Source organism: Methylobacterium sp. J-001 (genome assembly GCF_022829565.1).
Classification (GTDB): domain Bacteria; phylum Pseudomonadota; class Alphaproteobacteria; order Rhizobiales; family Beijerinckiaceae; genus Methylobacterium.
Window position 1 is genome coordinate 1 of the sequence record NZ_JAKSYN010000030.1, and the last position, 80,745, is coordinate 80,745.

At 70.4% G+C, this 80,745-nt stretch carries 79 protein-coding genes and 1 pseudogene; 29 read left to right on the forward strand and 51 right to left on the reverse strand.

The genetic code is table 11. The features are described 5' to 3' along the window. From MKK65_RS02975 to MKK65_RS03025, 11 genes are all read right to left on the reverse strand, one after another. A partial coding sequence (locus MKK65_RS02975) for a 1-deoxy-D-xylulose-5-phosphate synthase N-terminal domain-containing protein (protein WP_243955196.1) occupies positions 1–190 on the reverse strand: 190 nt, incomplete at its 3' end. Positions 191–233: 43 nt separating this feature from the next. Further along, complete coding sequence (locus MKK65_RS02980; RefSeq protein ID WP_058193261.1) at positions 234–494, reverse strand: exodeoxyribonuclease VII small subunit; 261 nt, start codon at positions 492–494, stop codon at positions 234–236. 202 nt (positions 495–696) lie between these two features. Further along, the gene (locus MKK65_RS02985) at positions 697–1,209 is read right to left on the reverse strand and encodes a tyrosine phosphatase family protein (protein WP_243955301.1); all 513 of its coding nucleotides are present in this window, start codon (positions 1,207–1,209) and stop codon (positions 697–699) included. Positions 1,210–1,262: 53 nt separating this feature from the next. After that, the gene (locus tag MKK65_RS02990; protein ID WP_243955198.1) at positions 1,263–1,865 is read right to left on the reverse strand and encodes an HD family hydrolase; all 603 of its coding nucleotides are present in this window, start codon (positions 1,863–1,865) and stop codon (positions 1,263–1,265) included. Then, the gene (locus MKK65_RS02995) at positions 1,862–2,476 is read right to left on the reverse strand and encodes a DNA-3-methyladenine glycosylase I (RefSeq protein WP_243955200.1); all 615 of its coding nucleotides are present in this window, start codon (positions 2,474–2,476) and stop codon (positions 1,862–1,864) included. Before MKK65_RS02995 ends, MKK65_RS02990 begins: the two co-directional genes overlap by 4 nt. A gap of 61 nt (positions 2,477–2,537) precedes the next feature. After that, complete coding sequence (locus MKK65_RS03000) at positions 2,538–3,392, reverse strand: YgfZ/GcvT domain-containing protein (protein ID WP_243955202.1); 855 nt, start codon at positions 3,390–3,392, stop codon at positions 2,538–2,540. A gap of 107 nt (positions 3,393–3,499) precedes the next feature. Continuing rightward, positions 3,500–3,754: a hypothetical protein gene (locus MKK65_RS03005; protein WP_007564226.1), complete on the reverse strand. Its 255-nt coding sequence runs from the start codon at positions 3,752–3,754 to the stop codon at positions 3,500–3,502. Positions 3,755–3,912: 158 nt separating this feature from the next. Then, positions 3,913–4,347 carry a TIGR02301 family protein gene (locus MKK65_RS03010; protein ID WP_058193257.1) on the reverse strand — a complete coding sequence of 145 codons (435 nt, stop codon included), beginning with the start codon at positions 4,345–4,347 and terminating at the stop codon, positions 3,913–3,915. Next, a complete protein-coding gene (locus MKK65_RS03015) occupies positions 4,344–4,814 on the reverse strand; it encodes an NUDIX hydrolase (RefSeq protein ID WP_243955204.1) in 471 nt (156 codons plus the stop codon). Before MKK65_RS03015 ends, MKK65_RS03010 begins: the two co-directional genes overlap by 4 nt. Beyond that, a complete protein-coding gene (locus MKK65_RS03020) occupies positions 4,811–5,929 on the reverse strand; it encodes a hypothetical protein (protein WP_243955206.1) in 1,119 nt (372 codons plus the stop codon). Before MKK65_RS03020 ends, MKK65_RS03015 begins: the two co-directional genes overlap by 4 nt. A 29-nt stretch (positions 5,930–5,958) precedes the next feature. Beyond that, positions 5,959–6,681, reverse strand: a complete 723-nt coding sequence (locus tag MKK65_RS03025; protein WP_058193267.1) for an SDR family NAD(P)-dependent oxidoreductase — start codon at positions 6,679–6,681, stop codon at positions 5,959–5,961. Between the two features lie 175 nt (positions 6,682–6,856). Here MKK65_RS03025 and MKK65_RS03030 point away from each other — a divergent pair, with 175 nt between their 5' ends. The 4 genes from MKK65_RS03030 to thiL all read left to right on the forward strand — a co-directional run bounded on the left by MKK65_RS03030 (position 6,857) and on the right by thiL (position 9,630). Next, a complete protein-coding gene (locus tag MKK65_RS03030; RefSeq protein ID WP_243955208.1) occupies positions 6,857–7,426 on the forward strand; it encodes a carboxymuconolactone decarboxylase family protein in 570 nt (189 codons plus the stop codon). Between the two features lie 108 nt (positions 7,427–7,534). Next, positions 7,535–8,023 carry a 6,7-dimethyl-8-ribityllumazine synthase gene (gene ribH / locus MKK65_RS03035; RefSeq protein ID WP_058193253.1) on the forward strand — a complete coding sequence of 163 codons (489 nt, stop codon included), beginning with the start codon at positions 7,535–7,537 and terminating at the stop codon, positions 8,021–8,023. Positions 8,024–8,034: 11 nt separating this feature from the next. Next, positions 8,035–8,631 carry a transcription antitermination factor NusB gene (gene nusB, locus MKK65_RS03040; protein ID WP_279596486.1) on the forward strand — a complete coding sequence of 199 codons (597 nt, stop codon included), beginning with the start codon at positions 8,035–8,037 and terminating at the stop codon, positions 8,629–8,631. A 3-nt stretch (positions 8,632–8,634) separates the two neighbouring features. Continuing rightward, positions 8,635–9,630, forward strand: a complete 996-nt coding sequence (gene thiL / locus MKK65_RS03045; RefSeq protein ID WP_243955210.1) for a thiamine-phosphate kinase — start codon at positions 8,635–8,637, stop codon at positions 9,628–9,630. Here the strand turns inward: thiL and MKK65_RS03050 are convergent. Continuing rightward, positions 9,550–9,951, reverse strand: a complete 402-nt coding sequence (locus MKK65_RS03050; protein ID WP_243955212.1) for a hypothetical protein — start codon at positions 9,949–9,951, stop codon at positions 9,550–9,552. The two genes, thiL and MKK65_RS03050, sit on opposite strands and share 81 nt — an antisense overlap. Positions 9,952–10,449: 498 nt before the next feature. Between MKK65_RS03050 and MKK65_RS03055 the strand changes: the two genes are divergently transcribed. Next, positions 10,450–12,594, forward strand: coding sequence for a sodium-translocating pyrophosphatase (locus MKK65_RS03055; RefSeq protein ID WP_243955214.1), 2,145 nt, complete (start codon positions 10,450–10,452; stop codon positions 12,592–12,594). A 661-nt stretch (positions 12,595–13,255) separates the two neighbouring features. Further along, a complete protein-coding gene (locus MKK65_RS03060) occupies positions 13,256–13,732 on the forward strand; it encodes a BLUF domain-containing protein (RefSeq protein ID WP_243955216.1) in 477 nt (158 codons plus the stop codon). Positions 13,733–14,010: 278 nt separating this feature from the next. Here the strand turns inward: MKK65_RS03060 and MKK65_RS03065 are convergent, their stop codons facing one another. The 8 genes from MKK65_RS03065 to MKK65_RS03100 all read right to left on the reverse strand — a co-directional run bounded on the left by MKK65_RS03065 (position 14,011) and on the right by MKK65_RS03100 (position 21,976). Then, a complete protein-coding gene (locus MKK65_RS03065; protein WP_058193248.1) occupies positions 14,011–14,871 on the reverse strand; it encodes a flagellar motor protein MotB in 861 nt (286 codons plus the stop codon). Between the two features lie 22 nt (positions 14,872–14,893). Further along, positions 14,894–15,757: a flagellar motor stator protein MotA gene (gene motA / locus MKK65_RS03070; RefSeq protein WP_243955218.1), complete on the reverse strand. Its 864-nt coding sequence runs from the start codon at positions 15,755–15,757 to the stop codon at positions 14,894–14,896. Between the two features lie 449 nt (positions 15,758–16,206). Further along, positions 16,207–17,319, reverse strand: a complete 1,113-nt coding sequence (locus MKK65_RS03075) for an FAD-binding domain-containing protein (RefSeq protein ID WP_243955220.1) — start codon at positions 17,317–17,319, stop codon at positions 16,207–16,209. Between the two features lie 222 nt (positions 17,320–17,541). After that, entirely contained in the window at positions 17,542–17,871 is a 330-nt protein-coding gene (locus MKK65_RS03080; protein WP_058193245.1) for an integration host factor subunit alpha, read from the reverse strand. Positions 17,872–18,026: 155 nt separating this feature from the next. Beyond that, entirely contained in the window at positions 18,027–19,019 is a 993-nt protein-coding gene (locus MKK65_RS03085) for a beta-ketoacyl-ACP synthase III (protein ID WP_243955222.1), read from the reverse strand. A 456-nt stretch (positions 19,020–19,475) separates the two neighbouring features. Further along, positions 19,476–20,510, reverse strand: a complete 1,035-nt coding sequence (gene plsX / locus MKK65_RS03090) for a phosphate acyltransferase PlsX (RefSeq protein WP_243955224.1) — start codon at positions 20,508–20,510, stop codon at positions 19,476–19,478. Between the two features lie 396 nt (positions 20,511–20,906). Continuing rightward, positions 20,907–21,422, reverse strand: a complete 516-nt coding sequence (locus MKK65_RS03095) for a YceD family protein (protein ID WP_243955225.1) — start codon at positions 21,420–21,422, stop codon at positions 20,907–20,909. Continuing rightward, the gene (locus MKK65_RS03100; protein ID WP_243955228.1) at positions 21,419–21,976 is read right to left on the reverse strand and encodes a ubiquinol-cytochrome C chaperone family protein; all 558 of its coding nucleotides are present in this window, start codon (positions 21,974–21,976) and stop codon (positions 21,419–21,421) included. The genes MKK65_RS03095 and MKK65_RS03100 overlap by 4 nt, the downstream gene beginning before the upstream one ends. Positions 21,977–22,377: 401 nt before the next feature. Between MKK65_RS03100 and MKK65_RS03105 the strand changes: the two genes are divergently transcribed. Then, positions 22,378–22,875 (forward strand): outer membrane protein assembly factor BamE, encoded by a 498-nt coding sequence (locus tag MKK65_RS03105; protein ID WP_058193240.1) that lies wholly within the window; start codon positions 22,378–22,380, stop codon positions 22,873–22,875. Positions 22,876–23,018: 143 nt separating this feature from the next. On the opposite strand, the gene MKK65_RS03110 is transcribed toward MKK65_RS03105, so the two are convergent. The 3 genes from MKK65_RS03110 to MKK65_RS03120 all read right to left on the reverse strand — a co-directional run bounded on the left by MKK65_RS03110 (position 23,019) and on the right by MKK65_RS03120 (position 27,064). After that, positions 23,019–23,681, reverse strand: a complete 663-nt coding sequence (locus MKK65_RS03110) for an HAD hydrolase-like protein (RefSeq protein ID WP_243955230.1) — start codon at positions 23,679–23,681, stop codon at positions 23,019–23,021. 1 nt (position 23,682) lies between these two features. Next, positions 23,683–25,596 (reverse strand): PAS domain S-box protein, encoded by a 1,914-nt coding sequence (locus MKK65_RS03115; protein ID WP_243955305.1) that lies wholly within the window; start codon positions 25,594–25,596, stop codon positions 23,683–23,685. A gap of 376 nt (positions 25,597–25,972) precedes the next feature. After that, on the reverse strand, positions 25,973–27,064 hold the full coding sequence (locus tag MKK65_RS03120) for an alkene reductase (RefSeq protein ID WP_243955232.1): 1,092 nt from the start codon (positions 27,062–27,064) through the stop codon (positions 25,973–25,975). Positions 27,065–27,449: 385 nt separating this feature from the next. Here MKK65_RS03120 and MKK65_RS03125 point away from each other — a divergent pair, with 385 nt between their 5' ends. The 7 genes from MKK65_RS03125 (at position 27,450) to MKK65_RS03155 (ending at position 35,329) form a co-directional block, all read left to right on the forward strand. Further along, positions 27,450–27,923, forward strand: coding sequence for a MerR family transcriptional regulator (locus MKK65_RS03125; protein ID WP_058193264.1), 474 nt, complete (start codon positions 27,450–27,452; stop codon positions 27,921–27,923). Between the two features lie 147 nt (positions 27,924–28,070). After that, positions 28,071–28,490: a hypothetical protein gene (locus MKK65_RS03130; RefSeq protein ID WP_243955306.1), complete on the forward strand. Its 420-nt coding sequence runs from the start codon at positions 28,071–28,073 to the stop codon at positions 28,488–28,490. Between the two features lie 169 nt (positions 28,491–28,659). Then, positions 28,660–29,115 (forward strand): Ig-like domain-containing protein, encoded by a 456-nt coding sequence (locus MKK65_RS03135; protein WP_243955233.1) that lies wholly within the window; start codon positions 28,660–28,662, stop codon positions 29,113–29,115. A 228-nt stretch (positions 29,116–29,343) separates the two neighbouring features. Then, positions 29,344–31,296: a PrkA family serine protein kinase gene (locus MKK65_RS03140; RefSeq protein ID WP_058193235.1), complete on the forward strand. Its 1,953-nt coding sequence runs from the start codon at positions 29,344–29,346 to the stop codon at positions 31,294–31,296. Positions 31,297–31,550: 254 nt separating this feature from the next. Next, complete coding sequence (locus MKK65_RS03145; RefSeq protein WP_243955236.1) at positions 31,551–32,852, forward strand: YeaH/YhbH family protein; 1,302 nt, start codon at positions 31,551–31,553, stop codon at positions 32,850–32,852. Between the two features lie 132 nt (positions 32,853–32,984). Continuing rightward, positions 32,985–34,562, forward strand: a complete 1,578-nt coding sequence (locus MKK65_RS03150; RefSeq protein ID WP_058193233.1) for a SpoVR family protein — start codon at positions 32,985–32,987, stop codon at positions 34,560–34,562. Between the two features lie 332 nt (positions 34,563–34,894). Then, positions 34,895–35,329 (forward strand): PaaI family thioesterase, encoded by a 435-nt coding sequence (locus MKK65_RS03155; protein ID WP_243955238.1) that lies wholly within the window; start codon positions 34,895–34,897, stop codon positions 35,327–35,329. Here the strand turns inward: MKK65_RS03155 and MKK65_RS03160 are convergent. From MKK65_RS03160 to glyA, 5 genes are all read right to left on the reverse strand, one after another. Continuing rightward, the gene (locus tag MKK65_RS03160; RefSeq protein ID WP_243955240.1) at positions 35,326–35,952 is read right to left on the reverse strand and encodes a riboflavin synthase; all 627 of its coding nucleotides are present in this window, start codon (positions 35,950–35,952) and stop codon (positions 35,326–35,328) included. The two genes, MKK65_RS03155 and MKK65_RS03160, sit on opposite strands and share 4 nt — an antisense overlap. Positions 35,953–35,954: 2 nt before the next feature. Continuing rightward, positions 35,955–37,064: a bifunctional diaminohydroxyphosphoribosylaminopyrimidine deaminase/5-amino-6-(5-phosphoribosylamino)uracil reductase RibD gene (gene ribD / locus MKK65_RS03165; protein ID WP_243955241.1), complete on the reverse strand. Its 1,110-nt coding sequence runs from the start codon at positions 37,062–37,064 to the stop codon at positions 35,955–35,957. Continuing rightward, a complete protein-coding gene (gene nrdR, locus MKK65_RS03170) occupies positions 37,061–37,603 on the reverse strand; it encodes a transcriptional regulator NrdR (RefSeq protein WP_243955243.1) in 543 nt (180 codons plus the stop codon). Before nrdR ends, ribD begins: the two co-directional genes overlap by 4 nt. 262 nt (positions 37,604–37,865) lie before the next feature. Beyond that, on the reverse strand, positions 37,866–38,561 hold the full coding sequence (locus MKK65_RS03175; RefSeq protein ID WP_243955246.1) for an aspartate/glutamate racemase family protein: 696 nt from the start codon (positions 38,559–38,561) through the stop codon (positions 37,866–37,868). A 117-nt stretch (positions 38,562–38,678) separates the two neighbouring features. Then, positions 38,679–39,983 (reverse strand): serine hydroxymethyltransferase, encoded by a 1,305-nt coding sequence (gene glyA / locus MKK65_RS03180; RefSeq protein ID WP_243955248.1) that lies wholly within the window; start codon positions 39,981–39,983, stop codon positions 38,679–38,681. Between the two features lie 406 nt (positions 39,984–40,389). Between glyA and MKK65_RS03185 the strand changes: the two genes are divergently transcribed. Then, positions 40,390–40,833, forward strand: coding sequence for a hypothetical protein (locus MKK65_RS03185; protein WP_243955250.1), 444 nt, complete (start codon positions 40,390–40,392; stop codon positions 40,831–40,833). 28 nt (positions 40,834–40,861) lie between these two features. Here the strand turns inward: MKK65_RS03185 and MKK65_RS03190 are convergent, their stop codons facing one another. From MKK65_RS03190 to MKK65_RS03205, 4 genes are all read right to left on the reverse strand, one after another. Next, complete coding sequence (locus MKK65_RS03190) at positions 40,862–41,173, reverse strand: cupin domain-containing protein (RefSeq protein WP_243955252.1); 312 nt, start codon at positions 41,171–41,173, stop codon at positions 40,862–40,864. Between the two features lie 74 nt (positions 41,174–41,247). Continuing rightward, positions 41,248–41,988, reverse strand: coding sequence for a DUF937 domain-containing protein (locus MKK65_RS03195; RefSeq protein ID WP_243955254.1), 741 nt, complete (start codon positions 41,986–41,988; stop codon positions 41,248–41,250). A gap of 144 nt (positions 41,989–42,132) precedes the next feature. Next, positions 42,133–43,569 (reverse strand): MATE family efflux transporter, encoded by a 1,437-nt coding sequence (locus tag MKK65_RS03200; RefSeq protein ID WP_243955256.1) that lies wholly within the window; start codon positions 43,567–43,569, stop codon positions 42,133–42,135. An 8-nt stretch (positions 43,570–43,577) separates the two neighbouring features. After that, positions 43,578–45,560 (reverse strand): monovalent cation:proton antiporter-2 (CPA2) family protein, encoded by a 1,983-nt coding sequence (locus MKK65_RS03205; RefSeq protein ID WP_243955258.1) that lies wholly within the window; start codon positions 45,558–45,560, stop codon positions 43,578–43,580. Between the two features lie 250 nt (positions 45,561–45,810). Here MKK65_RS03205 and MKK65_RS03210 point away from each other — a divergent pair, with 250 nt between their 5' ends. Further along, the gene (locus tag MKK65_RS03210) at positions 45,811–46,056 is read left to right on the forward strand and encodes a type II toxin-antitoxin system ParD family antitoxin (protein ID WP_058193224.1); all 246 of its coding nucleotides are present in this window, start codon (positions 45,811–45,813) and stop codon (positions 46,054–46,056) included. Next, on the forward strand, positions 46,046–46,345 hold the full coding sequence (locus MKK65_RS03215) for a type II toxin-antitoxin system RelE/ParE family toxin (protein WP_243955260.1): 300 nt from the start codon (positions 46,046–46,048) through the stop codon (positions 46,343–46,345). Before MKK65_RS03210 ends, MKK65_RS03215 begins: the two co-directional genes overlap by 11 nt. A gap of 100 nt (positions 46,346–46,445) precedes the next feature. Here the strand turns inward: MKK65_RS03215 and MKK65_RS03220 are convergent, their stop codons facing one another. Continuing rightward, a complete protein-coding gene (locus tag MKK65_RS03220; protein WP_243955308.1) occupies positions 46,446–48,050 on the reverse strand; it encodes a formyl transferase in 1,605 nt (534 codons plus the stop codon). 396 nt (positions 48,051–48,446) lie between these two features. Here MKK65_RS03220 and MKK65_RS03225 point away from each other — a divergent pair, with 396 nt between their 5' ends. Continuing rightward, positions 48,447–48,737 (forward strand): hypothetical protein, encoded by a 291-nt coding sequence (locus tag MKK65_RS03225; protein ID WP_058193869.1) that lies wholly within the window; start codon positions 48,447–48,449, stop codon positions 48,735–48,737. 48 nt (positions 48,738–48,785) lie between these two features. On the opposite strand, the gene MKK65_RS03230 is transcribed toward MKK65_RS03225, so the two are convergent. Further along, positions 48,786–49,274 (reverse strand): RT0821/Lpp0805 family surface protein, encoded by a 489-nt coding sequence (locus MKK65_RS03230; RefSeq protein WP_313902018.1) that lies wholly within the window; start codon positions 49,272–49,274, stop codon positions 48,786–48,788. Between the two features lie 92 nt (positions 49,275–49,366). Here MKK65_RS03230 and pdxH point away from each other — a divergent pair, with 92 nt between their 5' ends. Further along, positions 49,367–50,008: a pyridoxamine 5'-phosphate oxidase gene (gene pdxH / locus MKK65_RS03235; RefSeq protein ID WP_243955262.1), complete on the forward strand. Its 642-nt coding sequence runs from the start codon at positions 49,367–49,369 to the stop codon at positions 50,006–50,008. Positions 50,009–50,220: 212 nt separating this feature from the next. Here the strand turns inward: pdxH and MKK65_RS03240 are convergent, their stop codons facing one another. The 8 genes from MKK65_RS03240 to MKK65_RS03275 all read right to left on the reverse strand — a co-directional run bounded on the left by MKK65_RS03240 (position 50,221) and on the right by MKK65_RS03275 (position 59,059). Next, entirely contained in the window at positions 50,221–50,910 is a 690-nt protein-coding gene (locus MKK65_RS03240; protein WP_243955264.1) for a 50S ribosomal protein L25/general stress protein Ctc, read from the reverse strand. Positions 50,911–51,456: 546 nt separating this feature from the next. Then, positions 51,457–52,350: an ABC transporter permease gene (locus MKK65_RS03245; RefSeq protein WP_243955265.1), complete on the reverse strand. Its 894-nt coding sequence runs from the start codon at positions 52,348–52,350 to the stop codon at positions 51,457–51,459. 17 nt (positions 52,351–52,367) lie between these two features. Continuing rightward, positions 52,368–53,297, reverse strand: a complete 930-nt coding sequence (locus MKK65_RS03250) for an ABC transporter permease (protein ID WP_243955267.1) — start codon at positions 53,295–53,297, stop codon at positions 52,368–52,370. A gap of 250 nt (positions 53,298–53,547) precedes the next feature. Continuing rightward, positions 53,548–54,810, reverse strand: a complete 1,263-nt coding sequence (locus MKK65_RS03255; protein ID WP_058193875.1) for a PotD/PotF family extracellular solute-binding protein — start codon at positions 54,808–54,810, stop codon at positions 53,548–53,550. 16 nt (positions 54,811–54,826) lie between these two features. Continuing rightward, on the reverse strand, positions 54,827–55,822 hold the full coding sequence (locus tag MKK65_RS03260; RefSeq protein WP_243955269.1) for an ABC transporter ATP-binding protein: 996 nt from the start codon (positions 55,820–55,822) through the stop codon (positions 54,827–54,829). A 46-nt stretch (positions 55,823–55,868) separates the two neighbouring features. Beyond that, a complete protein-coding gene (gene hydA, locus MKK65_RS03265; protein WP_243955271.1) occupies positions 55,869–57,296 on the reverse strand; it encodes a dihydropyrimidinase in 1,428 nt (475 codons plus the stop codon). Positions 57,297–57,497: 201 nt separating this feature from the next. Beyond that, positions 57,498–58,502 (reverse strand): GlxA family transcriptional regulator, encoded by a 1,005-nt coding sequence (locus MKK65_RS03270; RefSeq protein WP_243955272.1) that lies wholly within the window; start codon positions 58,500–58,502, stop codon positions 57,498–57,500. Beyond that, positions 58,499–59,059 carry an isochorismatase family protein gene (locus tag MKK65_RS03275; RefSeq protein WP_243955274.1) on the reverse strand — a complete coding sequence of 187 codons (561 nt, stop codon included), beginning with the start codon at positions 59,057–59,059 and terminating at the stop codon, positions 58,499–58,501. Before MKK65_RS03275 ends, MKK65_RS03270 begins: the two co-directional genes overlap by 4 nt. A gap of 114 nt (positions 59,060–59,173) precedes the next feature. Between MKK65_RS03275 and MKK65_RS03280 the strand changes: the two genes are divergently transcribed. From MKK65_RS03280 to MKK65_RS03295, 4 genes and pseudogenes are all read left to right on the forward strand, one after another. Then, positions 59,174–59,884: an SIR2 family NAD-dependent protein deacylase gene (locus MKK65_RS03280; protein ID WP_243955275.1), complete on the forward strand. Its 711-nt coding sequence runs from the start codon at positions 59,174–59,176 to the stop codon at positions 59,882–59,884. Positions 59,885–60,102: 218 nt separating this feature from the next. Further along, positions 60,103–60,327, forward strand: a complete 225-nt coding sequence (locus MKK65_RS03285) for a hypothetical protein (RefSeq protein ID WP_058193881.1) — start codon at positions 60,103–60,105, stop codon at positions 60,325–60,327. Positions 60,328–60,640: 313 nt separating this feature from the next. Next, positions 60,641–60,757 (forward strand): annotated as a pseudogene (locus MKK65_RS03290) (tRNA delta(2)-isopentenylpyrophosphate transferase); the annotation flags it as partial. A gap of 114 nt (positions 60,758–60,871) precedes the next feature. Next, positions 60,872–61,198, forward strand: a complete 327-nt coding sequence (locus MKK65_RS03295; protein ID WP_243955277.1) for a cupin domain-containing protein — start codon at positions 60,872–60,874, stop codon at positions 61,196–61,198. A 52-nt stretch (positions 61,199–61,250) separates the two neighbouring features. On the opposite strand, the gene MKK65_RS03300 is transcribed toward MKK65_RS03295, so the two are convergent. Then, on the reverse strand, positions 61,251–61,910 hold the full coding sequence (locus MKK65_RS03300; RefSeq protein ID WP_058193883.1) for a L,D-transpeptidase: 660 nt from the start codon (positions 61,908–61,910) through the stop codon (positions 61,251–61,253). Between the two features lie 527 nt (positions 61,911–62,437). Further along, a complete protein-coding gene (gene mdoH / locus MKK65_RS03305; protein WP_243955279.1) occupies positions 62,438–64,393 on the reverse strand; it encodes a glucans biosynthesis glucosyltransferase MdoH in 1,956 nt (651 codons plus the stop codon). Between the two features lie 310 nt (positions 64,394–64,703). On the opposite strand from mdoH, the gene MKK65_RS03310 reads away from it, so the two are divergent. Beyond that, positions 64,704–66,200 (forward strand): glucan biosynthesis protein, encoded by a 1,497-nt coding sequence (locus MKK65_RS03310; protein ID WP_243955310.1) that lies wholly within the window; start codon positions 64,704–64,706, stop codon positions 66,198–66,200. A gap of 7 nt (positions 66,201–66,207) precedes the next feature. Here MKK65_RS03310 and MKK65_RS03315 read toward each other — a convergent pair whose 3' ends face one another. The 3 genes from MKK65_RS03315 to MKK65_RS03325 form a co-directional block, all read right to left on the reverse strand. Next, positions 66,208–66,408 (reverse strand): hypothetical protein, encoded by a 201-nt coding sequence (locus MKK65_RS03315; protein WP_058193885.1) that lies wholly within the window; start codon positions 66,406–66,408, stop codon positions 66,208–66,210. Positions 66,409–66,607: 199 nt separating this feature from the next. Continuing rightward, a complete protein-coding gene (gene zwf / locus MKK65_RS03320) occupies positions 66,608–68,080 on the reverse strand; it encodes a glucose-6-phosphate dehydrogenase (protein ID WP_243955281.1) in 1,473 nt (490 codons plus the stop codon). Positions 68,081–68,479: 399 nt separating this feature from the next. Further along, a complete protein-coding gene (locus MKK65_RS03325; RefSeq protein ID WP_243955283.1) occupies positions 68,480–69,322 on the reverse strand; it encodes an SDR family NAD(P)-dependent oxidoreductase in 843 nt (280 codons plus the stop codon). Between the two features lie 328 nt (positions 69,323–69,650). Between MKK65_RS03325 and MKK65_RS03330 the strand changes: the two genes are divergently transcribed. Further along, positions 69,651–70,835, forward strand: coding sequence for an endo-1,4-beta-xylanase (locus MKK65_RS03330; protein WP_243955285.1), 1,185 nt, complete (start codon positions 69,651–69,653; stop codon positions 70,833–70,835). On the opposite strand, the gene MKK65_RS03335 is transcribed toward MKK65_RS03330, so the two are convergent. Then, complete coding sequence (locus tag MKK65_RS03335) at positions 70,822–71,919, reverse strand: acyltransferase family protein (RefSeq protein ID WP_243955287.1); 1,098 nt, start codon at positions 71,917–71,919, stop codon at positions 70,822–70,824. The genes MKK65_RS03330 and MKK65_RS03335 overlap by 14 nt on opposite strands. A 245-nt stretch (positions 71,920–72,164) precedes the next feature. On the opposite strand from MKK65_RS03335, the gene MKK65_RS03340 reads away from it, so the two are divergent. Continuing rightward, entirely contained in the window at positions 72,165–73,772 is a 1,608-nt protein-coding gene (locus tag MKK65_RS03340; RefSeq protein WP_243955289.1) for a murein L,D-transpeptidase, read from the forward strand. Positions 73,773–74,044: 272 nt separating this feature from the next. Here MKK65_RS03340 and MKK65_RS03345 read toward each other — a convergent pair whose 3' ends face one another. Further along, complete coding sequence (locus MKK65_RS03345) at positions 74,045–76,720, reverse strand: bifunctional acetate--CoA ligase family protein/GNAT family N-acetyltransferase (RefSeq protein WP_243955291.1); 2,676 nt, start codon at positions 76,718–76,720, stop codon at positions 74,045–74,047. Between the two features lie 400 nt (positions 76,721–77,120). Between MKK65_RS03345 and MKK65_RS03350 the strand changes: the two genes are divergently transcribed. Together MKK65_RS03350 and MKK65_RS03355 are read left to right on the forward strand one after the other, a co-directional pair. After that, the gene (locus MKK65_RS03350) at positions 77,121–77,543 is read left to right on the forward strand and encodes a MucR family transcriptional regulator (RefSeq protein WP_058193892.1); all 423 of its coding nucleotides are present in this window, start codon (positions 77,121–77,123) and stop codon (positions 77,541–77,543) included. Between the two features lie 97 nt (positions 77,544–77,640). Further along, positions 77,641–78,399, forward strand: a complete 759-nt coding sequence (locus tag MKK65_RS03355) for a restriction endonuclease (RefSeq protein ID WP_243955293.1) — start codon at positions 77,641–77,643, stop codon at positions 78,397–78,399. Positions 78,400–78,471: 72 nt separating this feature from the next. On the opposite strand, the gene MKK65_RS03360 is transcribed toward MKK65_RS03355, so the two are convergent. After that, positions 78,472–78,951: a peroxiredoxin gene (locus MKK65_RS03360; protein WP_243955295.1), complete on the reverse strand. Its 480-nt coding sequence runs from the start codon at positions 78,949–78,951 to the stop codon at positions 78,472–78,474. Between the two features lie 287 nt (positions 78,952–79,238). Between MKK65_RS03360 and MKK65_RS03365 the strand changes: the two genes are divergently transcribed. Continuing rightward, on the forward strand, positions 79,239–79,859 hold the full coding sequence (locus MKK65_RS03365) for a YqgE/AlgH family protein (protein ID WP_243955297.1): 621 nt from the start codon (positions 79,239–79,241) through the stop codon (positions 79,857–79,859). Between the two features lie 10 nt (positions 79,860–79,869). Here the strand turns inward: MKK65_RS03365 and MKK65_RS03370 are convergent. Beyond that, a partial coding sequence (locus MKK65_RS03370) for a hypothetical protein (RefSeq protein ID WP_243955299.1) occupies positions 79,870–80,745 on the reverse strand: 876 nt, incomplete at its 5' end.

Here is an 80,745-nt window from a genome sequence, read left to right on the forward strand (position 1 = left end):
GCAGCGCCACGGTGAGCTCGACCACGCCGAGCCCGGAGCCGAGATGGCCGCCGGTGATCGACACCGCGTCGATCATCTCCGCCCGCACCGCATCCGCCACCGCCTGCAGCTCGGATTCAGGAAGCTGGCGCAGCGCAGCCGGCTCCGGGACACGGTCGAGAAGCGCGCTCAGCTCGGGGGAAATCGCCACGGCATCAACCTCTATCGGACGGGATCGGTCTGACCGCCGAGCCTCAGGATATATCGAGCGGCGCCACGCCCTCGGGCCGCCCGTCGGCACCGAGGGTGATCCGCTGGATCCGCGCCTCGGCCCGCTTCAGCAGCGCTTCGCAGTGCTTCTTCAGCACCTCGCCGCGCTCGTAGATCGCCACCGACTCGTCCAGCGGGACATCGCCCCGCTCGAGCCTGCGCACGATCTCCTCGAGTTGCTCCAGCGCCTTCTCGAAGGGCAGGTCGCCGGCGGCCGGGGCCACCTCGGGTCTGCTCGCATTCATCCCACACACATCCTTTGGGTCGGTTCTAAGGCGGCATCCGGTGCGGCCACAACCCAGGCGAGGGCGGCGCCGGGCCGCCCCGGAGCGTTTTGGCGCGGTGCGGCGGCGTTTGCGCCACACTGGATCCTCTCTGCGAAAGGCCCCTCGAACGGGCACGCGCAGTGGCGGCGGCGCCGACAACCGGAAGTTTGGTGAACGGCGATCACGTCACGGTGAGGCAGAACGGCGTTCCCTCGAATGCCTCGGCGCCGCGGCCGATCCGTGCGATCGCCGCGACCATGCGGCCTTCTCGGCCGAGCATCCGGTCGGCGATCGCCACGAACAGGGGATTGGGGGTGGCGGACGGGGAGGCGGCCCGCAGGGTGTCGGCGATCGCGCCCTCGTCGCGCTCCGGCGCTAGCGCGCAGGCCGCGATATAGGCCGCCGCGGTGGAGCGGCTGATCCCGGCATAGCAGTGGATCACCAGCGGCTTGTCCCGGGGCCAGGTCCGGGCGAAGGCCAGGATGCCGGCCACGTGTTCATCAGCCGGCAAAACGTGTCCGTCCCGGGGCTCGGCGATGTCGCTGACCCCGATGACCGCGTGGTTCTCGGCGTCGATCAGCGCCGGCCGCTCCAGCGGCGTGCCGACATTGACGAGCGTGAGCACGTGGCTCGCCCCGGTGGCGGCGACGGTCTCGGGCAGGCGCGAGAGCGGACAGACGTGAAGAGTTGGCATGCAGCGGCCCATGGCGCGGGATCGTGACGGATCGAGGGCGGAGGCCTTCGGGCTCAGGTCCGGCAGAGGGCGTGGAAACGGCCGAGGAACTCCGCTTCGGCCTGTCCGGTCGGCCACGGTTCGGCCAGCGCCAGGACGGTCCCGGGCAGGTCCGGGGCGTCTCCGAAGTAGCGCACGGCTTCGTCCGGGGTGAATCCGGCGAGTTCCACCGCCTCGATATGGGCGGCGATCCGGTCAGCACGCTTGACGAGCTGGCCGAGGGTGGTCGCCGGCTCGGCCAGGCCGAAGCGGCGGCGTATGGCGGCGAGCAGGCGCAGCTCGACCCCACGATAGGCGTCACCGATCGCGGCCTTGAGCGGCGAGATGATGTCGCCGACGACGTATTCCGGGGCGTCGTGCAGCAGCAGCTCCAGCCCGTCGGGATCGGTGCAGCCGGGGGCGATGTGACGCCCGACCGCCTCCACCAGCAGGCTGTGCTGGGCCACGGAGAAGACGTGCGGCCCATGAGTCTGGCCGTTCCAGCGGGCGACCCGGGCGAGCCCGTGGGCGATGTCGGCGATCTCGATGTCCCGGGGCGCGGGATCGAGCAGGTCGAGGCGCCGGCCGGACAGCATCCGCTGCCAGGCCCGGGGCGCCGGGTCGCGCGCCTCGCTCATGCCGGCTGCTCCAGTTCGGCGCAGGGCCCATGCCGGTGGCAGCCGACGAGGTGGTCGTTCACCATCCCGACCGCCTGCATGAAGGCGTGAACGATGGTCGGGCCGCAGAAGGAGAAACCCTCCGCCTTGAGGGCCTTGCCGATCGCCCGGGAGACCGGTGTCTCGGTCTGGATCTCGGCGCGGCTCCGGGCGCCGCCCTGGATCGGCCGCCCGTCCACAAAATCCCACAGGAACGGCGCGAAGCCGGGGCCGTTCGCCTCGATCCGCAGCCAGGCCCGGGCCCCGGCGATCGTACCTAGGATCTTGGCGCGGTTGCGGATGATGCGGGTGTCCGCCATCAGCCGGGCCACATCGGCGTCGTTGTAGCGGGCGATGGCCTCCGGATCGAAGCCGGAGAACGCATCCCGAAACCCGTCGCGGCGGCGCAGGATCGTGATCCAGGACAGGCCCGCCTGGAAGCCGTCGAGGATCAGCTTCTCGTAGAGCGCTCGGCCGTCGCGCTCGGGCACGCCCCATTCCGTATCGTGATAGGCGACGTAGAGCGGGTCATGGCCGGCCCACCAGCAGCGGGGGCAGCCATCGGGGTGATCGATCAGGCCGGTCTCGGACATCCCGCTGGTTTAGCGAGAACAGGAGCGGAACGCTATTCCTGCACCACGACCGGATCCGCGGTCAGGCCGTCGGCGATCCCACCGCTTCCGAGAGCGCGAAGGTTGCGTAGGCGGGCTTCTCGAACGTCACCGGGCGGTCGCCCGCCAGCACCATCTCGCCGGCCGCAAAGGCATCGCCCAGACGGTCTAGGCGGACCAGGGCGAGGCCGCGATTCTCTCCGGCGCTGCCGGTGGTGCCCAAAACCTTGCCGCCGGCATTGATCTCGGTGCCGGGGTGAGGGGCCTCGCCCGAGTAATGGGCCGCCAGGATCCGGGTGCGGGCGGTGCCGCGGTGCTGCATGCGCGAGACCACCTCCTGGCCCACGTAGCAGCCCTTCTTGAAGTCGACGCCGCCGAGCTGGTCCATCATCGCCTCGTGGGGGAACGCGTCCCCATAGGCGTAGTCGCGCCCACCCTCGGGCACGGCGAGCCGGACGCGGTGGCGGTGGTAATCCGCCTCCGCGGCATCGGCGGAAAAAGCGCCCTCGGCGGCGTAGAGTCGGGCGCCGAGATCGACATGGCGGGTATCGGCGACGGTTCCGGTCTCCACCGCCGGGGAGGCGCCGGCCCAGGCAGCCGCCACCGCCACGGTCGGGTCGACCGCGATCGCGACCTGCGCGCGCAGCCGGTAGAGGGTCAGGCGCTTGGCGAGGTCGGCGGCGCGGTCGATGGCCGTGTCGAGGCGGAACCCATCCGGGATCCGCGAGATCAGGAAGTCGAACAGGATCTTGCCCTGCGGCGCCAGCAGGGCGCCGAGGCGGGTCTCTGCATCCTGAAGGGTCTCGACGTTGCAGGTCAGCACGCCCTGGAGCAGCGCGGCAGCATCCGGCCCGGTAACGGTGACGAGGGTACGGTCCGGCAGCAGGGCGACGGGCATGGCAGGCAGATCCTCACGCGACGGGGGCGACCCGGCAACCCGGAGCGCATGGCCGGGAGTTAGGTGCTTCGCGTGCCCGCCTCAACCGTTCACCGTCGCCGGTCTCCTCAGTGCTGCAGGGTCGTCGTGAAGGCGCCGCCGCGAATGCGCTCCGGAAAGCCCTCAGCGTAGCGGGCAGTGGCCTCCTCGCCGTAGGTCATCACGAGTTCCTGGAATGCTGCGAAGAGAGCGGCCTGGGCCATGCAATCACCGTCGAGGCCGTCGAGGCAGCCTTCCGCGAACGCCTCCGAGACGTAACTCAGAGCGACGCGTTTCTCCTCGACATCAACCTCGATGGGGGCGGTCTGAGAGATGTGCTGCATAGGCCGATACTTCCGCTGCGCCGGGCACAGGACCCGGCGGACCAGCGAATGATAGGCGGCTCCCCGCGCCTCGGCCAGTCAGGAATTTCAGATCGGTTAACGCGGATGCTCGAACTTGATGCTTCTCAGGGTTGCGGAAGGGGTGTGTTCCCTCTGCATCACCCGCCGAACCGTCCGGCCAGGGCGTGCGACAGCCTGTCGCCCTCGGCGACGTAGCGCGCGGCCGCCTCGTGCGCCGCGGGCGTGCAGACCCTGTAGGTCAGCGCGTAACCGCGATAGCCGCGATTGTAGGCGCCGGCCAGCCGGTCGCGCCGAGCCGGGGTCACGCCCTCGGATTCGATCAGGGCCTTCATGCGAGCCGGCCATTCCGCTGCGTCGGGTGCCGCACAGAGGCCACGCAGGAAGGCTAGGGCCCCGATGATCTCGGACATCCGCATCAGATCGCGGTCGTAAGGGGCGGGTACGTCGGCCGGCGGGGATGCCTCCTTGGGTGCATCCTTAGCGGGGGCGGGTGCAGCGCGGCTGCCGCGCTGCTGCGCCAGGGCCGGCCCCGCGAGTGCTACGGCAAGACACAGGATGATCGGAAGCCTCACGTGCGCGCTCCCATCTCACGCACAAGCGTGAACGCCTCGTGCAGGGTTTCGATCAGGCCGGGCGTCGTTGCCAAGCCGGCGACCTCGTCGCGTGTCGCCCAGCGCACCCCAAGCGCCTCCGGACCGGTCACGGGCTCGCCACCGCACCACAGGGCGGCGTGCGGATGGACGACGTAGTGATGGCGGGCGCGGCCGGCCTCGTCCCGGACGATGATCTCCGTGGGCGAAAGCACACCCACCACCTCGGCGGTGAGGCCGACCTCCTCGGACAATTCGCGCAACGCCGCCTCGGCCAGGGCCTCGCCGGCCTCCACCAGGCCGCCTGGCAGGGTCCAGACGCCGCGCATCGGCTCGTTGGCCCGGGCCGCCAATAGGACGTGCTCACCGCGGATCACAGCGATCGACGCGCCCACATAGGGTCGGGTTGGAAACAGGCGGCTGCCGCCATCGGCTGTGCCCTCGGTCACGGCTTGCCTCCATCAGGCGCGATGACCGCGACGCGCCCGTCGGCGAGACCGACGAGCAGCCGCGTCGCCGTGCCCTCGCCCAGGGCCACGATGCCGGTGGTGGCCGGCGCGGGCAGCGGGATGCGCAGGCGCTCGCGCAGCGAGCCCTTGGCCTGGAGGAGGGCGATCTCGGGACGGCCTGCCACCGGCAGCACGAGCTCGGGCGGCCCAGCGGTGGGGTTCGTGACGGCGAGGTCGGCATCGCCGTCGCCCGTTGCGTAGCCCGATGCCTCGCCGGCCGGTTCGATCGTGTCGGGGGACAGCGTCCAGATCTGCAGCAGGCCTCGAGCGCTGACCGTGGCGGCCTGCAAGCCGCCGGAACCGGCGAAATCCGCGATGCCGGCGATCTTGAGGGGCGGCCCGGGCTGCGGCGGCGTGCGGGCCATGACGCCCCAGGCGGGCTGACCGTCCGGACGCCCGATCAGCACGAGCCCCCCCGCCTCCGCTCCCGACAGGGTGGCCGCCAGGAGAGCCGGAAGGCCGGCGAGGCGCAGCAGGCGCGGCCGGAGAGGCGCGAACACCGCCTCGCCGCCTGCCGGCACCGTGACGGTGGCGACCGGGACGGGCTTCGGGTCGGTGCTGACCGCCATCGGCTGGCGTTCGCGGATGGTCAGGACCGCGGCGGCGTCGCCGCCGTCGGGCGCCCGGGCGCGGCCGGTGAGATAGGCGCTCAAGGCCCCGGCCAGGACCCGGCGCGAGCCCGGCAAGGCGCCCCGCGGCGTCTCGGCGGCGGTCAGCCCCTCGACCGCATCCCGGCCGATCGGCCGGACCATGACGGTGCCGTCCGTGAGACTGAGCACCGCGCCGCCGTCATCGCCCCAGATCAGGGCGATCGGGGCACTCTCCTCGTCACCGGCCGCCGGGCCGGCTTTCGCGCCGGCGATCGGCAGCAGGCCGGAGGTCGCAACCGAGATCGCCGCCTCGCTGCGCGGCCCGCGCAACGCCCGCACCTTGAAGGGCAGGTCGAGGATCCGGACGCCCGGCGCCTCCGCGCGGGGGGAGGCGAGCGGCGTGCACAGAAACAGGCTGAGGAGGATCGCAAAGCGCCGTCGCTCGACGGCCGGAGCTTGGCGCATGGCGGTCACAGGCTGCCCGGATCGCCGGGTCAAACGTGCTGGCCGCCGTTGATGTGCAACTCGGCCCCGTTCACATAGGACGAGGCATCGGTGCACAGGAAGTAGATCGCCTTGGCGACCTCGTCCGGGGTGCCGAGCCGCCGCTGCGGGATCTGCTCGACGAGCTTTTCCGTGCCGGGCGACAGGATCGAGGTGTCGATCTCGCCGGGGGAGATCGCGTTGACCCGCACGCCGAGGGGGCCGAAATCGGCGGCCATCTCGCGGGTCAGGCCGGCGAGCGCCGCCTTGGAGGTGCCGTAGGCCGCGCCCGCGAACGGGTGGACCCGGGAACCCGCGATGGAGGTGACGTTGACGATCGAGCCCCGGGCCCGGGCGAGCTCGTCGCGCAGGCCGCGGGCCAGCAGGATCGTGGCGAAGACGTTGACCTGGAACACCCGCTGCCAGCCGTCGAACTCGGTGGCCAGGGCGCCCAGGCGCTCGCCCGCCGGACCCTTCGGCGAGATGCCGGCATTGTTGACCAGCGCGTGCAGCACGCCGCCCTCGGCGTCGAGCCGCCCACGGACCTCCTCGATGGCGCGCATCGTGTCCTGTGCGTCCGCGAGATCGACCTGAAGGTGATCCTCGGGGCCCATCTCCCAGGGGCAGTTTTCGGGAAACGCGTGGCGCGAGCAGGTGATGACTCGCCAGCCGGCCGCTGAGAAGCGCTTGACCGTGGCGTGGCCGATGCCCCGGCTTGCGCCCGTGAGCAGCATGATGCGCCGGCGTTCGTTGACGGGGAGGGCCAAAGCCGTAAGCCTCGCTGGCGGGGTTTCGGAGCGCGTCCGGATCGGGCGCGGGGCGTCCCTGTGAGCCTGAACGGTCTAGGCTGACAGGGATCGGAAATCCAGAGTGCGTCACACGCGTACGGTACGGGAGAACGGGCAAGCCATGACGCGTACGGACCGCCTGCCGGAGATCCCGGTCGAGAACCTTTCGGAAGCGCAGGTCGCGGCTGCGGACGCGTTCCGGGCCGAGCGTGGGGTCCCGGTCTTCGGGCCGTTCGTGCCGCTGCTGCGCAGCCCCGACCTGATGCTGTGCGCCAGCCGCATGGGGCTCTATCTCCGCTACGGCAGCGCCCTGCCGCTGCGCATCAGCGAGTTCGTGATCCTGATCGTCGCCCGTCTGTGGAGCCAGCAGGTCGAGTGGCAGATCCATCACCCGATCGCCCTCAAGGCCGGGGTCGCACCGGAGACCGCACAGGCTTTGGCCGAGGGGCGCCGTCCCGTCACGATGAGCGACGACGAGGCGCTTGCTTACGCGTTCTCGACCGAGCTGCAGCACAACCGCGCGGTGAGTGAGGTCACCTACGCCGCCGTGGTGGCGCGCTTCGGCGAGCAGGGCGTGATCGATCTCACCGGCATCAACGGCTACTACGCGCTGCTGGCCATGACCATGAACGTCGCCCGCACGGCGTTGCCCGAAGGCGGGCCGCCGCCGCTGCCACCGCTGGTGCGCTAGGCGCCCCCGCCGCTTGTCGCGCCGGCCGCTTCGGTCTAACCGTCCCACTCCCCTGTGGGTGCTCGCTGCCGGCGCCCCGTCATCCCCTAAAACCGACCGGACGAAGCCATGGTCGCCCAGACCCGCGCCGCCACGGCGCCGAAGCCCGCGGATCCGGCGCTCGCCGGCGCCCGCATCCTTGTCGTCGAGGCGCGTTACTACGACGCCCTCGCGGACGAGCTGCTGGCTGGCGCGCGGGCGGCGATCGAGGCGGCCGGCGCGCACGCCACCGTTGTGACGGTGCCGGGCGCCCTGGAGATTCCCGCCGCGGTGGCGATCCTGGCGGACGATTACGATGCCGTGGTGGCCCTCGGCTGCGTGATCCGCGGCGAGACCGGACACTACGACATCGTGGCCGGCGAGAGCGCCCGCGCCTTGATGGACCTTTCGGTCCAGCGTCGGCTGCCGCTGGGCAACGGCATCCTCACCGTCGAGACCGAGGCGCAGGCGCTGGAACGCGCCCGGGTCGCCGAGATGAACAAGGGCGGCGGCGCGGCCGAGGCGGCACTCGCGGTGCTCGCCCTCAAGCGCGCGGCCGAGGCGGCGCGCCCGCAATAACGAGAACCGACATGACCGGGACCACCGAAACCAGGCCGGACGGCACCGCCCAGGATAGCGCCCCAGAGGGTATCCAGGAGACCGCCCGGACGATCAGCCCGCGCAGTGGCGCGCGCCTCGCTGTGGTGCAGGCGCTCTACGAGATGGACATCTCCGGTAAGGGCGTCCTCGACGCGCTCGCCGAGTTCGAGGCGTTCTGGATCGGCCAGGAGGTCGACGGGATCCTGCATCCCAAGGCCGAGACCGCCTTCTTCCGCGATCTGCTGCGCGGCACCGTGGAGGAGCAGCGGGCGATCGACCAGAAGCTCGACCAGGCCCTGGCCCAGGGCTGGCCGCTTCGGCGGATCGAGATCGTGCTGCGGGCGATCATGCGGGCGGGCGCCTACGAACTGATGTTCCGGCTCGACGTGCCGGCGCCGGCGGCGATCTCCGAATATGTCGACGTGGCCCACAGCTTCTACACCGCCGACGAGCCGGGCCTCGTCAACGCCGTGCTCGACCGGGTCGCCCGGGAAGTCCGGCCGGGCGAGGTAAGTGCGCCCAAGGGGGGGAGCAACAAGGGTGGCGGCAAGCCGGGCTCCGGGAAGCCGCCTGCCAAGAAGGCCTGAGCCGTGGCCGGGCCGGGGCGCGCCTCCGAGGAGGGGCTGATCGCCCGCTATTTTGCCCCGCTGGCGGGACCGGGGGCGGACGGGCTCCGGGACGATGCCGCGACGCTGACGCCGACCCCCGGGCACGACCTCGTGGTTACGGCCGACGCGGTGGTGGCCGGGATCCATTATTTCCCCGACGATCCCCCGGCCTCGATCGCCCGCAAGGCGCTCGGCGTGAACCTGTCCGACATCGCCGCGAAGGGTGCGGTGCCCCGCGGCTTCCTGCTGACCCTGGCGCTGCCCGACGACTGGACGGAGGCGTGGCTCGCCGGCTTCTCCGAGGGGCTCGGGGCGGCGGCCGCCGCGGCCGGCTGCCCGCTGCTCGGCGGCGATACGGTGCGCTCCGGCGGGCCGGCCCTGATCGGGATCACGGCGTTCGGCGAGGTGCCGGGCGGCGGCATCGTCCGGCGCGGCACCGCACGAGTCGGTGACCGGATCTGCGTCAGCGGCACGATCGGCGATGCGGCGCTCGGCCTGCGGCTGCGCCTGGAGCCGGAGGCGGCCTGGGCGGCGTCCCTCGATCCGGCGCAGCGGGCGGTGCTGGCCGACCGCTACCTGCATCCGCGCCCGCGCCTCGCCCTGGCGGGCGCGATCCGCCGCCACGCCGCGGCGGCGATGGACGTGTCGGACGGGCTCGCCGGCGACCTCGCCAAGATGCTGGGCGGGGGCCGTAGCGCCCGGATCGCGGTCGAGGCCGTGCCGCTCTCGGAGGCCGCCGCCCGGGCGCGCGCGGCGGAGCCCGGCCTGATCGAGCCGATCCTAACCGGCGGCGACGATTACGAAATTCTCTGCACGGTCGCCCCGGAGGGGCTCGACGCGCTCCGCGCCGAGGCGGCGGAAGCCGGCATCCCGCTCACCGCCATCGGCACCGTCACCTCAGGCGACGGCCCGCCCGGCTTCGAAATGGGCGATGGCGCTGCGCGCGTGTTCGCGGCTGGGGCGTTCAGCCACTTCTGAGGCGGGGCCGGGGCTGGTCCGGCCCAGCACGATGTGGGTGACCCCCTCGGGCTGGCGGCCGATCTGGCGGCGGACCTCGTCCATCATGCCGGCGGCCACGATCGGCATCCACAAGGCCATGTCGCCGGGCGTCATTGCGGAGCGGCCGGTGACCGCCTCCTCCGGGCGGGGCGGGGTCGAGAACGCCCGCTGCAGGATGTGCAGCAGGTCGCCCTGGGCCGCTTCCGGCTGGGCCGCGACCCGCTCGGCGATCAAAAAGTGCACCGCCCCCGTCAAGACCTCGATCGTCGCCGCCAGCTTGGCGACCTGGTCGCTGCTCATGTCCAGCCCCATCCGCGTGTACAACCGGAAGTAGAAGGACGTATGGTTAATCGCGGGTTAAGGCCGGCGATCCTGCGCAGAATCCGGTCCGCCGGGAGGCCCGAGCGTCGCGAGCGCGGTCCAGCCTTCGAAGAAATGGCTCCGCAAAGTCCGGTTCGCTGCGAAGGCTCCTCGCAGCAAGAGCCCGCCAAAGTCTTGCGCGGTGCAGCATTCGCGTATCGCGCTGCCGGAACTGCTGAACTTGGCATTTGCGCTCACCGGCGAAGTTTGGCAACTAGAGTCGGCTCGAACACGCCATGCTCGGGCCGGTTCTTATCCTTTGCTGAGACGGCTCACTGTCGCCGAAACGGTCACCCATCGGCGGCGGCCACGCCAAGACTGATTTTCTGGGAAGGAATGCCGCGACTCGAGCACACGTCCCATGGCCGTCCTCCGGTGGCCAAGCTCGACAACAATCACAAGCCCCGCCAGGCCCGATAAGAATAAGGACGGTAGAGCATGATCCCCTTGGCCTTGATCATCGTGGGCGGGCTCTGCGCCGTCGCCTACGGCATCGTCACGATCCTCGATGTGATGCGGCGCGACGCCGGCACCCAGCGCATGCAGGAGATCGCCGCCGCCATCGCGGAGGGCGCGCAGGCCTATCTGAAGCGGCAATACCTCACCATCGGCCTGGTCGGATTGGTGCTGTTCGTGCTGCTGGCGGTGTTCCTCGGGATCAAGGTCGCGGTCGGATTCCTGATCGGCGCCGTCCTGTCGGGAGCGGCCGGGTTCATCGGCATGAACGTCTCGGTGCGCGCCAATGTCCGCACCGCGCAAGCCTCATCGACCTCGCTGGGGGCCGGCCTCGACATGGCATTCAAGTCCGGCGCCGTGACCGGCATGCTGGTCGCCGGCCTCGCGCTGCTGGGGGTCGCCCTCTACTACCTGTTCCTCACCCGCGGCGCCGGGCTCGACCCGTCGAGCCGCGAGGTGATCGACGCGCTGGTGGCGCTCGGTTTCGGCGCCTCGCTGATCTCGATCTTCGCGCGGCTGGGCGGCGGTATCTTCACCAAGGGCGCCGATGTCGGCGGCGATCTCGTCGGCAAGGTCGAGGCCGGGATCCCGGAGGACGACCCCCGCAACCCGGCCACCATCGCGGACAATGTCGGCGACAATGTCGGCGATTGCGCCGGCATGGCGGCCGACCTGTTCGAGACCTACGCGGTGACCATCGTGGCCACCATGGTGCTGGCCGCGATCTTCTTCTCCGGCCCCACCGGCAGCGGCCGGGCGGTGCTGGAGCCGATGATGCTCTATCCCCTGGCCATCGGGGCGGCCTGCATCGTCACCTCGATCACCGGCACCTACGCGGTGCGGCTGTCCGCCAACCAGTCGATCATGGGCGCCCTGTACAAGGGGCTGATCACCGCGGGCGTGCTGTCCGTGGTGGCGATCGCGATCGTCAACCTGACCCTGCTGGGCGGCTTCTCGACCGCCTTCACCACCTCCACCGGCGTGACCTTCACGTCGGGCGGCCTGTTCGGCTGCGCGGTGATCGGGCTCGCCATCACGGCGCTCATCGTGGTGATCACCGAGTACTACACCGGCACCAATTTCCGCCCGGTGAAGTCCATCGCCGACGCCTCCGTGACCGGCCACGGCACCAACGTGATCCAGGGCCTGGCAATCTCGCTGGAATCCACGGCGCTCCCGGCGCTGGTGATCGTGGCCGGCATCATCGCGACCCATGCGCTGGCCGGCCTGTTCGGCATCGCCATCGCGGTCACCGCCATGCTGGCGCTCGCCGGCTTCATCGTGGCGCTCGACGCCTTCGGGCCGGTCACCGACAATGCCGGCGGCATCGCCGAGATGGCCGGCCTGCCCCCGGATGTCCGCAAGTCCACGGACGCGCTGGATGCCGTCGGCAACACCACCAAGGCGGTGACCAAGGGCTACGCGATCGGCTCGGCCGGCCTCGGCGCCCTGGTGCTGTTTGCCGCCTACACGTCCGACCTGAACTACTTCATCGCCAATGCCAGCCCGACGCAGTACCGGTTCTTCCAGGGCGTCAGCGTCGATTTCTCCCTGTCCAACCCCTACGTGGTGGTCGGGCTGCTGCTCGGCGGCCTGATCCCGTTCCTGTTCGCCGGCATCGCCATGACGGCGGTCGGCCGGGCGGCGGCCGCGGTGGTCGAGGAGGTCCGGCGCCAGTTCCGGGAGAAGCCCGGGATCATGCAGGGCACCGACCGGCCCGATTACGGCCGCGCGGTCGACATGCTGACCCGGGCGGCGATCAAGGAGATGATCGTCCCGTCGCTGCTGCCGGTGCTCTCGCCGGTCGTGATCTTCTTCGTGATCCAGCTGATTGCGGGCAAGAGCCAGGCCTTCGCCACGGTAGGCGCGAGCCTGCTCGGGGTGATCCTCACCGGCCTCTACGTCGCGATCTCGATGACCTCGGGCGGCGGCGCCTGGGACAACGCCAAGAAGTACATCGAGGACGGCCACCACGGCGGCAAGGGCTCCGAGGCCCACAAGGCCGCGGTGACGGGCGACACGGTCGGCGACCCCTACAAGGACACGGCCGGCCCCGCCGTGAACCCGGCGATCAAGATCACCAACATCATCGCCCTGCTGCTGCTGGCGGTGCTGGCGCATTACTGAGGGGCGGGGGCGGCGATCCTGCCTGGGCCCAGACGGTTCATGCAGGATCGAGCCGCTGCTCCGGCGCCGGACGCCCGACCGAGAGCCCGACCGCAATCAGCCTGGTCATGGCGATGCCTGAGACGGGTGGATTGTCGTCGGTCGCTTCCGGTGGCGAAACGCGACGAGCGGACGCGTGTTCCGGGAGGGACGGCAGGCCGCTGGGCGCCGGCTTCAGACGATGGCCGACCGGCAGAAAACCGACCTTCGGTTCGACGCGTCCTGCTCGCTGAACCGCAAGATTGCGCTCCTGCCAGTGCTACATCGCCCATGCGCGCGCTGGGCGTTTCGTGGAAAGCCCGCGATCGGCTGCGAGACAGCCGGAGCGTCGCATGAAGGTCGTCGTTATCGGCGCAACCGCTCCCATCGGCTCGGCAAGCCGTGTCCCGCCTGAAGACTGGGTGGCGGGCCGTCGTCGAGCACCCCGCCATAGGCGAGCGGGACCACACAGCTGGCAAAGCGCGGGGCGCGCGCACGTGTGGGTTCGTCGAGTCGCGGTACCTTCGGTGTCCGCCCGAGGTATGGGGCGGACGGATTCAATTCCAAATCCGGTCCGTTGCGTTATCCTGCTGCTGACACACCGGGCGGAACGGCCTGCCTGGCACAAACGGAGCGCCGATCCATGTTCGACGAATACGGCATTCCACGTGGCGCCGAGTTGAACGAACCCGCGCTGCCCGCGCTGTATCATTTCGTCTACTGCAGCCGCGCCGCCGTCGGCGTCGACGACGCCGAGGTCGGCCGCATCGTCGAGGCGGCCCAGCGCCACAATCTCGCCCGCGGCATCACCGGCGTGCTGGTTTACGGCAGCGGTGTTTTCTTCCAGTGGATCGAGGGGCCGGCCGCCGAGATCCAGAAGCTGATCACGAGCCTTCATGGCGATTCGCGCCATTACGATATCGTTTCGCTGAGCCAGAGCGAGGAAGAGCGAGAGCGTCTCTATCCGAACTGGGACATGGAGCGGGTCGAAGCGGAGGATATCCGCCTGGTGCTACAGGATGCGCTGGACAGCACCGAAGACAAGAACAACGTCGCGGCACTGAAGCGGATTCTCGAGCACCTTGATGCCGGGCCGCTGGTTTCGCTCGGGCGAAACTGATCGGGCCTGCGCCCGGTAGCCTCCAGCCCATCCGCCCCTGGCGTCGTGACGAAAGGATCGATCGCCATGCGGGCTGCCGGGACGCGTTTGAGCGATGCGCGTCGCGAAAGGCATCGGGTGGGCGGATGGCTCATCGCCGCCGCAGCGACCGTTCGAGCGCGCGCCGCCCGAAGTAGATACCGGTTCGGCGTTTGCGAGCGCGTCACATCACGGACTGAGAGCCGGTCCCGATCGCAACACGATCGGGACCGGCTCTCAGGCGGCAAGGCGCCGTGTCGTCAGCGAAAGACGTTCGGGGGCGCCGGCGGATTCGCATGGAGCAGCGTGATCGTCACCCGTCGGTTCGGGGCGATGTAGGGATTGTCGGGAAAAACCGGCTCGGTGTCGGCACGGCCCACCACGGACAGGAAGTTGTCGTTGGGAACGCCGGCGCCCGACAGGATCTCGCGCACGGCGAGCGCACGCCCGGCGGTGAGGTTCCAGGGTTCGACGCCCCGCGCCGAGCCCGGGCGCGCGACGGCCGTGTGGCCGGTGATCGACAGGCGGTTGGGCAGCTTGCGCAGGGCGGGCGCGAGCGCCTCCAGCACGCGACGGGTGCGCTCGTTGGGGTCGACGGAGCCCTCGCGGAACATGGAGCGGCCGTCCTGATCCACGAGGGACACGTTCACGCCCTCCCTAGTCGGCTCGATCACGATGTTCTTCGACAGCTCGGCGATGTCGGGCATCGACTGGAGCGCCTGCCGGAGGCTGGCTATGGCGCTGTAATCGGTCTGCGCGCTGGCGGCCGGGCGGCTGGTATCGACATCGCTGGCGCGGCCCGGCGTGTTCGGGCGCGCCCTGTCCTCCGGCTCGGCAGAGCCCCGCGCCGCGTCGCGGGGCGTGGACGCCTTGTTGCCCGACGTGTCCAGGGCGGTGCCGTAGAGCATTCCGCCAGCGCCGCTGGTTGCAGGGCTCGATGCCGACGGCGCGAAGTATTCCGCCAAACCGTTCTTCTGCTCCTGCGTCGTCATGCTGATCAGCCACATCAACAGGAAGAACGCCATCATGGCGGTCACGAAGTCCGCATAGGCGATCTTCCAGGCCCCGCCGTGATGCGCGTGAGCGGCCTTCTTGACCTTCTTGATGATGATCGTGGCCATCGAATCCCTGCTCGATACCGGGTCAGTTCTGGGCGGGCAGAGCGGCGGTTGCCGCTTCCACTTCGTTGAAGGTCGGGCGGACGTCGCTCATCAGGGACTTGCGGGCAAATTCCACCGCCATCACCGGCGGCTGGCCGCCGATATGGGCGAGCAGACCCGCCTTGAGGGACAGGAAGTACTTGGATTCGGCCTCGAAGAGGCTCTTGAGCGACTGCGCCATGGGCCCGAAGAAGCCATAGGCGACGAAGACGCCGAAGAAGGTGCCGACCAGCGCGCCGCCGATCAGATGTCCCAGGACCTCCGGCGGCTCCTTGATCGCCCCCATCGTCTTGATCACGCCGAGCACGGCGGCGACGATGCCGAGCGCCGGTGTTCCGTCGGCGAGCGACTGCATGGCCGACACGACACGCTCCTGCTCCTGGTGGTGCGTCTCCAGTTCCTCATCCATGAGCGCGTCGATCTCGTAGACGTTGTTGGCGCCCAGCGTGACCATACGCATGTAGTCGCAGACGAACTCGACGGCGTGATGGTTCGCTGCGAAGGTCGGGAAGGCGTTGAACAGCGTCGACGCGCTCGGATCCTCGATGTGCGGCTCGAGCGCCATCGCGCCCTTCGACTTCGCAAGTTTGAACAACGAATACTGCATACCCAGCAGTTCGACATAGCTTTGCTGCGTGTATTTGGGGCCCTTCACGAGCGTCCCCAGCATGGAGGGCACGGCCTTGAGCACCGGCCCGACGTTGCCGATGACGAAGGCCCCGATCGCGGCACCGAGGATGATGACGAACTCGAACGGCTGCCACAGGACGAGCAGGTGGCCGCCCATCATCGCGTAGCTGCCGAAGACGCAGGCGAAGACGATGATTGTGCCGACGATCAGCCGCATGATGTGCCATCCTTACGCGGCGGCAGGTCGAATCCGCACGACGCCGTTCATGATCTGGCAAATCACTGATTAAGGTTAACGCTGGGTTTAGCGCTGCGGCCGAAGAATTCGCAAACGTTAGATCCGGGCGTCTGGTGCAGCGAGTTTGACCGGACGTGACGGGCGCGGGCGCGTCGCAAACGCGATCACGCCCGCTTTGACGGGTCGTCGGGCGCAGCCGCCGCGCCTGCCGCTCCAGCCCCGGGGCCGGCCCAGGATCCGCAAGGCCTGGCCGCGGGCTGGGGCGCGACGCGCGCAGCGCCTGGAAGGCCGGCATGTCCCGGCCGCCCTGATCGCCCGGGCGGTCTCCAGGCCCCGACGCGACGCGTTGCGCGCGCGAGGCGCTGCGCCGCGCGCGCGGACCGGAGGTCGATCACGCCACCGTCAATCGCCAGGTCCTGCCCCGACGATCACTGCGGCCGCAGCTGCGGGATGGCCTTCTTCACCCGGGTATAGCCGCGGGTGGCCAGCGGCCAGGCGACTTCGTCCCAGGGCCGCCGGACGCGCAGGCACGCGTCCGGGAGGGCATCCGCGGACGGGCCGACCGGAGCCCAGGCCGTGACGACCGGGTGGGCGTCGGACCAATCCGGGGCCACCGGTCCCGCCGGGCAGCCGAAATGCGCCGCCGCGCGCGCCAGGGCATCGGCCATCGCCGCCGCATCGGCCGCCCGAACCTTGTCCGACGCATCCGGGGCGTGGGCGACCAGGCCGCCGACCCGGACCACCCGGGCGTCGCCCAGCGGCAGGCTCTCCGGGTGCAGGTCGTCGAGATGCAGCAACAGGGCGACGTCGCCGGCCGGCGCCGCATCGGCCCGCGGCAGCGCCACCTCGCGCGGCGGGTTCGGTTCATCGAGGGAATCCGGATATTCGTCGAGCCCGGCGGGATCGAACCGGCCCTCCGTGTAGCGCCGGATGTTTTCGGCCCGGGCGACGTAATGCTTGCCCCGCGTGTGCAGGCCCGCCACCCAGCGCCAGGACAGGGTGTTGCTCGCCGGGTCGCCATCGACGAGATGGCGCAGGAAGAAGTCGGCGCCGAGCGCCCAGGGCAGGCGCAGGGTGAAGATCCAGATCGAGGCGAACCACATCCGCGCATGGTTGTGCAGCCAGCCGGTCTCGACCAGCTCGCGCACCCAATCGTCGAAGCCGTCGATGCCGGTCCGGCCCTCGACCGCGCGCTCGTAGGTCCGGCGCAGCCCCGGCTCAGCGGAAAGCCGCGCCCGGTCCGCCGCGGCCAGCGCCAGAAAATCCGTCCAGGCGGCCGGGTGGGTCTCCAGATGGCCCTTGAAGTAGGTCCGCCAGAACACCTCGGACACGAATTTCTCGGCGCCGCCGTCGCCGAAGGCGCTGTCGGCGGCGGCCACCACCTCGGCCTCGGTGATCAGGCGCCGCCGCAGATAGGGCGACAGCGCCGAGGTGGTCGGGCGCGCCTGCGCGCCCCGGTCGGTGTTGCGGGTGGCGGCGTAATCGGCGCCGGCCTCCGCCAGAAAGGCGGAGAGACGGTCGAGCCCGGCATCCCGGGTCATGGGAAAGATGCGATCCATCCCGCTGAGCTAGCGCGGGGCCGCGCCGGCACGGCTGCGACCCATTCCCCGCCCCGCGGCGCCCGTGTCCGGAGGACGCCCCGGATGCTCTCGGGAGCGCGCCTCCCGTCTCCGGCGCGCGAGCCCCGGAGACGGGAGGGCGTTGATCTTACGTCATCGTGTTCCGAAAGGAGGCCGCCTTTCGGGATGATGCTCGGGCGCCGCTCAATCCTCGTCGTCGTGCTTGTCCAGGCCGTTGATCGCCTGGCCGTTGATCTTGGCCTTGAGCACGTTGGAGGGCTTGAACACCATCACCTGGCGGGGCTCGATCGCCACCTCGACGCCGGTCTTGGGGTTGCGGCCCACGCGCTTGCCCTTGCTGCGCACCACGAAGGACCCGAACGAGGACAGCTTGACGGTCTCGCCCCCCGCCAGGCAGGCGCAGATCTCGGACAGCACGGTCTCGACCAGGGCGGAAGACTCGGTCCGGGACAGGCCCACCTGGTGGTAGACGGCCTCGCTCAAGTCGGCGCGCGTCACCGTCTTGCCTGCCATGCCGTGTCCCCTCGCCCGCTCTTCTCATCCGACAGCCCACAGGCGCGACGAACCGCGCCGCACCCTGAGCTGAAGGTGTATCCCTATGATCCGGCACGCTAATCGGCGCCCGCCGCCCGGTCAACCGCAGGGAGGCGTGGAATTGCTCCAGCCTCTCACCAGCGGATCAGGGCGGCGCCCCAGCTGAAGCCGCCGCCGATCGCCTCGATCATCACCAGGTCGCCGGGCTGGATGCGGCCGTCCCGCCGGGCGACGTCCAGGGCCAGGGGAATCGAGGCCGCCGAGGTGTTGCCGTGGCGGTCCACCGTCAGCACGATCTTGTCGCGGGCGATGCCGAGCTTGTCGGCCGAGGCCTCGATGATCCGGCGGTTGGCCTGGTGCGGCACGAACCAGTCGAGATCGTCCGCGGTGACGCCGGCCTGCGCGAAGGCGTCGGCGATCACGTCGGTGACCTGCCCGACCGCGAACCGGAACACCTCCCGGCCCTCCATGCGCAGATGCCCGGTGGTGCCGGTGGAGCCCGGCCCGCCATCGACGTAGAGCTTGTCCCGGTGCCGGCCGTCCGAGCGCAGGCTGGCGCAGAGCACGCCGCGCTCGCCCGCATCGGCCCGGGCCTCCAGCACCACCGCTCCGGCCCCGTCGCCGAACAGCACGCAGGTGGTGCGGTCCTCCCAGTCGACGATGCGCGAGAAGGTCTCGGCGCCGATCACCAGGGCGCGGCGGGCCGAGCCGGTGGTCAGGAACTTGTCGGCGGTGGAGACCGCGAACACGAAGCCGGCGCAGACCGCCTGCAGGTCGAAGGCCGCGCCCTGATGGATGCCGAGCGCCGCCTGGATCTGGGTGGCGGTGGCCGGGAAGGTGTGGTCCGGCGTCGAGGTCGCGCAGATCACCAGGTCGATGTCGTCAGCCGTCAGGCCGGCATCGGCGAGGGCGGCCTGGGCGGCCCGGGTGCCGAGCACCGAGGTGGTCTCGCTCGCATCGGCGATATGGCGCTGGCGGATGCCGGTACGCTGGACGATCCATTCGTCGGAGGTGTCGACCCGCTCGGTCAGGGCCGCGTTGGTCACCACCTGCGCGGGCAGGCTCGACCCGGTCCCGACCACCACCGAGCGCAGCACCTGCGAGGAATCTGTGCGGAGGGCTGACATCGCTTTCCTTCCCGGACGGCGCGGGCTTCACAATCGCAGTTGTGTCGCCCCGGACGTCCGTATTCCATCCGTCTGAACACGCGGCGCCGGTATAGGGATCCGGCCTCCGTGGTAAGCGCGTGGTCCTCACGCAGGCCCCGCGCTCGATAGAGAATTTTTCCAGGACCGTCCCGGCCAAGTTCGGTGATCCGAGGGGCAACAGCGGCAGGATCGATCACCCCGTCATTCCGGGGCCGCGAAGTGGAGCCCGGAATCCAGAACCATAGGTCGAGCAAGACTTTGCGCCGTCGGCGGCTCTGGCTTCCGGACTCGCCTTCGGCGCCCTGGAAGGGCAGGGAGGGCTTCACGCGGGGCGTGAAAGTCCAAGGTTTCCGGACCGCACATCTCCTCGTCGAACCAACTGCTGAGTGCCCGATCTGCCGCCCGTAGGGTACGGCACGCCGCAAGGCAAAAACATCACGCCGGCGCCAGCACGGCCGTCTGGTCGAGCATCTCGCGGATCGTGCGGATCATGTCCTGGCGGGCCATGTCGTGGGCCAGGTCGATGGCCGCGGCGAAGCCCTGCGCGTTCTCCGAGCCGTGGCTCTTGATGACGATGCCTTCCAGGCCGAGGAACACGCCGCCATTGGCGCGGCTCGGATTCATCTTGTCCTTCAGGGCCTTGAACGCCTGGCGGGCGAACAGCGCACCGATCTTGGCCGACAGCGTCCGGGTCATGGCCGAGCGGAGATAGGTGCCGATCTGCTTGGCCGTGCCCTCGGCGGTCTTGAGCGCGATGTTTCCCGTGAAACCTTCCGTCACCACCACGTCGACGGTGCCGCGGCCGAGATCCGTGCCCTCGACGAAGCCGTGATAGGTCAGGCGCGGGCTGTCCATCTCGCGCAGCAGCCGGGCGGCCTCCTTGACCGCCTCGTTGCCCTTCATCTCCTCGGTGCCGACGTTGAGCAGGCCCACCGTCGGCTTGTCGAGGTCGAACACGATGCGGGCCATGGCCGAGCCCATCACGGCCATCTCGACCAGGTGCTCCGCGTCGGTGCCGATGGTGGCGCCGACATCGAGCACGACGCTCTCGCCGCGCACGGTGGGCCACAGGCAGGCGATCGCCGGGCGCTCGATGCCCGACATGGTTTTCAGGCAGATCTTCGACATCGCCATCAGGGCGCCGGTGTTGCCGGCGGACACGCAGGCATCGGCCTGCCCGTCGCGCACCGCCTGGACCGCCTGCCACATCGAGGACTTGCCCCGGCCCTGGCGCACCGCCTGGCTGGGCTTGTCGTCCATGGCCACGGCCACAGTCGTGTGGCGGATCTCGACGCAGTCCTTGAGCCGCGGCTCCTTGGCGACCAGCGGGGCGATCACCGCCTCGTCGCCGAACAGCAGGAACGTCATGCCGGGATGGCGCTCACGGGCCAGCGCGGCGCCGGGCACGACGGTGGTGGGCCCGTGGTCGCCGCCCATGGCGTCGAGCGAGATGCACACGCGTTGGGACATGTCTTTGCGGGTCGCGGTCTCGGCAGGGGAAGTGCGGCGGGACGGCCGGAGGGCCGCCCGCCAAGCGCGGCGGACCATAGCGATACCGGCCCGCCGGGCAAATGAATTCGGGCCGGACGGGTCAGGCAATTGTTTCGGGGCGGGCGAATCCCCTGCGGTGCTCGAACCCGGGTGATCCTATGAAGCCCCCTCATCCTGAGGTGCCCGCGCAGCGGGCCTCGAAGGAGCCCTCCAGGGATCGCGCGGCCGGCTGGAGGGCTCCTTCGAGGCCTCCGCTGCGCTTCGTCGCCTCAGGATGAGGGGGTTAGATGGGAGATTCCCCTTGGTCGAAACCGACCGCCGAATTCCCCCCTCCCGCGCAGCGGCCCGACTGCGGCAGCGCCAAGCCGACCGCCTTCACCCCTCTCCATCACGCAGCTGGCGCAGCGCGTCGAAGGGCCCCGCATCCTCGCCGATCACCACAGGCTCGAAGGCGATGCCGGGCTTGCGCGGATAGGGGTCGAGGCCGAGCGCCAGGAACTCGGCCGTGAGCGCACCGAAATCGATTCGGCCGCCGATCAGCGGATCGGGGATCTCGACATCCTCGGCATCGGTGCCGGCGAGCTGGTCGGTGTCGGTGAACACGACCTCCACGGGCTCGCGGACCGGTCCCTCGAACGGCTCGAGGCTGACCGTGCAGACCTGCGTCACCACGGCCTCGACCGTGCCGGTCACGGTCATCCGGTTGGTCGAGCCCGAGATCTCGAAGCGCCCGACCAGGTCCCGGATGGCGGGAATCTTGAAATCGGCGGCGAGCGTGGCGCATTCGGCCGGGCTCGCCTCGACGGTGACGGCGCCCCGCCCCTGCGGCAGGCGCTCGACATTGACCCAGCGCGTGAGCGGTCCGCTCTCAGGACCCGTACGGTGTCTCATATCCTGTCTCCGGTCGGGGCCGGCGCGAAGGCGTCCGGCTCCGGGAAGGGCGGCCCGGCACCGAGCAGCCCGTCGAGATTGACCTCAGCCAGCGCCGCGTCGGCCGCCAGCACGTAGGCGGCGAGGCCGACCGCGTCACCTGCGCCGCCCAGGACATTGCGGGCGAGCACCACGGCCAGGGCCGCTCCGTCGCCGGCATCGAGGGCGGCATCGTAGCCGGTGGCCCGGCCGTAGAAGGCGGCGCCGAGCTTCTTCATCCGCTTGCCGACGCCCATATCGCCGACACCGAGCTCACGCAAAGAGGCGTCGAGCTGGGCGAAGACCGCATTAACCAGATCCTGGGCCACGTCGGCCGCCGGGGCGGGAAGCCGGTTGAGCCGGCGCAGGACCAGGATGACGTGCAGGCAGAGGGCCTCGAACCGGCCCTCGACGGTGTCGGGCACGGCGAGCCCCGTGTAGAGGCCCGGCCGGCGCGCCGCCAGGCTGATGGCCGCGTGCAGCCCCTCGACGGCGCGGCGGCGCGCGCTGTCGCGCCGGAACAGGCCGGCGATCATGGATGCCTCGCGAGCTTGAAGGATGCCAGGAACAAAGCCGACACGCGCCTCTCCCTCCTCCCTCTGCGGGGGAGGGTGGCCCCCGAAGGATGGCGGGCCGGGACGAAGTCCCGCAAGAGGGGAGCGACGGTGCAGAACGAAGTGGTGGTCTTCATGAAGGCTGCGCCGTTCCCGGCAGCCGGGTTCCCCTCTCCCGACCCCTGCTGACGCAGGGGCCACCCTCCCCCGCAAGGGGGGGAGGGAGAGCGGGTGCGTTGGGCCCGGGCCTGTGGCCAAGCTTGCCTTGTCAAAGCCATATCCCCGCGGTACGGCAACCCACGCCCAAGGCGCAAGCGCCGTCGGAGACATGGACCGGCGGCGGCCTGCGTCGCTCGTCCGTCAACACGCTCTCTGGGGGCCCGATGCGGCGCCGTCTCGTCCAGTCCTTTGCGCGCCTCGCCCTGCTGGGCCTCGCGGGCGCCGGCCTCGCCGGTTGCGTCGGCGAAGAGCTGCGCCATGGCTACCAGATCGATCAGGCCGCGCTCGCGACGATCAAGCCCGGCATGAGCCCCGAGCAGGTGCTGCAGATCCTCGGCACGCCGTCGACGGTCTCCACGGTGGGCAACAAGTCCTGGTACTACATCTCGCAGAACACCAGCCGGACGATCATGTTCCTGGGCGAGCAGGTCGAGGACCAGAAGGTCACGGCGGTCTATTTCACCCCCGGCTTCAAGGTCGAGCGCGTGGCCCTCTACGGCCTCCAGGACGGCAAGGTGTTCGACTTCATCGAGCGCACCACGCCGACCAGCGGCGCCGACCGGGCCTTCCTCAGCCAGCTGTTCCGCGGCCTGACCCGCTACGAGCCGTTCGGCTCCGGCAAGGGCACCAGCGTCGTCCCGGGCGCCGGGCGCGGGCTGTAACAAGAGCCGGAGGTTGCCAAGGGGCGAGCCCTTTGGCGCGGGGTTAGGGGGCGGAGGCCCCCGGAGTATCGGGCGAAGCCCGACAGCAGGGCTCCGCCCTGGACCCGCAAAAGGTCCCGGACCTTTTGGAACCTCGACTTGCCTCAGACCAATTCGCGCCGTCTGACCAGGCGGGCGATGTCCGCCGGCTCGGCGAACAGGTGTTCGGGGCCGAGCGCCGCCAGCGCCCGCGCGTCGGTATAGCCCCAGCCCACCGCGCCGAACGGGCAGCCGAGCGCCCGCGCCGCCTCCAGGTCGCGCACCTCATCGCCGATGCACAGGGCCCGCGCCGGCGTGACGCCGCGGCGTGCCAGCAATGTCCGCAGCCGCCGGGCCTTGCCGAAGAGCGAGGCGCCGCAGGCATAAGCCTCGATCCGGTCCGCATTCTCCGCCCCGAGCACCCGGCGGACCGTGTCGGCGCGGTTCGACGACAGGATCGCCAGCGGGATGCCCGCGTCCCGGAGGTCCGCCAGCATGGCCGGTACGCCGGGAAACAGCGCGATCCGGGCGGCGTCGCGCGCCGCCAACGCGTGCATGTGGCGGGCGATGAACGGCAGCTTCCAGCGTGGAATGCCAAGATGGGCCACGATCGCCCGCGCGCCCTGCAGCCGCAGCGCCTCGACCTCGTGCGCCTCCACCCGGCGGAAGCGGTAGCGGTCGGCGACCCCGTTCAGGACCGAGCAGAACCAGTCGAAGCTGTCCGCCAGGGTGCCGTCGAAATCGAGCACGACCAGCGATGGCCCGGCCTCACCAGGGCTGCGCGTCATCCTAATGGCGGAGATTCTCGAGAGGCACGCTGAGCCGCATGAAGAGACCGCCGGGCGCCCAATCGTGCTCCAGCACGCCGTCGAGCTGGCCGGCGACGCTGCGCTCGGCCAGCACGGTGCCGAAGCCCTTGCGGGAGGGCTTGGCCGTCACCGGCGGGCCGCCGGCCTCGGCCCAGGTCAAGGTGTAGCGCCCGCCCTCGCGCAGCCCGCTCAGAGTGACGCCGCCCTCCTTGGTGGAGAGCCCGCCATACTTCATCGCGTTGGTGGCCTGCTCGTGCATGATCAGCGCCAGCGCGGTGGCGGTGCGCTCGCCGATCGCGGCATCGTCGCCGGAGATCGCGACGCGCGCCCGGCCGCCCTCCTCGTAGGCGGCCATGATCAGGCGCATCAGCCCGAGCACCGTCTGGCCCTCCACCTCGGGGGCGCTCTCGGGGGAGTGCGGGCGGACATATTCGTGGGCCCGGGCGAGGGCGCCGAGCCGCTCCCGGAAGGCCGCCGCGAACGGCTTGGCCGCCGGGTCGCTCCGGGCGGTGAGCGCCGCCAGTCCGCCGACCACGGCGAAGATGTTCTTGATCCGGTGGGACAGCTCGCGGATCAGCAGGTCGCGGGCCTCCTCGGCGCGCTTGGCCTCGCGCAGGTCCCGGGTGACGGTGGCGTAGCCGATCTCGGCTCCGGTCGGGTCGCGCACCGGGAAGATGTTGTACAGCACCGCCACCGGCTCGCCGGTGCCGAAATGGCGGAAGGCCAGCTCGCCCTCCCAGGAGCCGGTCCGCTTCAGGGCCGGCATCACAATCTCGGCGAGCACCCGGCGGCTGTCCGGGCAGAAGAAAGCCTCCATCCGGTGCTGCCGGGCGGTGGCGAGGTCGGGCAGCCCGACCAGCGCCAGGGCGGCCTCGTTGAGATGGGTGACGGCCCCGTCCAGGGTGCACAGGCCGATGAAATCCTTGGAGGTCTCCACGATGGCGGCGAGCTTGCCCGCCTCGTCCTCGGCCCGCTTCAGATCGTCGATGTCGGTGCAGGTGCCGAACCAGCGCTCGATCCGCCCCTCCGCGTCGCGGATCGGCATGGCCCGGCCCAGCGTCCACCGGTAGGTGCCGTCGCGATGGCGCAGGCGGTACTCGATCTCGTAGGGCTCGCCGGTCTCGAGCGAATGGCGCCAGCGCGTCCAGGCCCGTTCCTGATCGTCCGGGTGGAACACGTCGTTCCAGCCCTCGCCGTCGGTGGAGCCGTACGGCATGCCGGTGAACTCGTACCAGCGGTCGTTGTAATAGTCGTGGAACCCGTCCGGCAGGGTGGTCCAGACCATCTGCGGCATCGCCGAGGTCATCACCCGGAAGCGGCGCTCGCTGGCGGCGAGCTCGGCCTCCCGGGCGGCCACCCGGGCGTGGGTCCGGCGGTATTCGAGCAGGGTCGAGATCTGGCGCGCCAGGGCGGTCAGGGTGGCGGTCTGGTCGGCGTCGAGTCCCTCCGGCCGTGGCACCCGGTCGAGCACGCAGAGCGCCCCCAGCGGAATGCCCTGCGCACCGCGGATCACCGCCCCCGCGTAGAAGCGGAACCCCGGCCCGCCGGTCACCAACGGGTTGTCGATGGTCCTCGGGTCGTCCGCCAGATCGGGAATGATGAGGCAGTCACCGGCGTCGATCGTATGGGCGCAGACCGAGCAGTTGATCGGCAATTCGCGCTGGCCGAGACCGAATTCCGACTTGAACCATTGCCGCTCGGCATCGACCAGGCTGACCAGGGCGACCGGAGCCCGGCAGACATGGGCGGCGATCCGGACAAGGTCGTCGTAGAGCGGCTCGGGCTCGCTATCGAGGATGGCGAGGTCGTGCAGCTCCGCGAGCCGGGCCGCGGTGCTCCAGCGCCCGTCGGTCACTCCGGTATCCGCGCGTGTATTGAGGGGCAGCACATCCATGGTCTTGCGCACAAATAGGCGCGAGGAGGCCGCCTGCATAGGCGCGGCCGCAGATTCAAGTCTACAGGGGCGAAACCGGGTTACCGAAAGGGGTTTATCGGGGGCCGCTCGCCGCACGACAGCGCATGGCCCAGGGCCGACACCGTCGGCGATTCCGAATGCCCGGGACGCGAATGCGCGGCGAGGCGGATCGCCTGTGCAGCCTGCGGCCAGCGACGGGCCCTCTCCCGGCCGCGCCCGCATCCGGAGATGCTGCGCAGACTCGCTGGCGCCCTCCGGATCCCGGTGCGGTCCGCGGGAGGGCTCCTTCGCGGCCCGGCGATCGATGATCGCCGGGCGCCTCAGGGTAAGGGGATTGGGCTGGACGGAGCGCCGATCAGGCGGCGCGGGCTTCGCCCAGGGTCGGATAGTCGGTGTAGCCTTTCGGCCCCTGGCTGTACCAGGTCGCGGCCTCGTCCTTGGCGAGCGGCGCGCCCTTGGCGATGCGCTCGACGAGGTCCGGGTTTGCGATGAAGGTCCGGCCGAACGCGATCGCGTCGGCCTGCCCGGCATCGAGCACCTTCTGGCCGCTCACGCCGTCGTAATCGGCGTTGAGGATCATCGGGTTGCGGAACACCTTGCGCATCGCCGGGGCGATCGGCGGGTGGTCGGCCTTGCCGAAGGTGCCGTCCGGGCCGGGCTCGCGCATCTCCAGGAAGGCGATGCCGCTGTCGGCCAGCGCCTGGGCGGCCGCCACGAACAGGGCCTCCGGATCCGAATCGTTGCAGCCCTGGATCTCGCCGTTCGGCGACAGGCGCACGCCGGTGCGCTCCGGCCCGGCGACCTTGGCGACCGCGTCGGTCACCTCGCGCAGCAGCCGCACGCGGTTGGCGATCGAGCCGCCGTACGCGTCGGTGCGGTGGTTGGTGCCGTCGCGCAGGAACTCGTCGATCAGGTAGCCGTTCGCGGCGTGGATCTGCACCCCGTCGAACCCGGCCGCCAGGGCGTTGGCGGTGGCGCGCTCGTAATCCGCGAGCAGCCGCGGGACCTCGGCGACCTCGAGCGGGCGTGCCTCGGCGTAGGGCTTCTTGCCCAAATAGGTGTGGGCCTGGTCCGGGGCCGTGGTGGCCGAGGCCGAGACCGGCTTCTCGCCGCCCAGGAAGTCCGGATGGACCAGCCGGCCCATATGCCAGATCTGGCAGACGATCTTGCCGCCGCGATCGTGCACGGCCTTCACGATCGGCCGCCACGCATCGACCTGGGCGTCGGACCAGATGCCCGGTGCGAACGGCCAGCCCAGCCCCTCCTGGGAGATGCCGGTGGCCTCGGTGAGGATCAACCCGGCGCCGGCGCGCTGGGCGTAGTACTCGACCATGAGCGGGGTCGGCACGTGCTCGCGGGTCGCGCGGCCGCGGGTGAGCGGAGCCATGAAGATCCGGTTCTTCGCCTCGATGGCGCCGATACGGATCGGGTCTAGCAGGGACGGCATGGAAACCTCGTGCTGGTGCGGCAACGCCGCGTCCGGTGGTCAGGCGCCGAATTGGCGTCGCGACGCAGAGATGCCAAGGTGCACCGCAGCATCGCAGCTTGGTCCGTGCGCGAGCGCACGTCCCAAGGGGGGCGCGTGATCCCGGATATCCGGGACTTGGGGCGGACCGCGCGCAGGACGGCGCGGGGGCATTGCGGACGCATCGTCCGAAGCGCGGGCCGTCCGGCGGGCATCGCTGCGGGCGAAAGCCCGTCGTTCGGCCGGCGTCGCGGCGCCGCCACGCGAAAAGTCTTCCCTCCCCGTCGCCCAGGATGGCCCACGAGGCTTGAGCCCGGCCGCGCAGACCGGCATCATCGGGCTTCCCGCTCCCGTCATTCAGACAGCCATGCCCTCAGCCCTCGCCGCCGACATGCCGCTCGAACCCCTCGGCGAGAAGAGCGCCGGTGCGTTCCGGACGATCAGCGAGGTCGCCGACGAGCTCGACGTGCCCCAGCACGTCCTGCGGTTCTGGGAGACCCGCTTCGGCCAGATCCGCCCGGTGAAGCGGGCGGGCGGCCGGCGCTATTACCGGCCCCAGGATGTCGAGCTCGTCGCCGGCATCCGGCAACTCCTCTACGTGCAGCGCTACACCATCGCGGGGGCGCAGCGGGTGCTCAAGGAAAACGGTATCCGCTTCGTCCAGGCCGTGGGCCGCGGCGAGGCCAAGGCCGCCGAGCCGCTGATCCAGGAGGTCGAGGGCGCGACCGCGCTCCGGGCCGACACGCCCGACCGGGCGGCGCTGATGGGCGTGCTGGAGGATCTGCACGCCTGCCGCGCCCTGCTCGACGCCCTGCGCAGGCCCTACGACCGCGACGTGTGACACGCGCCGCGGCCTCTCGCCTTACGCGACCCTACGACCGCGACGTGTGACACGCGCCGCGGCCTCTCGCCTTACGCGAGAAGCGCGATGAGCACGCAACTTGCGGATCCAGCGAACTTTCCTGCCGGAACCTGCGTTGTCGCCCGCATGGCCGCGTCCAAACCCAAGCTGTCACCCAGCCAGGAACTGATGGCCCGCCTCATGCGGATCGTCCGCTCCTGCCCGGATGCGGCCTCGGAAGTCCTCGAACTGATGTTCCTGGTCAGCCAGATCGAGGCCGCCACCACGATCGATCGGGACTACCGGGACGCCAAGCGGGTGATCAGCCGCCTGCGCAATCCCCTGTGGGAGATGGGGCCGCCCGACCGGGAGAAGCTGCTGACCGCCGCCGAGACGATCCGCCGGGTCTGCCGCCTGCCCGAGGACCAGATCCCGCCGGTGCCGATCGCCGATGCCGGGGAGCGCGCCCGGGTCGAGGCTCGGCTTGCCGCCGCCCTCGCCGGCGAGTTCGACGCCGCCCAGATCGCCCGGGTCACCGGGGTCGTGGCGGCGGTGCTGCAGGAATAGGATCGGTTCCGGAAAAGATTCGGCCCGACGCCTCCGTCCGGGCCGGGACGGAGGTCCCAGAACCCTCGACGGCCGTGCCCGGCATCCCCACATGCGCTCCAACCGATGGAAGGGGCAACCGGCGACGCGCCCGGAATCCGGCCCCGGATCGGAACCGGAGAGACGCCGCATGACCGCCCTTCGTCCGCTCGCCGTGCTGCTCGCAAGCGGCTTGCTCCTCGTGGGGCCGGCCCAGGTCCCGGCCTTCGCCCAGACCACCGTGACGCGCTCCAAGACGGTCGCCCCCGGCAAGACCGTGCGGCTCGAGATCGCCCCGAATCTCAAGAAGGATTGCACCCCCGGCCCGATGCCGGAATTCAAGGTTTCCGGCGCGCCCAAGAACGGCTCCGTGATCACCAAGGTCGGCAAGCTGAAGACCCCGGCGAGCTACCGCTGCCCGAACAAGGAGGCCGCGGTCCAGGCGCTGTTCTACCAGCCCAACAATGGGTTCACGGGCTCGGACGAGGTGACTTTCGAGGTCAAGGGCGCCGACGGCCAAGTGCAGACCCAGAACATCAAGATCACGGTCGGCGCCGCCGGATCAAAATCCGGCGATGATGCCAAGAAAGAAGGCACGGATCTCTAAGCAGAGGCAGGATACCCAGGGGCGTGCATAGTTTTTCATCCTACAACGCGCGCCTGAAGGAGATCGAAATCAACGTTGAACCTGGTGGAGGCCGCGTTTTGGCCAGATGAGTGTTGCACGCAATCGACAGGCCCGCGGTGCGTTCGCCGCGCTGCGACAAAAGCGGGCCTGTCGGTTGCATCCAAGCCGAGACAGGATGAAGCTGTCAGGGTCTGAGAGGGTTATCGAATGTCGATGCATGCGACGAACGACCTTTTCCAGAGCTTCGCCCGAGGGTACGAGGCCCGCCGCGATACGGAGATGACGCTCTCCGAGTATCTCGAGGCCTGCCGCGACGAGCCGCTGATGTACGCCTCGTCCGCCGAGCGCATCCTGGCGGCCATCGGCGAACCGGAATTCGTGGACACCTCGAAGGATTCCCGCCTCGGCCGGATCTTCATGAACCGGACGATCCGGACCTACCCGGCCTTCCGCGAATTCTACGGGATGGAGGAGACGATCGAGCGGATCGTCTCGTTCTTCCGCCACGCCGCGCAGGGCCTGGAGGAGCGCAAGCAGATCCTCTACCTGCTGGGCCCGGTCGGCGGCGGCAAGTCGTCCCTGGCCGAGCGCCTGAAGGCGCTGATGGAGGTCCACCCGATCTACGTCCTCAAGGCCGGGGACGAGGTCTCGCCGGTGTTCGAGAGCCCGCTCGGGCTGTTCGATCCCGACACGATGGGCGAGGAGATCCAGAAGCGCTACGGCGTCCCGCGCCGGCGGCTCACCGGCCTGATGAGCCCCTGGGCGCTCAAGCGCCTCGACGAGTTCAACGGCGACATCTCGCGCTTCAAGGTGATCAAGGTCCGGCCCTCGCGGCTGCGCCAGATCGCCATCGCCAAGACCGAGCCGGGCGACGAGAACAACCAGGACATCTCCTCCCTGGTCGGCAAGGTCGATATCCGCCGGCTGGAAACCCTGTCCCAGGCGGACCCCGACGCCTACTCCTATTCGGGCGGCCTCAACCGGGCGAACCAGGGCGTTCTCGAATTCGTCGAGATGTTCAAGGCGCCGATCAAGATGCTGCACCCGCTGCTCACGGCGACGCAGGAGGGCAACTACGTCGGCACCGAAAACATCGGCGCGATCCCGTTCACCGGCGTAATCCTGGCCCACTCGAACGAATCCGAGTGGCAGACCTTCAAGACCAACAAGAACAACGAGGCCTTCATCGATCGCATCTACGTGATCAAGGTCCCGTACTGCCTCCGGGTGGCGGAGGAGCAGCACATCTACGAGAAGCTGATCTCCAGCTCGGAACTGTCGGACGCCGCCTGCGCCCCCGGCACCCTGGAGATGCTGGCCCGGTTCTCGGTCCTGTCGCGACTCCGCGAGCACGCCAATTCCAACGTCTTCTCGAAGATGCGGGTCTATGACGGCGAATCGCTGCGCGAGGTCGATCCCCGCGCCCGGTCGATGCAGGAATACAAGGACACCGCCGGCGTCGACGAGGGCATGGACGGCATCTCGACCCGCTTCGCCTTCAAGGTGCTGGCCGCGACCTTCAACCACGACACCACCGAGGTGTCGGCCGACCCGGTGCACCTGATGTACGTGCTGGAGCAGTCGCTCCGCCGTGAGCAGCTCCCGCCGGAGACCGAGAAGAAGTACCTGGAATTCATCAAGACCGAGCTGGCCCCGCGCTATGCGGAGTTCATCGGCCACGAAATCCAGAAGGCCTATCTCGAATCCTATCATGATTACGGCCAGAACCTGTTCGACCGCTACATCGACTATGCCGATGCGTGGATCGAGGATCAGGACTTCAAGGACGCCGAGACCGGCCAGCTCCTGAACCGGGAACTCCTCAATCAGGAGCTCACGAAGATCGAGAAACCTGCCGGGATCGCCAACCCGAAGGATTTCCGCAACGAGGTGGTCAAGTTCGCCCTGCGCTCGCGGGCTCAGCACGGTGGCCGGAACCCGAGCTGGACCAGCTACGAGAAGCTGCGCGAAGTCATCGAGCGGCGGATGTTCAGCCAGGTCGAGGAACTGCTGCCGGTCATCTCCTTCGGCTCGAAGAAGGACGGCGACACCGAGAAGAAGCACGGCGAGTTCGTCGAGCGCATGGTCGCCCGGGGCTACACCGAGCGGCAGGTCCGCCGCCTGGTGGAATGGTACATGCGGGTGAAGCAGGCCGGCTGAGGGACGCACGGCCGCTCGGGGTCAGACCGGGCGGCCAAGTTTCGACCCTCCGCCGCCATAGTTTCGGACGACCGGCCGGCGAGGCTCGCAAGCATGATGTGGGACAAGGCGAATCTCCTTTTCCTAAGACATCATGCGAGAGCGGAGCGTTAGACCAGACTGTGCGAAAGGGGGAAGCCTCTTTCGGAAAGCAGCATGGTATAATCGGGGCCTAGAACCGGCCGGAGCACGCGGGACGAGGGTTTTCGCAGCGAATGCACATCGTCGACCGACGCCTGAATCCGGGGGGCAAGAGCCTCCCCAACCGGCAGCGCTTCCTGCGGCGCGTGAAGGATGTCGCCCAGCGCGCCGTGCGTGAATCCGCCCGCGAGAAGGACATCAAGGATCTCGGAAAGGACGGCCGGGTGACCGTGCCCGCCGACGGCGTGCGCGAGCCCCGGTTCTCCCGCCAGCCCGGAACCGGCCTGCAGGATCACATCCTGCCGGGCAACAAGACCTACGTCGAAGGGGATCTCATCGAGCGCCCCCCGGGCGGCGGTGGCGGACGCGGCTCCGGCGAGGGCGGGGAGGGCGGCGAGAACAGCGAGGACGCGTTCCGCTTCGTTCTCACCCGCGAGGAGTTTCTGGAACTCTTCCTCGAAGACCTGGAGCTGCCAGATCTGGCCAAGCGCCGCCTGGCGGTGGTCGAGACGGAGGGGATGCGCCGGGCCGGCTACACGGTGACCGGCTCGCCGGCCAACCTCGCGCTCACCCGCACCCTGCGCAACTCGATGTCGCGGCGGATCGCTCTCAAGCGCCCGAAGCCCGAGGAGGTCGCGGCGCTCGAGGCGCAGCTCGCCGCCATGCGCGAGTCGGATCCGGGCCGGCCGGATCTCGAGCTCTCGCTGCTGAAGCTGCGTGAGCGCGCCAAGCGCATTCCGTATGTCGACCCGATCGACCTGCGCTTCCGCCGGTTCGAGCCCTATCCGCGACCGATCGCGCAGGCCGTGATGTTCTGCCTGATGGACGTGTCCGGCTCGATGACCGAGCACATGAAGGACCTCGCCAAAAGGTTCTACATCCTGCTGCACATCTTCCTGACGCGCCGCTACCGGCACGTCGAGATCGTGTTCATCCGCCACACCGACCGGGCCACCGAGGTGGACGAGGAGACCTTCTTCGGCTCCCGGGAGACCGGCGGCACGCTGGTGTCCTCGGCGCTGGTGGAGATGAAGCGGATCATCGCCGAGCGCTACGATCCCAACGACTGGAACATCTACGCCGCCCAGGCCTCAGACGGCGACAACGTCTCCTCCGACGGCCCGACCGCGACGGAGCTCCTGCGCGCCCACATCCTGCCGGCCTGCCAGCACTTCGCCTATCTCGAGGTCGGCGACGAGAACGGCCCCCGGGCCGGCTTCGTGGAGCACCGCACCACCCTGTGGCGGACCTACGAGGCCATCGCCAAGGCCGGCGGCCCGATCGCCATGCGCAAGGTCAACCACCGCCGGGAGATCTACCCGGTGTTCCGCGAGCTGTTCGGCCGCAAGGACGCGCGGGCCGAGGCGGAGGCGTAGCGATGTCCCCTCCCCCTTGCGGGGAGGGGTAGGGGTGGGGGTCGTTCAGGATCGAGCGTCGTGGGCTCTTCTGCACCACCCCCGGCCCCTCCCCGCAAGGGGGAGGGGAGACAGGTCGAGGAGTAGGGTTTCATGGTGACCAGCCTGAGCCGTCCGTCGAGCAAGTCGCCGATCTCCGGCGGCCAAAAGCCCCTGTTCACCGGCAACGACTGGGATTTCGACACGATCCGGCGCATCCACGACGCCTGCGAGGCCATTGCCGGGCCGGAACTCGGATTGTCCTGGTATCCGAACCAGATCGAGATCATCACGGCCGAGCAGATGCTCGACGCCTACGCGTCGATCGGCATGCCGCTGTTCTACAAGCACTGGTCCTTCGGCAAGCACTTCGCCCAGCACGAGGCCGGCTACCGGCGCGGCCTGATGGGGCTCGCCTACGAGATCGTCATCAACTCGGATCCGTGCATCTCCTACGTGATGGAGGAGAACACGGCGACGATGCAGACCCTGGTGATCGCGCACGCCGCCTTCGGCCACAACCACTTCTTCAAGAACAACTATCTGTTCCGGCAATGGACCGATGCCGAGGGCATCCTCGATTACCTGGACTTCGCCAAGGGCTTCATCACCCGCTGCGAGGAGCGCTACGGCCACCAGGCGGTGGAGCAGGTGCTCGACGCCGCCCACGCGCTGATGAGCCAGGGCGTCCACCGGTATCCGCGCAAGAAGCGGCCGGACCTGGCTTCCGAGCAGCGGCGCGAGCGCGAGCGGGTCGAGCACGGCGAGCAGATCTACAACGACCTGTGGCGGACCCTGCCGCAGAAGGTAGGCGCCGTGCGCCCGGACCTGGCCGCCGAGCGGCGCAAGGCCCTGCTCGAACTGCCGCAGGAGAATATCCTCTACTTCCTGGAGAAGGTCGCCCCGCGGCTGCGCCCCTGGCAGCGCGAGATCCTGCGGATCGTCCGGCTGGTGGCGCAGTATTTCTACCCGCAGCGCCAGACCAAGGTGATGAACGAGGGCTGCGCGACCTACAACCACTACCGGATCATGAATTCCCTGTCCGAGAAGGGGCAGATCACCGAGGCCGCCTATCTCGAATTCCTGCAATCGCACACCAACGTCATCCGGCAGCCGAACTACGACGACCGCTCCTATGGCGGCCACAACCCCTACGCGATCGGCTTCGCGATGATGCAGGACATCGCCCGCATCGTGGAGCAGCCGACGCCTGAGGACCGCGAATGGTTCCCCGACATTGCCGGCACCGGCGATCCCATGGCGGTTCTGCGCGATTGCTGGGCGAATTACCGTGACGAGAGTTTCATCCAGCAGTTCCTGTCGCCGAAGCTGATGCGCGACCTGCGCCTGTTCCACGTGGTCGACGACCCCGACGAGCCGGAGCTGCGCGTCGAGGCGATCCACGACGAGCGCGGCTACCGCAAGATGCGCCGCTCCTTCGCCCGCCAGTACGACGTCGCCTGGCTCGACCCGGATATCGAGGTGGTGGATGTCGATCTCGAAGGCGACCGCCGGCTGATCCTGCACCACAAGGCGATCAACAAGATCACCCTGCAGAAGGAGGATGCCAAGCGGGTGCTCCAGCACCTCGCCGACCTCTGGGGCTACGACGTGGTCCTCAAGGAAGTCGAACCGGCCACCGGCACAGTGCTGGGCGAGATCAGCGCCAGCGCGCGGCCGATTTTCTTCTGACCAGGGGATCCGCTGCCATCTCGTGCATGCCTCTTCGCGGCACAGCAACGGTGGCTTGAAGAATGATTGTCCGAAGGCCTGTGGCTCGCACGGCCGGTCAAACATTCACCTTGTCATCCCGGGGCCGCGTAGCGGAACCCGGGATCCATAACCGCCGATCGTTCAAGGGCCTGCGCCGACAGCGGATCTGGATTCCGGGCTCGCCTACAGCGCCCCGAAATGACGGGGCGGTTCACCAGGCACGCTGAAGTGGATCGGGCTCGCCGCGACGTCAGGTGGACTCAGCGTCCTGCCTGGATTGCCCCATCCCCTGTCCCATGCTGCAAGCAGGCATGAGCGCCCCGATTCTCACCCTCGACGAGACCAAAAGCTTCCTCGACCGGGAGTTCCCGCAGATGCAGGCCGGGGGCCGGGCCTTCCATCTGGAGGCGGTGGGGCCGCTCTCGGCACGGATGCGGATGGAGGGGCAGGAACGCTTCCTGCGGCCCGGGGGCACGGTGTCGGGGCCGGCCATGATGGCGCTGGCCGATTACGTGCTCTACGCCGCGATCCTGGCCCAGATCGGCCCGGTCGCGCTCGCCGTGACCACGAGCCTGACCTTCAACTTCCTGCACAGGCCCGCCCCGGGCGATCTGCTGGCGGATTGCCGGCTGCTCAAGCTCGGGCGGCGGCTGGCGGTGGGCGAAGTGGGGATCACCGCCCCGGGCAGCGACGACCTCGTCTGCCACGCCACCGGCACCTACGCGATTCCGCCCGACCGCGGTTAGGCGCCCGGCCGCGCCTCGGTAAGCCGGGCCGCGTAGCGGGCGATCAGGTCGACCTCCAGGTTCAGCCCGTCGCCGGCGCGCCGCTCGCCCCAGGTGGTGACCTGGAGGGTATGGGGGATCAGCAGCACCGAGAAGACGTCGCCGTCGACGCTGTTGACCGTGAGCGAGGTGCCGTCCAGGCAGACCGAGCCCTTCTCGGCGATGAAGCGCGAGAGGCCCGCGGGGGCGCGCAGCGTGAACCGGTCGCTCGGCCCCCAAGCGCCGGCCGTGACGCTCTCCCGCTCCAGGATCTCGGCGACGCCGTCGACATGGCCGGTGACGAGGTGGCCGCCGAGCTCGTCGCCGATCTTCAGGGAGCGCTCCAGGTTGATGCGTCCGCCCGCCGTCCAGCGGCCGACCGTGGTCCGCGCCAGGGTCTCGGCTGCGGCGTCCACGGCGAAGACGCAGCCGCCCTCGGCCGGCTCCACCGCGACCGCCGTCAGGCACGGGCCCGAGCACGCGATCGAGGCGCCGAGCGCGATGGTGGCCGGGTCGTAGGAGGCGCGGATCGTGATCCGGCGCAGGTCGCCCTCGCCCGCAATCGAGACGATGGTGCCGACGTCGCTGACCAGACCGGTGAACATCGCTAGAAAACCCTCTCGTAGGTGGCGGCCGCGTCGGGGCCGAGCTGCAGCTGTTCGGCCACCCGGAATTTTTTCGGCTCTGCCAGCGCGTCGGTGAGATCCGGGCCGAGCGCCTTCAGGCCGCCCGCGGCGCCGAGTTCCGCCGGCCCGGTAACCAGCGTGCAGGCCTCGATCAGATCGGCCCGCGCCAGGGCATCGGCAAGGCGTGGGCCGCCTTCGGTGCACAGCCGCGTCAAACCGCGCTCCCCGAGATGGGCCAGCGCGTTCGGCAGCTCGACGCGGCCGGCGACATCCGCCGGCAGGATGGCGATCTCGACCCCCAGGGCCTCCAGGGCCCGGCGGGCATGGGCCGGGGCGGAGCGGGTGGTCAGGACCAGGGTGGCGGTGTCGCGCGCGGTTCGAGCGAGCACACTGGCCGGCGAGAGCATCAGCTGCGAATCGAGCACGATCCGCAGGGGCGAGCGGGCGCCGAGGCCCGGCAGACGGACGGTCAGCGACGGGTCGTCGGCCCGGGCGGTGCCGATGCCGATCAGGATCGCGTCGGCATGCGCCCGCCAGAGATGCACCGCCCCGTCGGCCACCGGGCCGGTGATCCGCAGGCGCTCCGGGCCTGCACCCGCGCAGAAGCCGTCGCGGGTGCGGGCGAGCTTGAGGTGCACCGCCGGCCTCCCGCGGGTCACCCGGGTGATGTGGCCGATATGGTCCCGGGTCGCCGCCTCCCGCAGCAGGCCGGTCTCGACCGCGACGCCGCCCTGGCGCAGGAGGGCATGGCCGCGCCCGGCCACCCGCGAATCCGGATCCTCGACGGCGCTGACCACCCGGGCGATCCCGGCGGCCAGGATCGCGTCGGTGCAGGGCGGCGTGCGGCCATGATGCGAGCACGGCTCCAGGGTCACGTAGAGGGTCGCGCCCCGTGCGGCCGCGCCGGCCTCGGCGAGCGCCAGGGGCTCCCCGTGCGGCCGGCCCCCCGGCGCCGTCGCCCCGGTCCCGAGGATCCGGCCGGTGCCGGGCTCGACCACGACGGCGCCCACGGAGGGGTTCGGCCAGGTGGTGCCGAGCCCGCGGCGTCCGAGCGCCAGGGCCAGGCGCATGAAGCTGGCATCGTCGCTCATGAGCGGACGGCTCGGCGACGGGGCGGGGCGTCGGGCTCGGGCTCCTCGGGGTCGGGCGACGCATCCGTTTCGGCCCCCACGGCCAGCAGGCCGTCGCCCAGGGTGCCGAGCAGGTCCTCGAAATCCTTGGCTTCCCGAAAATTCTTGTAGACCGAGGCGAAGCGCACATAGGCGACGTCGTCGAGGCCCTTCAGCCCGGCCATCACCAATTCGCCGATCGCCTCGGAGGTTACCTCCGGCTCGCCGGCACTCTCGAGCTGCCGGGTGATGCCGCTGACCAGCCGCTCGATCCGCTCGGGATCGACGGCGCGCTTGCGCAGGGCCACGTCGATCGAGCGCTGGAGCTTGTCCCGGTCGAAGGGCACACGCTTGCCCGAGCGCTTGAGCACCACGACCTCGCGCAGCTGCACCCGCTCGAAGGTGGTGAAACGGCCGGCGCAATCCGGGCAGACCCGGCGGCGCCGGATCGCGGCGCCGTCCTCGGAGGGCCGCGAATCCTTCACCTGCGTCTCGGAGCCGCCGCAATAGGGACACCGCATGGGATCTGAGCCGCCTCGTTTCAGGGTCTCGCGGACCCGCAATCGGCTATCTGCCCCAGCCGCCTGCGGATTGCCAGGATAGGGGCACGCGACAGAGCTGCGGTGCGCGCGCGGCGGCTTGTGCAGGGCGGAACGCGCTCTCCTCCCCCTTGCGGGGAGGAGTTGGAGGTGGGGGTGGTTCCAGAGAAGGCTCGGCGGTCCCTTCTGTGCCACCCCTACCCCTGACCCCTCCCCGCAAGGGGGAGGGGAAACGCGCGGTGGCTCAGGCGGCCAGCGCTTGGCTGAGGGCGGCGCGGGCGAGCAGCCGCGTCGAATCCAAGGTCGGCAGCGACGCGTTGCCGTCATGGATGATCAGGGGGATCTCGGTGCAGCCGAGCACGACCGCGTCGCAGCGTTCCTCATCCTTCAGGCGTGCGATGACCGTCTGGAACTGAGCCACGCTCGCCGGATCGAAGATCCCGTTGACCAGCTCGGACATGATGATCGCGCCAAGCTGGGCCCGCTCGTGCGGTTGCGGGATCACGCAGTCGATGCCGTATCGGCGCAGTGCCGTCGGGTACACGTCGCTCTCCACGAGCCAGCGGGTCCCAGTCAGGCCGAGGCGGCGGAAGCCGCGGGCCGAGGCTTCCGCCGCGACCACCTCGGCGATGTGCAGCCAGGGCAGGGGCGAGCGCGGACGGACCCGATCCATCGCCTGATGGATGGTGTTGTCCGGGCAGATCAAGAAATCGGCCCCCGCAGCCTGTAGCTTGGCCGCGGAGGACAGCATCAGGTCGCCGACTCCCGCCAGATCGCCGCGATCGAGGCAAGCGACATAGGCCGCCAGGGAATGCGTATGCATCGACACCTCCGGGTGTCCATGCGCACCCAGATGCGCCGCGCCTTCCGTGCAGATCGTCCGATAGCAGAGCGCCGCTCCTTCGGCGGAGCATCCCACGATCCCGATATGTTTTGGCACGGCGTCGTGTCCCGAAGAGAATCGTGACGCCGACAGAACGACGCCCGCGGATCCGAAGACCCGCGGGCGTTTATTCCTCTCCTAGGCACTGAGCGCAATCGGCTCGGCCGACAGGCCTCAGCCGTAGATCGGGAACCGGTCGGTGAGCGCGTGGACGCGGCTCTTCACCGAGGCCTCGACCTCCGGATCGCCGGCCTCGCCCTTGGCCACCATGCCGTCCAGCACCTCGACGATGAAGCCGCCGATCTGCTTAAACTCGGCGACGCCGAAGCCCCGCGAGGTGCCGGCCGGGGTACCCAGGCGGATGCCCGAGGTGATGGTCGGCTTCTGGGTGTCGAACGGCACGCCGTTCTTGTTGCAGGTGATGTCGGCCCGCGACAGGGCGGCCTCGGCGGCCTTGCCGGTGAGGCCCTTCCGCTGCAGATCGACCAGCATCAGGTGGTTGTCGGTGCCGCCCGAGGTGATGTCGTAGCCGCCGGACATCAGGGTGTCGGCGAGCGCCTTGGCGTTCTCCACCACCTGACGGGCGTAGATCTTGAACTCGGGCTTGAGCGCCTCGCCGAAGGCCACGGCCTTGCCGGCGATGACATGCATCAGTGGACCGCCCTGGAGGCCGGGGAAGATCGCCGAGTTGAACTTCTTGGCCAGCGCCTCGTCGTTCGTCAGGATCATGCCGCCGCGCGGGCCGCGGAGCGTCTTGTGCGTGGTGGTGGTGACCACGTGGGCGTGCGGGAACGGCGACGGATGCACGCCGGCCGCGATCAGCCCGGCGAAGTGGGCCGCGTCGACCATGAAGTAGGCGCCGACGGAATCGGCGATCTCACGGAACTTGGCGAAGTCCCAGTGGCGCGGGTAGCCCGAGCCGCCGGCGATGATCACCTTCGGCTTGTGCTCCTCGGCGAGGGCGGCGACCTGCTCCATGTCGATGCGCTGGTCATCGCGGCGCACCGTGTAGGAGACCGGCTTGAACCACTTGCCCGAGACGTTGGGCGGGGCGCCGTGGGTGAGGTGGCCGCCGGCCGCGAGGTCGAGGCCCAGGAAGGTGTCGCCGGGCTGCATCAGCGCCAGGAACACGCCCTGGTTGGCCTGGGAGCCCGAATTCGGCTGCACGTTGGCGAAGCCGCAATCGAACAGGCGCTTGGCGCGCTCGATGGCGAGGTTCTCGGCGATATCCACGAACTGGCAGCCGCCGTAGTAGCGCCGGCCCGGATAGCCTTCCGCGTACTTGTTGGTGAGCACCGAGCCCTGCGCCTCGAGCACGGCGCGGGAGACGATGTTCTCCGAGGCGATCAGCTCGATCTCGTGCTGCTGACGGCCGAGTTCCTTCGACACCGCATCGGCGATCTCGGGATCGGCCTCGGTCAGCGGGGCCGCGAAGAAGCTGTTCGAGAAGTGCTTGTCGGCGGCGGTACCGGCGCTCATGGTCTGCCTCTGTTCTGGTAGGGGCGGGGCCCGGCCTTTCGTCGGCGTGCACGGGCGGGCATTCGAGCGGGATTCCTACACGGGCCGGCCCGTGCCGCCAAGCACAGGCATTTTGGATCGGCGCAAAGAATTATTTGCCGCAGGTGAGCGCAGCGACGGTAGACTGAGGCCTCGCGTGCCGCCCTCTCGTCATGCGGCAGAATCGCTTGACTCAATTTAACTGCGATAGAATAAAACATGCATCGATGATGTGTTCGATAATAATCATCCGAATTATTGACTGATTTTTATTTCGGTGTCGTAGTATTGTATCTCGGGTTCATGACCTATGCGGTCATATAACTGAATTTAGAATTGCAGTGAGAATTTCTAGGGTATTTACGATTGGGGCGGTGGGCGCACGACCATGGAAGCCTCCGCCCTGTGCCACAGACTCATTTCCAGCATCCTGGAATGGCAGGCCTCCATCGATGCAATAGGATTCGATCTGACGCTGAAATCCGATCAGATCCCGCCAGCCGTCTCCGGTCACCTCCCCGCCACATGGCAGGGGCGTGAGGCTGGCTTCGAGTGCTCGGTCATTCCGTTCTCCGACTTGGCGGAGACCTACCCCGAAACAGATTTCAGGGGACCATGGGCCTACGCGTATGCCTTCTATTTCGCGACGTTCCCGGCCTGCGCGGGGACCTGGATCGCGATTGCCGCCGCCCCAAGGCTGTCGACGGGCGTCGCCTTCGACCCGCAAGAGGGCAAGCTGCTGACCGCCGAGGCCGCAATCCGCTACGCTCATGAGGCCGTGGCCAGTACCGCAAGGCTCGAGGCGCAGTTCGGCAGAAACACGTCTCTCTGAGTCCGGATCGGGCACATGTCGCCCGCGTTCAGGAAACGAAATTGGTCTCGACCAGCACGGTCTCGGTCTCGAACGCGGCGGCATGCCACGTCCCGGCGGGGAAATGGAACACGCTGCCGGCGGAGAACGGCTTGCGGCCCTGCTCGGTCTCAAGGAACCCGGAGCCGGAGATCACCTGCACGAACTGCTCGTGATCGTGGCTGTGGCGCCCCGCCGAAATCCCCGCGGGCACCACCACCCGCACGAGGTTCGCGCCGGCGCCCGGGATCGTGCGCTTGGCGACGCCATTGCCGGCAACGGTTTCTTCGCAGCTGTCCCAGGCGGTCAGGTGATCGGTCATCGAGGTTCTCCTTCGCCGCAGGAGATGCGTCCGCGCCGCGCCGGATCAACGGCCGCGGCATCCCGGGTTGTGCGTCAACCGGTCCCGCCCTCGGGCGCGCGGCCGCGGCGGGGCTTCGGCGGGCTCGGCTCGGGCTTCGGCGGTGCCGGATCCGCGGGCTTTTCCGAGGACGGCCAAAACGTCTCGAACAGCTCCTGCATCGCCCGGATGTTGTTGCCCTGCACCTCGGCCCCGGTGCGCATCATGTGCTCGATCATCGCGGAGCCGGCCTCGCCCGCCTTCTCTCCCGGCGTCTTGGGGACGGGTTTCGGCGGTGGGGGTGGGGCCGCAGCGGGCATGAACGCCTTGGCCATCTCGCCCCAGGCCGGGCCGAACGGGAACGGCACGGGGGGCGGGGGCGCCGCCGGCCGGGCCTGGGCGGGCTCGGCCTGGGGCTGGTTGAGCATGACGTGGACGATGCTCGCCACGACGGCGCCCGCCATCATCGGCAGCATCTGGCGCAGCACCTGGGCGCCGACGCCGCTGGTCGCCGAGGCCTGGCGCAGCACCCCCTGCATCAGCTGGGCCGAACCGAACATCTGGGTCAGCGCCTCCAGGCCCTGGGGGGCGGCCGAGCGTGCGGTGTCCGGCATGCCGAACATTCGGGCGAAGCTGCTCGGATCCAGGCCGGCGCCGCGCTGGAGCCCGAGGGTCAGGGCCGGCATCAGCGCCTCGAAGGCGCGGGCCGTCTGCTCGGGGGTCAGGCCGAATTGCTGGGCCATCGCCTGGATCCCGGCCTCGCCCTGGACCTGGAACATCTCGAGCGGGTTGAACATGACGCCTCGTCCCCGTCCCGGTCGGACCGGCCGGGACGAACCATCGTGACCGGTTGCGCGGCGAAATACCAGTTCCCGTCAAAGGATCTTGTGCTCAGCCCGATCCGGTCCGCCGATCGGCTGGTATTGCGGGCTGCGCCCGCTTCAGCTCACCGGACCCGGATGGGGCTGGCCGGCGGGCAAAGGCGCATCACGATGCGACGCCTCGCGGGTGGCCGCCGGCTGCGGAACGCGCCCGCCCCGCGCCTCCAGCCGGTCGACGGTGCGGCGGGCGAGCAGGATGCCCAGGATGCCGAAGACCAGCGAGCCGAGGCCCATCCCGGCCACCACGCCGCGCGGCCCGTAGAGCATGGCGCCGAGCATCGCCGGCGGCACGGTCCCGAGGGTGGCCCGGCCCCAGTTCAGCAGGGTCGAGCGGATCGGGAAGCCGAGATTGTTGAAGACGGCATTGCCGAGGAACAGGAGCCCGTTGAAGAACCAGATCGCCCCGCCGGCGAGGCAGAAGAAGCCGAACAGGTCGCGCGCGACCCCGTGCAACCCGAACAGGCCTGCCAGCGGGTCGCGGGCGAGCGCCAGGACGAGCCAGACCAGGGCCGTGTAGATCAGGGTCACCCGGATCGCCGCGCCCAGGACCCCGCGCATCCGGTCGAACCGCCCGGCGCCCCAGTTCTGCGCCAGGATCGGGCCGATCGCCCCCGACAGGGCGAACAGGCCCCCGAAGGCCACCGGCGTCAGGCGGTCGATCACCGCGGCGGCGGCTACCGCATCGGCGCCGTAGCCGGCAAAGAGGCGCGCCAGGAAGGCGCTCGCCACCGAGGGCGCGAGGTTCGTCAGCACTGCCGGCCCGGCGACCGTCGCCAGGACCGGCGCGTCGGAGACAACATCCGATACAAGCGGCAGGGCCAGCAGCCCGTGCTGCATCACGCCGCGCAAGCCCACGGCCACGAAGGTCGCCCGCGCCACGCAGATCGTGATCGCCGCGCCCTCGACGCCGAGGCCGGCGCCGAAGATCAGCAGCGGGTCGAGGACGGCCGTGACGATGGCGCCCGCGAGGGTGACCAGCATGGCTTGGCGCGCCGCACCGACCGCGCGCAGCAGGCCGGTGAACAGCATGCCGGCGGCGAGCAGCAGGTTCGACGGCAGGGTGATGTGCAGGAACAGCTGCGCGACCCGGAGCGTCTCGCCGCTGGCGCCGATCAGGCTCAGCAACCGCTCGGAGAGCGCGAAGATCAGCAGGGCGATGAGCGCGGCTGCGAGGCTCGCCAGCGCGAGGGCCGAGCCCGACAGGCGCCGCGCCGCCGCCCGGTCACCCGCCCCAACCGCCCGCCCGACCAGGGCGCCGGCGGCGATCATCAGGCCGATATTCACGGCGGTGGCGAAGAACTGCACGATCGCGGCGAAACCGATCGCCGCGGTGAGCTTCGGGTCGCCGAGCTTCGAGACGTAGAACAGCGACAGCAGGTCGACCACGAAGATCGCCATCAGCCCCACCGAGCCGGTGGCGGCCATCACGACCACGTGCCGGAGGATCGAGCCGGTCACGAACCGGCCCGCCTCGGCCGTGGGCAAACCGTCAGGCATCGGGGCGGTCACGCATCCCGGGCGGTGCCTTCCGATTCCAGCTCGGGCTCCGGATCGACCTCTCTCTCGGCCTCGGTCGCATCGGCCTCCTGCGGGGCGAGGGCGGGCTTGTCCAAGAGCCGCTCGGCCGCCTCGCGCCGGTCGCTGCCGATCAGGTCGCGGGTCTCGGTGCTCAAGGCCCGCGCCGGCCGGACCGGCTCGGTCAGCGGCTCGGGCTTCAGGCCCGCCGCGGCGCCGCGCATCCATCCGGCGCCCTCCGGCAGGGCGCCGGCCTGCTGCAGCACCAGGCGGGCGATATCGCGCTTGCGCACGTCGTCGGCCCGGGCCGCGGCCACCTCCGGCGACAGGCCGAGTCCCTCCAGGGCCGCCCGCCCGAAGGCGAGGGCCGATTCCGCGGTCTCGCGGATCTGGTAATCGACGTCCCGGTTCATCAGTTCGACGGCGTGCAGGCGGTCGTAGGCGCGCACGAAGGTGCGGACGTTCGAGAACTCCTCGTGCACGATGTCGACGATCTTGAGCGCGCCGGCGCGGTCGTCCACGCAGATGCAGACCAGCTCGACCCGGCCGATCCCGGCGGCGCGGAGCACGTCGAGCCGGGTGCCGTCGCCGTAATAGATCCGGAAGCCGAAACGCGAGGCCGCGCGCAGCTGCTCCACGTCCTTGTCGATCACCGTCACCGGGATCCCCTCGGCGAGGAGCACTTGGGTCAGCACCTGCCCGAACCGGCCGAAGCCGATCACGAGCACCCTGGCCTCGCCGCTCTCGGCGAGCTCCGCGGAGGGTTCCGACACGTCGACCTGCTCGCGGGCGGTGCGGCGCTCGATCAGCTTGTCGAGGCCCTTGGCGGCGATCGGCCCGATCAGCATGGTCAGCGCCGCGAGCGCGACCGCGAAGCGCGTCGCCGTGGGCCCGGTGAGCCCGAGATCCTCCGCCTGGGGCAGCAGCACGAAGGCGAATTCGCCCGCGGGCGCCAGCACGGCGGCGCCGCGCAAGGCGCCGAGGGTGTCCGAGCCGAACAGCCGGAACAGGCCGGCGACCAGCGCCACCTTGAGCAGGATCGCCCCGAGCGTCGCCCCGAACAGGGCCGGCCAGACCTCCCGCACCAGGCCGCCGTCGATCGACATGCCGACGCTCATGAAGAACAGGCCGAGCAGCATGCCGCGGAACGGCTCGATCTCGGCCTCGAGCTGGTGGCGGAAGTTCGATTCGGCGAGCAGGATGCCGGCCAGGAACGCGCCCATCGCCATGGACAGGCCGACCTGCTCCATCAGCAGCGCGGTGCCGAGCACCACCAGGAGCGCCGCCGCGGTCATGACCTCGCGGGCGCCACTGGCGGCCAGCAGCCGGAAGAACGGGTTGAGGCCGTAGCGGCCGACCAGCACCACGGCGAGGATGGCTGCCACCGCCTTGCCGGTGGAGATCGCCGCCGCCCCGAGCCAGGGCCCGCCGGTGGCGTCGCCGGCCGTGGCGAGCAGCGGCATCAGGGCCAGGATACCGACCACCGACAGATCCTGGAACAGCAGCACCGCGAAGGCCCGGCCCCCGTAGGCGCTGCCGAGATCGCCCCGCTCCTCCAGGAGCTGCAGCGCCACTGCGGTGGCCGAGAGGGCCAGCGCGATGCCGATCACCGAAGCCGCCCCGAGGCTGAGCCCGGCGGCCAGCCCGACGCCCCCCAGGACCAGCGCGCAGGCGACGAGCTGCGCCGCCCCGAGGCCGAAGATGTCCCGCCGCATCGAGACGAGTTGCGACAGGTGCAGCTCCAGCCCGACGATGAACAGCAGCAGCACCACGCCGATCTCGGCGACGCTCGCGGCGGTCTCGGGCTCGGCGATCAGCGACAGCCCGGACGGGCCGATCAGCACCCCGGCCACGAGGTAGCCGAGCACCGCACTCTGGCCGATCAGCCGGAACACCGGCACGCCGATCACCGCGGCCGCCAGGAAGGTCAGGACCGGCGGCAGGAAGCTCGCATGTTCGGCGGGGCTCGCCATGCAGATCTTCTCGGCGGATGGCTTCGGGTTCGTGGGCTCCGGCTTAGCGCGGGCGGCGCCGCGATGCGAGATGCGCGAGGGTGCCGTTCGGCACAAGCGGGTTCTTGGGCCGATGGCGAGCCAAGCCCGTACGAGGGCGTAACAGTGTCATGAAACGCGCTGGTCGCTGACAGATCAGTCCGTTTGGCCTTCCGGTGAATCTGCGTGCCATGTACCAAAATATGGCACATTCTGGTATCAGGAGGCCGGCATGGCAAAGAACACATCTATCTCGCTCGGGGACCATTTCGCCGGGTTCATCGATCGTCAGGTCACCGATGGGCGCTACGGATCGGCCAGTGAGGTCGTCCGCGCCGGCCTGCGCCTGCTCGAAGAGCACGAGGTGAAGGTCGCCGCGCTTCAAGCAGCCCTGATTGCCGGGGAAGAGTCCGGTCCCGCGGAGGAGCTGGACAGTTCCGCGTTCCTTCAGGAGATGCGGGCCAAGTATGGCCGCTAGCCCCCGCGCTCGGTTCACCCCCCTGACGCGTGCCGACCTGGATGAGATCTGGCGCTACACGTTCGGACGGTGGTCACCGGATCAGGCCGATCGCTACCATCAGGAAATCGTTGGCACAGCCGGCGCACTCGCCGCCGGCGCGAAGGTCGGCCGCGCCGTCGAGATCCGTGCCGGCTATCTCAGATACGCGGTCGGATCGCCTTTGATTTTCTACCGGCAGACGGAGGCCGGAATCGATGTCATCCGCGTCCTGCATCAGCGCATGGACGTGCCGTCCCGCCTGTCTTGAAGCGACTTGATCGCGACCAGACAAGACTTCTGATCTTCGGCCGTCGAGGGCGCGCACCGAGTTCGGCATCTGCACCCGGCCGGCCGCTGCGCGTGCCGGATCACCCCAGCAACCGCGACCGCGCCCGGCGCGAGCCGTCGATGAACTCGAAGCCGCCGGCCGCGCTCAGCATGTGCAGGCGGGAGCCCGGCCAGGCCGCCCCGGGGCCGAGGCGCGTCTCGACCCGCTGCTCGTAGCCGTCGGCGTCGAGCCGCAGGATCCGGGCGAGGCCGAGCGCCGCGCCGTAGCCCTGGCGGCAATCCTGCACCGGCCGGATCAGGGCGCCGTCGCGGGCCACGATCGGCCCGGCCGCCCGGGCCGAGCCGACATCGATGAGCACGGGGTTGCGCGGATGCGGCGTCCAGGGGCCGCGGAAATGCGGCGCGTGCCAGAGGTGGAGGGTGTCGGAATAGCTGCCCCCGCCGGCCCGGACCGTGGCGAACATCCACCAGCACCCGTCGTGACGCAGCAGCGTGGCGTCGCCCGCCACCACGTGATCGACCAGCACCGCCTCGTGCACCCAGCCCCCCGGGAAGGCGGTGGCCCGATAGAGGTCGATCGTACCCGAGGCGTGGGATTCCGGGATCATCCAGACCGCTCCGTCCGCCTCGAACACGAACGGGTAGGAGAGGTGGGTCTCGAGCTCCAGCACCGGCTCCGGGCGACCGCGCGGCCCGGATTCATCGAAGCCCAGCGCCGAGATCACGCCCTTGCCCCGGCGATAATCGAATTCCTCGACGAACAGGGTGACGGACCCGCCATGGGCGATCGCGAACGGGTCGGCGTAGAAGCGCTGGCCGTCATCGGGCAGGTCGGTCCAGCCGCCCTCGGGATGGCGGCGCAGGTCGATCAGATCGGGGCCAACGACCCGCCGCCAGCCGACGCGCCATTGCGGGCTGTGGAAGCAGAGGGCGTAGAGCCGGCGGGCGATCTGCCGGGCGAGCCCGCTCGCGGCGCGCCGGCTGACGCCGAGGCCGCCGAGGTCGAACCGCGACCCCGGCTGCAGCGGCGCCTCGGATCCGTCCGGGAGGCGCGGCGAGGCGGCGCCGTCGAGGGCGGCGGTGATCAGCGTGATGATCCGGGCGAGGTAATCCTCGAAGGCGACGAGCATCACCGTGTGGGATTCCGCGCCGAGGCGCCCGACCGCCACCGGGGATCCGTCGGGACCCCGCAGGGTCGCCACCGGGGCCCGCCCGGCGAACAGGGCGGCCAGCAGGCCGGCCTCGCCCGGCATCCCGTCGAAGTCGAGCCGCCAGACCGGGCGACCCGCGTCGGATCCGGCACGGGCGCCGGAGAGGTCGAGGACGAGGTCGGGCTCGTCCGCCGCGGCATCCGTCCCGTAGGCGGCGAACGCCATCGGCTCGGCCGCGGTGGCCAAGCCCGGGCGGGGCAGGCCGTGGATCGCCGCTTCCAGGCGGAACAGCAGCTCCGCATTGGGCGGCAGCCCATGGGCGCCCGCGACCCATTCGACCCGCAGGCGCCGCTCCGCCCGCTGGCCGAGCTGATCGAGGAGGCGGATATGCCAGCCGCGCAGGGTCCGGCGGTCGAGCCGCACGGTGATCTGCCGCGCCGCCGGCGGCGCCGCGACCCTGCGGGGCTCCGGCCGGACCGGCCCGCGGCCGGTCCCGGCGACGGGTCGATTCGCGGCCCCGATCGACCGGTCCATCCGGTGGACGATGCTGCCGGGGTGTGGAGGGGCCCCGTCCCGCAGGCCGACGATCCCCGTTCCGGACGAGGCTCCCATCGGCGGCGTGCTGAATCCCGTAACGACGCTCACCGCGAACCCTGACGACGCTCGAAGACAACCATCGATACGGTTATCACATGATCGAATGCTATCGCTCTCTGGAGCGATCAAACAAGTCTGGTCGATGGTTCACCATTGCGGGCGGTTAATCCGCGGCGGATTCTGTTGAAAAACCACGGGATCTGTTTTTTACGCATGGCGATAACCCACCGGAACACCACCGTGATACCATGCCACGCGGTGATCCCGGCCTCCCTCGGGAACCCGTGGATCGGCTTGGCGGTTCGCCCGTGAGATGTGATGCGGAGAGACGACATGACACGCAAGATGATGCCGCTGGCCGCGATGCTGCTCATCGGCCTTCCGAGTGCGGCCTTTGCCTGGGGCGGCGGCGGTGGCGGCGGTGACAGCGGCAGCGGCCTCTCGCCCTACGCGGCGCTGAGCGGCAACGACCGTTCGGCCGGCGTCAACAACGGCAACTACCGCGACCCGGCTCTCGACCCGTATATCCGCGCCTACGATCCCGAGGCTGCCGCCCGCGCTGCGACACCCCCGGCCGCCCAGCCGCGCCTGCGCATGCGGCCTTATTACGGCTATCCGTACTGAGCGGCAGCGCGATCCGCCGGGCCTCCTTGTGGGGCCCCGGTGGGCCGGTCAGGACCGCTCCGATCCGGCGGCCCGGACCCGCTTGAGTACCCAATGGCCGCCGGAGGGCTTGCAGCCGGTGCCGCGCACGAAGCGGCTGCGGCCGGGCCCGATCACCGAGGCCAGAAAATTGCGGCAGATCAGGTCGTCCGCGACATAGGGCAGGCCGGTCGGATTGACCGCGCCGTGCAGGCCGGTCTCCGGGTTGTCCCATTTCACCGGTCGGCCGTTGCCCTGCGGATCGAGGGCGACCGACAGCGCCGCGCGGGCGCGTCGCCAATCCTCTTCCCCGAGATCGGACCCGAAGCTCGTCGGCCGCTTCTCGATGCTGCCGGTGACCACGGGCTCTTCGGCCACGGGGGGCGTCGCCGCAGGCTCACCGCGGAAGACGAGCAGCGGCTGGCTGCAGCCGGACAGGAGCATCGCCAGCGACAGGGCTGTCATCGCCACAGGGGCGCGCAACCGTCGGCTTGGCTCTTTACACGCGCATCGCCGCATTACACCTGACTCACGACGGGCTATCCGCTCGACCGAACATGCCGATGTCGGTGCCCCCTCAGGCCCTGGACGCGGCAGGCAGGAGTCTTGCCGTGGATCAGTTAAGGACCGATGACCCGAAGGCCGGCGCGCCTGCCCCGACCTCGGACTTCACGCTGAGCGACGATCCGGTCGCGCTGTTTTCCGCCTGGATGCGCGAGGCGGAGGCCGCCGAGCCTGAGGATGCGAATGCGATGGCGCTGGCCACCGCCGGGTCGGACGGGCTGCCCGACGTGCGCATGGTGCTGCTGAAGGGCTTCGACGCGCACGGCTTCGTGTTCTACACCAACATCCAGTCCGCCAAGGGCGAGGAGCTGGCCCAGAACCCGCAGGCCGCCCTGGTGCTGCACTGGAAGAGCCTGCGCCGGCAGATCCGCGCCCGCGGGCCGGTCTCGCCGGTGACGCCGGAGGAAGCCGACGCGTATTTCGAGAGCCGCCGCCGGGAGAGCCGGCTCGGCGCCATCGCCAGCCAGCAATCCCGCCCGCTTGCCGACCGCGCCACGCTGACGGCCACGGTCACGGAGCTGGCCGCCCGCTACGAGGACGGCCCGATTCCCCGGCCCGAGCATTGGACCGGATTCCGCATCGCGCCGGTGTCTCTGGAATTCTGGCAGAACGGCGATTACCGCCTGCACGACCGGGTCCGCTTCACCCGCGCGGGCGACGGCTGGAGCCGGTCGCGGCTGTACCCGTAGGACAGCCGCGGTTTCAAAAGGTCGAGATCTTTTGCGGGTCCAGGGCGCAGCCCTGGTATCTGGCCTCGCCCGACGCATCGGGGGCTCCGCCCCCGAACGCCGCCAAAGGGCTGAGCCCTTTGGAAACCCCGGGTCTCGGCGGTGAACCCCCTGAAACGAAGAGAGCCCCGGCGGGGCCGGGGCTCTCGACGATGCGCGGCGTGCGACGAGGCTCAGGCCTCCTCGCCGTCCTTCTTCTCTTCGTCCTCGGAAGCGGCCTCTTCGGCCTTCTCCTCGGCGGCTTCGGCCGACTGCGCCTCGGCGATCGCGGCCTCCTCGGCCTCGACCTCGGCGCCCAGCACGGTCGGCGGCACGATGTTGGCCACCGGATCGGTCGGCTCACCCGTGTGGGTGCCGGCCGGGATCTTGACGTCGGAGACGTGGATCACGTCGCCGATCTCGCGCCCGGTCAGGTCGACCTCGATCGCGTCCGGGATCTGGTCCGGGGCGACGTCGAGGGTCAGGGTGTGGGCGACGATGTTGAGGGTGCCGCCGAGCTTCTTGATGCCGGGGGCCGCGTCCTCGTTGATGAAGTGCACCGGCACCTCGACGGTTACGGTCTGACCGGAGACGACGCGCAGGAAGTCGACATGCAGCGGCACGCCGCTGACCGGGTCGAGCTGGAAGTCGCGCGGGATCGCCCGGACGGTCTTGCCGCCGGCCTTGATCTCGAACAGCGTGGTCTTGAAGCCGCCGGCGTAGATCAGGGTGCGGGCGCGGACGAGGTCGATGGCGATGGATTGCGGCGGCTGGCCGCCTCCGTACACGACGGCGGGAACTTGACCCTGGCGACGAACGGCCCGGGCGGCCCCCTTGCCGACCCGGTCGCGTGCCACGGCCTCAAGCGTCTTGACTGCGCTCATGGCGTGATCCTTCAAATGATGGCTGGATCCGGAAAACGAAAAAGCCGCCCGACGCGGACGGCTATGACCTTCCCGGTGCGCCCCTGCCTCCAAGGGTGTCGGAGGGCGCGCCGTGCGCATACACGGATGGGGGTGGGTTGGCAATGTTTGGTGCGCTGTCGCTCGCACCGTGGCAGCATCGCGTGTCGACATGCCCGAGGCCGAATGGCGGTCTCACCGGTGATCCGGTTGGATCGGTCGGTACGGATCCCGCGCCGTCATCGCGAGCGCAGCGAAGCGACCCAGGGACACCCTGCGATCTGGAACCGCGCGCCGCACTGGGTTGCTTCGCTGCGCTCGCAATGACGGTGAGGCGCTGTGCCGACCCGTCCAACAGTACGATATCGAGGGGACGCGAAGCATCCGCTTGCAGCAACGCCGCTTCTCAATTGTGCCGCTGCGCGGCGCATGGCCTGCTGGGCCCCGGATCGCCTTCCACTGACGTTCCAGGCATCCGGGAAAGGGCCGCGCTTCAACCGGCAACAGACCGCCCGTCCAACCGCCCCCTTACGGTCGCAGCCCCGCAAGCGCCTGCCGCGCCCGGCGCCGTTGCAGCCACACGGTCAGGCCGAGCGCCGTGCCGATCACCAGGGCGGAGAACGCCGTCGTGGTGGTGCCCAGCGCGTAGATCTCCGGGGTCGTCACCGTGGTGGTCAGGCCCTGCAACTCCAGCGGCAGGGTGTTGCGGCCGCCGATCGCCTGGCTGGTGCGGGCGAGCTCGTCGAAGGACAGGGTGAAGCCGAACAGGGCGACGCCGACTAGCGCGGGAGCCAGGATCGGCACCACCACGTGCCGCAGCGTCTGCGCCCCGGTGGCGCCGAGGTCGCGGGCGGCCTCCTCGTAGGACGGGCTGAACCGGTTGAACACCGCGAACATAATCAGCAGGCCGAAGGGCAGCGTCCAGGTGAGATGCGCCCCCAGCGCAGACGTATAGAGGCCCATGAAGGTGCCATGGTCCTGCAGGAAGCCCCAGCCGGTGGCCTCGGCAACCGCCTTGACCGCATCGTCGAGGAGCCGGAATTCCAGCCCGATCCCGAGCGAGACCACGATCGAGGGCACGATCAGGCTCGACACCGCCAGGGCGAAGACCAGGCCCGCCCCCCGGAACCCCTTGCGGAAGGCGAGGCCGGCATAGAACGCCAGGGTGACGGTGAGCGCCATCACCACCAGCCCGAGCATCAGCGAGCGCCGGAGCGCCGCCCAGATGTCGACGACGCCGACCCCCTCCCACAGCTTGGCGAACCAGTGGGTCGAGACCCCGTTCATCGGGAAGGTCAGGCCGCCGGACGGGCCCTGGAAGCTCAAGGCCAGGATCGTCAGCGTCGGCCCGTACAGGAACAGGACGTAGAGGGAAAAAATCCCGGCGAGCCCGTAGAAGGCGAAGCCGCGCGGCCGGTCCATCCCTCAGAGCTCCATTCTCAAAGTTCCCGGCGCAGGTCGATCATCCGGGTGAGCCCCAGGATCATCAGCAGCACGGCGGCGAGCAGCACCACCGCGTTGGCGGCCGCCGCCGGGAATTGCAGGTAGGCCATCTGTACCTGGATCACCTTGCCGACGCTGGCGATCTGCTGGCCGCCCATCACGCCGACCGTGACGAAGTCGCCCATCACCAGGGTCACCACGAAGATCGACCCGATGGCGATGCCGGGCTTGGCGAGCGGCAGCACCACGTTCCAGAGGGTCTGGAACCCGGAGGCGCCGCAATCGCGCGCCGCCTCGATCAGCGACCGGTCGATGCGGGCCAGGCTGTTGAAGATCGGCACGATCATGAACACCGTGTCGAGATGCACGAAGGCCAGCACCACCGCGAAGTCGGAATAGAGCAGGCCCTCGATCGGCGCCTTGATCAGCCCGAGGCTGCGGAGCGTGTCGTTGACCAGGCCCTTGCGGCCGAGCAGCGGGATCCACGAGATCATGCGGATCACGTTCGAGGTCCAGAACGGGATCGTGCAGAGCAGGAACAGGCCCATCCGCACCGTGTCCGAGCGGATGTGGAAGGCCAGGAAGTAGGCGATGGCAAAGCCCAGCGGCAGGGTGATCGCCAGGGTCAGCGCGACGAATTTCAGGGTCGAGAGATAGGTGCGGATTGTGGTGCAGAGGTCGGCGGAGAGGCAGCCGTCGAACACGTCGGCGTAGTTCTGCAGGGTGAGCGCCGGGGTGATCGCGTATTCGTTGTATTCCCAGAACGACACGATGCCGGTGAGCAGAAGCGGCACCACCAGGAAGACCAGGAACACCAGGGCCAGCGGCGCCGCCTGGAGATAGGCCAGGCTTAGCCGGCGCCGTTGGGGGCCGGCGACTGGCGCAGCAGCGGCCTCGCCGGTGTGGGGGAGGGCGAGGTCGTTCACGGGAGGGCCTGTGACGGCGCGGCGGTGTCCCTCCCCCCTCTGCGGGGGAGGGTGGCCCGCGAAGCGAGTCGGGAGAGGGGAGCGCCGGTGCAGGACGAGGCAGCGGCATTCGAGACGCTCCATTCGGACATCGCGCTCCCCCCTCCCGACCCCTGCTGAGGCAGCGGCCACCCTCCCCCGCAAAGGGGGGAGGGGGCCGGCTCTCGGGCTTGCCCGAGAGCCGGGGCGGGGAAGCGGTCGGGCACGGCGCTCACGCGGCGATGAACTCGTTCCACTTGCGCACCATGTAGGTGTTCTCGTCCATCACGGCGTTCCAGCAGGCGACCGAGCCCATGCGCTGGTCGAAGGAGCCGCCGTCGCGGGTGGCGCCGGCCTTCTCGATCAGGGTGCCGTCGGGGCCCAGGATGTCCTTCTCGGCGGGCTTGCCCTCCATCCAGAACGCCCACTCGTAGGGCTGCATGTTCTTTTGCGCGGTCTCCAGCACCGCGGAATAATAGCCCTGGCGGTTGAGATAGGCCCCGGCCCAGCCGGACAGGAACCAGTTGATGAAGTCGTAGGCGGCGTCGAGCTTCCGGCCGTTCAGGGTCTTGGGGATGCCGAAGCCCGAGGCCCAGGCACGGTAGCCCTCCTTGAGGGGCTGGTAGGTGCAGGGCACGCCCTGCGCGCGCACCTTGGTGACCGCGGGCGACCACATCGACTGGATCACCGTCTCGCCGGACGCCATCAGGTTCACGGATTCGTTGAAGTCCTGCCAGAAGGCCCGGAACTGGCCGGCGCGCTTGGCTTCGATCAGCAGCTTGATGGTGCGGTCGATCTCGGGCTTCGTCATGTTGCCCTTGTCGCCGTAGGTGTAGTCGCCGGTGGCTTCCACCACCATGGCGGCGTCCATGATGCCGATGGACGGGATGTTGAGGATCGCGGCGCGGCCCTTGAAGGCCGGATTCAGCAACTCCTTCCAGCTCGTCACCGGGACCTTCACCAGATCCGGCCGGATGCCCAGCGTGTCGGCGTTGTAGACGGTGGGGATCAGCGAGATCCAACCGGTCTGTTCGCCGGCAAATTTCTTCGATTCCTGGCCTTCGAGGTAGAACACCTTCCGGGGCGCCGTGCCCTGGTCGCCGATCCTCTTGCCGGCCACCTCGCCCTTGGTGAACACGGACGAGATCTTGTCGGCGAGCGTGATCCGCTTGGCGTCCATGCCCTGGAGGTTGCCGGACGGCAGGATCTTCTTGAGGCTGAAATACTCGGTGTCGACCAGATCGAAGGAGTTCGGCTGGGTGACGACGCGCTTGGTCACCTCGTCGGTCACCACCGGGATGTATTCGAGGGTGATGCCGAGATCCTCCTTCACCTTCCGGGCGATGTCGGCGGATTGGTTCACCGCGGTGCCGAGGTAGCGCAGGGTCACGGGCTCGGCCGCGTGCACCGCCGGGAAGCCGGTGACCGGCGTGGTCGCCAGGGCCGCGGCGCCCTTCAGCAGCGTGCGCCGGCTCGGCTTCGAGAACAGATCCATGGTCGTCTCCAAATCCTTACGCGTCGAGGCGGTGGGCGGCGGCTTCGTCCCAGCCGACCGGCACCGTGTCGCCTGGCCGGAGCGGGCGGGCGGCGAAATCGGCGTCGCTGAGCACGGCGGTGAGGGCGGCCGAGCTGTCGGGCGCCCGCTCCAGCCCGTCGGCATCGAGCCCGACATGGACGCTGGTGCCCTGGTACTCGACCGCGACCACCCGGGCCGGGAGCGCCTCCGGGCCGGCCTCGGCGCCGAGCCGCATCTGGTCCGCCCGCACGGCGATCATCCCGTCGGGCAGGCGGATCACGTTGTGGCCGCCGATGAACCGGGCCACGAAGGCGGTGGCCGGCCGCTCGAACACGGTGCGCGGGTCGGCGGCCTGCTCGATCCGGCCGGCATTCATCACCACCACGAGGTCGGAGAGCGCCATCGCCTCCTCCTGGCTGTGGGTGACGTGGATGAAGGTGAGCCCGAGCTCGGTCTGGATCCGCTTCAGCTCGACCCGCATCCGCACCCGCAGGAACGGGTCGAGCGCCGAGAGCGGCTCGTCCAGGAGCAGCACCTTCGGGCCGGTGACGAGCGCGCGGGCGAGCGCGACGCGCTGCTGCTGGCCGCCCGAGAGCTGGGCCGGCAGGCGCCCGGCGAGGTGGCCCATCTGCACGAGGTCGAGCATCGCCATCGCCTTGGCCCGGCGCTCGGCCTTGCCGACGCCGCGCATCCGCAGGCTGAAGGCGACGTTGTCCCGCGCGTCGAGATGCGGGAACAGGGCGTAGCTCTGGAACATCATGGCGGTGCCGCGCTCGGCCGGCGCCGCGTCGCCCACCGCCTTCGGGCCGATCACCACGTCGCCGGCGCTGGCGCGCTCGTGGCCGCCGATCATCCGCAGGGTCGTGGTCTTGCCGCAGCCGGAGGGGCCGAGCAGGCAGCAATACGCCCCGGACGGCACCTTGAGGTCGATGGCATCGACCGCAATGGCCGCGCCGTAGCGCTTGGTCAGGCCGATCAGCTCGACATTCATGCGAGGCTCCCCCGGAGACGGAGAGCAAGGGCCGGGCCAGGGGGCGTCATGCGCCCTGCCGCTCGGCCGGATCGACCGCCCGGTCGAGCACCCGGCCGCGGCCCGGCTCGGACAGCACCTTGCCGTCCTCGGCGATCACCTGCCCGCCCGCGATGGTCATCACCGGCCATCCGGTGACCGCAAAGCCCTCCCAGGGGGTGTAGTCGGAGCCGTGGTGGAGGATGTCCTGGCGGATCGTCTCGCGCTTGTTCGGATCCCACAGGGTCAGGTCCGCATCGAAGCCCGGGGCGATCGAGCCCTTGCGCGGATACAGGCCGTAGAGCTTGGCGTGGTTCGTCGCGGTCAGCGCGGCGAACTGGTTGAGGCTGATTCGCCCCTTCGAGACGCCTTCGGAGAAGAACACCGGCAGCCTTGTCTCGACCCCCGGAATGCCGTTCGGGATCCAGCGGAAGGAGGATTTCCCGCGCGGGTTCAGCTTGCCCTGCGGATCGTCGTAGCGGAACGGCGAGTGGTCTGAGGAGACCACGTCGAAGATCCCGCGCCGGATGCCGGACCAGACCGCCTCCTGGCTGGCCTCGTCCCGGGGCGGCGGCGAGCAGACGTATTTCGCGCCCGCCATCGGATCGTCGAGCCCGAGCCCCTTCATGTGCTCGGCCGTCAGCGTCAGGTATTGCGGGCAGGTCTCGGCCCGGATCTTCAGCCCCCGCGCCTGCGCCCAGGCGATCTGTTCGGTGGCCTCGCGGCCGGAGACGTGGACGATGACGATCGGCAGGTCGATCAGCTCGGCATGGCTGATCGCCCGGTGGGCCGCCTCGCGCTCGACCACCTCGGGCCGGGACAAGGCGTGGCCGTAGGGCCTGGTCTCGCCGGCCCGCTCCAGCCGGTCGCTGAGATAGCGGATCGCGTCGTAGCCCTCGGCATGGACCATCACCCGGGCGCCCTGCCGCCGCGCGACGTGGAACACGTCGAGCAACTGGCGGTCGTTCAGCACCAAGTCGTCGTAGGTCATGAACACCTTGAACGAGGTGTAGCCGTCGGCGACCAGGGGCGGCAGCTCCTGGCCGAGCACCGCCTCGCTCGGGTCCGAGATGATCATGTGGATCGCCACGTCCACGTGGCACTGGCCCTCGGCCTTGGCCCGATAGGCGTCGACCGCGCCGCGCAGCGAGCCGCCCCGGGGCTGGACCGCAAACGGCATCACGCAGGTGTTGCCCCCGGCCGCCGCCGCCCGGGTGGCGCTGGCGAAATCGTCGGCCATGACGATGCCGGGGCCGGGATCCTGGGCGATGTGGACATGGCTGTCGATGCCGCCGGGCAGGACCAGCAGCCCGGAGGCGTCGATCACCCGGGCGGCGTCGGTGATGCCCTCGGCGACCGCCACGATGCGCCCGCTGCGCACGCCGACATCCGCCCGCACCGTGTCGCTCGCCGTGACCACCGTGCCGCCGCGGATCGCCAGGTCGAATTCGGGCATGATGCGCACTCCTCCGCGCCCGCGGGCGCCTGTCGGGACGGGCGGATGCATCGTCCGCGCCGATTCGGACGACCTGAGGAGGGCACAGCCATCCGGCGGGGTCCAGAGTGCGGTCAGGGGATCCCAAAGGGCTCAGCCCTTTGGCGGGGTATTGGGGCGGAGCCCCAATGGACCAGGGCTCCGCCCTGGACCCGCGAAAGGTCACGGACCTTTCGAAACCAAGACTTGGGTTCGGAGATTCGAGGGGGCGGCCGCATGAAATCGGCTCCACACCCGCCGCATGTGCCGGGCCGAGCCGAAGCCCGCGCGGTCGGCGACCTGCTCCAGGGCGAGGTCGGTCTGGGCGATCAGGTCCCGGGCGAGCGCGATCCGGGCGCGGTTGACCGCATCGGTCACGGTCATCCCGGCATGGATCCGGAACAGCCGGGCGAGGTTGCGCGGGCTCGCCCCCGCAAGGCGGCCCAGGGTCTCGGGCGACCAGTCGCGGGCGGGCTCGGCGGTGATCGCGTCCTGGGCCCGATGCACCACCGGATGCAGGTGGCTGCGGCCCTCCAGCCAGGGCGAGAGCTGCGGGTCGTCGGCACCGCGGCGCATGTAGACGACCAGGGTCCGGGCCGCCGCCAAAGCCGCGGCCGGGCCGGCCCATTCGGCGACGAGGTGGAGCATCAGGTCCACGCCCGCGGTCACGCCGGCGCTGCTGAACCGGTCCCGGTCCTGCACGAACAGCCGGTTTTCCAGCACCCGCGCCCGGGGCGCCAGTGCGGCGAGCCGGGCGCAGCTCGCGTGATGGGTGGTGCAGGCATAGCCGTCGAACAGGCCGGCCCGGGCCGCCAGCAGCGTGCCCTCGCAGACCGTGACCAGGGTGTGGCCCGGCCGGACCGCGCCGCGCAGCCAATCGACGATCCGCGCTTCGGCGGCTGCGTCGTCCGGATCGGCCTCGCGGCCGAGCACCCGGGACGACGCGCCGGGCAGGAGCACCACGGTGCCCGGCGCGATCGCCTCCGGCAGCGGCTCGGCGCCGCTCAGGGTCAGCCCGATCGAGCAGCGGGTGTACGGATCCGGCGCCACGTAGCGGACCGCGAAGGTGGCCCGCTCCTGCACCGCCCCGGCGATCCGCAGGACCTCGACGGGGCCGGCGAGGTCGAGCAGCAGGGTGCGCGGCGGCAGGACCACCAGCACCGGGATGCGCCGCGCCGTGTCGCTCATGCGGCGACCGGCCGGTCCCGGCCGGCCAGCGCCTGCTCCACCGTGGCGATGCGGGCGAAGCGGTCCACCAGCACCAGCTCGGTGCGGGCCTTGATGTCCTCCGCCTCGAACCGGCGGCCGTCCGGGTGGGTCATCGCGAAGGTCAGCGTCGCCTCGGTGACGTAATCTACTTGCCAGCCGCAGTCGGAGGCGTGGCGGGTGGTGGTCTCGCAGCACTGCTCGGTCCGGATCCCCGACACGATCAGCCGGCGGATCCCGTGCTGCGTCAGCCAGCCCGCCAGCCCGGTATCGACCAGCGCGCTGTGCTTACGCTTGTGGAAGATCGCGTCCGGCGCGATCAGGATCGGCTCCAGGGTGCGGACATGGCCTGACGTGAGCGAGAACGGCCCGGTCTCGGCGACGTGGAACACCTGCAGGATGGGAATCGCGCGCGCGATCGCGCCGTCGATGAGCGCCTGCAGGCGTTCGGTGAAGAGCGGCACATCCGTCTCGGTCCAGAACGGCCGGTGACGGAAGGATTCCTGGACGTCGATGACCAGCAGCGCAACATCGGACATAGCGTGTCTCCCGCTTGGTGAAGCGGGCGGCAGAATTGCCCTCTGGCGCGGCATGCGAAAGAAACCGCACAGCCAACCAGCGGACAGATCCGGCCATTCCGGAGAGGATGCTGCATGAGCGCACCCAAGAGGATCTTCGTGCTGACCGGGGCGGGGGTGTCGGCCGAGAGCGGGCTCGGCACGTTCCGCGACCGGGGCGGGATCTGGGCCCGGTTCGACCCGATGAAGCTCGCCACCCCGGAGGCTTACGCGGCTGATCCCGACACGGTGCTCGACTTCTACGACCATCGCCGCCGGGGCGTCGTCGCGGCGAAGCCGAACGCGGCCCATGTCGCCCTGGCCCGGGCCGCGGCGCGGCTGGCCGAGCGGGGCGGCGAGCTGTTCCTGTGCACGCAGAACGTCGACGACCTGCACGAGCGGGCGGGCTCCCGCGCGGTGGTCCACATGCACGGCGAACTGCTCAAGGCCCGTTGCACCGCCTGCGAGGTGGTCACGCCCTGGCGCGACGACCTGAATAGGGCGTCGTCCTGCCCGGCCTGCGGGTCGGTGGGCCGGATGCGGCCGGACGTGGTCTGGTTCGGCGAGATGCCGATGCAGCTCGACACGATCGAGGCCGCGCTCGCCGAAGCAGACCTGTTCGTGGCCGTGGGGACCTCGGGGGCGGTCTACCCGGCGGCGAGCTATGTCCGGCAGGCCCGGGCCCTCAATATTCCCACCTGCGAGATCAACCTGGAGCCTTCGGACAACGCCGATGCGTTCGACGAGGCCCGCTACGGGCCGGCGAGCACGGCACTGCCGCATTTTTTAGCCGCGCTCGACCTGTGACCTGCTGGGGCCTGCAAACCGTTGCCAGGGTAAACGATTTTGATTCGGACGCCTGTCTCCCACGACAGGACCAGAATCTTAAATGACGCGAATCACATCCGCGCGAGCTGTCAAGAACTGTTCGGGCAGTTGCCCACCGGTTACAACGGTCAAGCTTGGGTTCGGCGTCGCGGCCCGCCCAAGCGTTCGTTGAAGCCACAAGGGGAAGACAAAGACCCATGCAGCACTTCACCGTAACCGACCGCGAGCGTGACACCGTCCTGGCGGCGTTGCGCTATTACCAGTTCTACCGGATGCAGGGTCATCCGTTCGACCCACGCCAGGACCACCTGATCGACACCATCGCGGCCCGGGCCGGGGAGGCCCTGGATCTCGCCGAGATCGACGACCTCTGCGCCGGCCTGAACGGCAACCCCCACGCGCTCGCCGCCGCGGCCGCCTGAGGCCGTAGCGCGGGGCGGGTTCCTGGCCGCCCCGAACGTCCCCCAGCCGCCGGGGCCGGGGATCGACCCCTCCGAGATGAGCGATGCCGCCGCCGGAGCCGGGCGATCCCCGATCGCACCGTGAGGCTCAGACATCTCAGACTGGGGCGCAGCTTTCCCTCTCCCCGCACGCGGGGCGAGGGGATTTCAGCCCACCACCGGCAGACCACACAAACAGGGCGGGTCTACCCGCGCGGCGTCGCACACCGCACCCATCCCCCCGAAAAGCCGATCTGGCGGTGGGCTGGCGGCTGATCGACAGCCGGGCGGATGCCGCGCCCACGTCCTCGGCGGCCCGGGCGCATTCCTGCTGGCCGCGGCTGGCGACGGCGATCTCTCGCGGGCGCTGCGCCGGAAATTCGTGATCGAGATCAGCGCCCTCGGGCGGTGAGGCCGGACCGGTGTTGGTCCGCGACCTGCTTCGGCAGGCGTGCCGGGTGTTCGAGACCCGTCCTTCCAAGACATCGTCCCGCTGAGACGACGCAGCACCAGCCCCGGAACCCACATGGCCTTCACCTGCACGATCCCCGCGGTGCCCACGATTCAGCAGGACGATGCCACGGTGCGCATCACCCGCTGGGACTTTTCGCCCGGCGCCGTGACCGGCTGGCACGAGCATGGCTGGCCGTATTTCGTGGTGATGCTGGTGGAGGGGGTGCTGCGCGTCCATGACGGCGCGGCGGTCAGCGAGACTTTGCTCGCGGCCGGCCAATCCTATACGCGGCCCGCGGGCATCCGCCACGACGTGATGAACGGTTCGGCGCACCCGATCGCCTTCATCGAGATCGAGGTGAAGCGCCCCGACGCGCTGGTCACGCTACCCGACGCCTAACGCAAAAGGGCCGGCCTCGCGGCCGGCCCCCGTCAGAAAGTCCCCAAGAAAATCAGCGCTGGACGATGACCTTCGTGCCGACCTTGGCGCGGGTGTAGAGGTCGGTGACGTCGTCGTTGGTCATGCGGATGCAGCCGGAGGAGACGGCGGTGCCGATGGTCTCCGGCTCGTTCGAGCCGTGGATCCGGTAGATCGAGCCGCCGAGATACATGGCGCGGGCGCCGAGCGGGTTCTCGATGCCGCCCTTCATGTAGCGCGGCAGGTCGGGCCGGCGGCGCAGCATGGTCGACGGCGGACGCCAATCCGGCCATTCGCGCTTCATCGTGATGGTCTGCACGCCGCCCCAGGTGAAGCCCGGACGGCCGACGCCGACGCCGTAGCGCAGCGCCTGACCGCCGCCCATCACGTAGTAGAGCCGCCGCTCGGCGGTGGAGACGACAATCGTGCCGGCGCCGTAGGGGCCGTTATAGGCCACCGTCTCGCGCGGGATCGCCGACATCTGCGGCACGGCCGCGTCGAGCGGGTCGGCGGGGTTGAGGGAGGCGTTGGCCACCGGCACCGCGACGGTCTCGACCGCCTGCGGGCGGACCCGCACGGTGAGCGCATCGTTCAGCGGCTGGCGGGTCAGCGGGTCGATCTCGTAGGCGAGCGCCGGCGCGGCGCAGGCGGCCGCGCCGATGAGCCCTACGAGGGCGGGAAGGAAACGACGCATCAAAGCCTCTCGGGGCAGGCGCGAAATCAGGTGGGAACGCGGCGAATTACCGGGGCACGATGCCGTGCCGATCCTCGCCAAGGGGTAAACGCTCGCGCCCCAAATCCAACCCTCAAACCGCCACGCTTAGCCGGTTCCGCCCCTCCGTGACTCGGTGGCAACACTGTGGCAGCTTGGCCATAAGCGCCGGGTATGGACCAGGGCGGTCGCGCGTGTCAGCGGGCATCAAAGCAACCGCATGGGACATTGCTAGTCCCGATCGAGTCGCGCGTTACACGGACGTTCGAGCACCCTGCTTGTCATCCCGGGGCCGCGCAGCGGTGCCCGGGATCCATAACCGTCGAAAGCTCACGATCTTGCACTGTCGGCGGCTCTGGGTTCCAGGCTCGCCTACGGCGCCCTGGAATGACAAAGCGATGTGTTCTGCCGACGCTGGCTTGTCGATTGGGGAGCAGAACCACGAGGTTACGACGTGCCTCGGCGACTTAATGCCGAGCCATCGGCGCGGTGTTTATCCAGCCCGAAGCTCACGCCTCGTCGGCGGCGAGCCAGATCGCGGGCTCCAGGGGCGCTGCGCGGACGAGAGCCGGCGCGGCGGCCGGCAGGCCGCGGATCTGCGCGAGCTCGGCCAGTTCCGGCGCCTGCGCGGTGTCGTCGGCGGTGAGGAACAGGCCCCGGGCCCGGGCGGCGCGGCCGAGATCGGCCCGGCTGGTCCAGACGCTCTGCGCCGGGCTCGCCAGCAACGCGAGGGCCAGCGGCGCGAGCCACAGGCCGAGCCAGGCATTGCCGGCCCAGACCAGGGCGAAGACGATCAGCGCCCCGACCACCACGGCGTCGGCCTGGAGCCGGAACGCCTCGGCCCAGGAGACCTGCCGGTCGTCGCGGTCCTGGGTCTCCCAGCGCACCACCCGGCCCAGGAAGGTCGAGACCACGGCGCCGGCGGTGAACAGGGTCAGCACCGGCCAGAGGAACACCCAGACGACCTGTTCCAGGGCGGCGCTGGCGAGCAGCGCCCGCGTGCCGCCGAAGGAAGCCCGGCGGGCCGGCGAGGCCAGGACATGGCCGAGGCTCAGGACCTTGGGCAGGGCCAGCACGGCGAGGCTGAGGGCGGCGAGGCCATGGGCAGCGGCGCCGTGCCCGGTCAGCCCATAGGCGAGGAGGCCGAGATCGCCGGTCCGGGCCGCCTGCCAGGAGGCCAGCCCCAGGAAGGCGATCCAGAGCGGCAGCATGCCGTAGGCCAGGATGCCGACCGCGAGGTGCCAGCGGCTCGCGCCATGCAGGCCGGCCCAGGGCAGCACCTGCAGGTGCTGGAGGTTGCCCTGGCACCAGCGGCGCTCGCGGCCGAGCAGGTCGATGAGGTTGGTGGGCATCTCCTCCCAGGTGCCGCCCATCTCGGGCAGCAGACGCACCTCCCAGCCGGCGCGGACCATCAGGGCGCCCTCGACGATGTCGTGGCACAGGATCTCGCCGCCGAGCGGCGCCCGGCCCGGGAGGACCGGGAGCTGGGCGTTCTCGGCGAAGGCCTCGATCCGCAGGATGGCGTTGTGGCCCCAGTAGCTGCCCTCAGGCCCCTGCCAGGTCTCCAGGCAGCGCAAGGCCAGGGGGGCGTAGAGGCGCACGGCGAATTGCTGGATGCGGGCGAACAGGGTGTCCCGGCCGGCCGCGTAGGAGACGGTCTGGATCAGGCCGGTGCGGGGGCTCTCGTCCATCAGGCGCACGAGCCGGGTCATGGCCGCGCCGGTCATGAGGCTGTCGGCGTCGAGGACGATCATATAGGCGTAGTCCGCACCGTAGCTGCGGCAGAACTCGGCGATATTGCCGGCCTTGCGGCCGATATTCTCCGTCCGGCGCCGATAGCGGATCCGCGGCAGGGCCGGGTCGGCCTCGGCCCAGGCCTGGATGCGGGCGAATTCGTGCTCCTCGACCGCCGCGATCGCGCCGTCCCGGGTATCGGAGAGGACGAAGATGTCGATGGCTTTCCCCGAGCCCTGCGCCTGTTCGCGGGCCAGCGAGCGGGCCATCACCCGGAGCCGGGCGAACACCGCGACCGCATCCTCGGCGTGGATCGCCACCACGGCGGCGGTACGGCCGGAGCTGGCAGCCGGCGCCCAAGCGGCCTCCGAGCGGCGCTCCAGCACCGATTTCGCCCGGTCGCCCAGGATGGCGGCGACGAGGCCGTAGACGTATTGGCAGGCCACGAAAGCCTGCCAGCCCATCACCAGGGCGAACAGGACCACGATCGTCCAAGCCAGGGGACTGGCACCGGCCGGGTAGGCGCGCTCCGCCAGCCAGGCGAGGCCGCCCGCGATGGCGAGGCTCGGGATCGCCAGGGCGAGGCGCCGGGCCAGCAGGGCCCGCCTGCCGGTCGCCCAGGCCTCGGGTTCGCGCGGCGCGACGGGGACGTTCGAATCTTGGGGATCGGGAGCGCCCGGATAGGCGTTCCGGTGCGGCCGCTCGGCGGAGGAGGTGACCCGTGAGGACATGGCGCGAGGAACTCGACCGTGGAAGGCTGCCGGCTGCCTCGCCGCGGGGGGGCGGGAACCGATGAGCGTGGACACCGATAAGCGGGGCGAGGACACGCAGCCGACCCGGCCGCACAGGCAGCCGGAGGCCGAACGGATCGATCCCCCCTCCCGACGCCGCGTTCTCAAGACCGTCCTGACCGCGGCTACCGGCAGTATTGTAGCTAGTGCCATAGATCTGAATGGCGCCCGAACATGGGCCGGGGCGGCGCTTCAGCCGCAGGGTCCGGCTTCTGGCCGCCCGCAGGACGGGACCATGGACGCCGGTGCGATGACCTTCGAGACCCTGTCGGGCCAGGCCCAGCGCCTCGCGGCCGCGCCCTACGCGGCGCCGCCGACCGACCTGCCGCCGGCGCTCGCCGGGCTCGACTACGACGGCTATCGCCACATCGTGTTCCGGCCATCCGAGAGCCTGCCGCTCGGCCGCCACTTCAGCGCGCAGCTGTTCCATCGCGGCTTCCTGCAGCGCAAGCGGGTGGCGCTGTATCTCCAGCCCCGCGGCGGCCCGTCCCGGCCGATCCCCTACGAGAGCCCGCTGTTCGACTTCGGCGGACGGCTCGCGGGCCAGAGTTTCCCGCCCGATCTGGGCTTCGCGGGCTTCCGGCTGCACTACGCCTTCCCGGAGATGCCGGCCTGGCGGCCCAAAGGCTTCCAGGAGGAATTTCTGGTCTTTCTCGGCGCCTCCTATTTCCGGCTGCGTGCCGCGGGCCAGGAATACGGGATCTCGGCGCGGGGCCTCGCCATCGGCACGGGCGCACCGGAGGGGGAGGAGTTTCCGGACTTCACCGCCCATTGGCTGTGCGAGCCGGAGCCGGAGGCGCGCAGCCTCACGGTGCTGTCGCTCCTCGACAGCCCGAGCATCGCCGGCGCCTACCAATTCGTGATCACCCCCGGCGACCCGGCCCGGATCGCCGTCACGGCGGCGCTCTATCCCCGCAAGCCGATCCCGCGGCTCGGGCTCGCGCCGCTCACCAGCATGTTCCTGTACGGCCAGAACGGGCCCGGCGCCCGGGGGGCCAAGCCCTTCGACGATTTCCGCCCGCAGGTGCACGATTCCGACGGGCTCTGCGTCGCCACCGCGGCCGATCGGCTGTGGCGACCGCTGGTCAACGGCCGCAGGCAGCCGCAGATCTCGGCGTTTGCGGCCAAGCCGGTCGCGGGCTTCGGGCTCCTGCAGCGCGAGCGGAGCTTTGCCGCCTATCTCGACGTGGAGGCGCGCCAGGAGGCCCGGCCCGGCCTGTGGGTCGCACCCGATCCGGGCGCCGCCTTCGCGGAGGGCGCCGTGCAGCTCTACGAGATCCCCTCGGCGGAAGAGTACATGGACAACATCGTGGCGGCCTTCGTGCCGGCGGCGCCGGTGCAGCCCGGCGCGGCCCTGCGGCTCGCCTACGGCCTGACCACCGTGGGGGCGGAGCCGGCGGAGGCGATCCTGCAGCCCGCGCTCGCCCGGGTCACCGAGACCCGGTTCGGCTCGGCCGAGCGCCTGCGCCCGACCGATCCGCCGAACCCGGAGCGGCGGCTCTGCGTGATCGATTTCGAGGGGCCGTCCCTGCCGAAAGGCGCGGACGAGAGCGTCGCCGTGGAAGTCTCGGCCAGCGCCGGGACGCTGCACGAGCCGGTGGCCAACTTCGTGCCGCAGACCGGCGGCTGGCGCATCTACGTGGAGTGGCGCCCGCCTCAGCCGATGCCCGCGGGGGATATCGTCCTGCGGGCGCGGCTGGTGCGCGGGACGACTCCGTTGAGCGAGACCTGGGACGCGTTGGTGTGACGCCGCCTCAGGCGCTGCGCTGCTCGCGCGCGAGGCGTTTTGCCAGGCGGGTGGCGCCGTAGACCTCGCTCAGGCGCCGGCGGGCGGCGGAGACCGGCGGGGCCTGCCGCTCGACATGGGCGGCCGCGATGACGCGCAAGGCAGAATCGACCGAGCGCTCCAGGCGGCGTTCGGCCGAGACGGCGAAATCCTGCTTCGAGTCCAGCATGCGATGATCCCTCGTGCGAGGCCGGTCCCGCCCTCTCGCGGGGCGGTGACCGGCGGCATGAGGCAGCTTCCACATCCGGCTTGACCGTATCAAGGCAGCTTGGCCGTAAGTGGGAGGCGCCGTCCGCGCCGCGCGCGGACAGCTTTTGTCGGGCATCCCCGTGGCCCGGAAGCCGGCCGCCGCCGGTCGGGATGGGGCTCTAGCGCAGTTCCTCGTGCCAGGTCCGCCCGTCGCGCTCGATCAGCGCGATGGCGGCGGTGGGCCCCCAGCTCCCGGCGGGATAGGGCCGCGGCGCCTCCGGGCGGTCGGCCCAGGCCTTGAGCACGCCGTCGGCCCAGGCCCAGGCGGCCTCGACCTCGTCGCGGCGCATGAACAGGGTGGCGTTGCCCCGGACCACGTCCATCAGCAGGCGCTCGTAGGCGTCCGGATAGCGCTGTTTGAAGGTCTCCTCGAAGGAGATGTCGAGGTCGGTCGGGCGCAGGCGCAGGCCGCCGGGCCCCGGATCCTTGGTCATCACCTCGAGCTTCATGCCCTCCTGCGGCTGCAGGCGGATCACCAGCCGGTTGGGCTCGCGGCCGAACGCCTCCTCGGGGAAGATCGAGAACGGCGAGGCCCGGAACTGCACCACGATCTCGGACAGCTTCTGCGGCAGGCGCTTGCCGGTGCGCAGGTAGAACGGCACTCCGGCCCAGCGCCCGGACTGCACTTCCAGCTTCATCGCCACGAAGGTCTCGGTGCGGCTCTCGTGGCCGAGCTCGGCAAGGTAGCCCTCCACCGGCTTGCCGTCGACGGCGCCGGCCACGTACTGGCCGCGCACGGTCACGGTCTGGATGTCGTGGGCGGTGATCGGCTTGAGGGCGCGCAGCACCTTCAGCTTCTCGTCGCGGACGGAGTTCGCTTCGAGGTTGAGCGGGCTCTCCATGGCGGTGAGGCACAGCAGCTGCAGCATGTGGTTCTGCAGCATGTCGCGCATGGCGCCCGAGGTGTCGTAATAGCCGGCCCGGCCCTCGACCCCGACCGTCTCGGCCACGGTGATCTGGACGTGATCGATCACGTCCGAGGTCCAGAGCCGCTCGAAGATGGTGTTGGCGAACCGCAGGGAGAGCAGGTTCTGCACCGTCTCCTTGCCGAGGTAATGGTCGATCCGGAAGATCTGCGACTCGGGGAAGACCTCGCCGACCGCGTCGTTGATCGCGCGAGCCGATTTCAGGTCCTTGCCGATCGGCTTCTCCAGCACGACCCGGGACTTCTCGCCGACCAAGCCATGCGAGGCGAGGTTGCGGCAGATCGAGCCGTAGAGGTCGGGGGAGGTGGCGAGGTAGTAGGGCCGCACCTGGTCGGGCCGCTCGTCGAGCTTGGCCACGAGATCGGCCCAGCCGCTCTCGCCGGCCCCGTCCACCGCCACGTAATCCACGTGGGCGAGGAATTTGCGGAGCACGTCCTCCGTCAGGTCGGCGGCGGGCACGAAGCGCTTGAGGGCGTCCCGGGCATGCTCCCGGAACGCTTCGGTCGACAGGTCCGAGCGCGAGGCGCCGATGATTCGGCTGGTTTCCGGGATCTGCCCGTCCCGGAACCGGTAGAACAGGGCCGGCAGCAGCTTGCGCGCCGTGAGATCGCCGGTGGCGCCGAACACGACGCAGTCGAACGAGGCGACGGGGATGATCGTGGCCAAGAGTGCGGCTCCCTGGTGTCGTGCGCGGTTGCGATGCGGCGACCGCGCCGCACTGCCCTAACCTGGGTGCAAACCCTTCGCCAGACGAGGGGCTGCCGTCAGCAAGGTCCGCGGCGCATGCCTCCGGGGGAGGACGATCGCGGCTTGATGCGCAGCCGCGAACCGCGCCCCGTCATTGCGGGCGGAGCGAAGCAACCCAGGGAACCGCGACGGAGGACGTTTTCGAGCGCGGACGGAAAACGGGTCGTGCCGAAATCCCGCTCTGCGGCAGTGTCACTGTTGGTGAGAGCGCTTCGCCTCGCGTCTCACCTGCGACCCCTTTCGTCCGTTCCGTCGAGCGGAACGATGTGCCGCGCGGTTCCCTGGGTTGCTTCGCTCCGCTCGCAATGACGGGGGCGCTTACTCCGCCATGAACCGCTTGAATGCCTCGGAAAAGTCCGGGTGCCAGCGCGACAGGGCCGGCCGGTTCTCGATGATGTCGCCGGCGGCCCAGGCGATGCGCTTCTCGTCCTGCGCTCGGGTGGTCTCGTTGTCGGGGCAGAGGATGTAGAAATCGCCCGCCTCCAGCCGCTCCAGCATGAAGGCGACGGTCTCCTCCGGCGTCCAGGCGCCGGCCGGCTTCTCGGCGACGCCCCGGGCCTTGGTCAGGCCGGTATAGACGAAGCCCGGGATCAGCAGGTGCGCGGTGGTCCGGCAGCCCTCGCGGGTGCGCAGCTCATGGGCCAGCGCTTCGGTGGCCGCCTTCACGGCCGCCTTCGAGACGTTGTAGGGCGCGTTGCCGGGCGGGGTGGTGATGCCCTGCTTCGAGCCGCTGACGATCACCGCCCCGGGCTTGCCGCCCGCGATCATCCCGGGCGCGAAGGCGTGGATGCCGTTGACCACGCCGCCGAGATTGGTGCCGAGGATCTGGGTCCAGGTCTCCGCGTCGGAGAAGAGCTTGCCGCCGGCCTCGATCCCGGCATTCAGCATCACCACGGCCGGGGGACCGGCCTTGGCGACATGGGCCGCGAGCGCCTCCACGGCCTCCCGGTCCGAGACGTCGGTGGGTACCGCCCGGACCTCGACGGCGGCGAGCTCGGCCACGGCGCGGTGGGCGTCGTCAAGGGCTTGGCCGGGCAGGTCGGCGAGCCAGACATTCATGCCGGCCCGCGCGAAGGCTTTGGCCGCCGCGAGCCCGATGCCGCTCGCCGCCCCGGTGACGACCGCGCTGCGGCCTGGGCTGATGGCGGGGTGCTGGCTCATGGGTCGGTCCTCGGCTGGATGGCGTCCCGAAGATGGGGCGGGTCGGGGCCGAAGGCGAGTTGAAACCGGCGCGATCGATCCGCTGCCAGCGCCATTGGCAACTCGGGCGATCGCATAAGGAGATGTTATTCCTCCGGGAGTTGACATCTCTCGCGGCGGACCCGCACCCACTCCGTCATTCCGGGGCCGCGGAGCGGAGCCCGGAATCTAGAACCTTAAGCCGCGCAAGATCTTGCTCCTTCGGCGGTTCTGGATTCCGGGCTCGCCTGCGGCGCCCCGAAATGACGGGGTGACGTATCCCTCGAAGCCCTCGAACCAAGAGCCCGGCATGACCCCATCCCCCGGCCCGCCGAGCCGCCGCGCGCTCCTCGCCGGGGCGGCCTGCGCCGGCCTCGCCACGGCGGCGGGAGCCGCGCCGTCCGGTTTCGGCCCCCTCGGCAAGCCGTCCTGGTCGGCCGACAGCCTGCAGGCGGCGGCCTCGACCAAGGGGCTGCTTTATGGCTGCGAGGTGCCGTTCCACCGCTTCGATGCGACGCCAGCCTACCGGCAGGCGGTGGCGCGGGAATGCGGGATCCTGGTCTGCGGCACCGAGATGAAGATGGAGGAGGTGCTGCCCGCCCCCGGCCGCACCGACTTCGCCCGGGGCGACGCGATCCTGCGCTTCGCGCGGAGCAACGGCCAGCGGATGCGCGGGCACACCCTGGTCTGGCACGCGGCGCTGCCGCCCTGGGTGGCGCCGCTGCTCGGCCGGGCGAGCCCTACCCAGGCCGAGGACTTCATGCGGCGCTGGATCGAGACCGTGGCCGGGCATTACCGGGGACAGATCGTCGCCTGGGACGTGGTCAACGAGATTTTAGGCAGCGAGACCGATCCCGACCGGGGCGGGGGCCTGCGCGACTCCCCCTGGCTCGCCGCGATGGGGCCCGGCTACGTCGACCGCGCCTTCCGGATCCTGCACGAGACCGACCCGGCGGCGGCCGGCACCTGGAACGAGGACGCCGTCGAGCAGGGCGCGCCCTGGATGGAGGCCAAGCGCACCAAGGTGCTGCGCCAGCTCGAGGCGATGCGGTCGCGCGGCGTGCCGATCCGGCGGTTCGGGCTGCAATCGCACCTGACCAGCACGGTGCCGATCGACCAGGGCCAGCTCCGGCGCTTCCTGCACGAGATCGGCCAGATGGGGCTGGGGATCGCGGTCACCGAGCTCGACATCGACGACCGGGCCTTCCCGTCCGACGTGCCGACCCGCGACCGGATGGTGGCCGATTTCGCCCGGCGCTACCTCGACGTGGTCCTGGCCGAGCCCGCCTTGCTCGACGTGCTCACCTGGGACATCTACGACCCCGACACGTGGCTCAACGACCACCCCTACCGCAAGCGGCCGGACGGCCTGCCCCAGCGCGCGCTGCCGCTCGACGCGCAGTTCGGGCGCAAGCCGCTCTGGCACGCGATGCAGGCCTGCTTTCGGGCGGCACCGGACCATACGGCCGTCCGCGAGAAACTCAGGCGGGGGTGATGCCGGTGCGGCAGCCACCCTCCGACAGGGTCGGCTCCGGCGGGCGGTCCGCCAACAGCCGGCGGCGCAGGCGGGCGCAGGGGCGCTCGACCCAGGTGAACATGCCCCAGCACCAGAGCAGGGTCACCGGGAAGGCCGCCAGCATCAGCGGGATGCCGTGCAGGCCCGGCGCCAGGTGCAGCACCAACGCCACCACGGCCATGTGGGCGAGATAAAAACTGTAGGACCAGAGGCCGAGCTGGCGCATGGGCCGGGCGGCGAGCAGTCGCACCGCCCAGCCTTCCCCGTGCAGCAGGTAGGCGAAGGGCACGAACAGGGCCGCGCTCTGGAGGGTGTAGCGCAGGGTCTCGCGGAAAGCGGGATCGCGCAAAGCCAGGGTCAGCAGGATCACCCCGAGGCTCGCGGTGACATGCCAGGGGCGCGGGCGCCAAGCCCGGTCGCCCGGGATCACCGGGTTGTTCCACAGGCCGAGGCCGCAGCCGAACAGGATCGCGTCGATCCGGGTATGGGTCCAGGAATAGTTCAGGCTGTAATCGGGAAGCCGCCAGACGTTGACGCAGCGGATCGCCAGGACCGCCGCGCAGATCCCCAAACAGGCCAGCGCCGCCCGGCGCGGCTGCAGGCGCCCAAGCCACAAGGCGTAGGCCAGGGGGAAGACCAGATAGAAATGCTCCTCGATGGCGAGGCTCCAGAGCGGCACCGGCAGCACCGCCTCGGTGCCGAACAGCCCGGGATAGTTGGTCAGGAACAGCACCTGGCCGAGCACGGCCGCCGGCTCCACCCGCATCCAGTCGAGGAGCCCCACCGCGTAGAGCACGCCGGTGGCCGCGAGCGTCAGGTAGAGTGGGGGCAGGATCCGGAGGCTGCGCCGCAGGTAGAAGGCGGCGAGCGAGACCGTGCCGGTGCGTCCGCGCTCGATCCGCAGCAGCGTCGTGATCAGGTAGCCGCTGAGGAAGAAGAACACCGTGACGCCGAAGCCCCCCGGCACCACGTGGCTGTAGCCGCAATGGGCCGCGAACACGATCAGGATCGCGAGCGCCCGCACCCCGTCGAGCTGGGGCAGGTACGGCATCGTGCTGGGCATGTCCCCGGTGCGCGGGGGTCCGGAATCCGGCATGGCGGCGGCTGATCGTCCTTCACGGCTCGGCCCCGCAGGGTGCGCCATTTCCCGAGGAACCGATATCCGCAGGCGGCCCCTCAGGACGAGCCCCTCGCCGGATGGTGAATGGTGCCCGTGGCCAGCCCGATCGACCGGAGGAGATTGGTAACCGTACCGCTCCATCATCCCGTCCGACCGCGCCGCCCCGGGCGCCGTCGGGAGTGTTGCGTATGGTCCCGGCCCGTTTCCGCCTGTCCGCCCGCCTCGGCGCGGGTCTCTCGGTGCTGGCGCTCCTCGGCGGCCACGTCGGCGCGCTGGCGCAGGGGGTTCCGGCGGTGCCGACCGGCCCCGCCGCGGCCCCGCCGCTCGCCGTCCCGGTGGCGGTGCCGCCGGCCTCGGAACCGGCGAAGAATCCGGAGCCCAAAACGCCGGATTCTGCGAAGAATCCGGAGCCGCGTCCGATTGAGGCGAAGAGTTCCGAGGCCAAGCCCCCGGAGCTTCCCAAGAAGTCGCGCGAGCCGGCGCCGCTGGTCTACGCCAAGGTCTCCACCGACCCGACCCCGACGCTCACCGCCCGGACCTTCCTGGACACGCTGAAGGTCGCCGACCGCTACGCCGCCTTCGCGGAGGCCGGGGGCTGGGAGCGGCTGCCCGACGACCTTGTCCGCCTGAAGCCCGGGGAGCGCAGCTCGGCGATCCCGTCCCTGCGCCACCACCTGACGTTGACCGGCGACCTGCCGGTGGACGCGCCGCCGAGCGACCGGCTCGACCCGCCGCTGGTGGCCGCGATCGCCGCGTTCCAGGGCCGCCACGGCCTGCCCGACAGCGGCATCCTGGGCCGGCTCACGATCAACGCGCTGAACGTGCCGGCCGCCACCCGGCAGCGCCAGCTCGCGGCCTCGGCGGCCCGGCTGATGGGCTCGAAATTCCCGTTCGGCGAGCGCTACGTCGTGGTCAACATCCCCTCGGCGAATGTCGAGGCGGTGGAGAACGGCGCGGTGGCCCGCCGCTACGTCGCGGTGGTCGGATCCCCCGACAAGGCGACGCCCCCGGTGGAGACCCGGATCACCGACATCAACTTCAACCCGACCTGGACTGTGCCGGCCTCGGTGGTGAAGAACGAGATCATCCCGCAGATGCGCAAGAACCCGGGCTACCTCGCCCGGAACCACATCCGCATCCTCGGCCCCGCCGGCGAGGTCGACCCGACCAAGATCGACTGGGCGGGCAACAAGGCCGCGGCCTACACGCTGCGCCAGGATTCCGGCTTCGACAATTCGCTCGGCCAGGTGCGGATCGACATGCCGAACCGCTTTGCCGTCTACATGCACGACACCCCGGCCAAATCCCTGTTCGCCGCCAACGTCCGCTTCCACAGCCACGGCTGCGTCCGGGTCGGTCAGGTCAAGGAGCTGGTCGGCTGGCTGCTGCAGGGCACCGACGGCCCGAACGGGCCCGGCACGAGCTGGGGGCCGATCGAGATCGAGACCGGCATCGCCGACGGCGAGCGCCGCGACATCAAGCTGGTCAAGCCGGTGCCGGTGACCTTCGTCTACCTCACCGGCTACGCCACCCCGGACGGGAAGGCGCATTTTCGCGACGACATCTACAACCTCGACACGCCGCCCCCGGCGCCGGAGCCCGCCGCCACCGGGGCGATCCCGCCCGCCGGCGCCGCGCAGCCTGCGGCGATGGCCAAGCCCGCGGCGCTCAAGCCGGCTGTGCCCAAGCCGGCCGCGGCGAAGCCCGCTGCGGTCAAGCCGGCGGCCAGCAAGGCGGTCGTGGCGAAGACGGCAACGGAGGGCCTGAATCCGGAAACACCCCAGCCGCCGCGCTGAGGTGGGCCCTGCCGGTGGCTCGATCTCTCCCGCCTTGTCATCCCGGGGCGCCGTAGGCGAGCCCGGAATCCAGAGCCGCCGACAGTGCAAGATCTTGAGCTATCGGCGGTTATGGATCCCGGGCTCCGCTGCGCGGCCCCGGGATGACAAGGTGGTCTATCTTGCCGCCTTGCATCGCCGATCGAAGTAGGCCCGAGAATCAGCAGGCCTTTTGTGAAAGGCTTTTGACGCGCGAGGGGGCCATCTCCGGCACAGGGGGCTAATCCCGCCTCCTACCCCACCCCAAGCTCCAGCTTCACCGTCACCAGCCCCGGATCCTCCGGATCCCGCCCCTGCGTGAACCCGAGCCGGCGGCAGACGGCCAGCATCGGGCGGTTCTCGGCCAGCACCATGCCCTCGACCCGGCCGATCCCCTCGGAGCGGGCCCAGTCGATCATCAGGCGCATCAGCGCGAAGGCGAGGCCGGTGCCCCGGGCGTCGCGGCCGACCGCGATGGCGTATTCGCCGCTCTCGTGGTTGGCGTCGGCATGCAGCCGGACGGCGCCGAGCATGCGTTCGCCACCCTGCGGGTCGACCTCGGTGGCGACGAACGCGATGGCGCGGGCATAGTCGAGCTGGGTCAGCCGGGCCAGGAAGGCGTGGCTGAACTCGCGCACCGGGCCGAAGAAGCGCAGCCGCAGGTCCTCCGGGTCGAGGCCCTTGAAGAAGGCCAGGAACAGCCCCTCGTCCTCGGGGCGCACGGGGCGGACCCGGATCGTCCGGTCCTTGAGCTTCAAGGTGCGGACCCATTCGGCCGGATAGGGCCGGATCGCGAAGCGCGGGTGGCCGCGGCCGTGGCGGCCCCGCTCCGCGCGCCCGATCCGCACCCGGGCGTCGAGGGCCAGCACGCCGGTCTCGTCGGCCAAGAGCGGGTTGATGTCGAGCTCGCGCACCTGCGGCAAGTCGGCGGCGAGCTGGGACAGTTTTACCAGGGTCAGGGCGATGGCCCCGAGATCGGCGGGCGGCACGTCGCGGTAGCCTTCGAGACGCCTTGCGACCCGGGTGCGGCCGATCAGGTCGCGGGCGAGGGCCAGATCGAGGGGCGGCAGGCCGAGCGCGCGGTCGTCGATCACCTCCACCGCCGTGCCGCCCCGGCCGAACACCACCACGGGGCCGAACACCGCATCTTCGGCGAGCCCGGCGATCAGCTCCCGGCGCTGGCCCCGGCGGACCATGGGCTGCACCGCGAAGCCGGTGACCCTGGCGTCCGGCCGCTCCCGCCGGGCGCGGGCCAGGATGCTGCGCGCCGCCTCGCAGACATCGGCCTCGCTGGTGAGGTCGAGCTGGACGCCGCCGATATCGGATTTGTGGACCACGTCGGGCGAGACGACCTTGAGCGCCACCGTGCCGCCGGCCGCGATGATCGGCCAGGCGGCGGCCGCGGCGGCGTCCTTGTCGGGGGCGAGTGTGATCGGCACGGTCGGGATGCCGTAGGCCTCCAGCAGGCCGTTCACCGCGATCGGGTCGAGCCACGTCGCCCCCTGGCGCAGGGCGGCGGCCACGATCGACCGGGCCCGGGCCATGTCGGGGGAAAAGTCCCGCGGCAGGGAATCCGGCGTGCGCATCAGGTCGTCCTGCGCCTCGCGATAGCGCACGAGGTGCAGGAAGCCCTCGATCGCCTCGGAATCGGTGGTGAAGTGCGGGATTCCCGCCTCGGCGAAGGCCGCCCGCGCCGCCTCGGCATCGCCCAGCGAGACCGCGAAGACCGGCTTCTTGCGGCTCTGGCCGGCGCGGGTGCGCTTGACCGTCTCGGCGATCGCTCCGGCCACCGCGCCGGCCTGGGACCGGATCGTGGGGACGTGGATCGCCAGCACGGCGTCGCTGGTCCGGTCGGCGAGCAGCGGCGCCAGGGCGGCCGAGAAGGCCGGGCCGCCGGCATCGATGCCGAGGTCGATCGGGTTGCCGGCCGGCCGGCCCTCGGCCTCGGGGATCTCCGCCAGGATTCCCGCGCGATCGGTCAGCCGGTCGGCGGCGAGCAGGCCGATGCCGCGGCCGTTGGTGAGGATCGCCAGCCGGTCCCCCGGGAACGGGCGCTGGCGCCCCAGGGCCTCGACCGCCGAGAACATGGCATCGAGGTCCGGCACGGCGAGGAGGCCCGCCCGCCGGAAGGCCGCTGCGTAGACCGCGTCGGGGCGGGCCAGCGCGCCGGTATGGGTCACGGCGGCCCGCGTGTCCGGCCGGTGGCGGCCGGCGCGCAGCACCACCACGGGCTTGGCGCGGGCGGCGGCCCGGGCCGCCGACATGAACCGCCGGGCATCGGCCACGCGATCCAGGCAGAGCAGGATCGCCCGGGTGCGGTAATCGGCGGCGAAATGGTCGAGGCAGTCGGCCACGCCTATATCAAGCACGCTGCCGAGCGACAGCACGGCCGAGAACCCCGTCCCGTGACGGGCGGCCCATTCGACGATCGCGGCCGCCACCGTGCCGGATTGCGAGACCAGGGCGAGGTCCCCCGCTGCCGGAGCGTGGGCGAACAGGCTGGCATCGAGCTTGGCGGCGGGCACCACGAGGCCGGCGCTGTCGGGGCCGAGCAGGCGCAGACCCTGCGCGCGGGCGATCCGATGCGCCACCGGCCCGGGATCGTCCGGCCCGCGGCCGAGCCGGGCGGTGAGGATCACGGCCGCGCCCGCGCCGATGGCGGCGGCCTGGGCGACCACCTCGGGCACGCTCAGCGGCGGCACCGCGATCAGCACGAGGTCGGGCACGACCGTCAGGTCGGCGACCCGGGCTACGCAGGGCAGGCCGTCCACGATGTCGTGATCGGGCTGGACCGGCAGGATCGCGCCGGGAAAGCCCGACCGGCGCAGGCTGTCGAGCACGCTGCGCCCGAGGGAGCCCTCGCGCGCCACGGCCCCGACCAGGGCGATCGAGCGCGGCGCCAGGAGCTTGTCGAAGCGGTAGGTGCTCACGGCGCCGACGGCTCGGTTCTGCACACGCGCATGGTGGTGCCCTCGCCTGGGTGCCGCGCTCGGGTCGGGCGTGCGGCGCAGCGCCCACGGGCGCTCCCGTTCCCCTACCAGATGGCACAATCTTCCGCGGGTGCAACGCCCGGAGGTTCAGAGGCGCCCGCGACCGCCGCCTCGTCCCGGCCGGAGGCGACCGGAACGGTCCGATTCTGTACAGTATACGACAATGCAGCCTGCCATCAGTCTGGCTGTAGTGGTCAGTTATAAATTGGTCTTGCCCTTAAATTGATCACATCATAGTACCTGCGCCATTATAGCCCTGTATCGGGCCGAGCAGACACAGATTCCGGCTGCCCAACCGCGAATGATGGTGGCCGAGACGAAACGGACGGGAGGTTTCGGAATGGACGCCATGGTCGGAGAGGACCTGGATTATCTCACGCTGTCCGTCGACATCGTGTCGGCCTTCGTGAGCAACAATCCGGTGCCCGTGCCGGAACTGCCCGGGCTGATCGCCGCGGTCCACGCGACCCTGCACGGGCTGAGCCAGCCGCCGGCCCCGCCGGTGGAGGAACTCCGGCCGGCCATCTCGGTCCGGCGCTCGATCCAGCCCGATTTCCTCGTGTGCCTGGAGGACGGCAAGAAGTTCAAGTCGCTGAAGCGGCACCTGCGCACCCACTACAACCTGACGCCGGACGCCTATCGCGAAAAGTGGGGGCTGGCCCCCGACTACCCGATGGTGGCGCCGAACTATGCCGCCGCCCGCTCCAGCCTCGCCAAGAGCATGGGGCTCGGCCACCAGCGGCGGAAAGGCCAGAAGGCTTAAGCGGGCCGACGCGCGTCCACAGCTTTCCGAGCGGGATTCAGCATCGGGCAAGGGCCGCTTGCGAGGGTCGATCGGCTCACCCGCGACCCGAGATCCGATGCCCGGCAAGCCCAATCCCGTCGCCCGCCTGTTCTGGACGGCCGCGCTCGGCTGCCCGCTCGGGCTCTGGTACGGACCGCCCGCCTTCGCGGCCACGGGGCTCGCGCTCACGCTGGTGCTGATGCGCCATCTCGGGCGGCCCCGCCGATTCCGGGCGCGGGTGCGCCGGATCACCCGGGCCCATGCCGAGACCCTGGCGCTGCGGCGGCGGCAGGAGAGCTTCTCCGACGCCTACGGCAACCGGATCGAGGACGGCTGGCTGCGGGAGCGGGCCTATTTCCTCGACCGGACGGTCCTGCCGCAGATCGGGCCGCGGTTTGCCGACCTCGCCGAGTCGGAGCGCGCCCGGATGCTCGCGATCGTCGAGGCGGAGGCCGCCGCCGTCGCGCTGCCCGAGGAGGACGAGGCGCCGGGCGACGGGATCGATTACGAGCGCTACTGCGCCGACCGTCTGGCCCGGGCGGGCTGGCGGGCCCACCGGACCCCGCCGAGCGGCGACCAGGGCGCCGATATCGTGGCGGTGCGCGACGGCCTGCGCCTGATCGTGCAGTGCAAGCGGCTGGCGAAGCCCGTGGGCAACGCCGCCGTGCAGGAGGCGGCCGCCGCCCTGCGCTACTGGGCGGGCGACCGGGCCGCGGTGGTGTCGAATGCCGGCTTCACACCGGCGGCCCGCCGCCTGGCCGCCGCGACCGGCGTGCTGCTCCTGCACCACGACGCGCTGGACGACATCGACCTCGCCGGCGCGCATCGCGGCTAGCGTCATCAGGTCCCGGGATCCCAAAGGGCCGAGGCCCTCTGGTGGGGTTCGGGGCGCGAAGCCCCAGCGGACTCAGAGGACCTTGAGCAGCGCTTCGGCGCCGGACGCCTCGGCCTTCGAGGGGGTCTCCTCGACGTTGAGGATCTTCACCACGCCGTCATCGACCAGCATCGAGTACCGCTTGGAGCGCACCCCGAGGCCGAAGCCGGTGCCGTCCATCTCCAGGCCGATGGCCTTGGCGAAGTCGGCATTGCCGTCGGCCAGGAACTCGAGGCCCTCGGCGCCGCTCGCCTTCGACCACGCGTCGAGCACGAACACGTCGTTGACGCTGGTGACCGCGATGGTGTCGACGCCGCGGGCCAGGATCTCGTCCTTCTGGGTGACGAAGCCGGGCAGGTGGTTGCGGTGGCAGCTCGGCGTGAAGGCGCCGGGCACGCCGATCAGCACCACGCGCCGGCCCTTGAACACATCGTCGGTGGTGCGGGCGAGCGGGCCTTCGGGGCCGGTCACCCGGAAGGTCGCCTGGGGCAGGTGGTCGCCGACCTGGATCATCGCGGGTCCCTTCATTGACGCGCGCTTCAAGGATCGCGCGCTGAACGATCGCGGCTGACCTAGCGTGGCAGCCCGCGCCTGTCGAGGACGGGGGAGTTCGTCACGCTCCAAGCAGCGTGATGAAGGCGGCGCCCGCGCCGAAGAAGGCCGCGCCCGCGGCCATGCCCGAGGGCGGAGACATATAGCGATCCGCCCGTAGATTCGACAGCGCCTTCGGGGCCGGCCCCGGCGGTGGGCCGCGCGCTTTGTCCGCTGGACAAGGCGGGGGGGGCGCGTAGCATACGCGCATGACGAACCCAGCGTCGCCCGCGCAGACCGCGCTCACCGGCTCGAGCTTCCTCGATGGCCAGTTCCTCGTGGCGATGCCCGGGATGGCCGACGAGCGCTTCGCGCGCTCGGTGATCTACGTCTGCGCCCATTCGGCGGACGGCGCGATGGGGATCATCGTCAACAAGGCGGCCACCGACATCAGCATGCCGGATCTGCTGGTCCAGCTCGACGTCTGCCCGGAGGCGGACGCGATCCGGCTGCGCGAGCGGGTCGGGCACATGCCGGTGCTGATGGGCGGTCCGGTGGAGGGGCGGCGCGGCTTCGTGCTGCACACCGACGACTTCCACATCCAGCAATCGACGCTGATCATCGACGACGGCATCTGCCTGACCGCCACCGTCGAGATCCTGCGCGCCATCGCCAGCGGCGAGGGGCCGGCGAGCGCCGTGCTGGCCCTCGGTTATGCCGGCTGGCAGGCGGGCCAGCTCGAGAGCGAGATCATGGCCAACGGCTGGCTCAACTGCCCGGCCGATCCGGCGCTGATCTTCGACACCGACCTCGAGGCCAAGTACGAGCTGGCCCTGCGGACCAACGGCATCGACCCCGCCATGCTGTCCATGACCGCCGGGCGGGCCTGAACGCCGACCGCTAGTCCGGCGGCATCTCGCCGGCGGTGTCCGGGTTCACCCCGTCGACGGCGGGTTCCGCGGCGGGCCTGGGCCGGGACCGGCGCGGGGCCGCGGCGGTGGTGGGCACGGCCGTGTTGGCGCCGAGCCGCGTCGCGAGCGCCAGGGCCCGGTTCTCGGTGACACGCAGGTGGCAGAAGCCGTGGGTGCCCTCGCGGGCGTAGCTGCGGCAGAGCTGCTCCCGGTCGGCCGAGAAGGCTGCCTGCTCGCTCACGATCGGCCGGACGTCCTCGCGCCGGGCGCGCTGGGTCATGAGCTTGTAATTGTCGCGCACCGCCTTGTCGGCGACGCCCCGGGCGGTGTCGAATTCCCCGGCCCGGGGGATCAGCGTGGCCCCGGCCGGCCCCCAGAGGCCTACGGGCGTGGTCGTGCAATCGGCGTTCGAGAAGGTGCAGACCGGCCCCTGGCCCAGCGACGAGACCAGGATTCCGCCCTCGACCACGTCGAAGCGCAGCGGGCACTCCGCCCCGGCGGCCTCGAAGCGCGGGGCGCCCTCCGGCTTGCCCTCGGAGGTCAAGGTGATGGGATTGCCGTTCGCGAGCGGCACCGTGCAGGATTCCGCCGGCTGCGAGATCTTGGTGCCCGGCAGCTTGATCCGCGCCGTGACGGCCGTCCCGGCGCGCTCCAGTTTCAGGGCGCCGGACATCCCGTTGAGCTGCAGCTCCTGCCCGATCAGGCCGTCCTCGGACGGGACCTTCAGCACCACCGGCCGGGCCGGAACCGGCGCGGACCGGGGCGCCTCGGGGGCCGTGGCGGGCCCCGGCTCCCCGGGCGCCGGGGCGGCGGGGGGGCCCTCGGGCACGCCGCGGGGCGGCACCGGGGGCCGCTCGGGCTTGAT

Coding starts and splice junctions, on each gene's coding strand:
- MKK65_RS03095 (WP_243955225.1), bottom strand. CDS start 21,422: ATGAGACACCGTACGGGTCCTGAGAGCGGACCGCTCACGCGCTGGGTC.
- MKK65_RS03085 (WP_243955222.1), bottom strand. CDS start 19,019: ATGTCAGCCCTCCGCACAGATTCCTCGCAGGTGCTGCGCTCGGTGGTG.
- MKK65_RS03075 (WP_243955220.1), bottom strand. CDS start 17,319: ATGACCCGGGATGCCGGGCTCGACCGTCTCTCCGCCTTTCTGGCGGAG.
- MKK65_RS03340 (WP_243955289.1), top strand. CDS start 72,165: ATGGTCCCGGCCCGTTTCCGCCTGTCCGCCCGCCTCGGCGCGGGTCTC.
- MKK65_RS03205 (WP_243955258.1), bottom strand. CDS start 45,560: ATGGCGAGCCCCGCCGAACATGCGAGCTTCCTGCCGCCGGTCCTGACC.
- MKK65_RS03005 (WP_007564226.1), bottom strand. CDS start 3,754: ATGCAGCACATCTCTCAGACCGCCCCCATCGAGGTTGATGTCGAGGAG.
- mdoH (WP_243955279.1), bottom strand. CDS start 64,393: ATGTCCTCACGGGTCACCTCCTCCGCCGAGCGGCCGCACCGGAACGCC.
- MKK65_RS03220 (WP_243955308.1), bottom strand. CDS start 48,050: ATGGACCGGTCGATCGGGGCCGCGAATCGACCCGTCGCCGGGACCGGC.
- MKK65_RS03050 (WP_243955212.1), bottom strand. CDS start 9,951: ATGAGCAGCGACCAGGTCGCCAAGCTGGCGGCGACGATCGAGGTCTTG.
- MKK65_RS03115 (WP_243955305.1), bottom strand. CDS start 25,596: ATGGATGTGCTGCCCCTCAATACACGCGCGGATACCGGAGTGACCGAC.
- MKK65_RS03055 (WP_243955214.1), top strand. CDS start 10,450: ATGATCCCCTTGGCCTTGATCATCGTGGGCGGGCTCTGCGCCGTCGCC.
- MKK65_RS03195 (WP_243955254.1), bottom strand. CDS start 41,988: ATGTTCAACCCGCTCGAGATGTTCCAGGTCCAGGGCGAGGCCGGGATC.
- MKK65_RS03030 (WP_243955208.1), top strand. CDS start 6,857: ATGACGCGTACGGACCGCCTGCCGGAGATCCCGGTCGAGAACCTTTCG.
- MKK65_RS03065 (WP_058193248.1), bottom strand. CDS start 14,871: ATGGCCACGATCATCATCAAGAAGGTCAAGAAGGCCGCTCACGCGCAT.
- ribH (WP_058193253.1), top strand. CDS start 7,535: ATGGTCGCCCAGACCCGCGCCGCCACGGCGCCGAAGCCCGCGGATCCG.
- MKK65_RS03230 (WP_313902018.1), bottom strand. CDS start 49,274: ATGCGGCGATGCGCGTGTAAAGAGCCAAGCCGACGGTTGCGCGCCCCT.
- MKK65_RS02995 (WP_243955200.1), bottom strand. CDS start 2,476: ATGTCCGAGACCGGCCTGATCGATCACCCCGATGGCTGCCCCCGCTGC.
- MKK65_RS03105 (WP_058193240.1), top strand. CDS start 22,378: ATGCGGCGCCGTCTCGTCCAGTCCTTTGCGCGCCTCGCCCTGCTGGGC.
- plsX (WP_243955224.1), bottom strand. CDS start 20,510: ATGTCCCAACGCGTGTGCATCTCGCTCGACGCCATGGGCGGCGACCAC.
- MKK65_RS03020 (WP_243955206.1), bottom strand. CDS start 5,929: ATGCGCCAAGCTCCGGCCGTCGAGCGACGGCGCTTTGCGATCCTCCTC.
- MKK65_RS03260 (WP_243955269.1), bottom strand. CDS start 55,822: ATGAATGTCGAGCTGATCGGCCTGACCAAGCGCTACGGCGCGGCCATT.
- MKK65_RS03080 (WP_058193245.1), bottom strand. CDS start 17,871: ATGGCAGGCAAGACGGTGACGCGCGCCGACTTGAGCGAGGCCGTCTAC.
- MKK65_RS03270 (WP_243955272.1), bottom strand. CDS start 58,502: ATGAGCGACACGGCGCGGCGCATCCCGGTGCTGGTGGTCCTGCCGCCG.
- MKK65_RS03255 (WP_058193875.1), bottom strand. CDS start 54,810: ATGGATCTGTTCTCGAAGCCGAGCCGGCGCACGCTGCTGAAGGGCGCC.
- MKK65_RS03190 (WP_243955252.1), bottom strand. CDS start 41,173: ATGACCGATCACCTGACCGCCTGGGACAGCTGCGAAGAAACCGTTGCC.
- glyA (WP_243955248.1), bottom strand. CDS start 39,983: ATGAGCGCCGGTACCGCCGCCGACAAGCACTTCTCGAACAGCTTCTTC.
- MKK65_RS03125 (WP_058193264.1), top strand. CDS start 27,450: ATGCCCTCAGCCCTCGCCGCCGACATGCCGCTCGAACCCCTCGGCGAG.
- MKK65_RS03145 (WP_243955236.1), top strand. CDS start 31,551: ATGCACATCGTCGACCGACGCCTGAATCCGGGGGGCAAGAGCCTCCCC.
- nrdR (WP_243955243.1), bottom strand. CDS start 37,603: ATGCGGTGTCCCTATTGCGGCGGCTCCGAGACGCAGGTGAAGGATTCG.
- MKK65_RS03000 (WP_243955202.1), bottom strand. CDS start 3,392: ATGCCCGTCGCCCTGCTGCCGGACCGTACCCTCGTCACCGTTACCGGG.
- MKK65_RS03185 (WP_243955250.1), top strand. CDS start 40,390: ATGGAAGCCTCCGCCCTGTGCCACAGACTCATTTCCAGCATCCTGGAA.
- MKK65_RS03135 (WP_243955233.1), top strand. CDS start 28,660: ATGACCGCCCTTCGTCCGCTCGCCGTGCTGCTCGCAAGCGGCTTGCTC.
- MKK65_RS03310 (WP_243955310.1), top strand. CDS start 64,704: ATGACCTTCGAGACCCTGTCGGGCCAGGCCCAGCGCCTCGCGGCCGCG.
- MKK65_RS03295 (WP_243955277.1), top strand. CDS start 60,872: ATGGCCTTCACCTGCACGATCCCCGCGGTGCCCACGATTCAGCAGGAC.
- MKK65_RS03160 (WP_243955240.1), bottom strand. CDS start 35,952: ATGTTCACCGGTCTGGTCAGCGACGTCGGCACCATCGTCTCGATTGCG.
- MKK65_RS03060 (WP_243955216.1), top strand. CDS start 13,256: ATGTTCGACGAATACGGCATTCCACGTGGCGCCGAGTTGAACGAACCC.
- MKK65_RS03215 (WP_243955260.1), top strand. CDS start 46,046: ATGGCCGCTAGCCCCCGCGCTCGGTTCACCCCCCTGACGCGTGCCGAC.
- MKK65_RS03360 (WP_243955295.1), bottom strand. CDS start 78,951: ATGATCCAGGTCGGCGACCACCTGCCCCAGGCGACCTTCCGGGTGACC.
- MKK65_RS03150 (WP_058193233.1), top strand. CDS start 32,985: ATGGTGACCAGCCTGAGCCGTCCGTCGAGCAAGTCGCCGATCTCCGGC.
- MKK65_RS03285 (WP_058193881.1), top strand. CDS start 60,103: ATGCAGCACTTCACCGTAACCGACCGCGAGCGTGACACCGTCCTGGCG.
- MKK65_RS03315 (WP_058193885.1), bottom strand. CDS start 66,408: ATGCTGGACTCGAAGCAGGATTTCGCCGTCTCGGCCGAACGCCGCCTG.
- MKK65_RS03275 (WP_243955274.1), bottom strand. CDS start 59,059: ATGTCCGATGTTGCGCTGCTGGTCATCGACGTCCAGGAATCCTTCCGT.
- MKK65_RS03240 (WP_243955264.1), bottom strand. CDS start 50,910: ATGAGCGCAGTCAAGACGCTTGAGGCCGTGGCACGCGACCGGGTCGGC.
- MKK65_RS03100 (WP_243955228.1), bottom strand. CDS start 21,976: ATGATCGCCGGCCTGTTCCGGCGCGACAGCGCGCGCCGCCGCGCCGTC.
- MKK65_RS03300 (WP_058193883.1), bottom strand. CDS start 61,910: ATGCGTCGTTTCCTTCCCGCCCTCGTAGGGCTCATCGGCGCGGCCGCC.
- MKK65_RS03355 (WP_243955293.1), top strand. CDS start 77,641: ATGCCCGGCAAGCCCAATCCCGTCGCCCGCCTGTTCTGGACGGCCGCG.
- MKK65_RS03325 (WP_243955283.1), bottom strand. CDS start 69,322: ATGAGCCAGCACCCCGCCATCAGCCCAGGCCGCAGCGCGGTCGTCACC.
- MKK65_RS03210 (WP_058193224.1), top strand. CDS start 45,811: ATGGCAAAGAACACATCTATCTCGCTCGGGGACCATTTCGCCGGGTTC.
- MKK65_RS03140 (WP_058193235.1), top strand. CDS start 29,344: ATGTCGATGCATGCGACGAACGACCTTTTCCAGAGCTTCGCCCGAGGG.
- MKK65_RS03350 (WP_058193892.1), top strand. CDS start 77,121: ATGGACGCCATGGTCGGAGAGGACCTGGATTATCTCACGCTGTCCGTC.
- MKK65_RS02990 (WP_243955198.1), bottom strand. CDS start 1,865: ATGAGCGAGGCGCGCGACCCGGCGCCCCGGGCCTGGCAGCGGATGCTG.
- MKK65_RS03130 (WP_243955306.1), top strand. CDS start 28,071: ATGGCCGCGTCCAAACCCAAGCTGTCACCCAGCCAGGAACTGATGGCC.
- motA (WP_243955218.1), bottom strand. CDS start 15,757: ATGCGGCTGATCGTCGGCACAATCATCGTCTTCGCCTGCGTCTTCGGC.
- MKK65_RS03280 (WP_243955275.1), top strand. CDS start 59,174: ATGAGCGCACCCAAGAGGATCTTCGTGCTGACCGGGGCGGGGGTGTCG.
- MKK65_RS02985 (WP_243955301.1), bottom strand. CDS start 1,209: ATGCCAACTCTTCACGTCTGTCCGCTCTCGCGCCTGCCCGAGACCGTC.
- MKK65_RS03025 (WP_058193267.1), bottom strand. CDS start 6,681: ATGCTGCTCACGGGCGCAAGCCGGGGCATCGGCCACGCCACGGTCAAG.
- MKK65_RS03155 (WP_243955238.1), top strand. CDS start 34,895: ATGAGCGCCCCGATTCTCACCCTCGACGAGACCAAAAGCTTCCTCGAC.
- MKK65_RS03330 (WP_243955285.1), top strand. CDS start 69,651: ATGACCCCATCCCCCGGCCCGCCGAGCCGCCGCGCGCTCCTCGCCGGG.
- ribD (WP_243955241.1), bottom strand. CDS start 37,064: ATGAGCGACGATGCCAGCTTCATGCGCCTGGCCCTGGCGCTCGGACGC.
- nusB (WP_279596486.1), top strand. CDS start 8,035: ATGACCGGGACCACCGAAACCAGGCCGGACGGCACCGCCCAGGATAGC.
- MKK65_RS03335 (WP_243955287.1), bottom strand. CDS start 71,919: ATGCCCAGCACGATGCCGTACCTGCCCCAGCTCGACGGGGTGCGGGCG.
- MKK65_RS03365 (WP_243955297.1), top strand. CDS start 79,239: ATGACGAACCCAGCGTCGCCCGCGCAGACCGCGCTCACCGGCTCGAGC.
- MKK65_RS03120 (WP_243955232.1), bottom strand. CDS start 27,064: ATGCCGTCCCTGCTAGACCCGATCCGTATCGGCGCCATCGAGGCGAAG.
- hydA (WP_243955271.1), bottom strand. CDS start 57,296: ATGCCCGAATTCGACCTGGCGATCCGCGGCGGCACGGTGGTCACGGCG.
- MKK65_RS02980 (WP_058193261.1), bottom strand. CDS start 494: ATGAATGCGAGCAGACCCGAGGTGGCCCCGGCCGCCGGCGACCTGCCC.
- MKK65_RS03110 (WP_243955230.1), bottom strand. CDS start 23,681: ATGACGCGCAGCCCTGGTGAGGCCGGGCCATCGCTGGTCGTGCTCGAT.
- MKK65_RS03200 (WP_243955256.1), bottom strand. CDS start 43,569: ATGCCTGACGGTTTGCCCACGGCCGAGGCGGGCCGGTTCGTGACCGGC.
- MKK65_RS03245 (WP_243955265.1), bottom strand. CDS start 52,350: ATGGACCGGCCGCGCGGCTTCGCCTTCTACGGGCTCGCCGGGATTTTT.
- MKK65_RS03225 (WP_058193869.1), top strand. CDS start 48,447: ATGACACGCAAGATGATGCCGCTGGCCGCGATGCTGCTCATCGGCCTT.